Source organism: Nocardia brasiliensis, assembly GCF_011801125.1.
Taxonomy (GTDB): domain Bacteria; phylum Actinomycetota; class Actinomycetes; order Mycobacteriales; family Mycobacteriaceae; genus Nocardia; species Nocardia brasiliensis_C.
In genome coordinates, this window is sequence record NZ_CP046171.1 from 5,332,256 (window position 1) to 5,447,598 (window position 115,343).

Genomic DNA, 115,343 nt, shown 5'->3' on the forward strand with positions numbered 1-115,343 from the left:
CCACCGACACCGCGTAGCCGGGGATGCCGTAGAGAAAGTTGACGGTGCCGTCGATCGGGTCGACCACCCAGTGCACGACGTCGGCGGTGGAGTCGGCGAGACTGCCGCCGCCCTCCTCACCGAGGATCGGGTCACCGGGTCTCTGCTCGGCGAGCAGCGCGCGGATCAGTTCTTCGGTCTCGGTGTCCACGATGGTCACCGGGTCGGTCGGGTGGGCCTTGGCCTGCACCGCGCCCGCCACGGGGCCACCGGCCTGCCCGAAGACCTCGGGACGGCGGGCGCGCACGTGCGCGGCGGCGGTTTCGGCGAGGTCGACCGCGATTCTGCGCAGCTCGGCCTCGTCACCGCGGGCGACGATGATCTCGGAGGTGTAGTCGGACACAGGTGATGAGGTTTCCGGCACGCTCTCCATCGCATCACAGATCCTCGGGAACGCGCAGCCTCGATCGCGCATTACTCTTGTCGTGCACGACACAACGCCGTCGTCGGGCACCCCACCGCAATGCGTGCGCCGACGCGGTGGGAGCCTGTGCCTCGGCGTTGTGCTCCACACCCGCCAGACACAGGAACGAGGGGTTGGTCATGTCCGCTCGGGGGCACGCATTCGGCATCGATATCGGCGGCAGCGGCGTCAAGGGCGGCGCGGTGGATCTGGCCACCGGTGAGCTGGTCCACGAACGGATCAAGATCGCGACGCCGCGGCCGTCCACTCCGCAGGCCGTCGCCGACGCGGTGGCGAAGCTGGTCGCGCAGGCCGATTGGGACGGCCCGGTGGGCATCACCCTGCCCTCGGTCGTGCTCGACGGCGTCGCCCGCACCGCCGCCAACATCGACAAGGCGTGGGTGGGCACCGACGCGCGCGCCCTGTTCTCCGACGCGCTCGACGGGCGACCGGTCACCGTGCTCAACGACGCCGACGCGGCCGGGCTGGCCGAGGACCGCTACGGCGCGGCAAAGGATTTCGACGGGCTCGTGCTGCTGCTGACCTTCGGCACCGGCATCGGCTCTGCCCTGCTGTACCAGGGCACGCTGGTGGCCAACAGCGAACTCGGGCACCTCGAGATCGGCGGGATGGAGACCGAGCACCGGGCCGCCGCGTCGATCAAGGATCGCGACGGATTGAGCTACGAACAGTGGGCCGCCGCGGTCAGCACCGTGCTGATCGGCCTGGAAAATCTCTTCTGGCCGAAAGTATTCGTCGCGGGAGGCGGTATCAGCCGCGATGCCGACCTGTGGATTCCCTTGCTCACCAATCGAACTCAGGTCATCCCCGCGCACCTGAAGAACACCGCCGGCATCGTCGGCGCGGCGATGGCCATCGATGCCGGTATCGCGCCATAACATGGGCGCGTCATGCGAGAATCCGTAAACGCTCCCGCACCGTAGGCGACATCGCGGGCGAAGGTACCCTGGTTAGATCGTTACAATGGAACGTGCCCGGCCTGTTCACGACCGCAAGCGAGTGAATCACAGGCACAGCGCCCTCGGCCCGCGACGTAGTCGTGGGCCGGTGCAACCCGACCGGCCCTCCGCCGGTGAAACCCGACAGACCGCTCCGCCGGAAGACCACTCTGGCGTGACGCCGCACGAGACCGTCACGAAAGGGCGTACGTGGTAGCCACGAATACCCGTCAGACCGCCGATTCGGCCGAGGCCGATTCCGCAGATGTAACCGAAGCACGGCCGGTCCGTAAGGCGGCTGCCGCGAAGAAGGCCCCCGCGAAGAAGGCCGCGGCCAAGAAGGCGCCGGCGAAGAAGGCCGCCGCCAAGGGGGCCAAGGCACCGGCCAAGAAGGCTGCCACCAAGAAGGTGGGCGGCGACGGCGAGCCCGGTGCCGACGAGGTCGGCGACGACGAGTCGCTCGACATCGAGGACCTCGGCGATCTCGAGGTCTCCGAGGACGACCTCACCGAAGAAGCCGAAGACCTCGTCGTCGAGGAGGTGGCCGAGGCCGCCGAGGAAGAGTCCGAGCCCTCCGCCGCCGACAAGGCCTCCGGCGATTTCGTCTGGGACGAAGAGGAATCCGAGGCCCTGCGGCAGGCCCGCAAGGACGCCGAGCTCACCGCGTCCGCCGACTCGGTGCGCGCCTACCTCAAGCAGATCGGCAAGGTCGCGCTGCTCAACGCCGAGGAGGAGGTCGAACTCGCCAAGCGGATCGAGGCGGGCCTCTACGCGGCGGAGAAGGTGCGCGAGTTCACCGAGCAGGGCGAGAAGCTGCCGGTCGCGATGCGCCGCGACTACAACTGGATCGTCCGCGACGGCAACCGGGCCAAGAACCATCTGCTCGAGGCCAACCTGCGCCTGGTCGTCTCGCTGGCCAAGCGCTACACCGGCCGCGGCATGGCGTTCCTCGACCTGATCCAGGAGGGCAACCTGGGTCTGATCCGCGCGGTCGAGAAGTTCGACTACACCAAGGGCTACAAGTTCTCCACGTACGCCACCTGGTGGATCCGGCAGGCCATCACCCGCGCCATGGCCGACCAGGCCCGCACCATCCGCATCCCGGTGCACATGGTCGAGGTCATCAACAAGCTCGGCCGCATCCAGCGCGAGCTGCTCCAGGACCTGGGCCGTGAGCCCACCCCGGAGGAGCTGGCCAAGGAAATGGACATCACGCCCGAGAAGGTGCTGGAGATCCAGCAGTACGCGCGTGAGCCCATCTCGCTGGACCAGACCATCGGCGACGAGGGCGACAGCCAGCTCGGTGACTTCATCGAGGACTCCGAGGCCGTGGTCGCCGTCGACGCGGTGAGCTTCACGCTGCTGCAGGATCAGCTGCAGTCGGTGCTGGAGACGCTGTCCGAGCGCGAGGCGGGCGTGGTCCGGCTGCGCTTCGGCCTCACCGACGGCCAGCCGCGCACCCTCGACGAGATCGGCCAGGTCTACGGGGTCACCCGCGAGCGCATCCGCCAGATCGAGTCCAAGACGATGAGCAAGCTGCGCCACCCCAGCCGGTCTCAGGTCCTGCGCGACTACCTGGACTAGCAGCTCCCCCGACGCCCGCATTTGTTGTGCCGCCTGGATTTTCGGCGGTCGGCAGATGCGGGCGTTTGGTTTTTTCCGACCCCCGGGAGTCACCAGTTCTGGACCAATTTCCCGGAACCTATTGCTCCAAAAATCCTGGACTGACAGGATCGATCCGACGCGGCAGCACCTGGCCGCCAAGACATTCCGGTCGTGCTCGACCACAATTCCAGGAAGTCCCCGTGATCGCTTCGCATCAGCCGCCGCCGTCCGGCTCGTCGATCCGCCTCCGACTATCGAGCGCTCGCTGACGATCGCCGCTCTTGTCGAGAGGTAGGGACGACGGCACCGGATTCGGCTGACGCCGCTTTCCGCACCGCATCGGTTGCGCCGCACCTCCTTTCGGTTCTCTCCCGTCGAAAGACATACCGATACCAGGTGGTTCGTGACCGCGTCCGACCTTTTCACCAGTACCCGGCTGCCCATCCTCGGCCGTGCCGCCACGCAACAGGTGGTACGGGAACTGACCGCACCGGCTGCCGACCCGCGCACCGGATCCCTGCGGGTGACCGGCGACCCCGGCGGCACCTTCGAGGTGATCCGCGGCCGGGTCGCCGATGTGCGATCGCCCGGCGCTCCAGGGGTGCCGGAACTACTGACCCGCCCGGGACGCCGCGACATCGGTGACGCCGAATTGCGTGCCGTCACCATGCTCGCCGCCGTCGACGGCGCCTTCGCGATCGCCGCCGGGTGGATCGAACGCTGCAGCTGGGACCGCGGTGACGACGACATGCCCGGCGACGGCGCCCATCTGGAACCCGACTGGCTGCTCACCGAGACCGAACGGCGACTGTGCGCGCTGAGCCATGGCCGGGTCTCGCCGCATCGAAACCGATTGCTGCCCACCGCGCTCGGCACGAGCCTGCGCGCCGAGGGCGCGAGCGGACTGCGCCAGGAGATCCTGCGGCAGGTCAACGGTGAGCGCAGCTGCCGCGACATCGCGTTCCTGTTGTGCCGCAGCCTGTATGCCGTCAGCGTCGAGGTCTCCCGCATGCTGGCCGAGGACCTCCTGGTGGTGCCGCCACCGCGGCACGACGCGAGCGGGCCGAACCCGGCACCGCGCAGCGGCATGAAGGCACTACCGCGACGGCGCCGCGGCGCCAGCGGGATCAACGACATGTTGCCGCCCCGCGCACCGCAGGCCGTGCACCCTGCCACGCCCCGGCGCGGCACCGCTACCTCAGACGTGACCGTCCACAAGCCGCCGAAAGCGGAATCAGAAGGGAAACAATGAATATCACCGGTGGGGTAAACCCGGCTAGCATGACCGATCGGGTCGCGGCGCTGGTCAAGACACTCCGCGACGAAGTGCCGGAATGCCTGGCTTCCGGCGCCATCGACATGTCCACCGGCATGCTCCTGGCGGTGCAGACGATCGACACGCACCCGGCGGAGGTACTCGACCTACTCGCGGCGGCGACCCTGGAGCTGTTCCAGGGCCGCAATGTCGTGATGATCGAGAACATCTGGAAGGAACGCCGCGGTGTCCGCACCGAACGGCACTACTTCCAGGAGATCCTGGTGAACAGCGACAATCTGACCCACCTGTTCGTCCGCACCGAGAGCCGCGAAGACGTCGTCATCGTCGTCGTCTGCCGCAAGAGCGTCAACGTCGGCATGCTGTTCGCGCAGACCCGGCGGGTGCTGAAAGACGCGGGCCCGCTCTGACGGTCGCAGCGCGGGTGCGGACCGTCCGCACCCGCGCTGCCCACGACCACCGTCCGGCACACACCGGCTCCGGTCGCGGTCGTGCGCGATTCACTTCATACAGGTCTTCTGGTTGTAGTCGACGATGCGCTGGGCGACCGAACCGATATCGGCCTGCAGGGGTGCGGGGTCGGGGGCGGTGGATTTCATGAGCCTTTCTTGCGAGTCCGCGAGTTCGTGCCAATCGCTTTCGATATCCGGCGGTGCCAGCTCGGCGATCTTGCGCATCTTGGGCACGGTCTCCGAATTCGCGGTGTTGGGCACATAGCTACCGCTGCCGAGATCTTTCAGGGCGTCGCAATAGGCCTGATCGGACCTCTCGTCGCCACAGCCCGCGAGAATTCCTGCGCCCAAAGCGAATACCATCGTGAAAGCTTTCATTCGGGTCATTTTCAGTTCTCCAACTCATGCTTGATACGCCGCATCTGCGCGGTGGCGACGCCGAGGGCTTCTTGTTCGGTGGTCGGCACGGCAGCGGCTCACTCGCCGAGGCCTGAATCGGTGCCGTCCGAGGTGATCGTCGAGGATCTTTTCGGGAAGCGCGGCCGCCAACCCGCCCACGCAGGCGATCATCCCGACCCGAGCGCCCGCGCCGAACGCCCCGCATAACCATCCGATGTCCCTCGCAATCGATGAAGCACCAAGAGGCGCAACCGAACTGCGCAGACTAGCACGGCAATCGACCGCCCCGTCCGTTGTCCGAGCCGGAGACTACGCACAGCGACAATCGTGCGACACAGCGTGTTTCGCCCTCGAGAAGGTGCGAAGACCTCGCACGCGCCGGAGATGTGAACTCGCGAACCTATGTTCGGAGGTCCCGCACCGGGCGCCTGATTCGTGGGGCGTGGCGGGCCGAGAGATCTCGACGCTGCCCACTCCCCTCATCTGATGAGCGGGCAGCGTCGGGATCAGTCGAGGGCGATGACCTCGGTGACCGGGAGGGCGTCCGCGCGGGAGGTGTCCTTCAGGTCCACGCCGGAGCGGCCGAGGCGGTGGGCGCCGGAGACCAAGCCGGCCACCACTTTCGCGGCGTGGGTGTAGCTGAGGCCTTCCGGGGGATGGATGTTGGAGACACAGTTGCGGTCGGCGTCGGTGCGGCCGGGGTGCGGAAGGTGAGTGAGGTAGATGCCGAGGCTGTCGGCCACCGAGAGCCCGGGACGTTCACCGATCAGCACGATCACGGTGCGGACACCCAGTGCCGCGGCGATGTGGTCGCCCAGGGCGACCCGAGCCTGCGTCGCGATCACCGGCGGCGCGAGCGAATAGTGCGGCGCCAGTTCGGCTTCGAGCGCGGCCAAGGTGGGGACACCGTGGTCGGCGAGCGCCCGCGGAGACAGCCCGTCCGCGAGCACGAACCCGATATCCGCCCCACAGCGCGGGACAGCAGCCGGGGGCAAAGCCGCACTCGTCGCCGCGCCGCGCCGCTCAGCGACGGACGAGCGGACCGGCTGTGCATCGCCTTCGGCGGGTACTCGGCCGAGGTCCGGTCGGCGCAGGTATTCCGCGCGATCCCGGGCCGAACTGCGGACGTGCACGGGCTCACCAAGGCCCAGCGCGGCGACACGTTCGCTCAGGTCCGCGACGTCCAACGGCATGTGCACGGCGTCGCGCGCGGCCGCATGCGCCGCACGGAATTCGAGCACCCGTGCGGTGGGCAACGCGTCACCGGCGCGCCCGAGCCCGATCCTGGACTGCGTGCTGCGCCGCAACTCCTGCCAGAACTGTTGCTCCGAGGCGATTTCCAGGTGTCGGCGCGCCATCACGCACCCGCCAGCGCGCGCAACGGCGAGGTGAGGGGCGCGACCGGCAAGACCCGGCCCGCCTGGTCGATCATGCCGAGCCCGGCCAGCCAGGATTCGAATTCGGGTGCGGGGCGCAGGTTCAGGACGCGGCGGGCGTAGAGGGCGTCGTGGAAGCTGAGGCTCTGGTAGCCGAGCATGACATCGTCTGCGCCGGGTACCGCGATGACGAACGCGCACCCGGCGGCGCCGAGCAGGGTGAGCAAGGTGTCCATGTCGTCCTGGTCGGCTTCGGCGTGGTTGGTGTAGCAGACGTCCACACCCATCGGGAGGCCGAGCAGCTTGCCGCAGAAGTGGTCCTCGAGCCCGGCGCGGATGATCTGTTTTCCGTCGTAGAGGTATTCGGGGCCGATGAAGCCGACGACGGTGTTGACCAGCAACGGCTCCAGGTCGCGGGCGACGGCGTAGGCGCGGGCCTCGAGCGTCTGCTGATCGACCGGTTTGCCGCCGGTGCCCAGATGCGCGCCCGCCGAAAGTGCCGATCCCTGACCGGTTTCCAGGTACATGACGTTGTCACCGACCGTGCCGCGGCGCAGCGAACGGCCCGCCTCGTTGCCCTCGCGCAGCAGCGACAGCGTCACACCGAAGCCCGCGTTGGCGCCCTCGGTGCCCGCGATCGACTGGAATACCAGGTCGACCGGCGCGCCCGCCTCGATCAACCCGATCGTCGTCGTCACGTGCGAGAGCACACAGGACTGGGTCGGGATGGCGAAGCGGGTGCGCACCTCGTCCAGCAGGCTGAGCAGGTCCGCGGTCGCCCGCGGCGAATCGGTGGCCGGATTGACGCCGATCACCGCGTCACCGCAGCCGAGCAGCAGACCGTCGAGGGTGGCGGCGGCGATGCCGCGCGGATCGTCGGTGGGATGGTTCGGCTGCAACCGGGTGGCCAGCGTGCCGGGCAATCCGACGGTGGTGCGAAAGCCCGCGGTCACCTCGCAGGCCCGCGCCACCGCGATGAGGTCCTGATTGCGCATGATCTTGCTGACCGCAGCCACCATCTCCGGCGTCAGCCCCGGCGCGAGCGCCCGCAGGACGGCGGCCGCGCCGGGCTCCGCCGCGACGGCGAGCAGCCAGTCCCGCAGGCCGCCGACGGTCAGTGCCGAAACCGCTTGGAAGGCAACACGATCGTGACCGTCGATGATCAGCCGGGTGACCTCGTCGGTCTCGTAGGGCACAACGAGCTCGTCGAGAAACCGGGTCAGCGGCACGTCCGCGAGCGCCCACTGGGCCGCGGCCCGCTCCGCGTCCGAGCTCGCCGCGCAGCCGGCCAGTTCGTCTCCGCTGCGTTGCGGCGTTGCCTTGGCGAGCAATTCGACCAAGCCGTCGAAGCTGTAGCTGGTGCCGCCGAGGTGCTGGGTGTAGCGGGTCATGCGCGATCCGCCTCGGCGAGCACCGCGAACTCCTCGTCCGGCGAACCGGCGACCAGCCGGTGCCTGCTGTACAAGCCGAAGTACGCCATGCAGGCGCAGAACGCGGCGAGGGTCCACGCCGCCGCGACCGGATCGACCAGGAACGTGGCGAGCACCGCGGCACAGGCGATCACGAGCGCGAACGCGGTGGTGTACACGCCGCCGGGAGTGCGGTAGTGGCGCGGCATCTGCGGCTCTCGCACGCGTAACACGATGTGGCTGACCATCATCAGCACGTAGCTGAGCGCCGCGCCGAACACGGCCATGTTCAGCAGCATCGCCCCTTTACCGGTCAGCGACAGCGCGAAGCCGAGCACGCCGGGCACGATCAACGCCAGCACCGGCGCCTTGCGCGCGTTGGTCACCGAGAGCCGAGTCGGCAGGTAACCCGCCCGCGACAGCGCGAAGGTCTGCCGCGAGTACGCGTAGACGATCGAGAAGAAGCTGGCCACCAGCCCCGCCAGGCCGATGTAGTTCACCACCTTGGCCGCGCCGCTGTCGCCCAGCGCCTCGACCAGCGGATTGCCCGACACCGAAATGGCTTGCGCGCCAATCGCTCCAGTGGCCAGGAACAGCACGACCGCGGCGGTGACGAGCAGCACGACCATCGCGCTGATGATGCCGCGCGGCACGGTGCGCTCCGGTTCCCGCGCCTCCTCGGCAGCCAGCGGAACCCCTTCCACGGCAAGGAAGAACCAGATCGCGAACGGCACCGCGGCCCAGATCCCGAACACGCCGAACGACAGGAACTCCGAGCTGCCCAGCGCGTCGGGGTCGGCCGGGATATCGGTCAGATTGCCCACCTCGAACCGCCCCCACGCCGAGACCGCGAACACCGCCAGCCCGGCCAGCGCGATCCCGGTGATCACGAACATCGCCTTGAGCGCCTCCCCCGCTCCGGTCAGATGCACCCCGATGAACAGCGCGTACACCGCGAGATAGACCCACCAGCCGTCGGTGAGACCGAACAGGTGCAGCGACTCGACGTAGCCGCCGATGAAGGTGGCGATGGCGGCGGGCGCGATCGCGTACTCCAGCAGAATCGCTGTGCCGGTGGCGAATCCGCCCCACGGACCGAGCGCGCGCCGGGCGAAGGTGTAGCCGCCGCCCGCCGCGGGCAACGCCGAGGACAGCTCGGCCATGCCGAGCACCATGGCCAGATACATACCGGCGATCAGCACGGTCGCGATGAGCAACCCACCGAAACCGCCTTCGGCGAGGCCGTTGTTCCAGCCCGCGTAATCACCGGAGATCACATAGCTGACACCGAGCCCGGCGAGCAGCACCCAGCCCGCCGAGCCCGAGCGCAGTGTGCGCTTGGCCAGATAGTCCGAGCTCGGGGTGACCTTCGTGTCCTCGATCGTCATAGACGCAGCGCACTCCTCATCCACATACCGTTGGTCGGTGGACCAATTCTTCGGAGCGAATGTTGCCCGGGTGTGAAACGAGGTTACGGACGCCGCCTCGCCGCGGGTGACTCAGCGCACACGCCGGGCGGGTCGCGTGCCTGCGCCATCGCGACACGGCACACTTGGCTCGTGGTTGCCTCCCCGGTCCAGTTCCGGTCACCCTGGACTCAGACCATCGACCTCGGGACCGAGCTGCGCACCGCATGGCAGTGGCTGCGCGCACCGGCCCTGGCGCGCCGTGCGCTGCCCGCGATCCGGACCCATCTCGGCGCGGCCCCGGCCAGCACCGCCTACGCCTTCACGCTGTTCGTCACCTGGTGGACGTTGCGCGGGGTGGGCGACTCGGTGGAGCGCAGGCTGATCTTCTCGGCCTCGACCAATCTCTACAACATGCGCCACAACCCGGTGCAGGTGCTGGTCGCCTCGGCGTTCTGGACCGAGGGCGGGTTTCCCTGGACCACCATCGTCAGCTTCCTGGTGGTGATGGCCTACGCCGAACGCTGGCTCGGCACCGGCCGCTGGATCGTGCTGTTCGCCACCGGGCACATCGGCGCGACGCTGCTCACCGTCACCGGCATCTCGCTCGCCATCGACCACGACATCATCCCGTTGAAGGTGGCGGTCGCCGCGGATGTCGGTACCAGCTACGGCTTTTCGGCAGTGCTGGCGGCGATGGCCTACCGGTTCCGCGGGCCGGTCCGGCTGCTGTGGGCGGGCACGCTCACCGTCGTGCTGGTGGCGGCGCTGTGGATCGGGCCGACCTTCACCGACTACGGCCACCTGTGCGGCGCGGTGATCGGCTTCGTCGTGGGCGGCCTCGCGACGGCGCTCGCCCGCTGGCTGCGACGCCGCTCGGCGGCACGGCAGGAAGTCGGTGCCGGTCGGTGACCGAGCGGCCGCCGGTGCCGCTCAGCGACTGAGCGCGGGCCGCCGGGACCGCCGCAGCGCCCAGCCGAGCACCGGTTCGACCACCCGCGCCGCGATCGGCCCGAGAATCGCCATCAGCAACACGTAGGTCGAGGCGAGCGCGGCGAGCTGACCGTCGATGCCGCCGACGGTCACCGCCAGACCGGCGATGACGATGGAGAACTCCCCGCGCGCGACCAGCGCCGCGCCGGTCCGCGCGCGACCCATCCGCCCGATGCCCTGCCTGCTCGCCGCCCACCAGCCGGTACCGATCTTGGTCAGCATGGTGACCAGGGCCAGGCCGATCGCCCAGCCGAGCACCGGCGGGATCTGCGTCGGATCGGTGGTGAGCCCGAACGCCACGAAGAAAATCGCCGCGAACAGATCACGCAGCGGCTCCAGCAGTTTCGCGGCCTCGTGCGCGGTCGAACCGGAGATGGCGATGCCGAGCAGGAACGCCCCCACCGCTGCGGACACGTTCAGCGCGGAGGCGACACCGGCCACCAGCAGCGCCGCGCCGAGCAGCTTGAGCAGGAACACCTCGCGGTCGTTGCTGTCCACGATGGCCGAGACATACCGGCCGTAGCGCAGCGCCACCACGAGCACCACCGTGATCGCGGTCAGCGCGATGGCCAGCGAGGTCAGTCCGCCGACGAAGCTCAGCCCGGCCAGGATGGTGGTGAGAATCGGCAGATACACCGCCATCGCCAGATCCTCGAACACCAGGATCGACAGGATCACCGGCGTCTCCCGGTTACCGAGCCGCCCGAGATCGTCGAGCACCTTCGCCACGATGCCCGACGACGAGATGTAGGTGACCCCGCCCATGGTGACGGCGCCGATCGGTCCCCAGCCCAGGATCAACGCCACCAGCACGCCCGGTGTCGCGTTCGCGACGATGTCGAGCAGACCGGCCGCCCACGAACGGCGCAGGCCGGTCATCAATTCCGGTGCGGTGTATTCCAGACCGAGCAGCAGCAACAGCAGCACGACGCCGATTTCGCCTGCCACATGGCCGAATTCGTTGGCGGCGTCGAGTTCGATCAAACCGCCCTGACCGAACGCGAGACCGCCGAGCAGATACAGCGGGATCGGCGACATCCCGAAGCGACCCGCCAGCCGCCCGGCAACGCCGAGGGCGAACAGGATCGCTCCGAGCTCGATCAAGGCGAGCGCGGACTCGGTCACGGGCTCAGCCGTGGGTCAAGATCTTCGCGGCCGCGTCGAGGCCTTCCGGGGTGCCGACCACCACGAGCAGATCGCCCGCGGTGAAGGTGAAATCCGGTCCGGGCGAAGGGTGCAACTGCCCGGCGCGCATCACCGCGACGATCGACACCTTCGTGCGGGTGCGCATCGACGTCTCGCCGAGGGTGCGTCCCGCGTAGGGGGACCCGTCCGCGATCGCCAGCTGTCTGGTGGTGATGCCCGGCAGATCGCTGTGTTCCTCGTTCAACTCGGCCACGAGCTGCGGCGCACCGAGCAGATTGGCCAGTACCGCGGCCTCGTCGGTGTTCAGCGGAATCTGCGCCGCACAGGCGTCGGGGTCGTCGAGTTTCGAGACGATCAGATCGATGTCGCCGTCTCGATGTGCGACCACGCCGATCCGGCGGCCCGACCGCACCTCGAAGTCTTTTCGGACTCCGATTCCGGGGAGCGCAGTGACGTCGACATTCACACACTCCAGGGTAGACCGATGTCGTGTCGAGCCGACTAGCCGGTCATCACTTCGGTGGATGGCGCCTGGTCAGAGCTGTGCTGAGATGGGAGCGTGCGGCAATGGTCGGAGATTCCGGGGATGGCGCGCGACGCACTGGGCGCGCTGCTGGTGTTCGCCGCGTGCACGGCGCTGTACGCCTCGGGTCTGTATTCCTTGATCGATCTGGGGCGCGGAGTCTCTGTACCGGTCCGGCTCGCGGTCCTGGCTCCGCTGTGCCTGCTGACGACGGCGCGGCGCCGAATGCCGGTGCCCGCCATGATCGTCGGGCTGATCCCGCTGGGGATCGATCTCTGGTTCGGCGCCTCGGTGCCGGTGTGGCTGATCTACGGCGACCTGATGTACGCGGCGGTGCTCTACGCCACCAAGCGCACCTCGCGCTGGGTGATCATCGGCTGGGCGACGTTCTCCCTCGTGCTGGTGCTGACCACGGCCGTCGTCGCGCACGATCTGCGTGATGTCTCGCTGGCCGTGCTCGTGGTGGCCGCCTTTATCGCCACGCCGCTGTGGTGGGCCAATTCCGTACGCACGCACAAGGATGTCGCCGCGGCCGAACGGGCCCGCGCGCAGGCGCTGACCCTGGTGGCCGAGTTGGACCGCCGCGCGGCGATCGCCGACGAACGCACCACCATGGCCCGCGACCTGCACGACGTGATCGCCGGGCACCTCTCGGCCATCGCGATCCAGTCCGAGGCGGCGCTCGGCGTGCTGGCCCGCAAGCAGGCCGACCCCGCCGTCAGCGGGATCATGCAGTCCATCCGCACCAACAGCGTCAGCGCCCTGCAGGAGATGCGCACCATGATCGGGCTGCTGCGCAGCGACGGCGAGGGCCACGACGAGGTGGCGGCGCCGCGCCGGCTCGCGCAGCTGCCGATCCTGGTCGACGCCGCCCGCGCGGCCGGGGTCGCGGTCCGGGTGCGCGAACGCCTCGACGACACGCAACTGCCGAGCGCGGTCGACCAGGCCGCGTACCGGATCATCCAGGAGGCTTTGACCAACGCCATGAAACACGCACCGGGACAAGGGGTCGACATCGAGGTGAGTGCACACGAGGAACAGCTGCGGGTGCGGGTGCGCAACCCGATTCCGGCGGTCACGGTGCGCCCCACCGACCACGGCGAGCCGCACCGCGGCCTGATCAACATGCGCGAGCGCGCCGCCGCGCTGGGCGGCAGCTTCACCGCCGCGACGAACGCGGGCACCTGGGAAGTACTGGCGAGCCTGCCGATTTCGACCGCGAGCAGCTCATGACGATCCGGGTGCTGATCGCCGACGACCACGCCGCCATCCGCGCGGGACTGCGGATGATCCTGGACGCCGAGGACGATATCGAGGTGGTCGGCGAGGCGGCCGACGGCGATGTCGCGGTGTCGCAGGCCAAGGCCCTGCGCCCGCACGTGGTGCTGATGGACGTGCGCATGCCGGGGGTGGACGGCATCACCGCGACCGAGCGGGTCACCGCCGACGGACTGGCCAAGGTGCTGATCCTGACCACGTTCGACCTGGACGAGTACGTTTTCCGGACGCTGCGTGCGGGCGCGTCGGGGTTCGTGCTCAAGTCGTCGTCGGGGCAGGCGCTCATCGACGCCGTTCGCACGGTGGCCGCGGGCGACGGCGTGCTCGCCCCCGAGGTGACCAGGGCGGTGATCTCGGCGTTCGCCGCGACGAACACCGATGCCGCCCAACCGGAACCGGCCGGGCTCGCCGAACTCACCGAGCGCGAGCGCGAGGTGCTCGACTGTCTCGGCGACGGGCTGTCCAACGCACAGATCGCGGGCAAGCTGTTCATCGGCGAGACCACGGTGAAGACGCACGTGTCCCGGGTGCTGACGAAACTCGGTGTGCGGTCGCGGGTTCAGGCCGCCATCGTGGCGCGCGAGGCCCGCGAGCGCTAGCTCACTTGGCCAGCGGCTCGAACACGCCGTCGGGACCGGGCCGGAACTCCTCGACCGCGACGACCGCGCCGGTCGGCAGCGGACCGTAGAGGTGCGGGAAGAGCATCGAGGCCGGATCGGTCGGCACGCCGGGCTCCCACTTCACCGGCGCACCGAGACGGGCCGGATCGAGCCGGAGCAGCACCAGGTCGCGCCGCCCGGCGAAGAGCCGGTTGGCGGGCAGATGCGCCTGCTCGGGCGCGGACAGATGGATGAACCCCACCTCATCGAGCGACGGCGCCCGGTATTCACCGGTTTGCCGGGCCGAAAGCCACTCCGCCAAAGTGCATATGTGAACAAGCGTGTGAGTGTCATGGGTCACGGGTAATCTCCCGGTAGACAACTGGATCGGCCTGTTCGAGGTGGTGACCACACTGAGTTCGAAGCGTGACCTGGAATGTTCGCCCGTAGCGAAATCCCTGGTCGTGTTATCGAAAACACACCGAATCACTCACGGGAACAAAGCCCCCGTCCCGAACGTCTGACAGAGTAGTCATACCACTGCTGGGAAGTAGCGGTAGCGAGCCCGCGGAGTGACCACGGGCCCCACACCAGGCAAACGGTCTGTGAACCGGGAGCCAGGACGGAGGAGTCATGCCAGGAACCCTGACTAGCACCCCACTGACCGCGGTCGATCGTTGCGACCGCTGCGGGGCGGCAGCTCGAGTGCGCGCCGTTCTGCCCGCAGGTGGCGAGTTGCTCTTCTGCCAGCACCACGCGAACGAACACATGGATCGACTGCGTGAGTTGGAAGCCGTGATCGACACGGAGTCCGCTCCCGCGCTCTGATCAACTCCTCGCGTCCTGAGATAACAACATCCGACAACAGAACACCGTTCGGCCCGAGCGGGCGATCCACGGATCGCCCGCTCTCGGTCTGTTCAGGGGGTGGTCGCGGCGGGCAGTATCCCGTCCAGCAGACGATCGAGGCCGTACTCGAACGCGCCGTCCGGGTCGCCGGGCGCCTCGTACAGCTCGCCGACCACCGAGCCCACCCGCGACGCCAACGGAAACGCCGCGGGCGACATCGCACCCGAGAGCAGCGGGCCGTGCACCTCCCACCACTGCGCGTCGGTCATCACCCGGCTCTCCCGCCGCGCGGCGACCGCCATCCTGGCGTTGCCCGTCGCGAACTCGGTCAGCACCGCGATCACCCGATCCAGTTCCACCTCGGACAGGCCGAGGCCATCGATCGCGGCCAGCTGCCGCTCGAAACGACGCATTCGTCCCGGACCGAGCACCAGCCGCCACGGCGGCACCTCCAGCAGCCAGGGATGCGCGAGCAGCTCCGCGCGCACCTGGCGGGCGATCGTAGCCATCCGCGCACGCGGCGTCAGCGTGGCGGGGATCGGCGCGTCCTCGTCGGCGACCGCGTCCGCCATCAGCACCGCGAGCGCGTCCTTGCTCGGCACGTAGGTGTAGAGACTCATCGGCCGCAGGCCCAGTTCCGCGGCGACCGCCCGAATGGACACCTTGGCGTACCCGTCGCGGTCGGCCAGCGCGATCGCGGCCCGGACCACGGCGTCGACACTGACCGTCTGCTTCGGCCCGCGGCCGCCGGGGCGCGGCGGGACCTCGTGCCGCCACAGCAGCGCGATCAGCTGTTTCGCCTGCTCGACGGTGGTTTCGTCGGCCACAGAACTCCTCGGAACAAACTCGGCACCCGGTACGTTGTTCAGATACTTCGTACACCATACGTCGAATAAGGGGTTCGTTCTGCGCAGCACACAGGCCACCTATCTACCCGACCGGCACATGTTCGCCCTGTGGACATGGACCGGTCAGCACACCGGCCCCGCACCCGAGATCGGCGACCGCGAATCGGTCCCGCTCGCGGTACCGGTCGGCCCGGACGGGGCGATCGAGATCATCGAGGTCGATTGCGCACTGCGCGACCCGCGATCCTTCGCCGGGGCGGACATCGAGGACCCGGGGGAATCGGTACGTGCCTGGCAGGCGGTATTGCTTGCCGAGAGCACGGACGACGCTGCGATACGCGATGTTTCGGCGCGGACGGCAGGTCAGGGCGGTGACATGCGCGATGCCCGGGTCGCCGCGGACTCCGGCGCGGTCGATGTCGCGGGATCGCGCGACAAGGCGACTGCCTCAGCACAGGCTCCGCTAGCTCTGCCGAATCCTGATCCGGCGGACGGGGAGTCGCTGCTCGACAGCGCGGAACTGATTCGATTGCGGGCGGGCACGTTGCCCGTCGCGGCGCACGCGGTGCCGGACGCGGTGGGCACGTCGGTGGTCACCGCTGCGCGGTCGATGCGGATTCTGTATGAAACGCGGGCGGCGGCAGCGGAATTGGCGGTGGCGCTGAAGGCCGAGCTGCGGCCGTATCAGGTGCGCGGGGTCAGTTGGTTGCGGGAGACCGTCGCGGCGCACGGCGGGGCGGTGCTCGCCGACGAGATGGGACTCGGCAAGACCCTGCAGACCATCGGCTTCCTGCACGGACGCGCTGACACGGGGCCACAGCTGGTGGTCTGCCCTACCTCCCTGGTGGGCAACTGGGCGCACGAGATCGACCGGTTCGCACCGGGATTGCGCGCCACGGTGTGGCGCGGCGGCGAGCTCACGGCCGAGGCGGGCACGGTGGTGGTCGCCGGGTACCCCACCCTGCGACTACACGAACATCTGCTGAGCGAGCAGCGCTGGGCGACAACGGTTTTCGACGAGGCGCAGGCGCTCAAGAACCCGCGCACCCAACTCGCCAAGGCGGCGCGGACGCTCGACGCCGAGGTCCGCGTCGCGCTGACCGGCACGCCGGTGGAAAACCATCTCGAAGAGCTCTGGGCATTACTGAACCTGGTGGCGCCCAGACTGTTCGGGCACCGCACCCAGTTCCGGCGCCGGTTCGTCCGGCCGATCCAGGAGGGCTCCGCCGACGTCGCGGCCCGGCTGCGCGACGCCATCGAACCCGTCGTGCTCGCACGGAAGAAGGCCCAGGTCGCCGCCTCGTTGCCGGCCAAGATCCACACTGATCTGCTCTGCGACCTCACCACCGAGCAGGAGAGCCTCTACGACCGGCTGCTGAATCGCGCCATCGACGACGGTTTCGGCTCCGGTGCCCAGCGGCAGAGCCGGGTGCTCGCGGCATTGACCGCGCTCAAACAGGTCTGCAACCATCCCGGCCTGGTCAACGGCGAGCTCACCGAGCTGGCGGGCCGCTCCGGCAAGCTCGACCTGTGCGCCGACATCGTCGCCAACAACCTCGAACTCGGCGCTCCCACCTTGATTTTCACCCAGTATCGGCAGACCGGCGAGCTGCTCGTGCGCCACCTCGCCGAACAGTTCGCGATCACCACGCCCTTCTTCCACGGCGGATTGAACCAGGCCGAGCGGGCCGCGATCGTCGACGGCTTCCAGGCCGCGGACGGACCACCGGTGCTCGTGCTCAGCTTGCGCGCCGCGGGCACCGGGCTCACCCTGACCCGCGCCGCCGACGTCATCCACTTCGACCGCTGGTGGAACCCGGCCGTCGAGGCCCAGGCCTCGGACCGGGCCCATCGCATCGGCCAGACCCGCACGGTCACCGTCACCACGCTGACCTCGACCACCACCGTCGAAGAGCACATCGCCAAGATGCACGACCGCAAGTCCGCGCTCTCCGATCTCGGCGACTCCGCAGGCATCGCCGCGCTGGCGCGCCTCGACGACGACCAGCTGATCGAAATCCTGCGCCGGAAGCGAGGAAACTGATGCCGGACAACGACTTCGGCTACACCCTGTGGGGCAGGGACTGGGTGCGCCTCGCCGAACCGCTGCGCCAGACCCGACCCGACCCGCTGCTCCCCCGCGCCCGTAGCATCGCCCGCCACCAGAGCATCCAGACCACCATCGAGGGCCGCGTCGTGCGCGCCACCCTGCACCGCGGCAGCGAGGCCTCGGCGCTGCACCTGGAGGTGGTGCCGCTGCCGCGCGCCGCGGTGACCGCCATCAACGCGGTCATCCCGGACACCACCGTGCTCACCGACGACATGCACCGCGCCGCGACGGCCGCGGGTCTCACCGTCGCGCCGGTCCTCGCGGGCACGGACTGCTCGTGCAAGGCCCGCTCCGCCCGCTGCCTGCACATCCTCGTCCTCTACTACGACATAGCGCGCCGAGTCGACGAAAACCCACGCCTCGCACTGGAACTCCAGGGCTACTTCCAAGCCACCCCGGAGCAGAACACACCCGACCCCGTGGAAGCCCCCCGCTGGACACCGATCAACACCCTCGACCCAACGACCTACTTCACCACCCCCGCAGTGCGTTGAGCGAGGACTTCGCCCGAGTCGGGCTTCCGATGCACTGGCCCCTGCTCGCAGCAGCCGAGCAGATTCCTACACGGGATCCACTCGTGCGTTCAGGCGGGCGCTCTGCGTAAAGATCCGCCATGCTCGCTCGGGCGGGCCTCCTGCGCAACGGTTCTGCACAACGCCGATCGGGCAACGTCCGCGCGAGGCCCCAACCGATGCGATCAGGCGGGCGCTCTGCACGCGGGCGCTCTGCACGCGGGCGCTCTGCACGCGGACGCTCTGCACGCGGACGCTCTGCACGCGGACGCTCTGCACAAGGAATTCCACGAGCACTCGAGCGGGACTCCTGTGCAAGGTTCAGCACAACGCGATCAGGCAACGCCCGCACGGAACTCAACCGGTGCGACCAGACGGGCGCCTTGCCCGGGGCCTTGGATCGGCGCGGTCAGACGGACGCCCGCGCAGGGATCCGCGAGGTCGATCGAGCGGGCTTCACGCGCAAGGCACTGTTTCGTGCGATCATGCAGCTGCCCGGGGCCGGGCTCGATCGGCGAACGATCCGCGTCGGGCTTGCCTGATCCACCGCGCGGAGCCGACCGGTCGCGCCCTTCGCGTGTGGGTTCGGCAGGCCCGATGTGGTCCCGGGGCGCGGACAGCGGAGTGGCGGCGAAGCGTAGGTGACCGAGGTGCGCACGCCGGCACCCCTCGGTTCGCGGCGTGCGCACCTCTCCTGAGTGCCCGATCTCACTGCCCGCGTGGCGGATCGGCTCGGATCGGGTCCGCCGACGGGCGTCCGAACAGTGTCGGGGCACTCAGGCGGGGCGGCGGGCACGGAAGCGGAAGCTGCCCTGCCCGATCTCGATCGCTACATCGGTGAAGCCGAGGCGGGTCAGCCGCTCTTCGGCGTGTTCGGGTGGCACCGGCACGCAGGTGTCGCCCAGGTGGACGAGCCGGAACAGCCAACCGTCCAGGCCGTCGCTGCCCGCGAACACCCCGCCGGGGCGCAACACCCGCAGTGCGTCGGCGAATACCTGGTCCTGCCGCACCGCGGTCGGCACGTGATGCAGCATGGTGAAGCAGACGACGGAGTCGAATTGCTCCGCGGCGAAAGGCATTTCGGCGCCGTCACCCTGCACCACGGTCATCGCTGAACCGTGCCGGGTGCGCAACCGCGCGGCCAGGGCCGGGTCGATCTCCACCCCGGTGAGCGCGCTCGTACGGGCGCGCAACGCGGTCACGTTCGCGCCGTAGCCCGGCCCGATCTCGAGCGCGTTCTCGCCGAGGTCGAGGCCCTGCAGTGCCCACGGCACGATCTTCGTCGCACTGGTTCGTTCCCATCGCGCCGAACTGCACAGCGCCCGATGGAGCAGGTTCATCGCCATGCTCACGAGGCTAGAAGCGGACAGCGCCGACCACTACAGGCTACGGTGACAAATTGTGTCGCAGAACGGACATCCTCGCTTTCACCCGGTACCACCGGGCCCGACGGCGATGGTGTTCGGCGCCGGGGTGCTGCCCGCCGGGTTCTGGTTCGAGACACACGAGCATCCGCAGCACCAGATCGCCTGGGCCGCACGCGGCGTCATCGCCGTCGAGGTGGGCCAGGCCCGATGGGTGTTGCCGGCGACCAGGGCGCTGTGGATCCCCGGCGGCACCAGGCACCGCACCGGCACCGCGGACGGCGCCGAGATGCGCGGCATCTACCTCGAGCCCGCCCGCTGCCCGGTCACCTTCGCCGCGCCGACCATGCTCCGCGTCACCCGGCTGCTGCACGAGCTGTTCGACCACCTCACCGCGCCGGACACCGCCGCCGCACAGCGCGAGCGGGCCGAGGCGGTGATCTTCGACCTACTGCGCCCCGTCGACGTGATCCCGGTCGGCGCCCAGCCACCGACCGACCCGCGCGCCGCGCAGGTGGCCGCCGCATTGACCCGCGACCCCGCCGACGATCGGACCCTCGAAGCATTCGCCGCCGAGGTCGCCACCAGCCCGCGCACCCTGGCCCGCCTGTTCGTGTCCGAAACCGGAATCACCTTCGGCCACTGGCGCACCCAGGTCCGCCTCGCCGCCTCCCTCCCCCTACTGGCGGCGGGTCTGCCGATCACGCGCATCGCCAGCCGCGTCGGCTACGCCACCCCCAGCGCCTACGTAGCCGCCTTCCGCCGCGCCGTCGGCGTCTCCCCCGGCCGCTACTTCAGCGGCTGAGCACGACCCGCCCCCGAATCCGCATCTCCGCCCACGGTTACGCACACTGGTCCGCCGCCGACGGACCAGCCTGCCCCGCAACACACTTCGCGCGTGGATGCGCCGCCGACGGCCGAGTGCCGGTATGCGATGCGCACGTTGGTCTCACCGTCGACGGGTTCGCAACGCCCCCAGGGGGCTTCGCACGCTGTTGCCACCGTCGACGGTTCCGAGCGCGCCGGTACGCCGATCACGCGTTGGTGCCGCCGTCGACGGTGAAGATCGCGCCGGTGACGCTGCGTCCGCTGTCACCGGCGAGGAACGCGACCATCGCCGCCATGTCCGCGGGATCGGCGAAACGCCCCAGCGCGGACAGCTGGACCTGCTGGTCGTAGTGCCCGCCGTCGACCGGATTCATATCTGTCACAGTCGATCCCGGCTGGAGCAGGTTGACCGTGATGCCGCGCGGGCCGAGCTCACGCGCGAGCGCCTTGGTGAATCCGTTCAGCGCCGACTTGCTCAGGTTGTACAGCGAGAGACCACCGAACGGCGCGTGCTCGGACAGGTTGGTGCCGACGCTGATGATCCGCCCGCCGTCGCTCATGTGCGCCACCGCGGCCTGCGCGCCGACGAACGCGGCGCGCGCGTGGATGTGCAGCGCGCGATCGACTTCCTCGATGGTGAACTCCTCGAACGGTTTCGCGGGGAAGATGCCCGCGTTGTTCACCAGGATGTCCAGCCGGCCGAGGTCGCTCGCGGCCTGATGCACCACGCGCACCACCGCCTCGGCGTCGGCACTGTCCGCGCGGAACGCGACCGCCCGGCCGCCGACCGATTCAATCTCCGCGACAACGGCTTTCGCCTCCACGTCGCGGTTCTGGTAGGTGATGGCCACAGCCGCCCCGTCGGCAGCCAGCTTGCGCGCGATCGCCGCCCCGATACCGCGGCTGCCGCCCGTCACCAGTGCCGCCTTGCCCGTGAGACCCGACATCGGCCTTCCTCCAATTTATGTGTCGATCAGTACATAAATAGCTAAGCGCATGGGCCGCTTCCGCGTCAAGGGGTATATTTAGTGATCAATACAGAAAGGAGCCGAGATGGCCGAACGGGGACGACCGCGCGCCTTCGACCGCACGGACGCGCTGCGCCGCGCCATGGAGGTGTTCTGGGAGCACGGCTACGAGGGCTCGTCGATGAGCGATCTCACCACCGCGATGGGCATCAACTCACCGAGCCTGTACGCGGCCTTCGGCGGCAAGGAGTCGCTGTTCCGGCAGGCCGTCGGCCTCTACGGACAGACCCACGGCGGGTACACCGAACGGGCCCTGCGCGAGGAACCTACCGCGCGTGCCGCCATCGAGGCGATGTTGCGCGACAACGCGGCCGCCTACACCGTCGAGGACAAACCGCACGGCTGCATGGTGGTGCTCGCGGGCTCGACGTACACCACCCGCAGCACGACCGTCCGCGACTTCCTCGTCGAAAAGCGCAGGGAGACAACCGAAGATATCCGCGCGCGACTGGATCGCGGTGTGGCCGAAGGCGATCTGCCCGCCGAGACGGACACCGAGGAGCTCGCGAACTTCTACACCACGGTGCTGTACGGCCTTTCGGTCCAGGCCCGCGACGGAGTACCGCTGAAAAGCCTTACCCTGTCCATCGATCGCGCGATGGCGGCGTGGCCACAGGCGCCCGCCGGTATCGCGAGCGAGCCGTAGCGACACCCGTCATCGCACCGCGCGCACCCCATCGCACCGCGCGCACATCCGACCGCGCTAGATCCAACGCAGCGAGGCCGTGCGTCACGTCCGACCGCATGCCACATCCGGCGTGCGCCACATCCGGCGTGCGCCACATCCGGCCGCGCGCCACATCCGACCGCGCGCCACATCCGACCGCGCGCCACATCCGACGCAGCGCGGCCGCACCACCTCCGACCGTGCGTTACATCCGGCGCAGCGCGGCGATGCGTTCTTCCAGCTGGTCGGCGGAGGCCAAAGCCGTTGGCGGCCCGCCGCATTCGCGGCGCAGCTCGCCGTGGATCACGCCGTGCGGCTTGTTCGTGCGGTGGTGGTGCATCGCGACCAGGCTGTTGAGTTCGCGCCGCAACTCACCCAGTCGATCCGCGGTGGCGACCCGTTCGGACGCGCTCGCGACCTGTGGGCCGGGCGCGGGGGTGAAGGCGGGCTCGGCACGGTCGGCGATCTGCTTGGACTGGCGCTCACGCAGCAGCGCGCGCATCTGATCGGCGTCGAGCAGACCGGGGATGCCGAGGTAATCGGCTTCCTCGTCGCTACCCGCGAAAGTCGCTGTGCCGAAAGAGGATCCGTCGTAGATCACCTGATCGAGCTCGGCGTCGGCCGCCAGCGCGACGAAGGACTTCTCCTCCTCGCCCGGCTCGTCCTGCTGCTTGTTCGCCTCGATCAGCAGCTCGTCTTCCAGGCCGTCCTTCTCCCGGTGCGGCTTGCCGATGACGTGGTCGCGCTGCAATTCCAGCTGCGCGGCCAGGTCGAGCAGCACCGGCACCGACGGCAGGAACACGCTCGCGGTCTCACCGGGCCGTCGGGCACGCACGAACCGGCCGATCGCCTGCGCGAAATACAGCGGGGTGGAGGCGCTGGTCGCGTACACCCCGACGGCCAAGCGCGGCACGTCGACGCCCTCGGACACCATGCGCACCGCGACCATCCACGGATCCTGGCTGGCCGCGAACTCACCGATGCGATCCGAGGAGGACGGATCGTCGGAGAGCACCAGCGCCGGCTTGCTGCCCGAAATGTGTTCGAGCAGTTCGGCGTAGTCGCGGGCGCGCTCCTGGTCGGTGGCGATCACCAGGCCACCCGCGTCTGGCATACCGGTGTTGCGCAGTTGCCGCAGGCGCATGTCGGCGGCGCGCAGCACGGCGGAGATCCAGTCGCCCGCCGGATCCAGCGCGGTACGCCAGGCCCGCGCGGTCTGCTCGGCGTTCAGCGGCTCCCCGAGGCGGGCGGTGTGCTCCTCGCCCGCGCTGTCGCGCCAGTGCGCGTCGCCCGAGTAGGCGAGGAACACCACGGGCCGCACGACGCCGTCGGCCAGCGCCTCGGAGTAGCCGTAGGCGTGGTCGGCGCGCGAGCGCGGGAAGCCGGCCTCGTCGGGTTCGTAGGTGATGAACGGGATCTGGCTGTCGTCGCTGCGGAACGGGGTTCCGGTGAGCGCGAGCCTGCGGGTGGCGTCGCCGAACGCCTCCGCGGTCGCCTCGCCCCAGCTCTTCGCGTCGCCCGCGTGGTGGATCTCGTCGAGAATCACCAGTGTCCTGCGGTTTTCGGTGCGCACCCGGTGCCGCGACGGATGCGAGGCGACCTGCGCGTAGGTGACGACCACACCGTGATAGTCGCCGGAGGTGCCGCCCGCGGCATTGGAGAATCGCGAGTCCAGCGCGATGCCTGCGCGGGCCGCGGACTGGGCCCACTGGTGTTTGAGGTGCTCGGTGGGCGCGACCACGGTGATCTGATCGACGGTGCGGTCGGCCAGCAATTCGGCCGCGACCCGCAGCGCGAAGGTGGTCTTACCCGCGCCCGGCGTCGCCACCGCGAGGAAGTCGCGCGGCTTGGACGCCAGATACTTCGTCAATGCCCGCCGCTGCCACGCGCGCAGCGACCCGCCACTCGATGTACCGGAGCTGTTCGGTCTGCCCGAGGCCTCGGGTGATCCCGAATCGCCCGGTGTCTCCGCTTGTCCCGCCACAGCGGCGCCACCCGACCCAGTCACGCACTCGACCCTACTGGCCCGGCACGGCGTGTTGCCAAACCGACGCGGCCTGCGCGATAGGCGTCACATGTTCACCAGCGGACACGCCCGAAATACATGTTTCCCACGACACCGCGCCCCGGAAACGCGGTAGGGATTCGCCACCGCGTGCCGGTGCCGACGTGCCTTTGCGGAACTTCCCCGCACCCATCCCAGCGGCGCCCACGCGTCCAACGCGGGAACGCATGCCACCGGCCCGAGTGGTGCACGGCCTGTGCACGAGCGATCCAGTGCCCGCTCAGGCAGACCATCCACGCGCCTTCGCGGTAACTCGACCACGACATCAGGGGCGCATCGCGAGGCGCGCGGGTCGGAGTGGGGCGCGGCGGAGTGGGAGCATGCGCGATGCTGTAGTCACAATGTCCGAGAACAACGCCTTGCCGAGCGAACCGCCGCGCTCCGGCTCACCGTCGCTCAGCGCGGGGTTCGCCGCGCGCGAGCTGACCTCGACGCAGCGTGCGATCGTGGGCGCCAGGCGTGCGCGCAGGCAGGTCACCCGGCTCGTCGTGCGGGTCGCGGTGAAGGCGTGGGACGACTCGATCTTCGCCAAGTCGGCGGCCGCGGCGTTCTGGCAGACCCTGTCGCTGGCGCCGCTGCTGCTCGGCGTGCTCGGCAGCCTCGGCTACGTCGGCGGGTGGTTCGGGCCCGACACGGTGCAGATCGTCGAGTCCAAGATCATCTCGTTCAGCCGGGACCTGTTCAGCTCCACCGTGGTCTCGGATCTCATCGAGCCGACCGTGCAGGACGTGCTCGGGCGCGGGCGCGGCGCGGTGGTGTCGGTCGGTTTCGTGCTGTCGCTGTGGGCCGGGTCGTCGGCGATGGCCACCTTCGTCGACGCGATCGTGGAGGCGCACGACCAGCAGGACGCGCGGCACCCGGTGTGGCAGCGCATCTTCGCGCTGCTGCTGTACGTGTTGTTCCTGGTGGCGTCGGTGTTCATCCTGCCGCTGGTCGCGCTGGGGCCGACGCTGATCGGGCGGGTGCTGCCCGCGGCGTGGCGGGCGACCGGCCTGCGCCTGCTGGACTTCTTCTACTACCCCGGCGTCGGGCTGCTGCTGATCGTCGGCCTGACCACCCTGTACAAGCTGGCCCTGCACACCTCGCTGCCGTGGCATCGACTGTTCAACGGCGCCTTGGTCGCCGGCGTGTTCTTCATGACCGCGAGCGAGGGACTGCGGCGGTACCTGTCGTGGGTCACCGAAACCGGCGTCACCTACGGCGCGCTCGCCACCCCGATCGCCTTCCTGCTGTTCACCTATTTCCTCGGTTTCGCGGTGATCCTCGGCGCCGAATTCAACGCCGCCGTCCAAGAATTCTGGCCCGCCCGCGCCACCCGCATGGAGCAGGTCAAGGAATGGATCGCCAACCAGTGGAACAGCGACGCCGAACCCGACGACCCAAAACCCACCACCGAACCGAATCCGCATACCGCGGAACCGAACCCGCACACCGCAGAACCGAACCCGCACACCGCCGAGAAGCCTGACCCCGTCGAAAGGGAAACGAAGACCGCCTAGCGCCGGCGCACATCATTGGCCGACCTCTCGGGATCGGCCAGGCCGACGACTAACCCCCAGCACCCGGGTTGCGACGTGTCGACTACCAGCCTCGCAACATCGACAGCTCGGATTCGACCGTGCCGACGACAGCTCGTGATTCGGCAAGGCCGACAGTCAGCCCGCGACATCGTCATCCCCGGTTCGGCCGGATCGACAACCAGCACCACAACCCGACAGCTCGAGATTCGACGATGCGCCCACAGCATCAACATCTCGGATTCAGCCGCGTCGAGAACCTGCCCGCAGCAGCGCGGAATTCGCGGCCGGATCGACCTCGATGCTGACCCGCCAGGGTGTCGACGCCCACCTGCGGGTTCTCCCCGCCCCGCGGTTAAGGCGATCGCGTCCACGCCACCCAGATCGACCAGGTAGGCGCCGAGATGGACGACGTCTCGGGTTCGGCCAGATCGACGACCAGCGCACGCTACCTACAACGGGACCGCACTTCGATACCGGCCGGGTGACATCTCCATCAGCACCCGCGCGCAGAATCGGTGCGCTGGGTCCTCAGGCCCCCGCTGTGAGCACGCACGGGACCTGGACAGGCGATCACCAGGTAATGGTGGCGGTGGGCTCTCGGGCGATGCCGCCACCATTACCTGGTGATCAATTGACCAGGGCGACATGACCGGGTGCGACGGCCGACGCGAGCGCGTCAGCCGAGGCGGGGGAACGGCTGGGGTCAGTCGCCCTTCTTCAGCCCGTCGTAGACCTTCTTGCAGTCGGGGCAGACCGGGGAACCGGGCTTGGGCGAGCGCGTCACCGGGAAGACCTCACCGCACAGCGCGACGACATGGGTGCCCATGACGGCGCTCTCGGCGATCTTGTCCTTCTTCACGTAGTGGAAGAACTTCGGGGTGTCGTCGCTCGTCGACTCGTCGGTGGTCGTATCCGGGCGAACCATCGTGTCACTACTCACGCACTCCATGATGCCGCATGACGAGTTCGGCACCCAAGAGGACATCGGCGGCGGCGACACGCGGCCGATCCCGCGGCGTGCCCGCTTCGAGCGGTATTCGTCCGGCTGACCACTGTGTGTGCGGTCGAGCCCGGACAGTGGAAGACTCGACGGTATGCAGCAGCACGGCGACTCCTCCGACGCCGACGACATCGGTCCCGATGTCACGATGCCCTCGGGCACCCCGCGCAAGGCCGGGTACTTCCCCGGCAGCGACGCCAAACACCCGGTGCTGATCACCGAGGCGCAGCCGTCGCTGGAGGACCAGCACCGCGCCAGGGTTCGCCGCTACACGATCATCATGGCGTTCCGCATCCCGTGTCTGGTGATCGCCGCGATCGTCTACAGCTCGTTCCACAGCGCGCTGCTCGCGATCCTGGTCATCGCGGTGTCCATCCCACTGCCCTGGATCGCCGTCCTCATCGCCAACGATCGCCCCCCGCGCCGCAAAGACGAGCCCAGCCGCTGGGACCGCCCCCGCACCGCCATCGAGTCCCGCCCGCACAACGCCATCGACAGCTGACCGGACACACCGCCCCTCTGACCGAAGAGGTAGCGATCACGCTGCGGCGGTGGGTGGTTCGACCTGACGGCTCACGACGGCGGACATGAGCGCGGCTACGGCGCAGAGCGCACCGGCCAGATACCAGGCCAGGTCGTAGTCGCCGTGCAGGTCGCGCAGCACGCCCGCACCGGTCGCGGCGACGGCCGATCCGATCTGGTGCGCGGCGAAGACCCAGCCGAAAGCGACGGGACCGTCGGCGCCGAACAGTTCCCGGCAGAGCAGCACCGTCGGCGGCACGGTGGCGACCCAGTCCAATCCGTAGAAGATGATGAACACCCACAGGCTCGGCTGGGTGTGCGCGCCCAGCAGCGAGGGCAGGATCAGCAGCGACGCGCCGCGCAGCACGTAGTAGCCGACCAGCAGGTAGCGCGGGTCGATCCGATCGGTCAGCCAGCCGGAGAAGATCGTGCCCGCCACATCGAAGACGCCGACGACCGCCAGCAGGCTCGCCGCGGCCGTCGGCGGCATCCCGTGATCGTGGGCCGCGCTGACGAAGTGGGTGCCGACGAGCCCGTTGGTCGACGCGCCACACACCGCGAATCCGCCTGCCAGCAACCAGAATCCGGGCCGGCGCGCGATGGCGCGCAGCACGTCGAGCGCCCGCGACGCGCCCGCACCGGTCGGCGTGCGCACGCCGACGTCGCTGCCTTCTTCGGCCCCGTAGGCGGTGACGCCGAGATCGCTCGGGAAGTCCCGGATGAACAGCAGCACCAGCGGCACCACGGCCAGCGCCGTACCGGCCACCAGCAGCGAGGGCACCCGCCAGCCGTGCGCGTGCGCCAGCATCGACACCAGCGGGAGAAAGACCAGCTGACCGGTCGCGCCCGCCGCCGTGAGCACCCCGGTGACCAGGCCGCGCTGTCGCACGAACCAGCGCCCCGTGATGGTCGCGACGAACGGCATCGACATCGAGCCCACCCCGATACCGACCAGCAGACCCCAGGTGAGCACCAGCTGCCACGCCTCGGTCATGAATACGGTGAGCCCACTGCCCGCCGCGACCAGCACCAGCGCGCACGCGACCACCCACGCCGGATGCCACCGCCTGCGCTGGATCGAGGCGGTCGGTAGGGTCTGGAGCTCGGTCATCCGCTGAGCGTGCCGCAATTCCACGCACGCAACGAGTGGCAGGAAAGCCACAAAACACCGATATCGTGCCACTGCCGACGACACGCCAATGTCCTCGACACCAGGTGTCGCTTTCCCTAAGGTGTCCCGGGGAACAAGACAGGAGAGAACATGATTCGGTGGGTCTGGGCCTTCCTCGACCGCCCCGCACAACGTTTCGACGACTGCGCCAAGTTCTGGTCCACGATCACCGGCACCGAACTCTCCGCCCGCCGCGGCGAGCACGACGAATTCCTCACGCTGCTACCCGATCCCGCGCTCTTCGCCGCCGCTGGCGTGAAGATGCAAGCCGTCACCGGTCTCGGTGGCGTGCATCTCGACTTCGATGTCGACGACATCCCCACCGCGGTGCGCACCGCACTCGACCTCGGTGCCGAGCTGGTCGCGAACCACCCCGACTACGCGGTGCTGCGCTCCCCCGGCGGCCAGGCCTTCTGCCTGACCCCGAGCGGTCGCGCCACCAGCACCCCGGCCCCGCCCGTGACCGCCCCCGACGGCACCCTCAGCCGCCTCGACCAGGTGTGCCTCGACATCGGCCCCGCCGCGCACGCGGTCGAGACCGAGTTCTGGAAGTCGTTGACCGGCTGGACCTTTCAGCAAGGCAGGTTGCCGGAATTCGCTCGGCTTCGCCCCGAACAACAGCTGCCCGTCCAGCTGCTGCTGCAACGCCTCGGCGAAGACCGCGCCACCAGCGCGCACATCGACCTGTCCTCCAACGACATCGAGGCCACCGCCGCCTGGCACGAAACCCTAGGCGCCACGGTCGTGCACCGCTTCGACCACTGGATCGTGCTGACCGACCCCGCCGACGCCACCTACTGCGTCACCGCCCGCAACCCGAGCACCGGCCTCCTCTGAACCACAACCCATTTCGCCGCCCCACTCCATAGGTCCGGCCCGGCCGACGTCCCGCAGCCGGTCCGAGTACGCACCGGACGGTCGCGCGAGCCGAGCAAGCGCGGTCGTCCTTCGCACGCCCCGAAGCCGCGCAGTCCGAACCCGCACGATCCGGAAACGCACTGTCCAACCCGCGCAGTTCGAATCATGGTCCGAATTCGCACTGTCCGAACACACAACCCGCGTATGCGTAGTGCAAGTGCGCACGATCCGAACACACCCGCCTCGCGTTCGCGCGGTCCGAACACACAGGATCAGGGTCCGCAGGGCCGAGCACACGTGGCCCGCGAGTACACATGGCCGGTGCTCACGGGCCGAACACGCAGGCCAGGCACTCCCAGGCCAAGCACACAGAACGGATGCTCGCGAACCCAACACACAGGCCGGACTGAAATCCCGACACTCGCAGGGAGCCTGGCGGCCTGTGGATAAAGCGGGGCCCCGGTTCCCGACCGGCCGGGCATAACGGAGCGCTTGCGGCGAAGCGACATGGTGACCACCTTGTGGGTCCGAAGCGGCGGCGGTGGCAGAGTACCGAGGTGCCCACGAACCGATCGACCACCACCGGATCCCTGCTCACCGCGCTGTGCCCGGATCTGCGGACGGCGCTGACCCGCGTGCGTTATGACGCCGACACCTTGCTCGAGGTACTGGGCGAGGACGCCCACGCGGCGCTGGGCCGCTCCGAGCCGGTACCGGTGCGCCGCGCGGCCGGGGACGCGGGCGAGCTCGGCACGTTGATCCGGCTGCTGTTGCTCGGCGATCCGATGCCGGAGCGCGACGTTGCCGCGGCGCTCGCGCCCGTAGACATAGATCGCGCGATCGCGGCGGGTCTGCTGCGCCGGGCCGGGGACACGGTGCTGGCCGTGCTGGATCTGCGTCCGCTCGACGCGGGCGCGGGCACCCGGTGGATCCTGTCCGATCTCGACGACTCGATGCGCAGGCGCACGCTCAGCGAGGACCACGTGCTCGGCGTCGGCCACGCCTCCCTGTCACTGCTGCGCGCCACCCCGACCCGACGGGTCGGTTCCGTACTCGACCTCGGCACCGGCTGCGGGGTGCAGGCCGTACACGCGGCGTCCTACGCCGACCGGGTGACCGCGACGGATGTGAACCCGCGCGCACTGTGGCTCGCCGAGGCCACCGCCGCGCTCAACGGCCTCGATCTGGAACTCCTCGAAGGCTCCTGGTTCGAGCCGGTCGCGGGACGGCGCTTCGATCAGGTGGTGGCGAATCCGCCGTTCGTCGTCGGCCCGGCCAGGATCGAGCACACCTACCGGGATTCCGGGCTCGCGCTCGACGGCGCGAGCGAACTGGTCATCGGCCAGGCCGCGGACCTGCTGAACCCGGGCGGCACGGCGGCGATGCTCGCGGCCTGGGTGCACGTCGAGGGCGAGGACTGGCGGCATCGGGTGTCGTCCTGGCTGCCCGCGCACGGTGTAGACGCCTGGGTCGTGCAGCGCGACGTCGCCGACCCCGCCCTCTATGTCGGCACCTGGTTGCGCGACGCGGGGCTGGACCCGCGCGATCCCGCCGCCCAGGCGCGCGCCGATCAGTGGCTCGACGCGTTCAACGCGGCCGAGGTGGAGGGCGTCGGGTTCGGCTTCGTCTATCTGCGCGCCATCGATGGCCCGACCGAACTGCTCGCCGAAGACCTCACCCACGGATTCGAGGATCCGCTCGGCGACGAGGCGACGCGGTACTTCGAGCGCTCGGCCTGGCTGCGCGCCGTCGCGGGTGATGAAAACCTGGCGTGGACTTCACGATTCGTGGTGGACCCGGCGACCGCGCTGGAGCGCGTCGCGCTGCCCGGCCCCGACGGGTGGACACCGCGGGTGGCGCGGGTGCATCGCGGCGACGGTCCGCGCTGGCAGCACGAAGTTGATGAGACAACCATCTCCCTGCTGGCGGGAATGCGCGCCGACGGCCTGCCGTTGTACGAGCTGATCGAACTGCTGGCGGTTGCCCACGGAGCCGACGATGTGACCTCGGAGTTCGCGGCCGAGGCGCTGTCCGTGGTGGCCGGGCTGGTTCGCCACGGACTGGTACGGCCGGTGTAAACACAGCAATCGCGGGTAGGTCGGTGCAGGCATCGGACAGCGACAGTTCCACAACGGCGTGCTTCTCAGGAACTTCTCAGACGAGAGTGATGAAAACCGCACGTCAGAGCGGTTTATCTGAGCCGAGACGGGGAACTTTCTCCCTGTCGGGTCCGTTGTTCGGAGTGAGACACCACCGACAGGAGGCAAGTCATGACAAGCCCCGCCACCACTCGTGTGCGCACCAGCGATCAGGACCTCGACGCCCAGAGCCCCGCAGCCGATTTGGTACGCGTGTACCTGAACGGGATCGGCCGCACCGCGCTGCTCACGGCCGCCGACGAGGTCGAGCTGGCCAAGCGTATCGAGGCGGGCCTCTACGCCCAGCACCTGCTGGAGACCGGCAAACGACTGTCGGCCACCCGCAAGCGTGACCTGGCCGTCATCGTGCGCGAAGGCCAGGCGGCCCGCTCGCACCTGCTGGAAGCCAACCTCCGCCTCGTGGTCTCGCTCGCCAAGCGCTACACCGGCCGCGGCATGCCGCTGCTCGACCTGATCCAGGAAGGCAACCTGGGCCTGATTCGCGCCATGGAGAAGTTCGACTACGCCAAGGGCTTCAAGTTCTCCACCTACGCGACCTGGTGGATTCGCCAGGCCATCACGCGCGGCATGGCCGATCAGAGCCGCACCATCCGGCTGCCCGTCCACCTGGTCGAACAGGTGAACAAGCTGGCCAGGATCAAGCGCGAACTGCACCAGCAGCTCGGCCGCGAGGCCACCGACGCGGAGCTGGCCAACGAGTCCGGCATCCCGGTCGACAAGATCTCCGATCTGCTCGACCACAGCCGCGACCCGGTAAGCCTGGACATGCCGGTCGGCAATGACGAAGAGGCGCCGCTCGGCGACTTCATCGAGGACTCCGAGGCCACCTCGGCCGAGTCCGCGGTGATCGCGGGCCTGCTGCATCACGACGTGCGCAGTGTCCTTGCCACCCTCGACGAGCGGGAACAGCAGGTCATCCGGTTGCGCTTCGGCCTCGACGACGGCCAGCCGCGCACCCTGGACCAGATCGGCAAGCTGTTCGGCCTGTCCCGTGAGCGGGTCCGCCAGATCGAGCGCGAGGTCATGTCCAAGCTGCGCAAGGGCGAACGCGCCGACCGCCTGCGCGCCTACGCCAGCTGAACCGAAATGACTGGTGCCGAACAGGTTTCGGCACCAGACGACGGACCCGTCCGTTACTCGACCAGGTGACCTTCGGGGTCACCTTCCCGCGCCGGCCGGTGCCGCGCATCCCCGCCCCCTCCGGGAGTCGCGCGAGCCGGTCGGCGTGAATTCGCCCCGCACCAGCGGCCCTCTGCGCGAACTCCGGCCTGCCGTCGTGCCATGGGAGTGCTGCCGCAGTTGCCCCGTCGCCTGATGCAGGTGCCCGATCGTCCGGTGCAGGTGCCCGTCGTCCGATGCAGATGCCCGATCGTCCGGGGGCTCACCGCCGCACTCTGGGCGCACAGTTCTCGCCCGGCGCGATCGCCCAGGGCGCAGCGGGGTCCGAGGCCCTGTGTCCGCGTGTCGCGACGGCCGCAACCGTGTTGCTGCGCAACGAATTAACCATCCGCGTCGCACCCACCGTTCGCCACGACCTCGTCATCGTCACCGTCGACGAGGTGTTCCTGCCCTCATCCGGCACCGTGGTCCCCCGAGGAGCTGACCCACCAGCGAGCGCACCTCTCGGCCTGCCGCGGAGATCTGCGCGACAACACCGGCCCCAACGTCTCCTCGACGGGACCCCCGGTCTCCTCGACGTCTGGGCCGGTGTGTCAGCCCCAGGCGGCGGGGGTGTGTCAGCCCAGGCGGCGGGGGCCGGTGTCGAAACGGCTGGGTTCGGGGCCGATGCGGCCGCGGGCGTAGAGGATCTCGGCGGAGTTGGTGGAGGCCAGGACCGGGTCGAAAGCCAGTTCGCGCATCTCCGGGAGGTCGTCGAACAGGGCCGAGATGCGTTGGGCCAGTTCGGCTAGAGCGGCCTTGTCGACGCGCGGGCTGGCCGGGGTACCGGAGAGCAGAGGCGCCGCGCGCGGGGCGTCGATGAGGGCGGTGGCCTCGTCGGCGGTGAGCGGCAGCGCGCGGTAGGCCCGGTCACCGAGCAGCTCGATGATCAACCCGGACAGGCCGAATTCGATGACCGAGCCGAACGACGGGTCGTCCTGCACCCGCAGCACACAGCCGACGCCCTTGGTGGCCATCTTCTGGATGTGCTGCACCGGATCTCCGCACAGTTCGGCGAGATCGGCATATCCCTGCCGGACCGCCTCCGGCGTCCACAGATCCAGCCGCACGCCGGTGAGGTCCGGACGGCGCCGCCACATTTCCCCGGTCGCCTTGGCCGCCACCGGATAGCCGAGTTCCTCGGCGGCCGCGACGGCCTCCTCGGCGCTGCGCACCTCACGGAACGCCACGACGGAAATGCCGTAGCAGTCGAGCAGTTCGACGGTTTCCAGGTCGGTGAGCCTGCGCCCGCCCGATTCCGCCATCCACCGCGCCACCAACCCGCGGGCCCGCTCGGTGTCGATCCGGCCCGGACGCTGCACCGGCGATACCGGCCGGTCGCGCCACTGCGCGTAGCGCCGCACCCGGGCCAAGGCCCGCGCGGCCCGTTCCGGGTCCGGGTAGCTCGGGATCGAGCCACGCACCGCCGTCGCGCCCTGCCCGCGCACCGCGAGCAGGTTCGGAATGCCTTGCTCGGCAATGAAGGTCGTCAGGATCGGCTTGCCCGCGGCGGGCACGGCGGCGGCCGCGGTCCGGATCGCATCGGCGAATCCGGCCATCGGCACCGGCACCGGCGGCGCGAAAACCACCAGCACGGAATCGATCTCGTCGGAGCGCAAGGCCGCGACGGTGGCATCGAGGTAGGCGCCGGGGGTCGCCTGCGGGCCGAGGTTCACCGGATCACCGACGGCGAGGCCTTCGGACTGCGCGGCGTCGACGGCCAGCCAGTTCAGCGCCGCGCTGTTGCCGACCACCGCCAGTCGGGAACCGCCCGGCAACGGCTGATAGCCCAGCAGCGCGGCACAGTCGAACAGCTCCGAGATGGAATCGACCTGCACGATGCCCGCCTGCGCGAACAGGTCGCGCACGATCGAGCGGTCCATGTCGCCCGCGGGCTGGGTGGCGTGCCTGCCGCTGCTCACCGCCACGATCGGCTTGGTCCTGGCCACCCGGCGCGCGATCCGGGAGAACTTGCGCGGATTACCGAACGACTCCAGGTAGAGCAGGACCACGTCGGTGTCCGGATCGGTGTCCCAGTACTGCAGCAGGTCGTTGCCGGAGACGTCGGCACGGTCACCGGCCGACACGAATGTCGACAGGCCCAGGTTCCTTGCGGCGGCCTCGCCGAGAATCGCCGCGCCCAGCGGACCGGACTGGCAGAAGAAGCCGATCCGGCCACGGCCGGGCAGCACGGGCGCCAAGGTCGCGTTCAACGCCACCGCGGCGTCGGTGTTGGCGATGCCGAGCGCGCTCGGTCCGACCACCCGCATGCCGTGCCCCCGTGCCGCGGCGACCAATTCGCGTTCGGCCGTCCCACCGCCGACACCGGTCTCGTCGAAACCCGCGGTGAGCACGACAAGTCCCTTGACGCCCTTGGCCATACAGTCGTCGAGCACCGAGCCGATCTCGCCGGGCGGCACCGCGACGACCGCGAGATCCACCTCGTCCGGGATCTCGCGCACCGTCGCGTAGGCGCGCACGCCGCGCACCGAACGACGATTCGGATTCACCGGGAACACCGGACCTTGGAACACCCCGGACAGCAGGTTGTGCAGGACCGCACCGCCGACCCGGCCCGCGCTCGGTGTCGCGCCGATCACCGCGACCGAACGCGGTGCGAGCAGGTTGCCGACGCTGCGCGCCTCGGAGGCGCGCTCGCGCGAATCCCGTACGGACAGTAGGGCTTCGGTGGGGTCGATGGCGAATTCCAGGTGCAGCACCGAGCCGTCCCTGCTGCGCTCGACCTGGTAGCCGGCGTCCCGGAACACCGTCACCATGGTGGTGTTCTCGGCGAGCACCTCGGCGACGAAGGTCTCGATCTTGTTCTCGGCGGCGGCTCCGGCCAAGTGCTCCAGCAGGATCGAGCCGAGCCCGCGCCCCTGGTGCTCGTCGGCCACCACGAACGCGACCTCGGCCGCGCGCCGCCCCGCCCGGTCGAGCAGTTCGTAGCGACCGACCGCGACGATCGCGGTGCCGAGCACCAGCACCAGCCCCACCCGGTCGTGATAGTCGACGTGGGTGGTCCGGTAGAGGTCCTTCGGCGAAATCCGCGGGTACGGGCCGAAATAGCGCAGATACCGGGTGCGGTCGGAGAGCGCGCCGTGGAAATCCTGCAGCCGCTGCGCGTCGTCGGGCGTGATCGGTCGCAGCCGCACCACCCCGCCGTCGGAGGCCAGGACGTCGGCGAACCAGTGCTGCGGCGGCGGAGGCGGCACCGCCGGGGTGTCCGGTGTGTCGGCGGGTTCAGTCACGAGGGTCCTCCGGATCCAGGCCGAGCAATCCGAAACTCGCTCGGCGGGTGGCAAGCACGGCCGTGTCGACGGCACGTTGCGCGCGATCCAGGCGCGCGTCCCCAGTCTCCCCCGTGCCGCCCGGGCCATCCCACGGGCGGTAGTCGATGTCACCGCCGTCACCCATGGTGCGCGGCGGATCGACCCGGGGTGCCGCGGCACCGACCAGATCGACCCAGTCCTGCGGAATCGCGGTGTCCGGCGCGACGGTCCGGTCCAGTGCGGTGGCCAGCAGGTGCGTCCACGCCCGCGGCACCACCCGGACCAGTCCGTAGCCGCCGCCCCCTACCGCGAGCCATCGGCCTTCGGCGTAGCGGTCGGCCAGGTCACGCATCGCGCGGAAGGCCGCGCGCTGCCCGTCCACCGTGAGCTCGAGATCGGCGAGCGGGTCCTCGCGATGGGTGTCCACGCCGCATTGACTCACCACGATCTGCGGACCGAATGCCGCGACCGCTCCTGGCACCACGGCGTGGAAACCGCGCAGCCACTGGGCATCTCGGGTGCCGGGCAGCAGCGGCAGGTTGATCGAGGTGCCCTCGGCCGCTCCGGTGCCGGTCTCCTCTGGCCACCCGGTGTTCGGCCACAGCGTGGCCGGGTGCTGGTGCAGCGAGATGGTCAGCACCCGGGGATCGCCGTAGAACGCGCACTGCACGCCGTCGCCGTGGTGCACGTCCACGTCCAGGTAGGCGATGCGGTCGAAACCGTGGTCGAGCAGCCAGGAGATGGCCACGGCCGCATCGTTGTAGACACAGAACCCGGCGGCCGAGTCGGCCATCGCGTGATGCATGCCACCGCCGATGCTCACCGCCCGCTTGCTCCGTCCTTCGGCGATGGCTCGCGCGGCGGCCAGGGTGCCGCCGACGATCACCGACGCCGCCTGGTGCATGCGGGGGAACACGGGGTTGTCCGGTGACCCCAACCCGAACGGCGGCGCGAGCGGGGCGCCCTCCGGCGCCACGGCGTGCTCGACCGCGTCGAGATAGGCGGGGGTATGGATGCGCAGCAGGTCGGCGCGCTCGGCCGCGGCGGGCGCCAATAGTTCGACACCGTCGAGTAATCCGAGACTTTCGGCGAGCGCCATGGTGAACTTCAGACGCGCCGGTTTCATCGGATGCTCCGGCGTCCAGGTGTAGTCGAGGAACCGGTCGGTCCAGACGACGGTCGCGGTGCCGGGCTGTACGCCCGGTGGCGCCGGGTGTTCGCTGCGCGGTGCAGTGGCCATGGTCGCCACGCTACGCGGGAAGGTACCGACCCCGTTGAACGTTGCTATGCAGTAGAAATACAAGCAAGTGCGATAACGGCGGCTCGCCGTGCGCCGACCGGGAATCCGCAATGCCGCGTCCGCTGCGGCGCGACGCCATCCGGCGCACGGTCGTGTCGCCGTGCGTAGGTAGAATTCGTGCCGACGAAGGGGTAACAGGTGAAGGATCTGGTCGACACCACGGAGATGTATCTCCGTACCATCTACGACCTCGAGGAGGAGGGCGTGGTGCCCCTGCGCGCCCGAATCGCCGAGCGTCTCGAGCAGAGCGGGCCGACGGTGAGCCAGACCGTCGCGCGGATGGAGCGCGACGGTTTGCTGCTTGTCGCCGGAGACCGGCACCTCGAGCTCACCGAGAAGGGCCGCAGCATGGCGATCGCCGTGATGCGCAAGCACCGGCTCGCCGAGCGCCTTCTCGTCGACATCATCGGCCTGGACTGGCAGAACGTGCACGCGGAGGCCTGCCGCTGGGAGCACGTGATGAGCGAGGACGTCGAGCGCCGCCTGGTCGAGGTGCTCAACCATCCGACCACCTCCCCCTACGGCAACCCGATCCCCGGTCTGGACGAACTCGGCATCGTCCCGGCGACCTCGGCCGAAGAGACGCTGGTCCGGCTGACCGACCTGCCGCACGGCCAGGTGCACGCCGTCGTGGTGCGCAGACTCGCCGAGCACATCCAGACCGACCCCGAGGTGATCGGCCAGCTGCGCGAGGCGGGCGTGGTGCCCGATGCCCGCGTGACGGTCGAGAACAAGCCGGGCACCGTCGTCATCACGGTGCCGGGGCACGCGGGGTTCGAACTGTCCGACGAGATGGCGCACGCCGTCCAGGTGAAGCTGGTCTGATCCGTGAAACTTCTGGTCACCGGTGGTGCCGGGTATGTCGGCGGCGTCTGCGCGCAGGTCCTGCACGAGGCTGGTCACGAGGTCGTCGTCGTCGATGACCTGTCCACCGGCAACGCCGACGGCGTCCCCACCGCGGCACGCTTCGTCGAGGGTGACGTTGCCGAGGTCGCACCGGCGCTGCTCGCCGCCGAAACCTTCGACGGTGTGCTGCATTTCGCGGCGCAGTCGCTGGTCGGCGAGTCGGTGCAGCAGCCGGAGAAGTACTGGCACGGCAATGTGGTGAAGACCCTCGAGTTGCTCGAGGCGATGCGCCGCACGGACACACCACGATTGGTGTTCTCCTCCACCGCCGCGGTGTACGGCGAACCGGAGCAGGTGCCGATCACCGAGGACGCGCCGACCCGGCCGACCAACCCCTACGGTGCGTCGAAACTCGCGATAGATCACGCCATCACCTCCTATGCGATCGCGCACGGGCTGGCGGCGACCAGCCTGCGCTATTTCAATGTCGCAGGCGCCTATGGCGGCCTCGGCGAAAACCGGGTGGTGGAAACCCATCTCATTCCGCTGGTGCTGCAGGTCGCGCTCGGGCACCGCAAGGCGATCTCGGTGTTCGGCACCGACTGGCCCACGCCCGACGGCACCGCGGTGCGCGACTACATCCACATCCGTGACCTCGCCCAGGCCCACCTGCTGGCACTGACCAGCTCCGAGGCGGGCACCCACCGCGTATACAACCTCGGCAGCGGCACCGGTTTCTCGGTCCGCGAGGTGATCTCGGCGTGCGAGCGGGTCACCGGGCTGCCCATCGCGGCCCAGGATGCCCCGCGCCGCCCCGGTGACCCGGCGACCCTCATCGCCTCCAGCGCCCGCGCCATCGCCGAACTCGGCTGGCGCCCGGAGCACAACGATCTCGACGAAATCGTCTCCGACGCTTGGACTTTCCTCCAGTCCCTCGGCACCCGGGCGCACTCCGCCAAGTAGCCCGGCCACCCGAGCCGAGCGCGGCGCCGGGAAACGATCGCCCCACGCGCCGTGCTGCCCACCGTGGCAGCGCGGCGCACTCCCCGACCACCCGGCGCCGGACCCACCGGCGACCCGTTGCTACGCCCTGGACCGCGAATCACGCACGGCCGCAGTGCTTCACATCGCGGGTTCGCCGAGGTCTATGCCGAGGTCGGCGGCCGCGTGGTAGCCGCTGCGCGCCAGCCTGCGCATCTGCTCCGGTCGCATGCCGAGCGAGAGCGACGTCTCCAGCAGCAACGCCATGGGATGGTCGGGATCGGCCGCCAAGGCCGCCTCGAGCGCGATCCCGGCCAGCGCCCCGTCGCCGCGGGCGTAGGCGCTGTAACCGAGCAGGGCGGCGGCCTCGGCCCGGTCGCGTCCCCGCAGCGCGCGGGCCAGGATCGCCCACAGTGCTTCCGCGGCGACGGCATGGTCACCGACCGCGAGGGCGAACATGGCGTCCCTGACCGCCCGATCACGCAGTGCGGCAGCGAGTTCGGCCAGTTCCCGCGCCATCGGCTCGTTGTCGGACTCGATGTTGGCGACCTGCCACAGAACGTATTCCAGCGCCTGCCTGCTGTAAGCGTTCGGGTCGCCACGGCGCACGGCCCTGGCGTACCGGTCATGGGCGACGGCGAGCGCGGTCTCCAGCAGCGCGGCGACCTCGTCTTGCAACGCGCTGTCCTCGGCCACCATCGCGGTCAGCTCCGTCCGCGAGGCGAGCACGGGCCGCCCATCGAGCACCTGCGCCAGCGCCACCGCGGAGGTCGCCGGATCCGACAGCAGCCCACTGCGTTCCATGCCGAACAGGCTCCACCAGCACTGCCCCGGCCGGATCGCGCGGACCGCCCAGGCGCCGGCGAGCGCGATGTCCTGCGCCGCGAGCCGCCGGGCGAGGGCGGCGATCAGCATGTCGAATCGTCCTATGCCGCAACGCTCGACGATGTCGGAGCCGCACAGGTCCGGCTCGACGGACCGGTCGTCCACCACCACCGCGAGCACCTCGGCCACATCGTCGTGCGCGGAAACCTGGGCGACGCACCGCGCCACCTGCTCTGCGCGCAACCGCCCGCGACCGCCCTCCTGATCCAGGTCGAACCGCATCACCGCGTCGATGATCGCGCCGTCCGCGCGGTCCGGCACCGCCCGCAACACCAGCACGACGAGCGAACGCTCCGGCGCGAACCCGATCATGGCGGGCACCCCCGCGATCAGTTCCCCCGGCTCGTCCACGCGCACAACACAATCCGGGGTCTCGACCCCGAACGGCGGCGCAGGCTCCGCACAGACGAGCCCCTGCTCGGCATCGACCTCCACAGCCCACTCCGCCCCTCCACCACCGTCCCCACCCGCCCCGTCCATACTTACCGAGACCATGCGCGTGGCGTCGACTCCGGCGACAGCGGCCGCTACCTCGGTAGCGGTGTCCCCGACGGCAGGAGGCACGAGCTCGACACCAACCGGCTCCGCCCCGTCGACCGCCTCCACTCTGACGTCAGCAGGCTCCCCTCCGGCGGCGGGCCCGAGCTCTGGACGGGCGGGCTCCATCTCTACGGCATCAGCAGACTCGAGATCCTCGGCCTCCTTAGCGTCGACGTCCTGTGGCCGCGTGGCACTTTCAGCGACCGGTGTCGGACAGGCGTTCGGGCGTACGCAGGTTCCGGCGCGTGCGCAGCCGTCCGGCTGGGCGCACTCGGCCGCCCCCTGGGTGGTTTCCCGCGTCGGCCGTCGTTGCAGGAAGCTGCACGTGCGCAGTGCGACCGCGAGGCTGACCGGCGCGCGGGACGTGCTGTTACGCAACGAGGGGCGGGCGCAGGGGCCACCGGGGGCGGCGGCGCCTGGCGCCGAGTCGACCGCCAGGGTGGTGAGGTACGGGTTCACGGGAGTGGTCATGGCAGCGAGCCTGCCCGCGGGCCCCGCCGAACGGCCCACCCCGAACAGGCGATTTACCGAACCTGTGGATTTCGCCGCGATGTGGACAACCGGCGCACCATCGCCGCGCGAGCGTCCCGCTTGTCACGGGCCACGCCGGTGCCTCGTCCAGAGGGCTCTTCGATGAGCCAGAGCCCAACCCCGTTGACGCGGTCCTAGGCTCCCTTGTCGACCCGCCGCACCGCCGTCGCGAACAGCTCGTTCACGGCCGACATATCCGCCTCGGACCCCGAAAAGGACATATACGTCACGGTGATTCGCACGTCACCGACCTGCCCGGTCACCGCGCGCATCGACTGCGTCAGCCCGGCGCCCGCGACGTCGGGCAGCACGGTCCGCCGCAGCCCCAGCGCGTCCTCGGCGTCGGTTTCCGGCGCCGCGAGCAGCTCGGTGGTCACCGTGGTCCCCGCCCCGCTCTGCTGCACCCGCATCGACCGGCACTGGATCAGCTGGCTGCGCAGGGCCGCCAGCGGCTGCCTGGTACGGGCCAGCTCGACCGTCACGGTGGCTCTGGCGGCGTCGTCGGTGCCGACCGCGACCGCGCGCTGATCGGCGCCGAATTTCGGTTCCGGCGGCGCGCAGTGCGCCGGTTGCACCTGAGCGCCGCGCCCGGCCCCGGTGAGGTCGCCCGCGGCCTGCGCGGCCGCCTCCGGTGGCAACACCACGGCCGGATAGCGCCGGGGAAACTGCGCCGGTTCCGGCAGCAGTGTGGCCAGCGCGGCGCCGATGTGGCGGGTCACCGAGGTCTGCTCGGCCGAGACCGGGTGACCGGTCACGGTGGACCCGCACCCGGCGAGTATCACCGCACACGCCGCGGGCATGGCGAAGCGCGCCCGCTTGCGCGCCGAATCCGCCACAGTCACCCGACCCACTGTGCCAAACTCCCGGTGCCCGCCCGCGGAGCCACGCCGCGCGCCGGGAATGCGCGGCGCACCTGAGCTGTTGGCTCGTCGTATGGGTCGGTGTCCGACCGTGCACGGTGGCGGTCACCGGCATGGGGGACAATGGACATGGTCCCGTCCCGGCTGACCGCGCTCGAACGACTCAGCTGTGAGCGCCGAGCGTCACCGGTGCCGGAACCGCGCAGGAAGGAGTACGCGATGGAGCACGAGTCGCGAATGTACGAGCTGGAGTTCCCCGCTCCCCAGCTGTCGTCCGAGGACGGCGCCGGTCCCGTACTGGTGCACGGCCTGGAAGGCTTCACCGATGCCGGGCACGCGGTGCGGCTGGCTACCACGCACCTGCGCGAAAGTCTCGAAAGCGAACTGGTCGCCTCGTTCGATGTCGACGAGTTGCTGGACTATCGCTCCCGCCGTCCGCTGATGACGTTCAAGACCGACCATTTCTCCGAATACGCCGAGCCCGAACTCAATCTCTGGGCCCTGCGCGATACCGCGGGCACCCCATTCCTGCTGCTCGCCGGCATCGAACCGGACCTGCGCTGGGAGAAGTTCACCACCGCGGTGCGCCTGCTCGCCGAACAGCTCGGCGTGCGCCGCAGCATCGGACTCAGCGCCATCCCGATGGCGATTCCGCACACCCGCCCGCTCGGGGTGACCGCGCACTCCTCCGATCGCGACCTGATCCCCGAACACCAGCGCTGGCCCGGCGAATTACAGGTGCCCGGCAGCGCGTCCTCGCTGCTGGAGTACCGGATGGCCCAGCACGGTCACGAGTCGGTGGGCTTCTCGGTGCACGTGCCGCACTACCTGGCCCAGACCGCGTACCCGGAGGCCGCGCAGACGTTGCTGGAGAACGTCGCCGACAACGCGGGCCTCGACATCCCGCTCGCCGCGCTCGGCGAGGCCGCGGCGCGCGTGCGCGAACAGGTCAACGAGCACATCGCGGGCAACTCCGAGGTGGAGACCGTGGTGCACGCGCTGGAACGCCAGTACGACAGCTTCGTCAGCGCGCAGGAGCGGCAGTCGAGTCTGCTCGTCGGCGACGGCGAACTGCCGAGCGGTGACGAATTGGGCGCCGAGTTCGAGCGTTTCCTCGCCGAACAGGGTGGCTACGACGGCGGCGGTGACCCAGACGAACAGCGGTAACAACCCGCCGCACACCGGCACGTAGGGTGTGCGGAGTGGATTTGACCGAGCTGCTGGAGATACCGGGAACCGACGCCGACGCGCTGTACGAGTCCTTCGGGACGTGGGCCGCTGAGCAGGGCACCCCGTTGTATCCGGCGCAGGACGAGGCGCTGCTCGAGTTGGCCTCCGGCTCCCACGTCATCCTCGCGACGCCGACCGGTTCCGGAAAGTCGCTGGTCGCGGTCGGCGCCCACCTGTTCGCACTCACCCAGGGCAAACGCACGTACTACACCGCGCCGATCAAGGCGCTGGTCAGCGAGAAGTTCTTCGCGCTCTGCGAGATCTTCGGGGCCGAGCGGGTCGGCATGGTGACCGGTGACGCCGCGGTCAACGCCGACGCGCCGATCATCTGCGCCACCGCCGAAATCCTGGCGAACCTCGCGTTGCGCGAGGGTGCCGACGCCGATATCGGCCAGGTCGTGATGGACGAGTTCCACTTCTACGCCGACCCGGACCGCGGCTGGGCCTGGCAGGTCCCGCTGATCGAACTGCCCCGCGTGCAGTTCCTGCTGATGTCGGCCACGCTCGGCGAGGTCGACTTCTTCGCCGAGGATCTGCGCCGCCGCACCGGCCGCTCGACGGCGGTGGTCGCGGGCACCGAACGTCCGGTGCCGCTGACCTTCTCGTACGCGCGCACGCCCATCACCGAGACCCTGGAAGAGCTCGTCACCACCCACCAGGCTCCGGTGTACGTGGTGCACTTCACCCAGGCCGCCGCACTCGAGCGCGCGCAGGCGCTGACGAGTGTGAACTTCGCCACCCGGGCCGAAAAGGACGCCATCGCTACGGCATTGGGCGAGTTCCGGTTCGCGTCCGGTTTCGGCAAGACGCTCTCGCGGCTGATCCGGCACGGCATCGGCGTGCACCACGCAGGCATGCTGCCGAAGTACCGCAGGCTGGTCGAACGCCTGGCGCAGGAGGGACTGCTGAAGGTCGTCTGCGGCACCGACACCCTGGGCGTCGGCATCAACGTGCCGATCCGCACGGTGCTGCTGACCGGCCTCACCAAATACGACGGCGTGCGCACCCGCAGGCTGAAAGCCCGTGAGTTCCACCAGATCGCGGGCCGCGCCGGGCGCGCGGGCTACGACACGATGGGCACCGTCGTGGTCCAGGCGCCCGAGCACGAGGTGGAGAACACCCGGCTGCTCGCCAAGGCGGGCGACGACCCGAAGAAGCAGCGAAAAGTGGTGCGCCGCAAGCCACCCGAGGGCTTCGTCTCCTGGAGCGAAGAGACCTTCGACCGGCTGATCGCGGCCCAGCCGGAGCCGATGGTCTCCCGCTTCGCCGTGACGAACTCGTTGCTGCTCAACGTGATAGCGCGCCCCGGCAACTGCTTCGACGCCATGCGGCACCTGCTCGAGGACAACCACGAGCCCCGTCCGGCACAGCGCAAACACATCCTGCGCGCCATCCGGCTCTATCGCGCGCTGCGCGACGCCGGGGTGGTGCAGCAGCTCGACGAGCCCGACGCCAAGGGCCGCCGGGCCCGGCTCACCGTGGACCTGCAGCGTGATTTCGCGCTGGACCAGCCACTGTCGCCGTTCGCGCTGGCCGCCTTCGACCTGCTGGACAAAGACGCGCCCGGCTATACCCTCGATGTGGTGTCCCTCATCGAATCGACGCTAGAGGATCCGCGCCAGCTGCTGATGGCTCAGCAGCACAAGGCGCGCGGTGTGGCGATCAACGAGATGAAGGCCGAGGGCATCGACTACGACGAGCGGATGGAACTGCTCGAGGAGGTCACCTGGCCCAAGCCGCTGGCCGAGCTGATCGAGCCCGCGTTCGAGACCTACCGCGCGGGCCATCCCTGGGTCTCGGAGTTCGCGCCCTCCCCCAAATCGGTGGTGCGCGACATGATCGAACGGTCGATGACCTTCGCCGAGCTGATCTCGTTCTATGAGCTGGCGCGGTCTGAGGGCGTGGTGCTGCGCTATCTCGCCGACGCCTATCGCGCGCTGCGCCGCACGGTGCCCGACTCGGCACGGACCGAGGAGCTCGAGGACATCACCGAGTGGCTGGGCGAGCTCGTCCGGCAGGTCGATTCGAGTCTGCTCGACGAGTGGGAGCAGCTCACCAACCCTGGCGCCGAGACCGACGCCGAGCAGCTCGCCTTCGGCGCGGAGACGGTCCGGCCGATCTCGGCGAACGAGCGTGCCTTCCGCGTGATGGTGCGCAACGCCATGTTCCGCCGGGTCGAGCTGGCCGCGCTGCGCCGCTGGGATCTGCTGGACGAGCTGGGCACCGGTCCCGACTGGGCCGCCGAATTGGCACCGTACTTCGCCGAATACGAATGCATCGGCACCGGGCCGGACGCCCGCGGACCGCAACTGTTCCAGATCGAACGAAGACCCGGTTTCTGGCAGGTGCGCCAGGTGCTCGACGACCCGGCGGGCGACCACGGCTGGTCGATCGTCGCGCTCGTGGACCTGGCCGAGTCCGATGCCGCCGGTGAGATCGTCTTCGACGAACTCACGGTGTCCGCGGGCTGATCCGCCCTGCCGCACAGCAGCGATCTCTACAGAATCCATACAGGTCATCGGCCACTTCCTGCCGCCTGTCGGGGGCAGCGTCGCTATGTCACCGACCTGAGGTTTGGTGGATTCGTTTCTGGGTAGGGGCCGCTGCTACTCTTCCCGCTGCCGCCGAAGCGAAAGATCAACTATGCTGACCCACCCCGTCGGCTCCACCCCCTGCTATTCCCCGGAGCCCACATCACCGTTTCTTGTCATCTACCCCGAGCGGGTGCGTGAGAACTACCGCGCACTCCATGCCGCCATGCCCGCGGCGCGGATTCGCTTCGCGGTCAAGGCAAGCCCGGTGCCCGAGCTCATCCAGGTGCTCGACGAGGAGGGCGCCGAGTTCGATGTCGCCAGCATCGGCGAGATCGAGCTGTGCCTCGAGCTGGGTGTCGAACCCGCGACACTGTGCTACGGCAACCCGATCAAGAAGGCCGCCGACATCGCCCGCGCCTACGCGCTCGGCGTGCGCCGCTACGCCTTCGACACCGAGGACGACCTGCTGCGCATCACCGAGCACGCACCGGGCTCGCAGGTCGAATGCCGGTTCCTCGCTTCGGCTCCCGAGTCGCGCACCCCGTTCGGCACCAAGTTCGGCTGCGCGCCCGCTGAGGCGTTGCGGCTGCTGGTGCGGGCGCGCGACCTCGGGCTGGTCGTGGCGGGGCCATACTTCCACGTCGGCTCCCAGCAGCTCGATCCGAACGCGTGGCGGATCGGCATCGAGCAGGCGGGCCGGATCGTGGAAGCCTTGGCCGACAAGGATATTCACGTCACTTCGGTGAACATCGGCGGCGGCCTGCCGATCGCGTACGCCGATCCCGCGCCCGCGCTCGACGAGATCGCCACGGTGGTCGGCACCGCCGCGGCCGAATACCTGCCCGCCACCGCCGCTTTGGTGGTCGAGCCCGGCCGCGCGCTGGTCGGGTCGGCGGGTGTCATCCACGCCGAGGTCGTCGGCGTGCGCATCGCGCCGGACGGCCGGCGCTGGGTGTATCTCGACATCGGCCGCTACAACGGCATGGCCGAGACCGAGAACGAGTACATCGCTTATCGATTCGTCACCGATCGGGACGGCGACCCTGTCGACGAGGCAGTGGTGGCCGGTCCGACCTGCGACGGCGACGATGTACTGTATCAACGCACGCGGGTCCTTCTCCCGACCACGTTGCAAGCCGGTGATCGCGTCACGATCCTCGACACCGGCGCCTATACCGCGAGCTATTCGTCGGTGTCCTTCAACGGTTTTCCGCCCCTGACCGTTCATGTCTCGGGCGCTGAACCTACCCGCCCCGCCGGCTGACGCCGGCTGCCAACCCCTAGGCGAGAGTGAGTATGCCCATGACGGCGGATTTCACCGGCTGGCACGTGCTGGCCGAGTTCGGTGGTGTCGACGCGGCCCTCTGCGACGACCTCGAACAACTCGAATCGGCGTTGCGTGAGTCTTTGATCGCCGCGGGCGTCACCATCTGCGATGTCGTACACAAGAAGTTCGAACCGCAGGGGGTGACCGTCCTCGCGCTGCTGTCGGAGTCCCACGCCTCGATTCACACCTATCCCGAATCCGGCGACATCTTCGTCGACGTCTTCACCTGCGGCAGTATCGGCGCCGGCGCGTCGAAAGCCGTCGAACTACTGCGAGACAAGCTCTCTCCCAAGGACGTTCGAATGCAGGTGATCCGCCGCGGGCACGGCTCGCAGCGCATCGAGGAGCCGGTCGGCGCGGGCCTGACCCGGATCTGGGACCTGCACGAGGTGATCGTCGACACCCGTACTCCGTTCCAGCACATGGTGATCGCGCGCACCGAGCAGGGCATCAGCCTGTTCTCCGACGACGACCGCCAGTCCACCGAGTTCTCCCAGCTGACCTACCACGAGGCCATGATGGTGCCCGCCTTCGTGCTGGCCGAGAAGCTGGACCGGGTGCTGATCATCGGCTCCGGCGAGGGCGTGGCCAGCCAGATGTCGATCGCCGCGGGCGCGACGCTGGTCGATCACGTCGACATCGATCAGCTCGAGGTCGAGCTGTGTGCCGAGCATCTGCCCTACGGCTACACCAGCGACGAGCTGACCGCCGCGGTCAAGGGCGAAGGCCCGATCAAGGTGCACTACGCCGACGGCTGGGACTTCCTGGCCAACGCCGCGCAGGAGGGCACCCGCTACGACGTCATCGTGATCGACCTGCCCGACGAGCGGGTCGAGGACGCGCAGCACAACCGCCTCTACGAGTCGGAGTTCCTGTCCCGATGTCGGGCGCTGCTCGCCCCCGGTGGCGTGCTGACCGCCCAGGCGGGCTGCGCGACCATGTGGCGCAACGAGACGCTCAAGCGCTCCTGGGCCCGCTTCCACGAGCAGTTCGGCACCGTCGTCCAGTACGGCAGCGACGAACACGAGTGGACCTTCCTGTTCGGCCTGAATGAGCGCATCGATGACCCCGTCCAGGGCATGACCGATCGACTGGCCACCCTGCCCTACCGCCCCGAGACCATCGACGCCCGCGCGCTGGTCCGCGGCGCGATCGAGCCACACGCACTGCGCGTGTAGCACACCCACGAACACCCCGCCAACCATGAAACCCCTTGGCCGGCGGGGTGTTCGACTGTCCGATTCAGGATCGGCGGCGGAACTCCTCGACGTCGACGCCACCCACACCCCAGTTCGTGAGCGCGACCTCGTCGATCACCACGTAGGTGGTGGCCGGGTCCTTGCCGAGTACGTCCTGCAGCAGGTCGGTGACCCCTTTGATCAACCGCGACTTTTGTTCCCGGGTGACGCCCTCGTCGGTGACCTTGATGTTGACGTAAGGCATCAGGCGGCCCGCCCCGAGATGTAGCCGCCGTCGACGGGGAAGATGTGGCCGGTGGTGAACTCGGCGTCGGCCAGATACAGCACGGCGGCGGTGGTTTCGGCGACCTCGCCGATCCGGTTCAGCAAAGCCAGTCGGGCCGAGGCGGATTCGTCGCCGTCGCCGAACAGCGGCGTGCGGATGACACCGGGCGCGACGGCGTTGACGCGAATGCGGTCGGCGGCGAGTTCGGCGGCAAGGCTGGTGGTGAGGGCGTGCACGCCGCCCTTGCTGACCAGGGCCGCCGAGGCGGGCAGCCCGGCCAGCGCGTGATCGACCAGTACCGTCCCGATGTTCACGATGCTGCCGCCCGTCCGCTGCGTGCGCAGCTGACGGACCACCGCCTGGGTGGTGAAGTAGGTGCCTTTGAGGTTGCCGTCGATATAGCTGTCGAGTTCTTCCTCGGTGACCTCGACGAACGGCGTCGAACCGAAGATGCCCGCGTTGTTCACCAGCACATCCACCGCGCCGAACCGATCGACGGCGGTGCGAACTAGCTCCGAACCCGTTGCCGGAGAACCGATGTCGCCCGCGACGGTCGCCACCTTGGCCGGGTCGCCGAGCTGCGCGGCCACCTCGGCGAGTTTGTTCGCGTCGCGACCGTTGAGTACCACGTTGTCGCCACGCGCCACGAAGGCGCGCGCGATGTCCTGTCCGATCCCGCTGGAGGATCCGGTCACGATCACTGTCTTGGTCATGTTCTCTCTTTCTCTGATACGACCGGTCGTCTTGGAATGGGCACGCCTAGACCACCGGGGACTATTCGACGTCGGTCAGGGCCGGAAGTAATCGTCCAGCAGGCGATTCAGGCATTTGCGCAGCGGCTCGAGCGTGCGGTCGATCTTCATCCGGATCACCGCACCCTCCCAGGACTCGAGCAACAGGTCGGCCAGGTCGGTGGCGTCGATATCGGCCCGGATCTGCCCCGCCGCCTGCGCCGCGCGCAGCTGCTCGGCGATCCGATCCCGCCACGCGGCCCACGCACTCGACAGCGACTCCCGCAGCAGCTCACTGCCTTCCAGCTCACCGCCGAGATTCGCGATGAGGCAGCCGCCGGTGAAATCCGCCGCGACGAAATCGTCCATGAGCCTGCCGAAAAATGTGCGCAGCCCGCTGATCGGGTCCGGCGCCGCACCGAATGCCTCGGTCAGATTGCGCTGCACACACAGCGAGTGGTGTTCGATCACCGCACGCCCGAAACTCTCCTTGCTGTCGAAGTAGTTGTAGAACGACCCCTTCGGCACCCCGACCTTGTCCAGCACCTGCTTGATCCCGGTCCCGTGATACCCACTGCTCAGGAACCCCGCCGCCCCCTCCTCCACCAGCAGCTGCCGAACATCTCCACTCCGTCGAGGTCGCGCCATGCCTCGAATATACGACCGGTCGTCTACAAATACCAAACGCCCTGGACAAACGATCAGGAGGAACTGGTGGCGGCATCGGCCGAGAGCCTGCCGCCACCAGTTCCCCCTCGACGAATCCTGTCGTCCCCCAGGGGCATAGTGCACCCCATGGGGGCACTCGATGAACCATTTCCCGGATCGTGGGCGCTGGACGCGGGGCTGGTCTCGCGGTGGGAACTCCGGCACAACTTCCGCCGGCTGTTCCCGGACGTCTACCTGCCCAGGGGATATCCGCTCGACGCGGCGGGTCGCGCCCGCGCCGCGGCACACTGGGCGAAAGGTTCCGGCACCTTGATCGGGCACTCGGCGGCCGCGCTGCACGGCACCCGCTGGCTGAATCCGGACGACCCCGCCGAGATCGCGCGGCCCACGCACTGCAAACCACCGCCGGGGATTCGCGCCGTCCGCACGGTCATCGTCCCCGCCGAATGCTGCGAGATCGACGGCTTCCGCGTCACCACACCGGCAAGAACAGCGTTCGACATCGGTCGTAGCACGCCCCGCGAACACGCGGTGCCGCTGCTCGATTCACTCAGCCGAGCGACCGGAGTGCTGCCGTCGGAGATCGAGGCCGTGATTCGCGCCCATCCCGGCGCACGCGGCATCGCACGCCTGTCGGCCGTACTGGATTCACTCGACGGCGGCGCGGAATCGCCACCGGAATCACACACCCGACTGCTGCTGCTCGAGGCGGGATTACCTCGCCCCACAACACAATTGATCGTCCGCGACCACCATGGATCGTTCGTCGCCCGGGTCGACATGGGATGGGAACGCTGGCGAGTCGTCGTGGAATACGACGGCGCCCAGCACTGGACCGACCCCACCCAGCGAACCAAGGACATCGACCGCATAGCGACGCTGGAGTCGCTGGGTTGGCGCGTCATTCGCGTCAACGCAACGCTCCTACGCCTCCGACCGCACGTCGTACTCGACCGCGTCTGCGCCGCACTGCGCGCGCACGGCTGGACAAACGATCAGGAGGAACTGGTGGCGGCATCGGCCGAGAGCCTGCCGCCACCAGTTCCTCCTGATCACTCGTTCAAGGCGGCGGTGCGCCATTCGCGGGTGTGCTCGACGAAGGAGGCGAGGTGGGTGCGGGCGAAGGTGGGTGCGTCCCAGTTGTCTTGCGCGACCGGGCCGGTCCAGAGGTAGGTCCAGGGTGCAGGGGGTGGAGCTTGCAGCGGGATGGGGCGTAGGTCGTAGTCGTCGTCCTCGAAGGCGTCGAGGATCTGCCACTCCCCCGGCGTGAGGCCGGTGATGACGACGCCGGGGGCGACGGCGCCGGGGTGCGGGACCAGCCCCGGGTAGAGCAGGCCGGGCAGCGCGGCCGCGCGCCAGCCGACCGCGGCGGCGGGCGTGAACTCGGGCACGCGGCCGAGCAGGACCTCGAGCATCTGCGGGAATTGCAGTGTCCCGTAGGCGAACAGCGCACACCCCACCCCGTTCACCGCCGCCAATCGATCGCCGCCGCTGCCCCACGCACCCATCAACAGATCGTCTCCCGTTTCCACACCCGACGCCAGTCGTCCCGCCCCCGGCGCAGAGGCCACACACCGAAGGCCTTACGCCGTCGGCGCAGGGCCGAGCCGAGCAACCGGTTGCCTCGATGACGACGCCACGGCGAGGCGGCGAGGCGGCGAACCGCGCCGCCCCCGCGACGGGTGAAGCTTCGGCCCAAATCACGGCCAGGTGCCGCAGAAGTCCGGACCGCCCACAGCCTCTGTCGCACCGGCCACTGACAAGAGGCGACCGCGCACCCGCCACCGCGCACCCGCCACCACACACCAGCCACCAGCCACCGCGCACCAGCCACCAGCCACCGCGCACCAGGCACCGCGCACCAGCCACCAGCCACCAGCCACCAGGCACCAGGCACCAGGCACCAGGCACCAGGCACCAGGCACCAGGCACCAGGCACCAGGCACCAGATTGAAGCCGAATATCTCCGGCTCAGGCAGTTCCTACAGCGACCTGGGCCGGTCAACACGGCGTACGCGATACCGGCCGAGAACACCACGGCGATCACAGGCATAGACGTTGCATCACAAAGCATCCCGCAGAATCCATCGGGGCAGATGGGGTGGTGGGTCGACCTCCGAGACCTTCGGTTGGCTGGTTAGTTGGGGCGCTGGGTGCGGATTATGGCGGCCAGGTATTCGTAGTCGTCGGCGCGTGCGGTCGAGGTGCGGTAGGCGAGGCCGATGGTGCGGCCGGGGGCGGGGGTGGCGAAGCGTGCGGTGTCCAGTGTGCCGCGGGCGGTTTCGGCGGGGACGGCCATTTCCGGGATGAGGGTGACGCCGAGTCCGCCCGCGACGCACTGCACCACCGTCGACAGCGACGCGGCGCGGGTGTCGCCGACGGCCGCGGGATGGATCTCGGCGGAACGGCACACGTCCAAGGTCTGGTCGCGCAGGCAGTGGCCCTCGTCGAGCAGCAGCAGGGGCAGCGAGTCCAGCACTGCGGGCGCGAGATCCTTGCGCCCGGCGAGTTCGTGACCGCGCGGGGTCACCAACACGAATTCCTCGGTGTAGAGGGGTATTTCGACCAGGCCGGGCAGATCGGCCGGCAGCGCGAGCAGCGCGACATCGAGCACGCCGGTGCGCAGCCCGTCGAGCAGCCGCGCGGTCTGGTCTTCTATCACCTGCGGGTGCAGCGCGGGCAACTTCTTGCGCAACTCCGGAAGAAGACCCGGTAGCACATACGGGGCAACCGTCGGAATGATGCCCATCCGCAACGAACCGCCCAGTCCGTCTCCGGTCGCCGAGGCGACGAACCGGTCCGCCGCCTCGAGTGTCGCCATCGCCTTGGGCAGCAACCGCATCCCCGCCGCGGTGACGAGCACGCGCCGCGTGCTCCGCTCGATCAACTGCAGCCCCAACCCGTGTTCAAGTGCCGCGAGCGCCTGCGATAGCGTGGGCTGGCTCACACTGAGCCGCGCTGCGGCAGTGCCGAAGTGGCGGTATTCCGCGACCGCTACGAACGCACGCAGCTGTGACAGGGTCGGCTGATAAGTCTGATCGGTCACGGCTATCAGTGTAGTGCGACTGATCACCTTTACCTTTCACTAGCCCTTCGGCAAGATCGAAAGGGAGCTTTTCTGCTTTTCTGCACAGTGCTAGCAAACCCACACAGAACTGAGGAGATTAGGCATGGCCTTGCTGACCATCGGCGACCAATTCCCGGCATACAACCTCACCGCCGTCATCGGCGGTGACCTGTCCAAGGTCGACGCTCAGCAGCCTGACGATTACTTCACCACCATCACCAGCGACGATCACGCGGGCAAGTGGCGCATCGTGTTCTTCTGGCCGAAGGACTTCACCTTCGTGTGCCCCACCGAGATCGCCGCGTTCGGCAAGCTCAACGAGGAATTCGCCGACCGCGACGCGCAGGTGCTCGGCGCCTCGGTCGACAACGAGTTCGTGCACTTCCAGTGGCGGGCCCAGCACGAGGATCTGAAGACCCTGCCGTTCCCGATCCTGTCCGACCTCAAGCGTGAATTGGCCACCGCCACCGGCGTTCTCAACGCCGACGGCGTCGCCGATCGGGCCACCTTCATCGTCGACCCGAACAACGAGGTCCAGTTCGTCTCGGTCACCGCCGGCTCGGTCGGCCGCAACGTCGACGAGGTGCTGCGGGTGCTCGACGCGCTGCAGTCCGACGAGCTGTGCGCCTGCAACTGGAAGAAGGGCGATCCGACCATCAACGCGGGCGAGCTGCTCGCCGCGAGCGTCTGACGAACCCGGCCCGAACCACGAGACCCAGTGAACCAGAGAAGGATTACGACACATGAGCATTGAGAACCTGAAGAACTCCCTCCCCGAGTACGCCAAGGACCTCAAGCTCAACCTGTCATCGCTCGCGCGCACCACCGTGCTGAACGAACAGCAGCTGTGGGGCACCCTGCTGGCGTCGGCGGCCGCGACCCGGTCGGCGACCACGCTGCGCGAGATCGCCGAGGAAGCCGCCGACGTGCTCTCCGAGCAGGCCTACAACGCCGCGCTCGGCGCCGCATCGATCATGGGCATGAACAATGTCTTCTATCGCGGCAAGGCGTTCCTCGACGGACGCTACGACGACCTGCGGGCCGGTCTGCGCATGCAGATCATCGGCACGCCCGGGGTCGACAAGGCCGATTTCGAGCTGTGGTCGTTCGCGGTCTCCTCGATCAACGGCTGCCAGCACTGCCTGGAGGCGCACGAGCACACCCTGCGCGAGGCGGGGGTGTCCCGTGAGGTGATCTTCGAGTCGCTGCGCGCGGCCGCGATCGTCGCCGGAGTCGGCCAGGCTGTGCAGTCGACCGAAGCCCTGGCCGCCGCCACGGTCTGACCCACTGGGTTCCGAAGCCGCCGTCGCGTCTCCCCGCGACGGCGGCTTCTTTCGTGCCAGGCCCGCTGACCAGCGGCGACGACGGAACGAACGCGTGGTGTGCGTCACGCGGCCCGGTCGGTGTCGCCGGTGCCGAGTAGGCTCGGCGCTCATGGCAACACAGGTAGATGTTGTGCGAGTGTTCACCGACAGCGCCGGGCGCTTCGGGAACGAACTCGGCATCGCCCGCGCCGCGGACGTGGCCGCAGCCGATCATCAGGCGCTCGCGGCCAAGGCCGGCTACAGCGAGACCGTCGTGGTCGAGAACGCGGTCGACGGTGTCGCGCGGATGCGGATCTACACGCCGACCGTCGAGTTGCCCTTCGCCGGGCACCCCAGCGTCGGCACCGCCTGGTGGCTCGCCGAACACCACACCCCGATCCACCGGCTCGAGGTCCCGGCGGGACCGGTCGCGGTGGAACTGGCCGATGGCCTCACCTGGATCACCGCCCGCGCGGAGTGGACGCCGAACTTCACCTTCCACGAGGTGCCCGACGCCGAGGAACTCGCCGCGCTGCGCCCGGACGATTTCACCGGCGGCCCGCACTACCTGTGGACCTGGACCGACAAGAACCGCGGTGTGCTGCGCTCGCGTATGTTCGCGCCCACCCTCGGGATCGCCGAGGACGAGGCCACCGGCGCGGCCGCGGTCGCCATCACCGCGCAGCTGCGCCGCAGCCTGATCATCACGCAGGGCAAGGGTTCTCAGCTGTTCACCGGCTGGGACTCCGACGGCTGGGTCCGCCTCGGCGGCCGGGTGGTCGCCGAGCAGGCCGTCGACCTCTGAGCCGTCGCGACGCTCAGAACAGCGGCACCCCCGCGATCGGGTTCGTCGGCGCCTTCGACCCACCCGGTGGTTCCACACTGATCGCGAGCTGCTCCCCCGGTGTGAACGTGGCCACGAACGGCTTTGCGACGGAAGGCATTTCGTCGAGCACCCCGGCCGAGCGCGGTGCCGCGCCCGTGGGTACCAGCCACACCTGATACACCTGCCCCACCCGCGGTCGCGCGACGCCGTCGAACACGACCCGCACCACCCGCAGGCCGGGCGAGACCTCCACGACCACCGAGCCGCCGCCGGTGACCGGCCCGGCCAGCGTGCGTGTCGCCTGGTCCGCGCTCGACACCGGCGGCAGGTCGTTCGTCCGATCCGCGACCACCACACCGCCGAGCACCAGGCACGCCGCGGCGGCCACCGTCACCGCACATCTGCGCCGCGTCCATTGCGCATCCGGTCGAGGCCGCGGCTGTGCGGGCAGCGCCGCCAGGATCCTGGCCTCGAGTTCCGGCGGCGGTTCCCGCGCGTCGAGCACCGCGACCCGCGCCATCACCTCGCGCATCCGCCACACCGTATCCAGAAAGGCTTGTCGCACAGCCGGATCCGCTGCCTCGAGCCGCTGCTCGATGCGTCTGCGTTCGATCTCGGCGACGGCGTCGAGCGCGCACGGGTAGGCGAGGTCGAGCAGTTCCGCGTCCGCGCGCGAGAGCGGCTCAGCCATCGGCGCCCACTCCGGCCGAACATTTCTCGAGTCTGTGCAGCCCGTCGCGCAGGCGGATGCGCACGACGGGCAATGATTGCCCGAGCTGACCGGCCGCTTCCCGGTAGGTGCGCCCGCGGTAGTAGGTCAGGGTGAGCGCGTCGCGTTGGGTGGGAGTGAGCGTGTCCAAGCAGTCGGCACGATCGAGCGCCGTCTGCTCCGGCACCGATGTCACGGCCACCTGGCCCCGGCCGCCGGGTGGGTAGGCCGCGTTCCACTCGCAGGCGGCCGCGTCGCGAACCCGTTGCACCGCAAGATGATGCGTGAGCGTCAGCAGCCAGCCGATGGGGCTCGACCGACGCGGGTCGTACTCCCCCGCCCGCGACCAGACCGCCAGATACACCTCCTGTGTGAGGTCCGCGGCGGCGGCTTCGCCGCGCATGATCCGCAGGGCGAGCCCATAGACCTGTGCTCCGGTACGCCGGTAGAACTCGGCGAACGCGGCACGGTCACCCGCGTCCGTCGCGGCGAGCAAACCGACGAGCTCGCGACCGAGCGCCGCGGGCCGAGCGGCGGCGCTCGGCGGCGGGCAGGAGCGCGGCGTTCTCACCGCGTCCTCGTCCGCACCTTCCGGCGCTACGGCGCCGAAGCGGTGCGCGGAAGCAGAACCGGGCTTGCCAACGGCCGAATCACCTGCCTGCATAGACAGGGGTTCGGTCCGAGACGGCGCGCGGATTGGTCTGCGACGTCGGTCAATTCGAAACCGCGGCGATCAACATGTACGCGGTGCCGAGATCCATCACCACGTGCGGCAGCGGCGCCCATCGTCGGCGCGCGCCGGTCGGCACCGCGACACACCCACCCGACCGAAGCACTACCCCCAGGTAGCCCGGCGTGTCGGCACTCGGACGGAGGATCGCGCCCGCCACCGTGACGAGCAAGGCGTCCGCCGCGAACAGACCGGCGAGCACCAGCGCGGGCACCGGCGCGGGTCCCTCGGCGTGCCCGGAGGCGACATGCCCGGACATCGCGTAGAGCATGGCCGCCGCGGCCACCGTCTGATATCCGAGCGGGATCACTCGATCGGCGGCGGGCGCTCCATCCGCGGCGCGCGATTCCAGGATGCGCGCCAGCAGCAGCCCGGCGAAAACGACCGTCAGCGCGGTGAGCACGCCGTGCACGGCGATCGGGTTCGCACCCGCAGGGAACACCAGCATCGCGAGCATGACCAGGCACATGAGCAGGTGCGCGGCGTCGGATTCAGCAAACCCGCCGCGCGGCGCGGGCACCGGATCGCCTTGCCCCCGAACGTGTTCCGGCGCCGCGGCGGCGGGCGCCAGCAGCCGCCCCAGCACGATCGCCGCCGCGACCAGAAACGCCGCGACCACCGCCCACCGCAACGCGGCGTACTGCTGCACGAATTGCGTCACACCCCACCACCTCTTCGTCGCGGCGACCGGGACCTGTCCCCACCATGCTCGCATCGAACGGAACTGGGGAACGACCGCGACAGGTCAGTGGGGCACCGAGGTGCGATACCGGTCGGCGGCGGTCCGCGCGAAGCGACCGGGCGACACACCCCGCCACTGTTTGAACGCGTTCGAAAAGCTCGGCGCGCCCGAATATCCCATCCGGTAGGCGACGTCCTCGACGGTCAGGCCGGTGGCGAGCAGTTCCTCGGCGAGGGTGCCGAAGGTCTCCGCACAAAGTCGGCGATAGGAGGTGCCCTCCTCGGCCAGTCGCCTGCGCATGGTGCGCAGGCTCATGTGCAGCCCGGCGGCGACCTCCTCCTGACTGAGTCTGCCGTTCATCCGGTGCATGAGCACCGAGCGCACCGAACCGGCCACCCCCTGCCGCAGGCCGCGACGCTGTAGCAGCTCGTCGCACTGCTCCTCGAAGAGCTGGGCGGTGAGCGGGCTCGCCTGCGGCATCGGCTCGTCGACATCGGCGGCGTCGAACACGGCCAGCTGCAATTCGGCGGACTCGGTGCTCGGGATCTCGAACTGCGCCAGGATCGGCGCCAGGCGCGGGCCGAGACCGCCGGCGATCTCGGCGCGCAACACCGGCGGCGGCACGCCGAACACCAGGAACCAATTCGTCAGCAGCGCAGAGACATCGCGCTCGGCGAGGAAGGCACGCAGGTCGGTAGGCAGGTCACGGTCGTCGCCGTAGAGCCAGATCTCCTCGCCACGGTAGACGTGCCAGGCGCGCGCGAACGAGGTCATCAGGCTGAAGTAGCGCATGGCGACGTCGATGGCCTGGCCCATGGTCGGGCTGCTGAGCACCGCGAGCGCGAACACCCCGAGGGTGGTGATGTGCGTGCGGGCGCCCGCCTCCAGGCCGAGGCCCGGCGGATCGTCCAGCCGCGTGACGAGATTGCGAACGATGCCCAGCTCCTGTGCCGCGGTGATTTCCGCACCGGGCGTCTTCAGCAGGCGAGGGTCGACTTGCGTGCCGTGCAGACACTGCGACTGGGTCAGACCGTGATCTTCTCCGAGCTCGACGAGGATCACCGCGTGTGTCACCGACCGCCGCCACTCCCATGAGGCCACGTGTCCATCGTTGCTTGCTATGGCCGATATGCGCAAGGTTTTTGGCCGGAGATCGTATGTTCCGTTGTCCCAATGCCATTGGGCGACGGCAATAAAACCGGCCGACCGGTTCTGAATACGACACCGCGCCGGTCACGACACGCAACAACATTGGCCGAAGCCGGCATGGACGCCACCGCACGACTCGCCACCGCGCGACCACTGGCCGGATCGCGCAAACTCATGACCCGATATCGCATGGAACGCCACTCAGCGACACCCTAGCGTTGACAAGAGACAAAGGTGGGCAGAACTATATGTCTCGAAAAACACTCACTGGCAAACGAATCGCGATCACCGGGGGCGCGCACGGCATCGGGCGCGAGACCGCACTGGCTTTCCTCGCCGAGGGCGCCGACATCGTCCTCGGCGACGTGGACGTCGGATCGGTGCGCGCGGTGGCCGACCAGCTGTCCAGGACGCACGGCGGTACCGTGCTCGGCCTGGCCCTCGACGTCACCGACAGTGCGCGGTTCGCGAGCTTTCTCGACTACGCCACGCGCAAACTCGGCGGGCTGGACGTGCTGGTGAACGCCGCCGACGTGATGCCGTCGGGTCCGTTCCTCGCCGAGACCGAGGCCGAGACCGACCACCAGATCGCGGTCAACCTGCGCGCGGTCATCACCGGAACCCGCTTGGCCGCAGCACGATTCGCCGGCCACGGGCACGGGCACGGGCACGGGCACGGGCACGGGCACGGGCACGGGCACGGGCACGGGCAGATCGTGAACATCGGCACCGCGGCCGGGGTGACCGGTGCGCTGGGGGTCGCGGTGTACTGCGCGACCAAGCACGGCGTGGTCGGACTCGGCGCGGCACTCGATCACGAACTCGCCGAGCGCGGCGTCACCGTCAGCACCGTGGCGGCGGGGTCGATCACCGATCCGGTGGCGGTCGCCGACGCCGTGGTCGAGGCGGTACAGCGGCCCCGCGGCGGGCTCATCAGTGTGGCCGCGCCCCGTGGGCTGCGCGGCGGGGTGCTGCGCCGCGTCTTCGCGCGCGACGGCCAGGGGCACTGAGCGCAGCGGGCACATCGCTCAACGCACGTGAACCGGTTCCGCGGCAAGACAATTGGCGCGACCCATACCTCGCGTCACAGTTCGCGCAGTACGCGTTTGAGCACCTTGCCGGTGGGATTGCGCGGGAGTTCGCCGACGAACAGCACGTCACGGGGCACCTTGAAGCGGGCCAGGTGGGCTTTGACGTGATCGCGCACATCGTCCTCGGTCAGCGCGTGTCCGTCGCGCAGCACGAGCACCGCGCGCAGCCGCTGGCCGTAGCGCTCGTCGGGCACACCGAACGCGCTCACCTCCGCGACGGCCGGGTGCGCGGCGAGCAGCTCCTCCACCTCGCCGGGGAAGACGTTCTCGCCGCCGGAGACGATCATGTCGTCGTCGCGACCGTCGATGAAAAGCCTGCCCGCGCTGTCGAAGTGGCCGACATCGCCGCTGGACATGAGCTTGCCGACGCGCGCCTTGTCGCCGCCGCCGGTGTAGCCCTCGAACTGGAAGTCGTTGCCGACGAAGATCCGCCCGGTGCGTCCCGGCGGCAGCTCGTTACCGTCGTCATCGAGGATCTTGACCGTGGCGCCGGAGACGGGACTGCCCACGCAGCCGGGCTCGACGGCCAGGTCGGCGGGCGTGGCGATGGTCGCGTAGGCCACCTCGGTGGAGCCGTACAGGTTGTAGATCACCGGGCCGAACGCCTCGGTCACCCGCACACAGAGGTCCGCGCCGAGCTGCGAGCCCGCGACGAAGATGATCCGCAACGCGGAGAAGTCGTGTCCCGCACGGGCTTGCGGACCCAGATCGACCAGGCGTCGCAACATCACCGGCACCGCGACCAGGGCGGTGGCGCGATGCCGGTGCATGCTGTCGAGCACCGCCTGCGGGTCGAAGCGACGGCGCAGCACCAGCGTGGTGCCGAAGCCGAGCGCCAGGGCCACGTGCGCGAAGCCGAGCGTATGGAACAGCGGCGCCGGGCATTCGGTGATCTCCCTGGCCCGGAACGGCACCTTGTCGAGCAGTGCGCCCAGCGGCGCGAGCGAAGTGGGCTCGCGGCGCGGCGCGCCCTTCGGTGTGCCGGTGGTACCGCTGGTCAGCAGGATCACCTTCGCGGTGGTGGTGGCGCGGCGCAGCGGGGTCCGCGGCGCGCCCGCGATCAGGTTGTCCAGCGTGCCGAGTCCCGGTTCGTCGGCCCAGGCCCGGTAGCGCCCGCGCGGCGCGGTGAGATCGCCGAGGACGCCGGTGTACTCCTCGTCGAAGACCAGCAGGTCGGCGCCCTCGCGGGCGACCACCTCCCGCAGCTGCGGGCCCGCGAAATCGGTGTTGAGCAACACGATTCGAGCACCGCACTTGGCCGCGGCGAACACCGCGTAGTGGAAGCCGCGATGGTTGCGGGCCAGGATCGCCACGGTCTCGCCGTCGCGCAGGCCGCGCACCCGCCAGGCGTTGGCCAGCGCGGTGGTGCGCTCGTCGAGCTCGCGAAAGCTCACCGTGCCCAGCTCGTCGATCAGCGCGGCACGGTCCCGATAGCGCACCGCGGCGACACCGGTGAGCCCGCCTAACAGTCCGGACCGATAGACCGACACCCCCATCCTGGCGAGCCGGTCCGGCCACTCCGGGGTCACCAACCCGGCCCGCACCGCCAAGGTGGCGTAGTAGGTTTCGTCGACGGCCCGCCGCACCACCTGCGCCGCCTGCGTCGCGACCTCGCCGAGTTTCATGATCGAACCCCCTGGCCGGACAACCACGTCCATCGGAAGAGTGCGGGCAAGCGCCTCCACAGTAAAGCGCGTCCCCGCGGCCGCGTCGAGCACTCGTTTCCGAATGCGGACGACCCGGCGGCCCGGCATGATCGAGAAATGCCCATCGAAACCGACCAGTCCGTAGCGCCGACTCGGGACGAACTCGCCTTGCGGATCGTCGTCGACGACCTGACCGGGCCGGAGATCGCCGCGCTGCTCACCGAGCACCGCGCCGACATGGCCGCACACTCGCCGGCCGACAGCATGCACGCGCTGGACCTGGACGCGTTGCGCCGCCCGGAAGTCACTTTCTGGAGCGGGTGGGACGGCGATCGCCTCGCGGGCTGCGCCGCGCTCGTAGCGCTGGACACCGCGCACGCCGAGATCAAATCCATGCGCACCGCGGCGACCCACCGGCGCCGCGGCGTCGCCTCGATCCTGCTACGGCACCTGCTGACCGAGGCCACCGCACGCGGCTATCGCCGGGTCAGTCTGGAGACCGGGACGCCGGAGTACTTCGCTCCCGCCCGGCGGCTCTATGCCGCATACGGTTTCGAGCCGTGCCCGCCGTTCGGCGACTACCGGCTCGACCCCTACAGCGCGTTCCTGACGCGCACGCTCTGAGGTCCGCGGCTCAGCCGAGGGCCGCGGCGAAGCCGGCCACCAGCTCGTCGACCTGGTCGTCGGTCATGACGAACGACGGCGAGATCTGCATGGCGCCCTGGCCCGCGGCGCGACTGGAAATGCCGTGGGCGCGCAGGGTTTTCACCATGGGAAGGCCCTCGGCGGGATCGACCAGCTGCACCGCGGCGACGGCGCCGAGCCCGCTGCGGATCTCCGCGACGCGCGGATGCTCGGCCAGCGGCGCCAGCTTCGCGTGCAGGGTCGACTCCAGGCGCGCGGCCTCGGCCAGGAGGTTCTCCCGCTCGACGATGTCGAGGTTGGCCAGCGCCGCGGCGGCCGACCCCGCGTGCCCGCCGTAGGTGTAGCCGTGCCGCCACCAGACACCGCCGCTGAAGAACGGTTCGGCCACGCGCGGGGCGATGAACACCGCGCCCATCGGCAGGTACCCGGAGGTGAGGCCCTTCGCGGTGGTCATCAGGTCGGGCTCGAGGTCGAAGCGCGACGAGGCGAACCACGAGCCGCCGATCCGGCCGAACCCGGTGACCACCTCGTCGGCGACGAAGAGGATGTCGTGGTCGCGGCAGATCCGGCGCACCTCGGCGAGGTAGCCCTGCGGCGGCAGGTAGATGCCGCCCGCGCCGATGATGGGCTCACAGAAGAACGCGGCGATCCGTTCGGCGCCGATCTCCTCGATCAGCGCGAGCAGCGCCTTGGCGTCGTCCCAGTCGACGGTGCGCGCGTCGGCCATCAGCTCGCCGTAGCCTTCGCGGTTGACCGGGATGCCTGCCAGCGCGGTGCCCGCGACATGCATGCCGTGATATGCCTTGCTGCGCCCGACCACGATCGTCTTGTCCGGCCTGCCGAGCTCGTGCCAGTACCGACGGGCCAGCTTGGCCGCGGTGTCCACCGAGTCCGAGCCGCCGGAGGTGAAGAAGATCTTGCTGCCCGGCACCGGCGCCAGCGCGGAGAGCCGCTCGGCGAGTTCCTGGGTGGCGGGCTCGGCGAAGTCGCCGAAGTTGGAGTAGTGCGCGATCTGGCGCAGCTGGGCGGCGACCGCGTCGGCGATCTCGCCGCGCCCGTGCCCGACGTTGGTGAACCACAGTCCGGCGGTGGCGTCGAGGTAGCGCTTGCCCGCGGCATCGTAGATATAGGCGCCCTCGCCCCGGGCGACGACGAACGCGCCGTCCCGCTCGACCGCACCCATATCGGCGAATCCGTGCCACAGCGAGTTCATATGTCCACCTTTACCCCAGGCAGGCCTCCCCCAGCGAATCCCGCCGCCCCGATATGGCCAGTGCCACGTTCGCCGTGCCCACTCATGACTGCGCCATGCGCGACGCACACTGTGTCATGATTCGCTCTCTTCGTTCGCTCATGACCCGCCCCGCGCGCGCATGACGCGCTCACGACCCGCCGTAACGGGCCCGGCCGCCGACCGCGGCGACGGCGACGGCGAGCAGGGCGAAGACGCCGGTCAGCACGATCAGGCCGATGGTCAGCGAGACGTAGCCCTGACCTCGGGGATCGATGAACGGATACGGGTACCAGTCCACGATCGGACCGCGGATCAGCGTGTAGACGCCATAGACCAGCGGATAGATCAACCACAGCGCCACCAGCCGCGGCGACAGCGCGACCCGCACCCGCGATGGCACCAGCACCCAGTCGGCGACCAGCACGATCGGCAGCACCCGGTGCAGGATGTCGTTGATCCAGCGATCGGTCAGCATCACGTCGATGTTCGCCAGCAGCACCGCGTAGACCACGGCGGTGATGAGCAGATACAGGGTGGCAGCGCCGCGTAGCACCTGCCAGCGGTGCCCCCGCGGATCGCGCAGGCCGCCGATCAGCAGCACGACCACCCCGATGACGTTCGACTCAATGGTGAAGAAGCTGAAGTAGTTTCCCGTGGAAAACGCCGCCTCGTGCAGGTTGCGCAACGGGATCCAGGCCAGCGCGACGATGCCGAGCACACCGAAGGCCACCCGCAGAATCCGATAGAACAAAGCCGTGCCCGTATCGGCGCTCATCGCCCGATCCTCGCATATCAGCCCCCATTTCCCCGGCAGATCAGGACGAGCCGCACAGCGGGGACAACCCGGGCGCGCCGCCTGCCGGAAATTCCGGTTGCCGTGCTTCGCTAGGCTTGACGATGCGATGACCAGGACAGCTGATACCGGACCCCGCGAGCTCCGCACCCGCCTGGCGAATCTCTCCCTCCGCGACGAATACCGGCTGCGCCGCCGGCTCGACCGGGCGCGCGGCGCCGACCTCGCCGCGGTCGAGGCGGAGATCGCCGCCGCGGAACTGCGCGTCGAGGCTCGCCGCGCGGCCGTGCCGCGGATCGGCTATCCGGAGCAGCTGCCCGTCACCCAGCGCCGCGACGACATCGCCGCCGCGATCGCCGCGCATCAGGTGGTGATCGTGGCAGGCGAGACGGGCTCGGGCAAGACCACCCAGATCCCGAAGATCTGCCTCGAACTCGGCCGCGGCATCCGCGGCACGATCGGCCACACCCAGCCGCGCAGGCTCGCCGCGCGCACCGTCGCCGAGCGCATCGCCGAAGAACTGGGCACCGAACTCGGCGACGTCGTCGGCTACACGGTCCGGTTCACCGACCACGCCTCCGACCGCACACTGATCAAGCTGATGACCGACGGCATCCTGCTCGCCGAGATCCAGCGCGACCGGCTGCTGCGCCGCTACGACACGATCATCATCGACGAGGCGCACGAACGCAGCCTCAACATCGACTTCCTGCTCGGGTATCTCAAACAGCTGCTGCCACGCAGGCCCGACCTGAAGGTGATCATCACCTCCGCGACCATCGATCCCGAGCTGTTCGCCCGGCACTTCGCCGACGAAAAGGGCACGCCCGCACCGATAGTCGAGGTCTCGGGGCGGTCCTATCCGGTCGAGCTGCGTTACCGGCCGCTCTCGCTCGAACTGCCCGGCGACGACGAGGACGACGAGGACACCACGGTGGTGGACCGCGACCCGGTCGACGCCATCGGCGACGCGGTCACCGAGCTCTTCGCCGAGGGCGACGGCGACGTGCTGGTGTTCCTCTCCGGTGAACGCGAGATCCGTGACGCCGCGGACGCTTTGCGTGATCTGAAGCTGCCGCGCACGGAGATCCTGCCGCTGTACGCCCGCCTGTCCACCGCCGAGCAGCACCGGGTGTTCGCACCGCATCCGGGACGCCGGGTGGTGCTGGCGACCAACGTCGCGGAGACCTCGCTGACGGTGCCGGGCATCCGCTACGTCATCGACCCCGGCACCGCGCGCATCTCGCGCTATTCGATGCGCACCAAGGTGCAACGTCTGCCGATCGAGAAGGTGTCGCAGGCCTCGGCGCGCCAGCGGGCCGGTCGCTGTGGCCGCGTCGCCGACGGCATCTGCATCCGGCTCTACTCCGAGGACGACTTCGAGGCCAGGCCCGCGTTCACCGAGCCGGAGATCCTGCGCACCAACCTGGCCGCCGTCATCCTGCAGATGACCGCGCTCGGGCTCGGTGACATCGAGAACTTCCCGTTCGTTGAGGCGCCGGACCGGCGGGCGATCCGCGACGGCATCGCGCTGCTAGAGGAGCTCGGCGCGCTGGGCAGGCGGTCCGACGCCAAGTCGGGAGCCGAATCACGCACCGACGACCACGGATTGACGCTCACCCCGATCGGCCGGGACATGGCGCAGTTGCCGGTCGACCCGCGCATGGCCAGGATGCTGGTCGAGGCGCACGGCACCGGTTGCCTGGCCGAGGTGCTGATCATCGTGGCGGCGCTATCGATCCAGGATGTGCGCGAACGCCCGGCCGATCATCAGCAGGCCGCCGACGCCAAGCACGCCCGATTCGTCGTCGAAGGCTCGGATTTCCTTGCCTACCTTCGGCTCTGGGACTATCTGACCGAGCAGCGCAAGTCGCTGTCGTCGAATCAGTTCCGGCGGATGTGCCGGGAGGAGTTCCTGCACTACCTGCGCATCAGGGAGTGGCAGGACCTGCACGGGCAGTTGCGCACGATCACCAAGGGCCTCGGCTGGTCTGCCGATGGCACCGAACAGGATTCGGGCCGGTCGCGGGCGGGCGAAGGCGAGGCGCGTGCGCGGCGTGCGGATCAGGGTGCGGCCGGAAACGGTGCGCGCCGTGGGCAATCCGATAGCCCGGGGCGCGGTCGCGGGCCCCGTCATGGCAGCGCTTCGGCCGCGCGGCGGGACACCGACCCGGCCCGGGGCGGGCCGAAACGGGGACGCCGGGGCAACGTGCCGCAGGCCGCGCACCGCGCGGCGCTCGAATCCGACGACATGCCTTGGGATTCCGTCGGCATCCATCAGGCCCTGCTGGCGGGTATGCTCTCGCACATCGGTGTGCGCGAGGCGGAATCACGCGAGTTCCTCGGTGCGCGCAACGCGAAGTTCATGATCTTCCCCGGTTCGTCGCTGGCGAAGAAACCACCGCGCTGGGTGATGGCGGCCGAACTGGTCGAGACCTCGCGCCTGTGGGGCCGGATGGCGGCCAAGGTGGAACCGGAGTGGGCCGAACGGCTCGCCGGCGATCTGGTGAAACGTACCTATTCCGAGCCGCATTGGTCGGCCAAGCGCGGTGCGGCCAGCGCCTACGAGCGGGTCACCCTCTACGGCATCCCGCTCGTGACCGGCAGGCAGGTCGACTACGGCCGGATCGACCAGGAGCTCTCGCGCGAGCTGTTCCTCCGGCACGCGCTGGTGCAGGGCGAGTGGCAGACCCGCCACGAGTTCTTCCATCGCAATCGCGAATTGATCGACGACGTCGCCGATCTGGAGCATCGCGCGCGCCGCCGCGACATCCTGGTCGACGACGACGTGCTGTTCGAGTTCTATGACAAGCGAGTGCCCGCCGACATCGTCTCGGTGCGGCATTTCGACAAGTGGTGGAAGGGCGCGTCCCGCAAAGACCCCGCGTTGCTCGACTTCTCCACCGCCACCGTGATCAACGAGAACGCCGCGGCACTCGACCCATCCGACTTCCCCGACGCGTGGCGTCAGGGCGAACTCAGCTTCCCGCTGACCTATCAGTTCGAGCCGGGTCAGGAGGAGGACGGCGTCACCGTGCGCATCCCGGTGGAACAGCTCGCGCACGTGCGCGCGGTCGGCTTCGACTGGCTGGTGCCGGGCATGCGCGACGAACTGGCCGCGGCGTTGATCAAGACCCTGCCGAAGGCGATGCGCCGCAGTGTCGTTCCCGCACCGGATTTCGCGGCCGCGGCACTGGCCGCACTCACCCCGCGCGCGGAGCCGCTGCGCACCGGGCTGGCGCGGGAACTCTCGCGCCTGGGCTCGATCACCATCGACCCGAGCGACCTGGACCCGAGCGCGCTACCCGATCATCTGCGGATGACGTTCGCGGCCGTCGACGCCCAGGGCCGGGTGCTGGCCAGCGGCAAGAGCCTGCAGGCGTTGAAAACCCGCTTGGCCGAACAGGTCTCCGCCTCGGTGGCGCGGGCGACCGCGGGCGCCGAACGCGCGCCCGCCGCCGTGTGGACCTCGGAGTCGCTCGGCACGATCGAGCCGACGGTGCGGCGCGAGGTCGCGGGACAGACCGTTACCGGCTATCCCGCGCTGGTGCCCGAGGGCGACGGCGTGGCCGTGCGCGTGCTCAGTTCGCCTGCCGCGCAAGCCAGTGCGATGCGGGCGGGCACCCGTGCGCTGGTGCTCAACGCCATACCGACCTCGGTGCGCACCGTCACCGCGAGCCTGCCGCCCACGGATCGGCTTGCGCTGAGCCAGAATCCGTACGGGTCGATCGAGGCGCTGGTCGAGGACTGCCGGGCGGCGGCCGCCGACGAGCTCATCGCCGCGGCGGGCGGGCCTGTGCGCAACCCCGACGATTTCACCGCGCTGGTCGCGAGGATCCGGCCGGATCTCACGTCCGCGGTCGCCCGGCTGGTACGCCTGGTCGTCCCGATTCTCGCTGAGGCACACCGGGTCTCGTCCGCGCTGGCCGACACCGCCGAGCGCGATATCGCCGACGACGTGCGCGATCAGCTCGACAATCTGGTCTTCCCCGGATTCGTCTCCGAGTGGGGCAGCACCCGATTACGCGAACTCCCGCGGTATCTACAGGGCGCGCGCGTCCGACTGGAGGCCCTGCCCGGCTCCGCGGTCCGTGACCGGCAGAGCATGGTCGAGCTCGATCGCGCCCTCGCCGCCTACGACCGCCTCGTCAACGCCCTGCCGGAGAATCGCCGAGCCACCGCGGCCGTCACCGAGATCTGGTGGATGCTGGAGGAATTCCGGGTCAGCCTCTTCGCGCAGAAGCTCGGCACCCCATACCCGGTGTCCGCCAAGCGCATCGAGCGCGCCATCGCCGCGGTCCGCCGCTAGGCCCCGTGCCATAGGTCCGGCTGGATACGCCGCGGTTCAGCTCGTCGCCCGGCAAGGCGGAGGGCCTGACCACCGCGACAGGGTCGGCGGTCGGGTTCGAGCACGCCGGGTGGGCGCGGCTTCCGGTGCGGGACAGGCGACTACTCGGCGGACACCATGGCGGCGTCGGCTCGGGCCTGGCGCATCTCTCTGATCTCGCGTTCGAAATCCTCCGCGGAGGTGAACGAGCGGTACACCGACGCGAAGCGCAAGTAGGCGACCTCGTCCAGGTCGCGCAGCGGACCGAGGATGGCCAGGCCGACCTCGTGGCTCGGCACTTCCGGAGAACCCTTGGCGCGCACGGCGTCTTCCACCTTCTGCGCGAGCAGGTTCAGTGCGTCGTCGTCGACCTCGCGGCCCTGGCAGGCGCGGCGCACACCGCGAATGACCTTCTCCCGGCTGAACGGCTCGGTGACGCCACTGCGCTTGACCACGGACAGGATCGCGGTTTCCACGGTGCTGAACCGCCGCCCACAGTGCGGGCACGCGCGGCGACGGCGGATGGCCGCGCCTTCGTCGGCCTCACGCGAGTCCACCACCCGGGAGTCTGGGTGTCGGCAGTACGGGCAATGCATCCGAGAGATCCTTCGTCGATGCGAGTGCTCGCGGCCGGCCCGGCTACCGATCGGGGTGACCGTCCCGGCGAGCACGTGTACAGGGGCCTAGACCCCGGCACCAGGTAAACCTCAGACGATACGCGGAATACCTGCATAGCACTTCGAGGATACCTGTCCGGGCCCCCGGGTCGTCGCACTCACCCCGGTAGCACCACCGTCATCGGCCCGTACGGGCGCACTCAGCCGAGCACCTGCCACTGCGAGGTCAGGTCGGCGATCAACTCGGGCAGGCGCGGAATGAGCCGCCCTCGGGCGAGTTTGTTCCAGAACGGCTCGCCGAGCACGGCGGGCCCGAGCACCGGGTTCTGTTCCAGGTCGATGTGGCGCGGCACGAGGTCACCGGTGATGTAGGTCCACCGCGTGTCGCGGTCGGCCCAGTTGAAGTCGGGCAGCGGGGTGCGCAGCGTGAGTGTGCGGCCACCGAGCTCGGCACGGACCGTCGTCGGCGCGAACACGCCGGGCGCGCGCACGCCGGGGACGGCGGGCTTGCCCGCGATCGTGCTCACGTAGGTGAGCACGCGCCCGATCGGGGCACGGCCGGCCGAGGTCTCGTCCCACTGGTCGGCGATCACCCGGTTCTGTTCGCGATCGGTCATCCGTATCAGCGCGTCGATGTAGCCGTCCTGCGTGCCGCGCGCGATCGACTGCCACGCGGTGTGGATGTCGGCGTCGAGTATGCCCGCCTCAGTCATCTCGTCGATCCCGCGCATGCCGAGCGCCACGTACGCCTCGTGCATCGGAACCAGGTCGGTGAAGATGTGCTTCTGCATGATCATCAGCCGGGTCTGGTACCAGGCGACGTCTTCGGCGCTGAGCCGGGCGCCCTCGGCGGCGAGCAGGGCGATATCGGAAGGCAACGCGCGCACCAGCTCCGGTGGCGTGTTGCGCAGCAGATCGGCGACCGCGTTGCCGAGCTGATGGATGCCGGGCACGTCGAGCACCACACCCACGTCGCTCATGTCGAAGAAGCCGGAGGCGAACGAGCCGCCCGCGATCCCGGCCAGCCCGGCCCAGTAGAACTCCGGATGCTGCGTGGTCAGCCGCAGATAGTTGACGTACACCTGGTTGAAGGTGCGTTCGTTGGCCCGCACGCCGCGCGCCGGATCCCAGCCCGCCAGGTCGATATCGGCGTTGCGCGTCGCCACCACCAGCCAGTACTGGTGCAGCAGCGTCGCGTACCGGCGCGGCGGCACCCCGTCGGCTCGCGCCTGCTCGAGGGCCGCGGACAACGTCGGTTCGTCAAGGGGCAGCGCCGGATTCAGTCCACCGCCGCCCGCGCCGTCTCCGTTGACCGCGGGCAGCTCGAGCAATGTCGTGTAGGCGGGCGTCGCGTGCGCGGCCGGCATCGCACCGATCCCGAACACGAGACACAGGGCGAGCCCGGCGATTCCGACAAGAAGCCGGACCGAGCGTCCGGTGGTGGCGATCTGCGTCATTGCTGGCTGTCCCGAGTTCGCTCGTCCGACGAAGGCCACGTCTGGCAAGGACCCCTGCCAGATCGCGTGCCAGCACACTAGCAACATGTCCCAGACAGCAATCGACAATTCCGGCCACTTTGCGGGCCGATAACCCGAATTCCTTCGTCGGTGCGACCACACCGCCGCACCACAAGCCGAAACCCATCACCTCTGTCGCGGCCCCACCACCTCCCCCTGCGAAGCGGTGCGGCCGGACGCTCAGCGCGGCGCCGGAAGTTCCTGAGGCAGAAGCGGTCCCGATTCTCCGTCGACCGAAAGGGAGTGACCGGGGGCGGGGACGGTCTCGGCACCCCAGTCGCCCGCGCGCAGGTGCGCGAGGGTGAGCAGGGTGGCGACGACCAGGGCGCTCAGCAGGGCCGCGATCGCCAGCACCGCGAAACCGACCTGCGCCTGCTCGACGAGTTCACCGGGGTGCGCGCCGCGAGCCCGGCGCACCGCGGAAGTCCTTGTGCCACGGTCGTACACGGCGACACCGCCGGGGCGCGCGCCGGGCGGGCGGCGATCGACCACGGAGCGCGTCGAGTCCAGGGTCCGGGTACGCAGGGTGCCGCGATGCACCCGGGGCACGGTCGCGAAGGCCTGATCGATCTCCTCGGCACCGACCTCGCGAGGATCGAGCGCGAGGCCGTCGCCGACACGCAACGCGACACTCTTGCGTGTCGCGTCGATCTCCGTCTTGATATCGCTGATCGCAGTGCTCATCGGACAAACCTCCGTGGTGGGTGCTCCGTCTGTGGTCGAGCTGATTCGGTTGAGCTGGGCGTTTCGGTAGGACCGGACGCTTCGGTAGCGCCGATATCCGGTGCCGCTGGTGGGTGCCATGTTCGATGCTGTTCGCTCAGGTGTTCGAAGAACTGATGTTCGATTTCTACCACGACCCACCGACAAAGTCAGTAGAAACGCCCGACACTCCTCGAACAGATGTTTGAAACATGGGCACGACCGGTCTAGATTCAGAAAGACGAAATTCTCGACAGGCCGAGCACGAGATTTGCCGGGCAATGGATCCGCCCGGACACAGCAAGGAAGGGCGGTTGCGGTGAGGCACACAGACGACACGGGCGACGAGAGCGAAGGCGGCGCCGACTCGGCGATTTCCGGGGCGGATCTCACCGTGCGTCAGCGCAAAGTGCTGGAGGTGATCCGCAGCTCGGTCAGCGAGCGCGGTTACCCGCCGAGCATCCGCGAGATCGGTGACGCGGTCGGGCTGACCTCCACCTCCTCGGTCGCGCACCAGCTACGCGCCTTGGAGCGCAAGGGATTCCTGCGGCGCGACCCGAATCGCCCACGCGCGGTGGACGTCCGCGGCCTGGACGAGGTGGGGCGCGCGGTCACCAGCCTGCACGTCGCCCCGGTCGACGACACCGACGGCGCCACCGCCGATTCCGGCAAGCCGACCCCGACGTTCGTGCCGGTGCTCGGCCGGATCGCCGCCGGTGGCCCGATCCTGGCCGAGCAGGCGGTGGAGGACGTGTTCCCGCTGCCGCGCGAATTGGTCGGCGAGGGTTCGCTGTTCCTGCTGAAGGTCGTCGGCCAGTCGATGATCGACGCCGCCATCTGCGACGGTGACTGGGTGGTGGTGCGCCAGCAGAACGTCGCCGACAACGGCGACATCGTCGCCGCGATGATCGACGGCGAGGCCACAGTGAAGACGTTCAAGCGCACCGGCAAGGACGTCTGGCTGATGCCGCACAACCCGGTGTTCGAGCCGATCCCCGGTAACGACGCACAGGTGCTCGGCAAGGTCGTCACGGTGATCCGCAAGATCTGACCGCCCCCGACACGCGAACGGCCGCACGGTGATCCGTGCGGCCGTTCGCAGCTATCGCACATGCCCGTTCACAGCACATTGCCAGGATGCGCCCAGGGGCCGCACCGCTGTACCGGTCATGCTCCTGCGGTGACCGCGATCAGCGCCGCCCACCGCGACCGACGCCACGACACCGGGCGAGTCGCCACCGGCGCACTGGCTGATCGTTGCGGCAAGCACCGAGTCAGGAGAGCTAGCCGGCCCGCGCGGACGCGCTCTCAGACGGCTGAGCACGCCTGGCTTGTCCTTCCGGCGTCAGGCCACGTCGGGAAGCTCGATAAGCGGCTCTTCGTGCGTTGTGTCGATCACCAGCGGCCTGGAGTATCCCGTCGCGGCGTCCGCCGCTGGGGCGGGGCGTTTGTGGTGATCGGTCCGGAGTTGGTGGGCTCGCTATGGGTTCGATGCGTCAGGGGCTCGCCGATGGCGCTCTGCTCACGCATCAGACAGACGAACGGTGAGGTGCCAGTCCATTTGGCCCGTGAATCCAGGGCCGCCGCGCACGATGAGCGCGTAGTCGGCGGTGGCGGACGTGCGAAGGGGTGGCCCGGATCTACTGTCCGCCCCGCTATGGTCGCGGCACCCCTGGTCTCGAGGTCGTCTAGCACGAATCGGCATCGCGACCGCTGAACCCCGCCTTCGTCGCGGCCGGTGCGCTCGCATTCGGTGTGGTGCTGCTCCTCGTTGCGTTCGCGCACCTCAACCGCATGCCGGGCTGGGCCGACAACTACGGTGCGATCCTGGTCTACATCGTGTTCTTCCTCTACATGTCCATCGCCGGCCGACTCACCTGGTGGGGCATCGACACCATCTACACTCGCCTCAAAGAGGGCCGGAGCGGGCAGTGAACGCCGTACGACCCGCGGCCGCCGCGCTGGTGGCGGGCGTTGCGGGCTTGGCCGTCGGCCTCCTCCCGCTCACCACTCCCACCGCCGCCGCAGTGCCGTGCGCTGCTGACCGGCGCGGCCGGATTCGTCGCGGGCGGAAGGTTGCGCGGTTCTCAGCAGGGCAACTCGTCGAGCAGGTTCGGTGGGTTGATCAAGCAGGTCAACAGCAAACCCGAAGCGAGCGCGGGCGGCGGCGGAACTCGCCCGGGGACCGGCCAATCATCGATGGGCACAATGGGATTGCTTACCGGTGTCGACCCGGTCCCGCAGCAACAGCCCGGCGTCGCCGCGTTGCCTGACGTCATCGACATCGTCAACCAGGGCACCCCCGCGCCCGGAACCGGCAGGGCACTGCCCAGCGGAACCGATGTCTATACCGATCCCAGAGGCTCCAGCACGCAATGGTCAACGCCTGGCGGGCAATCGTTCTCCACGGAGACAACCTCGCCGCGGACACCGCCACCGTCTTCGGCCCAGCAGCCTTCGGTGACACCACAGCAATTGACCGGTCTCGAACCGATGCCGGCACAGCAGCAAGGACCGATGGACCTGATCGACGTCCTCGCCTTGACCAAGCAAGGCCCGATCAAGCCGAACACGACAACAGAACTACCCAGCGGCTACACCATCGAGAACACAACCACGACCACTGAAAACGGAGTAACGGTCAGCACCAACACCTACCGATACCCCGGCGCTGACACAATCAGCCGAACCGAATACACCCGCACCTTCAACGAACCGTTCAACGGCGAAGGAACTTCCTACGACGCCACGGTCGATGAAAACGGCAATATCACCTCCGTCACCGTGCACGGTTCAACGACGATCAAACAGATCCTCTTCAATCCCGACCACTCCTACACCGTCACCGGCATCGACGGCACCACACAACGCTTCGACCCCACCGGCAAGCCGATCAAGACCCCCCCGGCCGAACTCGACGACCCCCGATCACAAGCCACCAAAGACTGGCTGAAAGAAGGCTGGCACACCGCCACCAGCCTCAACCGCTTCATCCAAAACCTACAAGGCACCCATGGCGTCGACGGACTCAAAGACGACGCCGAAACCGTCGGCAACGCAGCCACCGCCTATGGCCAATGGGCACTGAAAAACAAAGACAATCCCACCGCCAACGCCGAAATCCTCGCCCGATTCGGTCAGAAACTGTTCCGCTACGACGAACTCGTCGAATACGGCCCCCAATACTGGCAGCAGAAAATGGGCCTCGACATCGGCGCCGCTGTCATCGGCGGTGAATTGGGCGGCGTCGTCGGCAGGTTGTCAAGGGTGGGCGAACAGGCGGCCGACGGTATCAACGGGGGTGTCAGGGCACTCGAGTTCGGCGAAGGTAGAGGTCGGCCACCATCTTCGACCGGACCTGGAGCACAGCTGCGCGTTCCCTCGCCCCCGGCAAATCGCCCAGGGCAGCTCACGGGACCGGAGGAAGCGGCACCGAACTCCACACCAGCTGGCACGGGGCAACCCGGCCGAGCTGGTACCGGCGAAGCAATGCCCCACCGTGAAACGGAACCGGGAGCTGGCAACCTCGAAGGCCTGACCGCGACAGAACAATCAATCGCCCAAGCGGCCATCGACCTCATGAACTCACCAGACTTCGCCCGAATCACCGAAGCGGTCGCCAATGGCCAAGAGTCGACTTTGAACATCAACGGCTATCGCGTACAGTTCGAGCCGGATATTCCATCAGGTTTCGGATTCCGTGCGATGACATTCTTCGAGAAGAATGGGTGGACGTTCGCGGGAGATGCGTTCGAGTCCATGGATGAACTTGCAAAGACGGTCGCTCAAGAGATGTACCGCCTGAACACTTCAACAATTCGGGAGGGTGAGATCACTGAAGCGTTGTCCGAGCTGGCAAAGAGAGAGTCCGGCGATGCGGCAGCCTTCGCAGAAAAGGCTTATCAAGTAATCCTCGGAGGACTAAGTGGATGAAATCATGTCTGATGGATGGCTTAAGGTTATAAAAGAGATCTCGAAAGGTAGACTGAATGGAATTCGCTGCCCGGAGAACGCTGATGATTTTCTGGTGATCACCTGGATTCCCACATCATCCGACGGTAGCGGCACTTACGATATTCGGTGCCCAGGATGCGGAATCCATCGAACACTGTCGAAAGGGCCATCTCAGACGGCCGACAGTTAGCCCCGCCGCCGGTACCTTTGCTCTGATTGGGCGAGGGCGACTCGCAATGAAGAGCGGCCGTGACGACCGACGAGTGCGCCCGCATGGTGCCGGAGATCATCGAGCGCTGCGGCGAATTCTTCGATGGCCCGCTGGGGATCCCCATCCCTCACTAGGCAATATCTTGCCCGAACCTGGCGTGCTGTGATGAGTCATCACAGCGATGCCCACATGATTCCGATGGTGGACAAGGTGAGGACGCAGAGGAGCACGCACAGCCGAGCAGTAGTGCCCCAGTTGATCATCGCCTCTCGGACGGTCGCGCCGAGTTCTTTCCATCTGTTGCATCCTGCTGGTCAGTTGCTATCCATTGCACCGGCGAAATGCCAGGTCGTCACGGTCTTCGGCCGGGTTCGGACGTGCTCGGCCGGTTTCGGAGATCGCCGGTTGGTCTCGGACACTGGCGAAGTGCGAACGCACTCGCAGTACCCGACTTCGACGAGCAACTGCAGTGCGCCGTTGCCGAGCTGCCTATGTGATCCTGAGTTGCCAAGGTGACAGCGGCTCGACCTACCTCCCCGAAGCTTGGAGGCGATACGCCGAGTTCGGACAACACCCCGTGTCGCTCAACTGCGCTCGTCGGATGATCGTCACCAGAACAGTCCTACCCGCTCAGCGGGTTCTCTGGTTAGAGGACCAAGACCCAAAGGAGCCTGACCCTGCAAGCACCGATGGTGCGCGCACATCGGTGCGGGCTCAGGCGGTGCCCGTATCTCGATCGCTCAGGCCGCTTGTGGTGGTGCGGGGCGGGGCTGCTAGCGGGTGCGGTGCTCGCGGCGACTCCGGTGATGGCGTTGAGGTTCCGGTTCGACAGCCCGGACGCGGTGATGGTGCTGCTGAGGACCGCGGGGGCCTGCTGCCCGATCCGAGCGCTGTCGCCGCACACTACACGGCCGCGCGCTACGGCGACGTCGCCGTCTACGACCTCACCCACCCGAATCCATGACGGCGGGCGCGGACGGTGGGATCGTGGGGCCATGGCGACATGGCGTGCGTTCGAGGAGGAGGCCCCGGAACTGGCGGCCGAGGTCAAGCGACGGTTCCTGGCACACGAGACGCATGTGCTCGCGACGCTGCGACGGGACGGTTCGCCCCGCGTCAGCGGCTCGGAGGTGGCCTTCCACGGTCCCGATTTGACCTTCGGGTCGATGCCCGACGCGCGCAAGGCCGACGACCTGCGCCGCGACGGCCGCTGCGCGATCCACGCCCATCCGTCCGACGGTGACGCGAAGATCGCGGGCGTCGCCGAGGAACTCACCGACCCGGCCGCCCGCGCGGCCGCGGGCGCCGAACCCGAGGGCGAGGACTACGCCTTTCGCCTCGAGCTCACCGACGCCGTGCTCACCACGGTCGACCAGGAGCGGCAGCTGCTGATCGTGCGGCTGTGGCGGCCCGGCCGCGGCGTGCACGTCACCGAACGCGCCTGAATCGCACAGCGGCGCGGATGGTCAACGGCGTGAGGAGGTTTCGGCCGGGCTGACATATCGGCTCGACCGACGGCGCGGACCGGAGCCGGGTCAGGTGAGCTGATCCGTTCGGCCCGCGCGCCGATCCGCCTCGTGCGCAGTCGCTTTCGCCATAGCGCTGTGCGCACTCGGCAGGATCGGGACCGGCCCGGGCACTCGCCGAGCAGGCCCGTCATGCCTCGTTCGGGAGTCCTGCCGAAGTTCTCGGAACAGGAACTAAGTCTGGTCGTCGATACCGGCGCCCGGCGCGTTCTTCTGCACCGACTCGATGCCGTTGCGCGCCGCGGACTTGCTCTCGTAGGCCTGACTCGCGGCGATGACCTCGCCGTTCGCGGCCTTCAGCCGCCAGCGGGTCTTCGCCGCCTTATCGGTGAACAGTTCGAATTTCGCGGCCATGACTACCCCTTCCTTCCAACTGGACAACACGTGTCCTTTAGGGAGTAACCGCTCGGTATCAATTCAATCGCGAGCTCCTGACCAGGCACGACGCACTCCTGCCCGGATTCCCCAGTTGTCGCCAGTCGAGATTGCGGTGCGGGTTGTGGTTCTACTTGCAGGACACACTCGATGCTCATTCGTGCGTGAAAGGTCCACTTGATGCGCAGAATCGCACATATCGCCCTTGGTCTCTTGGTCGCCGCGGGCAGCCTGGTCGCTATGCCCGACGCGCTGGCCGACGCGGACTCCGGGCAGCTCGCGGACCTCACCGGCGTCACCGAAGACGGCCCCGTGACGACCTTGCGGTCCGGTGCCGCCGCGGTGCGGGTGAGCTTTCCGCGCACCGGGGCGGTGCGTGTGCGACTGGCGCCCGATGGGAAGTTCACCGACCCCGCGGGCGAGAAGATCGTGTTGCCGACCGATACCGCACCCACTGTCCCGAAACGTGCGGACAAGGGCGACTATTGGGCGCTGTCGGCCGGTCCGGTCACGTTGCGCGCGTACAAGCATCCGCTGCGCCTCGCGCTCTACGACGGCGCCGACAGCAAGCAGATCTGGGCCGAGAAGGCGCCGCTGTCCTGGAAGGGCGACACCACCACGCAGAGTCTGGCCCGCGGGCCGCAGGAGCAGTTCTTCGGCGGCGGTGAGCAGAATGGGCGATTCAGCCACCGGGACCAGACGATCAAGATCTTCGCCGACGACAACTGGAACGACGGCGGCGCGCCGAACTCGCAGCCGTTCTACCTGTCCAGCAACGGATACGGCGTGCTGCGCAACACCTTCACCCCGGGCAGCTACAGCTTCGGCGATACCGTGCGCACCACCCACGACGAGCGGCGCTTCGACGCGATCTACGTCGTCGGCGACGGCCCGAAAGGGGTGATCTCGGCCTACACCGGGCTGGTCGGCCGTCCCTTCCTGCCGCCGATCTACGGGCTGGAGATGGGCGATTCGGACTGTTACCTGCACAACGCGAACCGCGGCGAGCGGCACACCCTCGATGCCGTCGCGATCGCCGAGGGCTACCCGAAAAACGAGATGCCCAACGGCTGGATGCTGGTCAACGACGGCTACGGCTGCGGTTACGAGAATCTGGCGCAGGTCGGAGAAGGGTTGCGCAAGCACAACATGCAGCTCGGCCTGTGGACCGAGGACGGCCTGCCGCACCAGGCCGATGAGGTGAAAGCCGGTGTGCGGGTGCGCAAGCTGGACGTGGCCTGGGTCGGCCCCGGATACCAGTTCGCGCTCGACGGCTGCGACAAGGCGCACAAGGGCATCGAGGAGAACAGCGACGCCCGCGGCTTCGTCTGGACGCCGGTGAGCTGGGCGGGCGCGCAGCGCTGCGCGGTGCTGTGGAGCGGGGACCAGGCCGGGTCCTACGACTACATCCGCTGGCAGATACCGACTTACGCGGGCGCGACGATGTCGGGCATCGCGTACAACACCGGTGACGTCGACGGCATCTTCGGCGGCAGCCCGCAGACCTACACCCGTGATCTGCAGTGGAAAGCGTTCCTGCCCACCATCATGTCGATGGACGGATGGGCACCCAAGGACAAGCAGCCATGGCGCTACGGCGAGCCGTACACCGCGATCAACCGGAAGTACCTGCAGCTCAAGGAAAGACTGCTGCCCTACACCTACTCCTATGCGGTCGAGGCGCATCGTAGCGGCGTCGGCCAGGTCCGGCCGCTCGCGCTGGAGTACCCGAACGACCCGGCGACCTGGGGCGAGCAGGCGCGCTACGAATTCCTTTCGGGCAAGGACTTTCTCGTCGCGCCGATGTATCGCGAGGGCGAGGTGCGCGACGGGATCTATCTGCCGGAGGGCACCTGGGTCGACTACTGGACCGGGCGCACCTGGACCGGGCCGACCACGGTGAACGGCTATCGCGCGCCGCTGGACACCCTGCCGCTGTTCGTCCGGGCGGGCGCGGTGGTGCCGATGTGGGCGCAGGGCACCAAGTCCTGGCAGACCCGCGACCGCGGCGTGCTGGATCTCGACATTTACCCGAAGGGCGAGGGCGGCTTCACGCTGACCGAGGACGACGGTGTGACAAGGGATTACCGCTCCGGCGCGCAAGCCACCCAGAAGTTCACCGTGCGCGCCCCCGCTTCCGGCACCGGCACCGTCGAGGTGACGGTCGGCGCCGCTACCGGGTCATACCGGGACATGCCCGCACAGCGCCGCTACCAGCTCGCGGTGCACACCGCCGCCGCGCCGAACGCCGTGCGGGCCTCGACCGGCCCGCTGCACCGGTATAACAGCCGCGCCGAGCTCGACGCTGCCGAGAGCGGCTGGTGGTTCGACGCGAACGACCGCGGCGGGGTGGTGCGCGTCAAGACCGCGCCGATCGCCGCGCAGGACGCCAGGACAGTGACCCTGACCGGCACCCAGGTGGTGGGCGGATAGCCCGTTGCCGCACCAGAAAGGAAACCCGATGAGAAAGTTCTGCCACGGCGCCGCGGGCGTCCGCCGCTCCGGTCTCCCCGGTTGCGGCGCGCGCTCCGCGGCGCCGCAACCCGCAGACCGGCAGTGCACCACCTGCCGTGCTCCACTTCGATTGCGGTCGAGCACCTTTCACAGCTCCCCTGGCTCACTGGGGAGTTCGTGCAGAGCGCTACCGTGTGACGCCGCACCAGGATGTCCGGACGCCGACGCGAATCCGTCCGACGGTCTCTGAGATATCCACCCGCACAATTGTTCTCGGCTCCAGCTCAGCTCCGACCCGACGGGCCGCCGCGCCGCAAGTGAACGGGAATGCCGATGCCGCGCCCAGCGGCCGTATCGGCGCCAGAGCTGACACCCCACAGGATCTCTCCTGGTCGGTGCGTGTCTGTGCCTCGCGGCTCGAACGGCGCGAGGTAGCCCCATCCAGCCTCACCTCAGGGAGGAACCCCATGCGGTTGGCAAAATTCCCCTGGCTCGCGGCCTCGGTCGCGGCCATTCTGATCGGCGTCTCGACGATACTGGTGACTCTCACCAACGCGACGCCGGCGCTCACCGCCGCCACCGGACCGTCCACCGGTGGCGCCAAGATCGCCTACTTCAACCAGTGGTCGATCTACCAGAACGCCTTCTACCCCAAGCACGTCGACACCTCGGGGATGGCGGGCAAACTCGACTACATCATGTACGCGTTCGCCAACATCCACCCCACCGATCTCACCTGCTTCGAGGCCAACAAGGCCGCGGACCAGAACGAGAACAATCCGAACGCCGGTGACGGGGCGGGTGATTCGTACGCCGACTACGGCAAGACGTTCGACGCGTCGAGCAGCGTGGACGGCACCGCCGACAAGTGGGACGACCCGATCGTCGGCAACTTCAAGCAGTTGAAGCAGCTCAAGGCCAAGCACCCGAACCTGAAGGTGCTGTTGTCCATCGGCGGCTGGACCTATTCGAAGTACTTCTCCGATGTGGCCGCGACCGATGCCGCGCGCAAGAAGTTCGCCTCGTCCTGCATCGACATGTTCATCAAGGGAAACCTGCCGAAGCAGAACGGCTACGGCGGGCCCGGCACCGGTAAGGGCATCTTCGACGGCCTGGATCTGGACTGGGAGTATCCCGGCGGTGGTGGCCATCTCGGCAATCACGCATCGCCGAACGACCGCGCCAACTTCACCCTGCTCACCGAGGAGTTGCGTAAACAGCTCGACGCCCAGGGCGCGGCCGACGGCAAGCGTTACGCGCTGACCGCGGCCGTTGCGGCGGGCCAGGACAAGATCCGCCACTACGACACCGCCAACCTCGGCAAGTACCTCGATCTGGTCAACCTCATGACCTACGACATGCACGGCGCGTGGGATGCCAAGGGGCCGACCAACTTCCAGGATCCGATCTACAGCAGGCCGGACGATCCGATGAACCCGGTCCCGCCGGGCAACGGCAAGTACAACATCGATGCGGCGGTCTCCGCGTGGACCACCGGTGACAGTGCCTACGGCATCCCCGGCGGTTTTCCCGCGAACAAGCTGACCGTCGGATTCCCGTTCTACTACCGCGGTTGGACGGGCGTGCCCGCGGGCAACGAGCACGGTCTGTTCCAGCCCGCGACGGGTCCGGCGCCGGGCGCACCGATGTCGGGCAACGTGCCGGGTATCCGGATGTACAAGGAACTGAGCGGGGTCGTCGACAATCCGGCGCGCACCTTCTACGACTCCACCGCGCAGGCCGCCTACTTCTACGACGGCACGAACTGGTGGGGCGGTGACTCACCGCAGTCCATCAAGGCCAAACTGGATTACATGCACTGCAAGGGTCTCGGCGGGGCGATGATGTACTCGCTGGAGAACCTGGACCCGGCGGCGACGCTGTTCAACCATGTCATAAACGGGGTCAACAGTTCTCCCGCGAATTGCGACCCGCCGACGACCACGCCGCCCACCACCACCCCGACGACCACACCACCCACCACCACCCCGACGACCACACCACCCACCACCACCCCGACGACCACACCACCCACCACCACCCCGACGACCACACCCCCGACGACGACGCCGACCTCGACGACCACCACCCCGCCCACCACGACGCCGCCCGCGGGTAGCGGTGTGGTGAACGGGGACTTCGAGAGCGGCACGTTGTCCCCGTGGTCGTGCGCGGGCGCGCTCGGCGCGATCGTCAGCACCCCGGTGCACGGCGGCAAGAACGCGTTGGGCGGCACGCCGAGCGACAGCGACAACGCCCGCTGCGAGCAGACGATCGCGGTCGAACCGGGTCGCACGTACACGCTCTCGGCGTGGGTGAACGGCAACTACGTCTACCTCGGCGCCTCCGGCACCGGCACCAGCGACGCGTCCACCTGGACGCCGAGCACCGGCGGTAGTTACCAGCAGTTGTCGACCCAGTTCACCACCGGCGCCTCGACCAAGAGCGTCACGATCTGGCTGCACGGCTGGTACGGGCAGGGCAGGTACAGCGTGGACGACGTCACGGTGAAGTAGCAGGAACCGCGACGGAAGTGGGCCTCGCCGCGGCGAGGCCCACTTTCGCGTGTCAGGGCGCGGCCAGCGCCCGGTCGGCGAGCGCGGCGAGCACCGGCGTGAGCGCCTTCGCGTAGGTGACCGTCAGGTGGTTGTCGTCGCGATAGATCAGCGCGTTGCCGGTGATGAGCGGGCAGCGCCGCGCGGTGCAGAACAGCTCGGTGAGGTCGGCGTACTGCGCGCCGCCCGCCGTGACCGCCGTGCGCTCGGCCGCGATGCCCGCGTCGTCCACCGCGACCGGTCGCGCGGGCGCGCACGCGACGGCGTCGTCGAGGTGGGCGGACAGGCACGTCGGTGCGGTGCTGTGCGGGTCCGGAATCGGGCCGAGCACCAGAACGGTCGCGCCGGTCGCACGCAGCCGCGCGGTCAAGCGGGTCAGGCTGTCGGTCCAGGCCTGGTCGTAGGTGGTGAAGCCGAAGTCGCCGCCGTAGCGGCGCGACATGCTCACCACGATCAACCGCGGGCGCTCGGCCCGCAGCCGGTCCATGACCTCGCCGCGCCACCGCACACATTCGGTGTACTCCCGGTCCAGGTACGGACTGGTGATGGGCAGTTCGAGCAGCGGGCAGGTGACCTTGCTCATCGTCTCCAGCCGCCACTGTCGTTGCGCGGCAATCTGTTCGAAGGCCGGGCTCCACATCGCGGCGTGCGAGTCGCCGACCAGCGCCACCCTGGTCGCCGAACCGGGATCGCCCGCAACGCATTCGGGCTGGCCCACGTCGAGCCAGGAACGCACGCAACCGTTGCCGAACACCTTCGCCTTGTCGCCGGGCGCGTCGGCCAGCGATGGGTCGAGATTCGAAGGAACGGACCGCAACTCGGCCGATGCCGCGATCGCCGCCTGTACCTGTTCGGTCAGCTGTCGCACGCTCACCTCGTGCGGATCGGCCGGACCAGTCGCCGCGGCAGCGGGTGCGCTCGTCACGGTGAGCGCGTCCGCCGCCGCGCCGCGCCCCACCGGCGCGGGCACGAGCGCGAGCAACGCCACCGCCACACAGACCACCGCCGCGGTGACCACACCGCCGCAGACCAGACTGAACGCCGGCGAGCGGCGCAGCGCCACCGCGAACCGGACCGGATCCTCGACCAGCCACAGGGTCAGCATGGCCAGGCCCGCGGATACCGCGACCGCGCCGAGCACACCGATCGTGCCGAGCCCGTGCCCGAGCAGCCGGGGCGCGAGCAGCAACACCGGCCAGTGCCACAGATACCACGAATAGGACAGCCGCCCGATCGCCCGCAACGGCGCGGCGGACAGCACGCGGCCGACGCCGTGGCGCGGCGCGGCACAGCCCGCGGCGATAAGTGCCGCCGCGCCGAGAACCGGTAGCAGCGCGGCGATTCCGGGGTAGGGCGTGTGCTCGTCGAGACAAAGGTAGGCGAGGACGATCGCGCCGAGCCCGAGCCAGCCCAGGCCAGCGGCAACCAGTTCGGGCAGCCGCCGCCACACCGGGATCGAGAGGGCCACCAACCCACCGGCGGCCAATTCCCAGGCTCTGGCGGGCAGCGTGAAGAACGCCCAGGGCGGCAGCGTGCGGGTCCAGTGCAGTGCCAGCGCGAACGACACCGCCGCGATGAAAGCGAGGGCGATCGCGTACGGGACCGGTGTAGCGCCTGCCGCGCGTCGGCGCGCGAGACACCAGGCGAGGCCGACGAGCAGAGCGGGCCACAGCAGATAGAACTGTTCCTCGACGCCGAGCGACCAGTAGTGCTGAAACGGTGACGGCGGCGCATCGGCGGCAAGGTAGTCGGTGCCCTGCATGGCCAGCCGTATGTTGCCGACATACATCGCGCCGGCGATCCCATCGCCGAGCACCGTGCGGGCCTGCAACGGCGGTAACGCGGAGACGGCGGCGATCGCGGTCGCGACCAGCACGATGCCCGCGGCGGGCAGCAACCTTCGAGCACGACCGCCATAGAACCGGGCCAGGGCGATCGTGCCGGTCGCCGAGACCTCCCGCCACAGCATGCCGGTGATCAGGAACCCGGAAATCACGAAAAAGACGTCCACGCCCGCGAACCCGCCGCTGACTCCGCCAAGGCCGGTATGGAACGCGATCACCGCGAGCACCGCGACCGCCCGCAATCCCTCGACGTCGGGCCGGAATTGCGCGTGCGATATCCGCGGCACCGAATCGGCCTGCCGAATAACCCGTTCTCGCGTGGCAGTCCGTGTCATGAAATGCATTCTTACCAACGGTTGCCGCCGATGTCCCGACAACTTCCGGCAATTCAAGGCGATCTGAAATCACCTGTAAGCCGCACTTACAACACCGTCGAAACCTATTCCACCGCAGCGAATACCCCATTCGCCGACAACGGCACCGCCCGCGCTGAATCCCACTCCAGCGCGACGTCCACATCCCCACCGAAACCCATTTCGATCAGCTCTCGTCCGGACGCACTGCCGCGTACTGCGGCCTCGATATCGGCATTCGTCTCGAAAGCCAGCGCCGCCATTTCGGCCTCCGGCGAGAGCGGCACCCGCCGCCGCTGCCGCAAGGCGGAGATGACCGCGCCCGCGCCGAGCAGATCCTCCAGCGCTGGCCGCAGCGAGCCGTCCGGCCACCGCTCCCCCGCCGCGATCACCGCCACCGGCTGTTCGCTTGTGCCCCAACCTCTACCGGCCAGCCAGGTACCGACCGCCGTGGCATTGCGCAGACACCCGGCCAGCACCGGGACGGTGCCGCCGGTCGCCGCCGCGATCGCGGAGCCGTTCGGCGAGGGCAACACCAGCCGCGGGGTGAACGGCGCGGCGCGCAGCACAGCCGGCGACAGGGACCACGGTGCCGCCGCGGTCACGGCGCCGCGGCCGACCGCGAGCGCGGCCTCGTTGCGCCGGGCGAATTCCGCCGCGGCTTCGTCGCGCCAGCGGTACGGATACACCCGCGTCCCGCGCTCGACGAGCACGGAAACCGCCGTGCTGAACGACAACACATCCACCACAACGAGGCACGCGCAGCCCGCGCCGACCGCCGCCGCACCGACCGGCCCCCAATCCTGGCGCACCCCATACGAATTCTGGCTGTAGCAATCCACAATGCCCATTCAACAACAGCGCCGACGCTTGTCAGGGGTGTCCACTGAATGACCGACAGCGTGTCGTGGTTGGGGGGTGCGAGAATTGGGGTGGCAGACAGGCGGGTGAGTTCGGTGTCCACGCAGAATCCGTTCCAGCGGACCCGGCAGGGGTTCGATCGGCTGGCGACCAAGGACAAATTCGCGGTGGCGCTCTCGGTGGTGGCCATCGTGGTCAGTGTTGCGGCACTGGTGGTTTCGACCGTGCTCGCGCGCAGTTCGAACGGCACGGCGAATTCGGCCTTCCAGCTCGCCAAGACCGAGGCACGGGCGCAGTTCACCACCACGGTGTTCATCCAGCGCCCGATCGGCGACAAGCCCGGAGTGCGCACCAATCTCGAGGCATTGGACAGCACCGAGACCTACGCCTTGAGCCGGGCCGAATCCACCGTTCCCGGTACCTATCTGGGGCTCACCATCACGAATCTGGGCACCAAACCGGTCGATATCCAGGACGTCGGATTGCTGACCGATACGGGCAGGCAGCGGGGTTACTGGCGCACCGAGGCGGTGGTACCGCCGATGAAGATCTGCAACGAAACCCACAGCCAGCACATCTATTGTTTCAAATTCCCGGTCGTCGTCCCGGTCGGCGAGCAGCGCACGTTCTATATCCCGCTGTGGGAGCGGGCCGCAGATCTGTTCGCCGCCAAGGCGACCCGGCCGGTCATCCTCGCCGTCCGCAGTCTGAACGCGAGTTATCCCGGCAACACGCTGATCCGGTCCACCCGGGTCACGGTGCAGTGAGCCGGGCGCGGAAGGGTCAGGGGCGGAACGACTTCGCGAGCAGTTGCCGGGCGACGCGGGCCGCCATCAGCGTGGAGACGCCCGCTGGATCCTGCGGGTCGTAGCCGGTGAGGTCGGCGATCCGGGTCAGGCGATAGGTGACGGTGTTGCGGTGGATGTAGAGGGCCCGCGCCATCGCGTTGTGATTGAACTGGTTGGCGATGTACTCGTCGAGCGTGCGGATCAGCAGCGGGTGCTCGTCGAGCGGCGCCAGGACCGCGGCCAGATTCGGCAGGGCGGCACCGGCGGTGGAGATCGCGTACTCGAACATCATGTCCTGGCGACGGCACGCCATCTCGGGCCGGTCCAGACAGCGCGCGGTCTCCGCGACGATCCTGGCCTCGGCGTAGGCGGCCGGGATGTCGGCGTGCCTGGCAGCGGGCGCCACGCCGATCCAGAAACCCGGATGCGGCCGATCGGCGCGCAAGCCGAGCCGGGCGGTGAGCGCCGCGACCGGATCGGCGGCGTCGTCCAGCGGGATCAGCGCGGTCCAACCGCCGCTGTCGCGGTGCAGGAACGCGCCGGGCAGCTTGCCGATGCGATAGCGCAGATCGGTCAGCCGTCCCGGCGTGATCTCGCCCTGCCGGACGGCCGCGACCAGGAACGCGTCCGCGAGCGGCGTCTCGAGCTCGCGCGCCCACTCGCCGGGATCGCGCCCGGCGAGCAGTGCGGCGGCGATCTCGTTCTGCTCCAACAGATCCCATCGCGGCTGGCGCGCGTCCTCGACCAGCGCGATCGCGATGCGCGAAAGCACGAGTCCGGCGTAGGTGGTCAACCGCAGGCCCAGTTCCGGGACGAAGGGATGGTCGGCCGGCGTCAGCGCGGGCATCAGCTGCGCCCAGAAGAAGGAGACGCCGACCCGATAGTTGGTCAGTACCTCGTCCAGCGGCATCCCGTCCCGCACGAGCCGCACCGCCCGTTCGACGAGCGGGCCGGTGTCCTGCTCCGACGGCTCCACGCCGTCGGCGGCGTAGCGGAAGAACAGTTCGACGTTGAGTTCGGCGCTCGGCACGAAGTCGGCGTCGAACATCGACTGCGGCAACTGCGCGTACGGCGGATCAGCAAACCGGAACTCGCTGGCCAGCGTCGCGGCACGCGCGCGAAGCTGCGCGATCATCCGCGACCAGTGTTCACTGTCGCCGGCAACCGGGGCGACCAGGGAGAAGTGCGTCATCGAACTTCCTAGCTACTCGGCACAACTCCCTCGGACGATACGCGTTCCCGGCAGCGGGGCGGCACCGGCAGGTGTCGCTCGGCGATGTCTCAGCTACCAGGAAAGCCGGGCGGCAGCGGCTGGAAGTCCGCCTTGAACTTCGGGCCCGGCGGCAGACCGCGCAGCACCGCGCTGGTCCAGGCCACCGCGGGCGGCCAGCCGGTCACCGCGTTGGTGATGTGCTCGGGCACCGGCACGGTGTAGAAGCGCAGGTCGGCGCCGCGTTCCCAGTAGGAGTTCACCGTCGGGAGCACCACCGAGGGCGGGATCAGTTCGTCCCAGAGCCCGTGCCACCACAGCACCGGGGTGTCGGGGATGTACTTGCCCAAGCTGTTGTCCCGCAACACTTTGATGATCTCGGGCGAGGACTCGAGCGACTTGCCTGGCTGGTAGTAGGCGCTGATCGGCCGGTACACGCCCGAGAGCGCGATGGTCGCGTAGCAGCGGCTCTGGAAGTCCCGCAGCAGCTGCTGCCCTTCGGCGGTGAGCAGCTCGTCGACCTTGAACACGTCCGGGTATTCGCGCGCCAGACTTGCCAGCCCGAGCCACATCGTGAAGTTGCTGGTTCCGGTCAGGCCCGGCTGTTCGCGCGTCGCGTAGGCGGCTTCGGCGACCAGGTCACCGGGCGTTCCGCCGATGGTGGTGGCGAGGATGCGCACGTCGGGCGCGTAGGTGGCGCGCAGTTCGGCGGCGCGGATCGACCCGGATCCACCACCGGAATAGCCGTAGAGCGCGATCCCGGAATCGGTGAGCCCCAATCCGGTGTCGTTCTTCACGGCGCGCAGGCTGTCCAGCACCATCTTGCCCTCGGCGTAGGTGTTGAACGTGTTGAACTTGCCGTCGAAGTCGGGCACGTTGATCGCGAAACCCTGCAGCAACCAGTACACCGCGAGCGCGGATTCCTTCATGGTTCCGGTCTGCAGCGTGTAGGACGGATTGCAGGACGAGCTGGTGGAGTCGATCGCCTCCTGGAACGACAGCACCGGACGGGCGCTGCCCTGCCACGGGATGCCCGGCACGATGACCGTCGTCGCGGTCACGATCGGGTTGTCGTGCACGTCGTTCGAGCGGAACAGCAGCTGCTTGGTGTACACCGGGAACGGCAGTCCGAGCAGGCGGGTCTGCACCTCACGCGAGCGCACGATCTGGCCCGGCGCGTACGACTCCAGGTCGGCCGGGTCGTCGTACCAGGGGTCCTCGCTCGGCGTCGGGATCGGCAGCAGGTCGTAGAGCTGCGGTTCGCTCGGCAGCTGCGGCAACTGGTTCTGATCCGGCGGGAAGGTCGGAAACCCCGGCTCCGCCGCAGCCATACCCGCGCCGCCCATCGCCATGAACGCCGACACCGTCAGTACGACGAGCCGCCGCCACCGAGACCTGTCCACTTGTCCTCCAGCACCATTGCCTGCCTATTGCCAGCGTCACACTGATGCGCCGACACCGATCATGCTCACAGCTCAGGGCGACGATGCGCTATCGGCATAACGCCGATGCTCCAGCGCTCCCGTTGTGCACATGCACGGTTCGACCACTCGCACCGGCACGCCTCACTCGGCGCGTCGCGCCTCCAGACTGGCGGCGTAGGCGAGGAGCATGTCGTTGACGACCCTGAGGACGGCCTCGTCCAGACCCGGCGGAGCATAGACGGGGCGGATCACCGCCTGCCCCGAGAAGATGTGCAAGATCGCGAAGCACAGGGGCCCGCGCAGTTCGGCCGGGAAGCGCATCAGACCGCGGTGGACGCGATCGCCGGGATGCGCCGCGGGCACTTCGGTCACCCATCGGCGTGATCAGTTCCCGCCGTGGTGAGCTCGCACGGCGACTTCGCGGTCATGGGTGCGCCCGACGCGTTCAACTGGCTCGTCGGCCGCGCCGAAGGTCGACCGGCGCAACCCGGTTGCGATATTCGCACGCTGCCGTCGACCTTGCTCGACCCCGCCGCGATCGGCACCCTCGGCAGCAGCGTCGGCGCCGCACTGTCCGCGCTGCTCGGCCTGCCGCTCGGAGTGGGCCGCTGACCGAGGATCAGCAGCGCGCTCGTTCCCTGGCGAGGGAGCGAGCGCGCTGTTCCTCGAATCTGGGGATCTTCACCTGCTCGAGATCGTCGAGATAGGCGCCGAGACGCTCCCGGATCTGCTCGCCTCGGGCGCTGAAATCGGTGCGGCCGAAGATGTTCCACTGCCGCAGCACCGGGGTCAGCACCTCCTCGAAGTGCTGGCGCAGGTCGTAGACGCCGTGCTTGGCCATCAGCACACCATTGCGCCGGAAGTTCGGCATGCCGGCGCCTGGCATCTGGAAATTCCGCACGATGGCCTCGATCGCCGCGAGCGCCTGGTCGGGAATGAGATCGAGCGCGGTGCCGCAGATCGTCCGATAGAAGATCATGTGCAGGTTCTCGTCGGAGGCGATGCGCTGCAACATCTTGTCCGCGACCGGGTCACCGCACACCCGACTGGTGTTGCGGTGCGTCACCCGGGTGGCCAGTTCCTGGAAGCTGACGTAGGCCACCGAATGCAGAAAGCCCGCACCGCTTTCCACGTCGGCCGTGCTCGCGCCGGAGGCGAACCCGTTGGTCATGTGAATCATTCGGGCCTGTTCGAGGGCCACGGGATCGACACCGCGGGTCACCACGAGATAGTCCCGGATGACGGTGCTGTGACGCATCTCCTCGGCCGTCCAGCGGCCGACCCAGGTGCCCCACGCGCCGTCGCGGGAGAAGTTCTCGGCGATCTCGCGGTGGTAGGAGGGCAGGTTGTCCTCGGTGAGCAGATTGGTGATCATGGCGGCCTTGGCCACCTCACTGAGCTTCGATTGCTCTGCGTGCCAATCGGTTCCGCCCAGCATGGCGAAGTTGCGGCCCTCGTCCCACGGGATGTAGTCGTGCGGGTGCCAGTCCTTGGTCATCGACAGGTGCCGGTGCACACAGTCTTCGGCGATCGGTTCCAGCTCGGTCAGAATTTCGCGTTGGGTCAGCTCACGCTGCACGCTCGATGCCTACCTTTCGATGTCGGATGATGTGACCGAGGTGAGGTCGCCGTCGTAGCGGCGATAGAGCAGCCGTCCTCGGCCGCTGCACGGATCGGTGCAGAACAGGAACGGTAAGCCGTACTCGCACAACCGTTGTGCGGCTTCGCGCTCGGTGAGATGGGGCGTCGGGTCGGGACGCACGGTGAGCTCGGCGGGCACCGCTCCGGTGGGCAGCCCGAGCCGGTGCTGCCGGGCCAGTCGCACACCGCCTGGACCCGCCCGGTACACCACCGCGTCCATCCCCGTCTCGGCATCGACGAACAGGTGCGCGTCGTAGTCCATCGTGGCGAGTATCGAAACAGCTTCGGCCACGGTGACATTCGACAACGCGCAGCGTTTGCGGCGCGCCACCGGCCTGAGCTCGGAGCTACGCGCCAGCAGCGGCCGCCGGGAATCCGGCCAGCGTGGGCGCACTACCCCGGCACGCACGCCGTCGAGTATCCGGTCCAGTCGCTCGGCGGCGAACATCGCCGCGAAACCGCCGGGCCCGATCGCCTGCGCGCGCACCGGCAGCTCCCCCATCTCGAGGTTGACCTGCACCAGCACCGGACCTTCCGGCCGCACGCCGGTGCCGATCCGCACCCGCGCGAGCGCGTCGAGCCGATGCCTGCGCAGCACCCAGCCGATCGTGCGCCGCGCCTGCGCGCATTGCGCGTCGGTCACCGCACCGCAGGTGGTGACCAGCGGCGTCGTGCCAGGCCCCGGGTGACCGAGCTCGGCAACTGTCATGACATGGCCCCGCTTCCTCTAGTCCGGCACGCTCAGCCGTCCCATGCCATCACCGGGCGCGCACGAGCGGACAGAGCCGAAGGTCACGGTGCGCGGGGACCGACGACCCGAACAAGACCTCTCCGCACGTCCGCCGGATTCCCCTCGTCCCGCTACCGGCGGGCATCATCGAGGTCGAACACGAGGGCCGAAACGGGTCGCGCGAAAACGACGAGGGTGGCACCCGCCGGAGTGCCACCCTCGTGAAATGTCTTGGAGTCAGGAAAGTTTCAGCGAACGCCCGATGATCTCCTTCATGATCTCGGTGGTGCCGCCGTAGATGGTCTGGACCCGGGCGTCCATGTACGCCTTGGCGATCGGGTATTCCTTCATGTAGCCGTAGCCACCGTGCAGCTGCAGGCACCGGTCGATGAGCTCGACCTGCTCCTCGGTGCTCCACCACTTGGCCATCGCGGCGTCCTCGACCGAAAGACGTCCGGCATTGAGGTCTTCGATGAATCGATCGACCAGCACACGCACCGCCGTGGTCTTGGTGGCCAGCTCGGCGAGCACGAAGCGGGTGTTCTGCAGGGCGCCGATCGGCTTGCCGAAGGCCTTGCGATCGCGGACGTACTGACAGGTCATGTCCAGGCAGGCCTCCATCGCCGCGGCCGCCATGACGGCGATGGACAGGCGCTCCTGCGGGAGGTTCTGCATCAGGTGGATGAAGCCGCTACCCTCCTGACCGAGCAGATTGGCGTTGGGCACCCGGACGTCGGTGAAGGTGAGTTCGGCGGTGTCCTGTGCCTTGAGGCCGAGCTTGTCCAGGTTGCGGCCGCGCTCGAAGCCGGGCATGCCGCGCTCGACCACGAGCAGGCTGAAGCCCATGGCACCCTTGTCGGGGTCGGTCTGCGCGACCACGATGACGATGTCGGAGTTGATGCCGTTGGTGATGAACGTCTTGGCGCCGTTGAGCACCCAGTCGTCACCGTCGCGGACCGCGCGGGTCTTGATGCCCTGCAGATCCGAGCCGGTACCCGGCTCGGTCATCGCGATCGCGGTGATGATCTCGCCCGCACAGAAGCCGGGCAGCCAGCGCTGCTTCTGCTCCTCGTTGGCCAACTCCAGCAGATAAGGCGCGATCACATCGTTGTGCAGGGCGAAGCCCAGGCCGGAGTACTGACCGCGCACCGACTCCTCGGCGACGATGGCGTTGTAGCGAAAGTCCTTGACCCCGCCGCCACCGTACTCCTCGGGCATGGCCATGCCGAGAAAGCCCTGCTTGCCCGCCTCCAGCCATACCGAACGGTCGACGATGCCCTGTTCTTCCCACTGCGCGTGGTTCGGTGCGACGTGCTGATCGAGAAACTTGCGGAACGACTCCCGGAACAGTTCGTGCTCGGGTTCGAACAGTGTGCGCTCCACACCAACCTCCTAGTGACCACACCGGCCGGACCACACCGACCCGTCGTTGCGACCTACGGTACCCGGAACCAGAATCGCTGTTCACTTCTGGGGCGGAATTGTTGCCCGACCAGGCACGGCACGCACGCCGCCGCGATCGGGCAGAGATTCGCCGCAAACCGCGGTGGCCTGGCCCACACTATTGCGACCCGGTGTTAACCCGCAGTCCAACTTCCGGTGAACACCGGCGTGCGACCGTTGGGCAATGGCGGCGACCCTCATCGCGACGGCTCCGACCGGTTCCGTTGCGCCTTCCCCCGATCCGGCAGACCCTCCCCCGGCACGCCCGGCCGAGCGCATCGGACTGGCCGCGCTGTTGGCCGGCACCGCGATCGCCTATCTGTGGCACATCACGGTCAACGGTATGGCGAACAACTTCTACGCCGGCGCCGCCTGGGCTGGTGCGCAGAATTGGAAGGCGCTGCTGTTCGGTTCGCTGGACCCCGCCAACTTCATCACCGTCGACAAGCCGCCGGTCTCCCAATGGATCATGGGACTCTCCGGTCAGCTGTTCGGCTTCAGCAGCGCGAGCATGCTCGTGCCGCAGGCACTCATGGCGGTGGGCGCGGTCGCGCTGCTCTATGCCGCGGTCGCGCGGGCCACGGGTAGCCGCGGCGCGGGCCTGCTCGCTGGTGCCGTCCTGGCGGCGACGCCGGTGGCGGCCATGATGTTCCGCTACAACCACCCCGACGCGGTGATGGTGCTGCTGATGACCGCGGCCGCCTACTGCACGATCCGCGCCGCCGCGCACGCGCGCGGGCGCTGGCTCGTGCTGGCCGGTGTCGCGCTGGGGTTCGCCTTCCTGGCCAAGGTGCTCGAGGGGCTCATGGTGGCGCCCGCGCTCGCGCTGACCTATCTGCTCGTCGCACCGACCTCGGTGCGGAACAGGTTGTGGCACTTGGCCGGTGGCGCGGTCGCGCTGATCGTCTCGTCCGGCTGGTATGTGGCGCTGACGGCGCTGTGGCCCGCGTCGTCGCGGCCGTACCTGGCCGGCTCGACGGACAACACGTTCCTGAACACGGTGCTCGGCTACAACGGATTCGGCCGCTTCCTCGGCGACACCGCGCCGAGCGGCCGGATCGACCTCCCCGAGGGATATCAGGCGCCGCCCGGTTTGCTGCAGAGCTTCAACGACTTCGGCGGGCCAGGGGCGGGCAGGCTGTTCGCCGGCGAGAGCGGATTCGAGATCTCCTGGCTGATACCGGCGGCGTTGCTGGCGTTCGGTCTGGTCATCGCGTCCCGCCGGGGCAACCCGCGGACCGATCCGGTGCGCGGCGCGGCGTTGACGTTCGGGTTGTGGCTGGTCACGATGGGCGCCGCGTTCAGCGTGATGGGCGCGATCGAGCACTCGTACTACACCCTCGCCCTCGCACCCGCCGTCGCCGGTGTGCTCGCCATCGGCGTGCACGAACTGTGGCGTCGGCGCGAGGAGGCGTTCGGCAGGCTCGGCACCGCCGCCCTCGTCGCCGCCATGGGTGGCTGGGCTTTCGTTGTGCTGCAACGCAATTCCGAATGGCAGCCGTGGGTGCGCTGGACCATCGCCGGTGCGAGCGCGGTGGTCGTACTCGGATTGCTCGGCACCGCGCTACCGGCGACGGCCGCGGCGCGGACGGCGCGCAGGCGGGTCACGGCGATCCTGGTGGTCGTGGGAGTCATTGCCGGACTCGGTGGTTCGACCGCCTACGCGGCCGCGACGCTGCCGCAGGCACATGCGGGCCGCAGCCCCGTCGTCGGTCCGGCCAAACCCGCGGAGACCGGGATCGCGGCGCTCGTGCGGCGCCAGACCCAGAACTTCGCCGACGGCGGCGCGTTCACCGCGCCGCAGATCGTCGCGATGCTCGCGGGCTCATCGACCACCTGGTCTGCCGCGGTGGACCGCGGTTCGGTCGCCGCCGCACTCGAATTGGCCAGCCACACACCGGTGATCGCCATCGGCGGCTTCGCCGACACCGACCCGGTGCCGACCCTAGAGCAGTTCCAGGGCTTCGTCCGCGACCACGAACTCAGCTACTACCTGGTCCAGGAGATGCAACTACCCGCGACCTGGCGCACCGGCGCGCACGCTCCCAGCACGCCCACACCGCCATGGCAGGTCACCGGCAAACCCGAGATCGCGGACTGGGTCGCACACCACTACCCCGCCACCCGCATCGGCAACATCGCCGTCTACGACCTCACCGCCCACCCCAACTGAGGACCCCCAGGCCCGTAGTGGGTCAGCGGCGGAGCCAGTCGCGCAGACGACCGGTCAGGTGGCGGCCGGAGTCGCGATCGCGTTCGGCGAAAAGGAATTTCAGCTCCTCCTCTAGCGCCTTGCGCGTGACGTCGCGCAATTCCTTTGCGGCCGTAGCGCGGTCAGGGGCGTCGCGCCACGGGGCCGGATCGATGGGGGTGCCCGCGGAGAAGTAGAAGCGTTCCGGGCGGGGCAGCACGGTGGGACCGATGCCGCGCAGCAGCGGTGGGGTCAGATCGGGGTTGAGGCCGAGGGCTTGCACGGTCCAGCGCAGCGGGCGCAGCACCGGATGGTCGCCGTCGACGACGATGTCGTAGGCGTCGTCGACACCGATCATCGCGACCGGCACGATCGGCGCGCCCGCTTCGATCGCCATGCGGGCGAAGCCGCTGCGGCCCTCCCATTTGAGAACGTACTTCTCGTTCTTGCGGCGCACCGCCTCACGCCCGCCACCGGGGAACACGATGACGGCGTCCCCGCGGCGCAGCAGGGCGAGGCAGTTGCCCCGGGTGCCGCGGACCGCGCCGTAGCGGTGCAGGAAATGCCGCAGGCCGGGCACGGCGATCAGCACGTTCTCGGCGAGCCCGCGGATCAGCCTGCCGCGGCGACGCAGCACCTCCGGCAGCAGCAGCGGGGCGTCGATCCCGCCCATCAGGTTGTGGTTGCCGACCAGCAGCACGGGGCCTTCGGCCGGAATGTTGTCCAGGCCGTAGAAGCGCGGGCTGGTCCACGCGCGCAGCGGCGCGAGCAGCGTCTCGATCACCCGCACGTCGGTGTCGGTCAGCGAGACGTGCAGTGGCGCACCGTCGCTGAGCGCCGGTTGCTCGTGCTCGAGTACGTCCGACTGCCGATCTCCGATACCGGCCGACCCCGCGCGGTCGTGCGACATAGCACCCTCCTGATGTCGTTGCGACCGACGATAGCGTAACGAAAACCACTGTGTCGCATCGCATGTGAGCCCCGCCACAGCCCGACCGGTCTGCTCCGCGCAGCCAGGGACCAGCTTTCGAGCGACTCTTCACCGCGAGACCCGCGAGCGCGACGCCGTGACATCGCACGCGACGCACCCGAGTCCGTCGACCGCCCGGACGACGCCGCGAACACCGACCGACCACGATGTGAGCGACTTAACGCCGCCGATCAACGCCTCACCCATCAGCTCCGCGCTTCCACACGCCGCAGTACCGCTGGGCGCATGGTGCTCATGCGGACGCCGAGCTCCCGGCACTTCGCACGTGGTCAGCGGGTGCGGGAACGCGGACCTGGTGTGCGAAGTTCGGCCGGGACCGGGTCAGGGAGCGGGGTGGCCGTTTGTTTCGGGGCCGCCCGCGTGCGCGTACTCGGCGAGGGCGGCGGCCAGTGCGTGCGGCACGCGGGCGCGGACGCGGGTGCCGCCCTCCTCGTGGTCCGAGGTGATGATGCGGCCGTCCGCGTGGATGCGGGCGAGCAGGTCGCCGCGGGTGTACGGGAGCAGCACGCCCACCTCGACGTCGAGGCCACCGAGCACTTCGGCGAGCCGATCGCGCAGCGCCTCGATGCCGATGCCGGCGTGCACCGAGACGAACTCGGCGTCGGGGAGCTGGCCGCGCAGGCGGGTCAGCGCCAACTGGTCCAGCGCGTCGATCTTGTTGACCACCAGCAGTTCCGGCGGCGCCACCGTGCCCTGCTCCTTGATCACGTCGGTGATCACCTCGCGGACCGCCTTGATCTGTTCGGCGGGCAGCGGGTCGGAGCCGTCGACCACGTGCAGCAGCAGGTCGGCGCCGGTCACCTCTTCCAGGGTGGACCGGAACGCCTCGACCAGCTGGGTCGGCAGGTGCCGGACGAAACCGACGGTGTCGGTGAACACGACCTCGCGGCCGTCGTCCAGGTCGGCGCGGCGGGTGGTCGGATCGAGGGTGGCGAACAGCGCGTCCTGCACCAGCAGACCCGCGCCGGTGAGCGCGTTCATCAGGCTGGACTTGCCCGCGTTGGTGTAGCCGACGATCGCGACGGACGGGATCCCGCTGGAGTTGCGGCGCGCGCGCATCGTGTCGCGCGCGGTCTTCATCTCCCGGATCTCGCGGCGCAGCTTGGCCATTCGCTCGCGGATGCGGCGGCGGTCGGTTTCGATCTTCGTCTCACCGGGGCCGCGCAGACCCACACCGCCGTTGCTGCCCGCTCGGCCACCGGCCTGGCGGGACATCGACTCACCCCAGCCGCGCAGTCGCGGCAGCATGTATTCCATCTGCGCGAGCGCGACCTGCGCCTTGCCCTCGCGCGAGGTGGCGTGCTGGGCGAAGATGTCCAGGATCAACGCGGTCCGGTCGATCACCTTGACCTTGACGACCTTTTCCAGCGCGGTCAGCTGCGCCGGGGTCAGTTCACCGTCGCAGATCACCGTGTCGGCGCCGGTTTCCAGCACGACGGCACGCAGCTCCTCGGCCTTGCCGGAGCCGATGTAGGTGGCCGGGTCCGGCTTGTCGCGGCGCTGGATCAGTCCCTCCAGCACCTGCGATCCCGCGGTCTCGGCGAGCGCGGCCAGTTCGGTCATGCTCGCGTCGGCCTGGGCGGCGCTTCCCGCGGTCCACACCCCGACCAGTACGACCCGTTCCAGGCGCAGCTGCCGGTATTCGACCTCGGTGATATCGGTGAGCTCGGTGGACAGCCCGGCGACGCGACGCAGCGAGCTGCGTTCGTCGAGCTGCATTTCGCCGACCGTCGGCTCGGCCGGGGTCCATCCCCCGGAACGCTTCATCCGTGCCGCGTGCTGGGCCACGACATCACCGATATCGGCATCATCGAACTCGCCGCCGGTCATATCGTTGTCGAAATCGGAGGTACTGATGTCCTCGGCCCCCTCGGTGAAATCTTCGGCACGGGTGAATTCGTCAGTGATTTGTTTCGTCATACAACGTCCATGGTCCCACGAGATACCGACATGGCGCATTCGGATATTCGGCACCGCCGTGCCACGCGTGTCCCGATCCGAGCTCGCCTCAGAGCCCCAGCCACCAGCTTTCGGCGATCCGGCCCGAGGCGAGCAGCACCGACGGCCCGCGCAGCGTCGCGACGCCCTCGACCAGCCCGACGGTCACTTCGCCGCCCGGAACGCGCACCCGCACCTCGCCGCTGTCGGTGCCGACGCGGAAGCCATCGCGCACCAGTGCCGCGGTCGCCGCGGCAACGGTTCCGGTTCCGCAGGAACGGGTTTCGCCGACACCGCGTTCGTAGACCCGCATGTCCACGGCACGGTCGGCGTCGAGCGCGGTCAGGATCTCCACGTTGACCCCGTGCGGGAACAGGTCGGGGTCGTAGCCCGGGGGCACGCTGAGGTCGAGCTTGCCGAGGGCGTCCACGGTCAGCTCGGGGTCGACACAGGCCAGATGCGGGTTGCCGACGTCGATCCCGATGCCCTGGTAGCCCCAGCCCGCGATGGTGGCGGTGGATTCGCCGAGTTCGCGAACCCGGCCCATGTCGACGGTGACCTCGCCGTCGACCGCGGTCGCGGCGTGCACGACCACCGGGCGTCCCCCCGCGCGGCTACCCACCACGAACGTATCGCTCGATTCGAGCCCGGACGCCACCAGGTAGTGCGCGAACACGCGGGTGCCGTTGCCGCACATCTCGGCGATCGAGCCGTCGGCGTTGCGGTAGTCCATGAACCAGTCGTTCTCGCGCACGCCATCGGGCAGTTCGGTGAGCACGCCCGCGGCTCGCAACGCCGCGGCGCGCGCGACCCGCAGCACCCCGTCGGCGCCCAGGCCACGCTGGCGATCACACAGCGCGCTCACCCGCGCCGGGGTCAGCTCCAGCCGAACCTCGGGGTCGGGCAGCACCACGAAATCGTTCTGGGTGCCGTGCCCCTTGGCGAACTCGAAATCCGACACGTACGTGTTCTCCCTAATTCGTCGTCATTTGGCAAACGTCCGGCGCTGCCGGGAAATTTCATAGAGCGCCACGGCCGCCGCGGACGGCGCGCCGAGCGAACTGGCGGTGCCGCCCATCGGAATGTGCACCATGTCGTCACATGCTTGCTGCCAGGCCGCGCTCATGCCACCCGTCTCGTTCCCGACCACGAGAATCGTCGCCTCGGTGAAGTCGTGATCATAGGCCGCGCGAGGGCCGTGCTCGTCGGTGCCGACGATCCGGGTCGGAATGCCGCGCCGCACTTGCCGATCCCGGAATTCGAGCACCTGCGCGGGACCGGCAGCGCGCAGCACCGGCATCGCGAACAGCGAACCGGTCGAGGCGCGCACGGCCTGCGGGTCGTACTGGTCGGCGCCGTGCCCGGTGACCACCACCCCGCTCGCGCCGAACGCGTCCGCCGAGCGGATCAGCGTGCCGAGGTTGCCCGGCGAATTCGGCCGATCGAACACCACGACCACGGGCGCGTCCTCGCCAGGCTCCCCCGGTTCGAAAGTGGCCAGATCCTCCTGACGCGAGACCGCGACCGCCACCACTTCCGGTATGCCGCCGGTCTTTTCGCCCAGCTCGGCCATCAGCTCGGGCACCAGGCCGACCTGCGGGACGTCGCTGGTGTCGAGCAGCTGCCTGGCCCAGCTGGACAGCTCAGGCGTGCCGAGGCGGTAGAGCAGCGTCTCCAGCGGCCAGTCGTTGGCCAGCGCCTGGGTGATCGGCCGGACGCCCTGCACCAGGAAGCGTCCGTCGCGGTGGCGTTTGGTGCGGTTGTTCAGGTAGGCCTGCCACACCTGGACGGAGGCGTTTCGCGTGCTCACACGTCGGGTCACTGCGGGGTCCGTTCTTTCTCGTCGAGCAGGGCGAGCGTCCTCGCCACCAGGTCGGGTGCCGCGCCGTCCACCCAGCGCACCCGCGGGTCGCGGCGAAACCACGAGCGCTGTCGCCGAACGTAGCGCCGAGTGCCGATCAGGGTGCGTTCTCGGGCGTGTTCGAGGTCGTATTCGTTGTCGAGGTAGGCCAGGACCTGGGCGTAGCCGATGGCGCGACGGGCGGTGACGCCCTCGCGCAGGCCGTGCTCGAGCAGGGCGCGCACCTCGTCGACGAGTCCGCGCTCGAACATGAGCGCGGTGCGGCGTTCGATCCGCTCGTCCAGTTCGGCGGTGTCGCGGTCGACGCCGATGATCACGGTGTCCCAGCGCGGGGTGCCGATCTCGGGCGCGGACGCGGCGAACGGGCGCCCGGTCAGCTCGACCACCTCGAGCGCGCGCACCATGCGCCGTCCGTCGGTGGGCAGGATGGTGGCGGCCGCGGCCGGGTCGGCGGCCCGCAGCGCGGCGTGCACGGCCGCGACGCCACCCTCGGCGAGCACCGCCTCCCAGCGCGCGCGCACCGCCGGATCGGTGGCCGGGAACGACCATTCGTCCAACAGCGCTTGCACATACATCATCGAACCGCCGACGATCACCGGCACGCGACCGCGCGCCATGATCGCCGCCACGTCGGCGGCGGCCGAGCTCTGGTAGGCGGCGACGGTCGCGGTCTCGGTCACCGCGAGCACGTCGAGTTGGTGGTGCGGGATGCCGCGGCGTTCGTCGGGGGTCAGTTTGGCGGTGCCGACGTCCATGCCGCGATAGAGCTGCATCGCGTCGATGTTGACAATCTCGCCGCCGAGCCGCTCGGCGAGGGCGAGCCCGAGCTCGGACTTACCGGTGGCGGTGGGGCCGACGACCGCGACGGGGGTGATCACGCCGCCGCCGTTCCGGTGGGCCGCCACAGGCTCACGTGGTAACCGACACCGAATGGCGCGGCGCGGTAGCGCGTCTCGACCGCGGGATCGCGGTCGAACAATCCGGCGAGCACCTGATAGGCGGCCCGGCCCGACAGCACGAGCTCCGCGCACAACTCGGGGTCCAGCCCGCGCAGGGCCGTGCGGTCGCCGGTGGACAACGCGCGGTCCAGGCCGTCCTGCACCGCGGCGGCCCGCTCGTCCAGATATCCCGGCGCTTTCACCGACAACGTGGCCGCACCGTCGGCGATTACGAGCACACCGTGGCGCACCTCCGAATTGTCCAGTTCGGCGCGAAGTTTCGCGCCGAACTCGACGCAGTCGGGCACCGGGGTGTCCACGGCGACCAGACGCACCTCGGCACTCACGGCCGGCGCGACCTGCCCCCGCAACCATCCGGCGATCAGCACCGGCAGCGGAAGCTGCGGGTCGGCCTCGGGCGCGGCGGCCGCGGACAACGCGACCCGCACATCGGCCCCGAACCCGCGAAAGGTACCGACCACCTCGGGACCGAACACCTCGGTGGACGCGCCGGTACCGACCACGATCCACCGATCCGTCACGGCCGCGAGGTCGCGCGCCGCCCCCAGTACCGCCGCGCGCAGCCGTGCCCGCGGATCACCGTCGTGACCGGGGAGCGCGCCCGACTCGGCACCACAGAGCTCGGGCACCAGGATCGGTGGCGACGGGATCAGGGCGGCAATCGAGAACACGACGTAACCGTAACCGTTGCCTCGGCCGCCCTCGCGCACCGCGGGTAGCGCCCCGGTTCGAGTGTCTCTGCCGCAAAGTGCGCCGAGATTGATACTGTTCGAGAAGCTACAACCCAGGTCATCAGGGGTTGCAATCCCCGAGATTCCTCCGAGTGAAGGCGTGGGTCGATGGTCACAAGGGCTCGGACCGGGTTCAATGGGATGAGCTAGGGCGTAACCAGGCAGCCGTGACGCGCGGCAGGGACGAGGAGCAATGACCGACAGCAACGGAACCGCGAAAGCCAGCCCCGGCAAGATGCCGCGCTCTTCCGGTGCCCCGAAACCCGGCGGTTCGATCCAGCCCCCCAAACCGCACGCGACGCCGGGACCGGCCCAACAGCACCCGCACCCGGTCGTCGTGCCGACCGTCACCGACCCCAGCGCGTGGGGCCGCGTCGACGACGACGGCACCGCCTGGGTGAAGACCGCCGACGGCGAACGTCAGGTCGGCTCGTGGCAGGCCGGTGACGCGGCCGAGGGGCTCGCCCACTTCGGCCGCCGGTTCGACGACCTGGCCACCGAGGTCGCGCTGCTCGAAGCCCGCCTCGCCGCGGGCGCGGACGCGCGCAAGACCAAGGCCGCGGCGCTGGCCATCGCCGAATCGCTGCCCACCGCCGCGGTGATCGGCGACATCGACGGACTCGCGAAGCGGCTCGACGCCATCGCCGAGCACTCCGAAGAGGCCGCCGCGCACGCCAAGGAGGAGAAAGACCGCGCCAGGCACGAGCACACCGAGCGCAAGGAGGCGCTGTGCGCCGAGGCGGAGAAGATCGCCGCCGAATCCACCCAGTGGAAGGCCGCGGGCGACCGGTTACGCGAGATCCTCGACGAATGGAAGTCGATCCGCGGCGTGGACCGCAAGGTGGACGACGCGCTTTGGAAGCGGTACTCCAAGGCCCGTGAGGCGTTCAACCGCAGACGCGGCGCGCACTTCGCCGAACTCGATCGCGAACGCGCCGCGGCGAAGACGCGCAAGGAAGAGCTCTGCGTGCGCGCCGAGGAACTGTCCGGCTCCACCGACTGGGTCGGCACCGCGAGCATCTTCCGTGACCTGCTCGCCGAATGGAAGGCCGCGGGCCGTGCGCCCCGCGAGGCCGACGAGGCGCTGTGGCGGCGCTTCAAGAGCGCGCAGGACGTGTTCTTCGCCGCGCGCAACGCCGCGGTCACCGAGCGCGACGCCGAGTTCGAGCAGAACGCGGCCGCCAAGGAGGAGCTGCTCGCCGCCTACGCGCACATCGACCCGGCGAACGGGCTCGAGGCCGCCCGCGCCAGTCTGCGTGAGCTGCAGGACAAGTGGGACGCGCTCGGCAAGGTGCCGCGCGAGCGCATGCAGGAGCTGGAAGGCAAGCTGCGCGCCATCGAGAAGCGGGTCCGCGACGCCGCCGACGCGCAATGGCGCCGTACCGATCCCGAGGCGATGGCTCGTGCCGCCCAATTCCGCGAGCGCGTAGCGCAATTCGAGGAGCAGGCCGCCAAGGCCCAGGCCGCTGGCAAGGCACGGGACGCGGAGAAGGCCCTCGAACAGGCCAAGCAGTGGCGCGAGTGGGCCGAGGCCGCGGAAGGCGCCGTCACCAACCGCTGAGTGCCACCGTCGCTCAGGCGGTGCGGGTGGTCGCGGTCGACCGGGCTATTCGCCGGTGAGCCGCCTGCGGTCCTGCTCTTCCTGCGCGGCGGTGGCGTTGCGACGCTGCTCCTCGGCCGCCAGTTGCAGGGCGGTGCGGCTCCAAACGACGCGAACCCAGTGGAAGGTCAGCACGATCGCGGCGATGACGCCGAGGATCAGGCCGATGCCGGGGCCCGCGCCGTGGTAGTTGCCGATGCCGGGGGTCTGCCGGTGCCAGATGGAGAACACGCCGAACACGCCGGTGATCGCGGTGCCCGCGACGGCGATCCAGGCGAGGATCCAGCGCCGAGTCATCAGGGCGAGCATGGAGAAGCCGACCGCGAAGACGACGGCGAACCAGACGAAGATGCGCGAGGGCAGGCCGATGTGCTCGGTGCGCGCGACCTCGGTGCCGAGCAGGACGTCGAAGCCGCGCGCGCCGCCCGCGTGCGGCAGCACCAGCGAGAACAGCAGGACGAACACCGCGCCCGCGACCACCATGGCACGCACGCCCGGGTCGATCTCCCCCGCGATGCGGCGTTCCACCGCGTCCAGGTCATCGCGGAACTGCTCGAAGTTGCTGGTCTCGACCGAGTTCACGGGTCCCTCGTTTCGTTCGGCTCGTGCGTGGTCCGCCGCGGCGGATCCCACCGCCGCCCCGGATTCGTCTCTGGTCGCGCTGGATTCGGCCTTCGCCGCGGTGGTTTCGTCCACCGCTGAGCCCGGTGCTCGATCCGCGTCGCCCGCGTCCACTGTGCCATCACCGGATCGCGCACCCGCACCCGACCCACTACTGCCGGTAGTAGATTCCGGCGTTCCGGACCGCCCACCCGTGCCTGCCGCGTCGTCCCCCGCGTCCGTACCCGACTCCGTCATGCCCGAACTCCGTTCCGGTTGTGTCGATCCGCCCCGCAGGACAGCCCATGCGGCCAGCCCTGTCTAGGTCCCGCAGCCTGTGGCGCACCCGGCGGCGGCCTGCGCCACGACGACGGGCGCGCCGATCCGGGGCAGGCCGAGACCGACGCCGATGGGGGCGGTCTTGGGGGTGATGCCGCGCTCGTGGGCGTCGCCCGCGGCCGTGCGGCGGTGCGTCTTGATGGGGGCGTCGGCGATCAGGTGGTGCGGGGCCGCCTCGGTGATGTCGACGGTGATGAGATCGCCGGGCCGGATCGCCTCGGCGGTGCCACCGGGGCGGAAGTGCACGAGCCTGCCGTCGCGGGCGCGCCCGCTCATCCGCGCGGTGGCGGCGTTCTTCTTGCCCGCCCCCTCGGCGACCAGCAGCTCGACCTCGGTGCCGACGAGCGCGCGGTTCGCCTCCAGCGAGACCTGCTCCTGCAGCGCGATGAGCCGCTCATAGCGTTCCTGCACAACGGCTTTCGGCAGCTGGTCGGGCATGTCGGCGGCAGGGGTGCCCGGCCGCTTCGAGTACTGGAAGGTGAAGGCGCTGGTGAAGCGCGCCTGGCGGACCACGTCCAGGGTTTCCTGGAAGTCCTCCTCGGTCTCGCCGGGGAATCCGACGATGATGTCGGTGGTGATCGCGGCGTGCGGCATCGCGGCCCGCACCTTCTCGATGATGCCGAGGTAGCGCGCCTTGCGATAGGAGCGGCGCATCGCCTTGAGCACCTTGTCCGACCCGGACTGCAACGGCATGTGCAGCTGCGGGCAGATATTGGGGGTCTCGGCCATCGCCTCGATCACGTCGTCGGTGAACTCGGCCGGGTGCGGCGAGGTGAAGCGCACCCGCTCCAGTCCGTCGATGCCGCCGCACGCGCGCAGCAGCTTGGCGAAGGCGCCGCGATCGCGGGCTTCGTCGGGGTCGGCGAACGAGGCGCCGTAGGAGTTGACGTTCTGCCCGAGCAGCGTCACCTCGAGCACGCCCTGGTCGACCAGCGCCTGCACCTCGGCGAGCACGTCGCCGGGGCGGCGGTCGACCTCTTTGCCACGCAGCGCGGGAACGATGCAGAAGGTGCAGGTGTTGTTGCAGCCCACCGAGATCGATACCCATCCGGCGTAGGCGGACTCACGCTTGGCGGGCAGGCTCGACGGGAAGGCCTCGAGCGCCTCCAGGATCTCCACCTGCGCCTCGGCGTTGTGCCGGGCCCGCTCCAGCAGCACCGGCAGGGAGCCGATGTTGTGCGTACCGAACACCACGTCCACCCACGGCGCCTTGTTCACTACGGTGCCGCGGTCCTTCTGCGCCAGGCAGCCGCCGACCGCGATCTGCATGCCGGGTCGCTCGGCCTTGATCGAGGCCAGGTGCCCGAGGGTGCCGTAGAGCTTGTTGTCGGCGTTCTCGCGCACCGCGCAGGTGTTGAGCACGACGAGATCGGCCGCCGCGCCCGGCGCGGCCCGCACATAGCCCGCGTCCTCGAGCAACCCGGACAAGCGTTCGGAGTCGTGCACGTTCATCTGGCAGCCGAAGGTCCGGACCTCATAGCTGCGGGCGCCTTCGGCGGGCCCGGAGGCGGGCGCCGGCACTGCCTGTCCGATCGAATCCACGCGTCCAGGGTACGGGCAGGGCCAACCCCAATTTTAGGGGCATGCGGACGGCGAACGCGCCACCAAACGACGGCACGTTGACTGTCGGCCCGCTTCATCACGGCCCTCGGGTTGGGACGCAAAGTGGCCTCTGATCAGGCACGCTGTCGTTTCGGGGACGGCCGGGGTCGGCCGGAAAAGCGATCTTTGGGACGAACCAGTCGGCGAGGTTAACGTGACGTGTCATCTAGGCGCGGCGAAAAAGGGTGGCACGGAAACTCTGGCAAATCCTCATTTTGCCCTTAAGGTCTTGGACCATGACCGACGACGCCGCCGCGCCCGATACACCGGGGGACGCTTCTACAGGGGACGCCAGCGCCGCCAACCGCGCGCCGATGATCTCGATGCGCAATGTGCAGAAGCATTTCGGCGAACTGCATGTTTTGCGCGATATCAACCTCGAAGTCCCCAAGGGACAGGTCGTCATCGTTCTCGGGCCCTCGGGCTCCGGGAAGTCGACGCTCTGCCGCACCATCAACCGTCTGGAACCCATCGACTCCGGCGATATCGCCATCGACGGCGTCCCGCTGCCCGCCGAGGGCCGTGGGCTGGCCGCGCTGCGCGCCGACGTCGGCATGGTCTTCCAATCGTTCAATCTGTTCGCGCACAAGACGATCGTCGAGAACGTCATGCTCGCGCCGATCAAGGTTCGCAAGATCAAGAAAGATGACGCGCGCAAGCACGCCATGGAACTGCTCAACCGGGTCGGCATCGCGAACCAGGCCGACAAGTACCCCGCCCAGCTGTCCGGTGGGCAGCAGCAGCGGGTCGCCATCGCGCGTGCGCTGGCGATGAATCCGAAGGTGATGTTGTTCGACGAGCCCACCTCGGCCCTGGACCCGGAAATGGTCCAGGAGGTGCTCGACGTGATGGTGTCGCTCGCCAAGGAAGGGATGACCATGCTGGTCGTCACGCACGAGATGGGCTTCGCCCGGCGTGCGGGCAACCGCGTTCTGTTCATGGCCGACGGTCAGGTCGTCGAAGACGCCGAGCCCGAGGTCTTCTTCACCGCACCCAAGTCCGACCGTGCCAAGGACTTCCTCGGCAAGATCCTGAGCCACTGAGCCGCGAGGCGACGAGCTCACCACAGACCAACAACCCACCAGAGAAGTAAGGAAATTCGATGAGGTTCAACCGTGCCCTGCGACTCGGCGTCGGAGCGATCGCTCTGACGCTCACCGCCATGACCGCCACCGCGTGTGGCGGCGGCGAGAGCAAGTCGGCCCTGGACAACGCCAAGGACGGCAAGCTCACCATCGGCATCAAGTTCGACCAGCCGGGCCTGGGCCTGCGGGACAAGGACGGGTCCTACAGCGGTTTCGACGTCGAGGTCGCCAAGTACGTCGCCGAGAAGCTCGGCGTGAAGCCCGACGGCATCACCTGGAAGGAAGCCCCGTCCGGCCAGCGCGAGACGCTGATCGAGAACGGCCAGGTCGACTACATCGTCGGCACCTACTCGATCACCGACGCGCGCAAGCAGAAGATCGACTTCGCCGGTCCGTACTACGTTGCCGGACAGTCGTTCCTGGTGCGCGCCGACAACAACGACATCTCCAGCCCGGAAAGCCTCAAGGGCAAGAAGGTCTGCTCGGTGAAGGGCTCCACCCCGGCCCAGAACATCGAGAAGAACTTCAAGGACACCCAGCTGCAGACCAACGACACCTACTCGCTGTGCCTCGAGGGCCTGCGCGCCGGTTCGTGGGACGCGGTGACCACCGACGACATCATCCTGGCCGGCTACGCCGCGCAGAGCACGGGCGCGTTCAAGGTCGTCGGTAAGCCGTTCACCACCGAGAACTACGGCATCGGCCTGAAGAAGGGCGACAAGGAGTTCCGCGACAAGGTGAACGACGCGATCGAGGCGATGTTCGCCGACGGCTCCTGGAAGAAGGCCTTCGACAACACCGTCGGCAAGTCCGGCTACCAGGCGCCGGAGCCGCCGAAGGTCGACCGGTACTGAGCATTTCCTTCCGCACGGGTGGCCCGGGCCTACCGGGCCGGGCCACCCGCCGCATTTCCCTTGCACATCGAGACCCGATCGGAGGGACGCGCACGCCGTGTTCGACCTGATCTCGAGGTATGACGACCAAATCCTCGACGCCTTCTGGGTGACCATCAAACTGACCGTCGCGTCGGCGGTCGGCGCGCTGATCCTGGGCACGCTCGTCGCCGCGTTGCGTGTGTCCCCGGTGCCCATCGCTCGCGCGGTCGGCACTACCTACGTCACCATTTTCCGTAACACTCCCCTCACGCTGATCATCGTGTTCATGTCGCTCGGCCTGTACACCACGATGGGCTGGAAGCTCGCAGGCGAAGGACCGAATTCGGTCGCCGAGAACAACTTCCGGTTCGCCGTGCTCGGACTCAGCATCTACACCGGCGCTTTCGTGTGTGAATCGCTGCGCTCGGGCATCAACACCGTGGCCATGGGCCAGTCCGAGGCGGGCCGTTCGCTCGGCCTGACCTTCACGCAGAACCTGCGACTCATCGTGCTGCCCCAGGCTTTCCGGTCGGTCATCGCACCGCTGGGCAGCGTGCTGATCGCACTGACCAAGAACACCACGATCGCCTCGGCGATCGGCGTGGTCGAGGCCGCGACCCTGATGGCGAACATCAACGAGAACGAGGCCGCGGTGGTCGCCGTCGGCGCCATCTTCGCGCTCGGCTTCGTCATCCTGACCCTGCCCACCGGCCTGTTCTTCGGCTGGCTGGCCAAACGATTCGAGGTCGCCCGATGAGCGCAGCGTCCTCGGTGCTGTTCGACGCACCGGGCCCCCGCGGACGTATCCGGCACTACATCTACTCGGCCGCGGTCATCGCCGCCGTAGCGGCGTTCCTGTGGGTGCTCTACAGCGGCTTCGCCGACAAGGGACAGTTCACCGCCGAGAAGTGGAAGCCGTTCCTCGAGGCCGACGTCTGGACGACCTACCTGCTGCCCGGTCTGCAGGGCACGATCGTCGCGGCCCTGCTCTCGATCGTGTTCGCGTTGCTCATCGGCATGATCTTCGGCATCCTGCGGATGTCGGATCACCGGTGGGTGCGCTGGATCGCGGGCGCGATCGTCGAGGTCGCCCGGGCCATCCCGGTGCTGATCCTGATGATCTTCCTGTTCGCCCTGTTCTCCAAGAACAAGGTGTTCAAGGTCGACGATCTGGCACTGGCGGCCGTGGTGATCGCGCTGACCGTCTACAACGGCTCGGTCATCGCCGAGATCGTCCGTGCGGGCATCAAGTCGCTGCCGCGGGGACAGACCGAGGCCGCCGTGGCGCTCGGCATGCGCAAGAACCAGCTGATGCGACTGATCCTGCTGCCGCAGGCGATCACCGCGATGCTGCCCGCGCTGGTCTCGCAAATGGTTGTCGCGCTGAAGGACTCGGCGCTCGGCTACCAGATCACCTACACCGAGATCGTGCGCTCCGGCCAGCAGCTCGGCGCGGCCGAACAGAACACGATTCCCTCGCTGATCGTCATCGCGATCGTGATGATCATCCTGAACAGCGCGTTGACCTTCGTGGCGACGAAGCTGGAGCAGCGGTTGCGGGCTCGGAAGAAGGCGAAGAACGGCGGCGGTGTCGTCGCGGCCGATTCGATTCTCACCGATGCCGCGCCCGGCGTGGATATCACCGGTAAGAAATAGCCGAATGACCGAATGCGCCGGAACGGTAATCCGTTCCGGCGCATTCGCCGTTTCCGGGGGCGCGAGCCGGTTATCGCGCACGAAATCGCCGACGAATTCGCGCGCGGGACGCCGCGCGGCGGGTCGTCAATTCGAGTGACGCGCAGCCCTCGGCGCGGTCGATACGATCAGCCGTGTGCGTATCGGACCACGGTTATCCGGCCTGCTGGCGTTTGTCGTCCTACTCCTGATCGCCTGCGCGACCGTGTGGGAGCAACAGCCACACGGGCATCGCGACGAGTCCGCGTCCGCCGAGACCTTCAGCGCCGCACGGGCGATGCGGATCATCGAGGAGATCGCGCGGCGGCCGCACCCGGTCGGCACGCCCGAACACGACCGGGTCCGCGACCATCTGGTCGGCGAGCTGCGCGCCCTCGGGCTGGACACCGAGATCCAGGAAGGCGTCGGCCGCTACCCGTCCGGGCTCTCGCGGGATGTGCTCGGCATGGGGCACGTCGCCAACATCATCGCCCGGCTGCCCGGCACGAACTCGACGGGCACGATTTTCCTTACCGCACACTATGATTCGGTCGTCTCCGGACCGGGCGCGAACGACGACGGCTCGGGCGTCGCGGCGATCATGGAGACCGTACGCGCCCTGCGGGCCTCGGGCACCACGGTGCGCAACGACGTGGTCGTGCTGCTGACCGACGCCGAGGAGCAGGGACTGCTCGGCGCGGAGGCCTTCGTCGCCGCGGGGATGGACGGCCGCAAGACCGGCGTGGTCGTCAACAACGAGGCCCGCGGCGCGGGCGGCCCGGTGCTGCTGTGGCGGGTCACCCACCCCGACGGCGCGTTGGTGCGGGCCGTCGCCGACGCCGCACCGCACCCCAACACCGACTCGCTGACCACCGCCCTGGCCGGCACCCAGACGAGCAGCAACACCGACTTCGCCGCGTTCGAGCCGGGCGGGCTGCGGGTGCTCGACTGGGCCTATGCCGGGCGTAGTGCGTACTATCACAACCGATTCGACGATCCCGCCCATGTGGACCGGGCGACGTTGCAGCAGATGGGTGACAACAATCTGGCCCTGGTCCGGGAACTCGGCGACGACGATCTCACCGTTGCCGACGACGATGTCGATCGCGCGTACTTCCAACTACCCTTCGGCGTGCTGATCGTGCTGCCGCTCTGGGTGATGATCGCCCTCGCGGTGGCCACCGTGCTGGTGGTGGCGCTGGTGGTGCGGCGGTTCCTGCGCGCGGGCGAGACCAGCCTCGGGCGCGTGATCGTTTCCGGCGCAACGGCATTGCTCACCGCGCCGATCGCCGCCGGCGCGGTGTACGGCACCTGGGAGCTGGTGAAGTTCATCCGGCCCGAATATCGCCCGCTCTTCGTCGACCCGTACCGCCCCGAATTCTTCTACGTCGCCATGCTCACCGCATCCGCCGCGGCACTGCTCGCCTGGTTCGCGCTCGCACGGCGGCTCTTCGGCGCCGCCGCCGCGGCGGCGGGACTTCTGAGCTGCCTCACGCTGCTCGGCGTCGCGCTCACCGCGCTCGCGCCCGGCACGGGCCATCTGCTGGTGGTGCCGACCTTCGCGGCCGCCGTTGGCGTGCGGATCACCTTCCTGGTGCCCGAGCGGTGGCAGCCTGCCGTGCTCACCGTTTTCCTGATACCGGCGGCGATCTTCCTCGGCAGCGCCACCTGGCCCGCGCTGCAGACCGGCATCCCCACCGCCCCGTTCCTGGTCGCGCCCGCCGTCGCGCTCGTCGGCGGACTGCTGCTGCTCACCCTCACGAAAACCTGGCCGGCACGCCATGGCTGGACGATCCCGACCGCCGCCGTACTGCTCACCGTCGCGCTCGCCGCGACCGGCCTGGCGGTCGACCGGTTCGACGAACAACACCCGCTCACCTCGCAACTGGTCTACGCCCTCGACGCCGAGCACAATGCGGCGCGCTGGATTTCCCGCGAGGCACCCGATCGCTGGACCCGCGACCTGGTCGGCACCGCAGCCCTCGACCCTCGGTTCGCCGAGCTGTGGCCGACCACCGGCGCGAGCGGCATCGCCCCCGCCGCGCGCCTGCTCCCTCCGGTCGCCGAGATCCTCGCCGACACCACGACCGCGGAGCAACGCAGCGTCACACTGCGGTTGCGCTCCCAGCGCGACGCGACCGGCATCTCCCTGCGCTACGCGACCGCCCCGCTGTCCCTGCGCGTCGCGGGCCGCGAAGTACCCGAGCCCCCGAAGAAGGGCATCCACTTCAACGCGCCCCCGCGCGACGGAATCGAGGTCGAAATCACCGCCCCCGCAGGCCCACTCCCCCTTGACCTCATCGATTTCACCTACCTCCCCGACTCCCAACTCCCCGTACTCCCCCCGGTCCCCGACGACATCTACTTCCGCCAAGACAGCACCACCGCCGTCTTCACGTCCATCCCCGGCCTCTGAGCGGATCGGCTGCTTCCGGGATCCACCCCGGATCTCGGAAGCAACGGTGACTCTTCGGATCCGCACCCGCCCTTCGGGTCCGCACTGATTTCCTAGAGCCGCGCACGCTCTCGGGATCCATGCCAGTTCTCCGGAGCTGCAACGGTTTCGGGTCCGCACCGCCGTTGGGGCGCAAATCCCTGGAAGAGGTACGGCTCACCACGCGAGGTGGCGCGCATCGGTCAACGGGCGACCGGGGTGGCGGGATGGCTAGGGAGTGGGGAGATTTGGGAGGAGGGCTGCGAGGACGGACCTGGCTCGAGTGCAGGCGGTGGCGTGGTCGACCCCGCGCGATTGGTCTTCACCGACTTGAATCGCGACGGTCTCGTTGCGGCCGAGGTCTGCGGAGCGATGGATGTAGCGCACTTCGCATTCGAATCTGTGCGGCAACGAGGTGGACGAGGTGGGTTCGCCGATGGACTCGCCCGCACGCACCTCGTAGGCGCGGCGGGTGTCGACTTCGAACGGGATCAGGCTCGGGGCGACTATCGGAAGGTCCGGATCGAGCCCCTGCCCCAAGGTGACCTGCAGCGAGGTTTGATTGCCCGAGTGGCGGCACACGTGCACCCCGTTCTTCATCGACCGGTTGCGTTCATCACCGACCGCGCGGCGGATCACCGCTCGATCCACCAGTGTGCAGGGATCCACGTCGATCAACGACCCAGCAACGACCGACACCAGGGATGTGCTGTCGGCAAGCCGCGCCAGCACGCGCGGGACGAGCTCGGTGGCGATCTCGCAATCGCGGCCGTTGGGCAGCGTGCCCACTTCGATCTCGATCCCGTTGCCTTCGGTGGTCGCGACCTGGCGCACACAGCCACCACCCCGATCCGGCTCCAGCATGGTGAGCCCGAACGACGTTTCGCCGACGACTGTGGCGGGGGCGTCGAAGTAGGTCCAGCCCGCCCGCACCGAAACTGTCGGGGAATCGGTGTCGTACTTCGCGGTCAGCCGCTGGTGCCGCACACACTCACCCCATCGTTGCGGCTCGGGAGCAGGACCGGGACCGATCACGTCGAGGGCCCCCTGATCGAGCAGGGTGCAGGGATCGATCGAGCGCAGCGTTTCCGCATCGACCGCGAGCGTCCCCTCCGTCGACGAACCACCTTGCCGCACTACAAGAACAGCCCCCACAACAACCAGAACAACCGCCCCGAGCATCGCACCGACCACAACGGCGACCTTGCCACGCGAACGAGCTGCCCCACCCGGTACACCAGTCGACACCGTCCCCCCAGCGGCCGCACCGGAGCTCCCTCCACCGAGTCGAGAACCACCGGATTCTCGACCGCCCCGCACCGGCCCGCGCATGGCCTGCCCACCCAACCCGACCACACCGGATTCGCCCCGGCCCCGCCCGACCGCCACGCCCGAATCCTGTTCAGGCAGCGGCCCACCCGAGTGCCGCACCACATCAGCGCCGCCACTCGATGTCGACTCGAGCGACGGTGCACCCGCGCGCTCGACCACATCGGCGACACCACCGAGTGCCGACTCAGGCAACGGCCCACCTGGGCGCTGCACCACCTCGGGAACACCACCGAACGGCGACTCGGGCAGCGGCCCACTCGCGCGCTGCGGCACATCAGCGGCACCGGGGAGTGATGGTTCGGGGTGCAGGGTGGGGCCCGCGCTCGCGCATGCTCGGTGCCGGTCGGCCTGCCATCGACCGACCCTGGCGATGATGAGGCCGAGGGTGGTCGCCGCGACGGCGAACAGCAGCCAGCTGATCGCCTCGAACAGCGCGGCCGCGGCTGCGGGGCCGGGGTCAGGGGAGAGCACGGTGAGCAGTCGAATGACGATGGTTACGCCGAGCATGAGCTGACCGCCGAGCAGCGCGAGCCACCACAGCACGACCAGCGGCGTCGTGGCGTTCGCGGTCAGTCGCGCGGCACGCGGCGCGGTGCCGGGGTCGCTGGCGCGCACCACGTCGTCGACGAGCACCGGCGGGAACCACAGCGAGACGACCGGCACGAACCAGCCGCCGATCACCCATCCGCGTGCCAAACGATGTCTTGTCGCACAACCGAGTTCGGCGTTGCCGCGCGCTCGCCACAGCCACGCGATCACGGCGGACAACGTGAACACGGTGGCCAATGCGGCCACCGGTAGCGAGACCACGAACCAGGTGTCGAGCTCTTCGCTGCGACGCAGCAGCTCCGATCGGTCGACCACACCGGCGGCATACTCGTCGAGCAGCACATAGTTTCGCCAGTTCGCGACCCAGAACACCGCGCGCACAACCATATTCACGATCAGTGCGACAATCGCGACGGCACCTAGCGTGTCGAGCGACCGATAGTGCCGCATCCCCACCCCATACGCCACAGCCTCAAAATCCTCTCCGGCCTCGAGCATGCAGAACCTCGCAGGCTAGGGCCCCGCCCCCACCTGCGACAGCCCCCTATTCCTTGGGCCGGCACGCCAACGACAATCACCGCACCGCGGCAGACACGCCCGCTCAGTCACCGAAATAGAGCCGGTCCAGATCGATCAGCTGAATATCCCCGCTCGCGCTCGGCAATTCGAATCAGTTCCGAGGTGAAACTCCCTAGGTCGTCAGTCCTCGCTGAGGTCCTCGGTGTCGAAGGCGGTCTGGGCCAGTTCGGATTTGACTACGGCGAAGGCGGTGGACTGGTTGTAGCCGCGGCGGGCGAGCATGCCGACCAGGCGGCGGAGCGCCTTTTCGCGGTCAAGGGCGGCGGGGAGGGTGCGGAGTTTGCGGCGGACGAGGTCGCGGGCGCGAGACTCCTCGTCGTCGTCGGTGATGGCGTCCAGCGCGGGGGCGGCGTCGGCCGGGTCCACCCCTTTGCGCCGAAGTTCTTGGGCGAGTGCCTGTTTGCCCTTGCCGGAGAAGGTGTGCCGGGAGTGGACCCACTGCTCGGCGAAGGCCGCGTCGTCGATGAGGCCGACCTCGGTGAGGCGGTCCAGCGCGCGCTCGGTGACCTCGCCGGTGTAGCCCTTCGCCGCCAGACGCTGGGCGAGTTCGGCGCGGCTGCGGGCGCGGACGGCGAGCAGGCGAAGACACGCCTCTTTCGCCTGCTCGACCGTCCCGCCTGGCGGAGTCTGCTCCGTGGAGCGCGCACCCCGCTCGGATCCGGCCGCCACCGGATCCGCCCATCGGCTTTCGGTACGTTCGGAATCAGCCGAGTGGGAGTCTGTGAGCGAGAACGCCTTCCGGCGTCCACGACGGGACGAGCCCGCGCGGGACCCAGTCGAACGCGCCCGCTGCGGATCGGGCGCGCTCGACCGAGTTCCCATGGTGTCCTGTACGGCCGAACCACCTTCGGCCGACGGGACTCGTCCGGGTTCCTGTCCGCCGAGCCGAGATCCGACCGGATCGGTGGCGGCACCAGAGGCAGACAGGAGTTCTTGGAGCCGGCGCCGCATCTCCTGCACCGGTTCGGACCGCGACTCATCGGGCGCGGTCCGGCGCGGCTGGGGCGAGCGCCGGCTGTTCAGCGGATCAGAAATCGGCGGGCACCTCGGCGGGCGCGCTCACATCGGCGCCGATGCCGAGCTTCTCCTTGATCTTCTTCTCGATCTCATCCCGCACATCGGTGTTCTCCAGCAGGAACTTGCGGGCGTTCTCCTTGCCCTGGCCGAGCTGGTCGCCCTCGTAGGTGTACCAGGAGCCGGACTTGCGCACGAAGCCGTGCTCGACGCCCATGTCGATGAGCGAGCCCTCCTTGGAGATGCCCTGGCCGTAGAGGATGTCGAACTCGGCCTGCTTGAACGGCGGGCTGACCTTGTTCTTCACGACCTTGACCCGGGTGCGGTTGCCGACCGCGTCGGTGCCGTCCTTCAGCGTCTCGATGCGGCGCACGTCCAGGCGGACCGAGGCGTAGAACTTCAACGCCTTACCACCCGTGGTGGTCTCGGGCGAGCCGAACATCACGCCGATCTTCTCGCGCAGCTGGTTGATGAAGATCGCGGTGGTGTTGGAGTTGCTGAGCGCACCGGTCATCTTGCGCAGCGCCTGGCTCATCAGGCGGGCCTGCAGGCCGACGTGGCTGTCGCCCATCTCGCCCTCGATCTCGGCGCGCGGCACCAGCGCGGCCACCGAGTCGATGACGATGATGTCGATCGCGCCGGAGCGCACCAGCATGTCGGCGATCTCCAACGCCTGCTCACCGGTGTCCGGCTGCGAGACCAGCAACGCGTCGGTGTCGACACCCAGCTTCTTCGCGTATTCCGGGTCGAGCGCGTGCTCGGCGTCGATGAAGGCCGCGATGCCGCCCTGCGCCTGCGCGTTGGCCACCGCGTGCAGCGCCACCGTGGTCTTACCCGAGGATTCCGGACCGTAGACCTCGATGATGCGGCCGCGCGGCAAACCGCCGAT

General features: G+C 68.9%; 97 protein-coding genes and 1 pseudogene (2 of these 98 running past the window's edge). 45 read left to right on the top strand and 53 right to left on the bottom strand.

Annotated features, from left to right (window positions below):
- Positions 1–412 carry the start of an inositol monophosphatase family protein gene (locus F5X71_RS24075; protein WP_428981390.1) on the bottom strand. 512 nt of this gene lie to the left of the window's left edge, so only the first 412 of its 924 coding nucleotides appear in the window; it begins with the start codon at positions 410–412; its stop codon lies beyond the left edge, outside the window.
- Between the two features lie 170 nt (positions 413–582).
- On the opposite strand from F5X71_RS24075, the gene ppgK reads away from it, so the two are divergent.
- The 4 genes from ppgK to F5X71_RS24095 all read left to right on the top strand — a co-directional run bounded on the left by ppgK (position 583) and on the right by F5X71_RS24095 (position 4,692).
- Complete coding sequence (gene ppgK, locus F5X71_RS24080) at positions 583–1,341, top strand: polyphosphate--glucose phosphotransferase (RefSeq protein WP_167464076.1); 759 nt, start codon at positions 583–585, stop codon at positions 1,339–1,341.
- A gap of 270 nt (positions 1,342–1,611) precedes the next feature.
- Positions 1,612–2,985: an RNA polymerase sigma factor gene (locus F5X71_RS24085; RefSeq protein WP_167464077.1), complete on the top strand. Its 1,374-nt coding sequence runs from the start codon at positions 1,612–1,614 to the stop codon at positions 2,983–2,985.
- Positions 2,986–3,409: 424 nt separating this feature from the next.
- Positions 3,410–4,258: a hypothetical protein gene (locus F5X71_RS24090; RefSeq protein ID WP_167464078.1), complete on the top strand. Its 849-nt coding sequence runs from the start codon at positions 3,410–3,412 to the stop codon at positions 4,256–4,258.
- A gap of 29 nt (positions 4,259–4,287) precedes the next feature.
- The gene (locus F5X71_RS24095; RefSeq protein ID WP_238815434.1) at positions 4,288–4,692 is read left to right on the top strand and encodes a hypothetical protein; all 405 of its coding nucleotides are present in this window, start codon (positions 4,288–4,290) and stop codon (positions 4,690–4,692) included.
- Positions 4,693–4,782: 90 nt separating this feature from the next.
- On the opposite strand, the gene F5X71_RS24100 is transcribed toward F5X71_RS24095, so the two are convergent.
- From F5X71_RS24100 to eat, 4 genes are all read right to left on the bottom strand, one after another.
- Positions 4,783–5,112 (bottom strand): hypothetical protein, encoded by a 330-nt coding sequence (locus F5X71_RS24100; RefSeq protein ID WP_167464080.1) that lies wholly within the window; start codon positions 5,110–5,112, stop codon positions 4,783–4,785.
- A gap of 527 nt (positions 5,113–5,639) precedes the next feature.
- The gene (eutC, locus tag F5X71_RS24105; protein WP_167464081.1) at positions 5,640–6,491 is read right to left on the bottom strand and encodes an ethanolamine ammonia-lyase subunit EutC; all 852 of its coding nucleotides are present in this window, start codon (positions 6,489–6,491) and stop codon (positions 5,640–5,642) included.
- Entirely contained in the window at positions 6,491–7,900 is a 1,410-nt protein-coding gene (locus F5X71_RS24110) for an ethanolamine ammonia-lyase subunit EutB (protein ID WP_167464082.1), read from the bottom strand. Before F5X71_RS24110 ends, eutC begins: the two co-directional genes overlap by 1 nt.
- Entirely contained in the window at positions 7,897–9,306 is a 1,410-nt protein-coding gene (eat, locus tag F5X71_RS24115; RefSeq protein WP_167464083.1) for an ethanolamine permease, read from the bottom strand. Before eat ends, F5X71_RS24110 begins: the two co-directional genes overlap by 4 nt.
- A 171-nt stretch (positions 9,307–9,477) precedes the next feature.
- On the opposite strand from eat, the gene F5X71_RS24120 reads away from it, so the two are divergent.
- A complete protein-coding gene (locus tag F5X71_RS24120; protein WP_238815435.1) occupies positions 9,478–10,236 on the top strand; it encodes a rhomboid family intramembrane serine protease in 759 nt (252 codons plus the stop codon).
- Positions 10,237–10,257: 21 nt separating this feature from the next.
- Here F5X71_RS24120 and F5X71_RS24125 read toward each other — a convergent pair whose 3' ends face one another.
- The gene (locus F5X71_RS24125) at positions 10,258–11,442 is read right to left on the bottom strand and encodes a cation:proton antiporter (RefSeq protein ID WP_167464084.1); all 1,185 of its coding nucleotides are present in this window, start codon (positions 11,440–11,442) and stop codon (positions 10,258–10,260) included.
- 4 nt (positions 11,443–11,446) lie between these two features.
- Entirely contained in the window at positions 11,447–11,929 is a 483-nt protein-coding gene (locus F5X71_RS24130; protein ID WP_167464085.1) for a cation:proton antiporter regulatory subunit, read from the bottom strand.
- 120 nt (positions 11,930–12,049) lie between these two features.
- Here F5X71_RS24130 and F5X71_RS24135 point away from each other — a divergent pair, with 120 nt between their 5' ends.
- Both F5X71_RS24135 and F5X71_RS24140 read left to right on the top strand, forming a co-directional pair.
- The gene (locus F5X71_RS24135) at positions 12,050–13,219 is read left to right on the top strand and encodes a sensor histidine kinase (RefSeq protein WP_238815436.1); all 1,170 of its coding nucleotides are present in this window, start codon (positions 12,050–12,052) and stop codon (positions 13,217–13,219) included.
- Positions 13,216–13,863 (top strand): response regulator, encoded by a 648-nt coding sequence (locus tag F5X71_RS24140; protein ID WP_167464087.1) that lies wholly within the window; start codon positions 13,216–13,218, stop codon positions 13,861–13,863. Before F5X71_RS24135 ends, F5X71_RS24140 begins: the two co-directional genes overlap by 4 nt.
- Position 13,864: 1 nt before the next feature.
- Here the strand turns inward: F5X71_RS24140 and F5X71_RS24145 are convergent, their stop codons facing one another.
- Positions 13,865–14,224, bottom strand: a complete 360-nt coding sequence (locus F5X71_RS24145) for a DUF952 domain-containing protein (RefSeq protein ID WP_167464088.1) — start codon at positions 14,222–14,224, stop codon at positions 13,865–13,867.
- Between the two features lie 272 nt (positions 14,225–14,496).
- On the opposite strand from F5X71_RS24145, the gene F5X71_RS37145 reads away from it, so the two are divergent.
- Entirely contained in the window at positions 14,497–14,691 is a 195-nt protein-coding gene (locus tag F5X71_RS37145; RefSeq protein ID WP_029903635.1) for a DUF7455 domain-containing protein, read from the top strand.
- A gap of 92 nt (positions 14,692–14,783) precedes the next feature.
- Here the strand turns inward: F5X71_RS37145 and F5X71_RS24155 are convergent, their stop codons facing one another.
- The gene (locus F5X71_RS24155; RefSeq protein ID WP_174817127.1) at positions 14,784–15,539 is read right to left on the bottom strand and encodes a TetR/AcrR family transcriptional regulator; all 756 of its coding nucleotides are present in this window, start codon (positions 15,537–15,539) and stop codon (positions 14,784–14,786) included.
- Positions 15,540–15,657: 118 nt separating this feature from the next.
- On the opposite strand from F5X71_RS24155, the gene F5X71_RS24165 reads away from it, so the two are divergent.
- Both F5X71_RS24165 and F5X71_RS24170 read left to right on the top strand, forming a co-directional pair.
- The gene (locus F5X71_RS24165; protein ID WP_238815437.1) at positions 15,658–17,604 is read left to right on the top strand and encodes a DEAD/DEAH box helicase; all 1,947 of its coding nucleotides are present in this window, start codon (positions 15,658–15,660) and stop codon (positions 17,602–17,604) included.
- Positions 17,604–18,164: a hypothetical protein gene (locus F5X71_RS24170; RefSeq protein ID WP_167464089.1), complete on the top strand. Its 561-nt coding sequence runs from the start codon at positions 17,604–17,606 to the stop codon at positions 18,162–18,164. The genes F5X71_RS24165 and F5X71_RS24170 overlap by 1 nt, the downstream gene beginning before the upstream one ends.
- A 794-nt stretch (positions 18,165–18,958) precedes the next feature.
- Here F5X71_RS24170 and F5X71_RS24175 read toward each other — a convergent pair.
- Positions 18,959–19,528, bottom strand: coding sequence for a class I SAM-dependent methyltransferase (locus F5X71_RS24175; protein WP_167464090.1), 570 nt, complete (start codon positions 19,526–19,528; stop codon positions 18,959–18,961).
- A 55-nt stretch (positions 19,529–19,583) separates the two neighbouring features.
- Here F5X71_RS24175 and F5X71_RS24180 point away from each other — a divergent pair, with 55 nt between their 5' ends.
- Positions 19,584–20,351: an AraC family transcriptional regulator gene (locus F5X71_RS24180; RefSeq protein WP_203218206.1), complete on the top strand. Its 768-nt coding sequence runs from the start codon at positions 19,584–19,586 to the stop codon at positions 20,349–20,351.
- A 229-nt stretch (positions 20,352–20,580) separates the two neighbouring features.
- Here the strand turns inward: F5X71_RS24180 and F5X71_RS24185 are convergent, their stop codons facing one another.
- Positions 20,581–21,321 carry an SDR family NAD(P)-dependent oxidoreductase gene (locus F5X71_RS24185; protein ID WP_167464091.1) on the bottom strand — a complete coding sequence of 247 codons (741 nt, stop codon included), beginning with the start codon at positions 21,319–21,321 and terminating at the stop codon, positions 20,581–20,583.
- A 106-nt stretch (positions 21,322–21,427) separates the two neighbouring features.
- Here F5X71_RS24185 and F5X71_RS24190 point away from each other — a divergent pair, with 106 nt between their 5' ends.
- Positions 21,428–22,048 (top strand): TetR/AcrR family transcriptional regulator, encoded by a 621-nt coding sequence (locus tag F5X71_RS24190; RefSeq protein ID WP_167464092.1) that lies wholly within the window; start codon positions 21,428–21,430, stop codon positions 22,046–22,048.
- 226 nt (positions 22,049–22,274) lie between these two features.
- Here the strand turns inward: F5X71_RS24190 and F5X71_RS24195 are convergent, their stop codons facing one another.
- Positions 22,275–23,963: a DEAD/DEAH box helicase gene (locus F5X71_RS24195; protein WP_167466690.1), complete on the bottom strand. Its 1,689-nt coding sequence runs from the start codon at positions 23,961–23,963 to the stop codon at positions 22,275–22,277.
- 512 nt (positions 23,964–24,475) lie between these two features.
- Here F5X71_RS24195 and F5X71_RS24200 point away from each other — a divergent pair.
- Positions 24,476–25,633, top strand: a complete 1,158-nt coding sequence (locus tag F5X71_RS24200; protein ID WP_238815438.1) for a YihY/virulence factor BrkB family protein — start codon at positions 24,476–24,478, stop codon at positions 25,631–25,633.
- Positions 25,634–26,357: 724 nt separating this feature from the next.
- Here the strand turns inward: F5X71_RS24200 and F5X71_RS24205 are convergent.
- Entirely contained in the window at positions 26,358–26,603 is a 246-nt protein-coding gene (locus F5X71_RS24205; RefSeq protein ID WP_428981391.1) for a DUF3039 domain-containing protein, read from the bottom strand.
- 199 nt (positions 26,604–26,802) lie between these two features.
- Here F5X71_RS24205 and F5X71_RS24210 point away from each other — a divergent pair, with 199 nt between their 5' ends.
- Complete coding sequence (locus F5X71_RS24210; protein WP_167466691.1) at positions 26,803–27,156, top strand: DUF3099 domain-containing protein; 354 nt, start codon at positions 26,803–26,805, stop codon at positions 27,154–27,156.
- 36 nt (positions 27,157–27,192) lie between these two features.
- Here F5X71_RS24210 and F5X71_RS24215 read toward each other — a convergent pair whose 3' ends face one another.
- Positions 27,193–28,287, bottom strand: coding sequence for an MFS transporter (locus F5X71_RS24215; RefSeq protein WP_167464094.1), 1,095 nt, complete (start codon positions 28,285–28,287; stop codon positions 27,193–27,195).
- A gap of 150 nt (positions 28,288–28,437) precedes the next feature.
- Between F5X71_RS24215 and F5X71_RS24220 the strand changes: the two genes are divergently transcribed.
- The 3 genes from F5X71_RS24220 (at position 28,438) to F5X71_RS24230 (ending at position 32,444) form a co-directional block, all read left to right on the top strand.
- Complete coding sequence (locus tag F5X71_RS24220; RefSeq protein WP_167464095.1) at positions 28,438–29,184, top strand: VOC family protein; 747 nt, start codon at positions 28,438–28,440, stop codon at positions 29,182–29,184.
- Positions 29,185–29,762: 578 nt separating this feature from the next.
- Positions 29,763–31,283 carry a DUF7059 domain-containing protein gene (locus F5X71_RS24225; RefSeq protein ID WP_167464096.1) on the top strand — a complete coding sequence of 507 codons (1,521 nt, stop codon included), beginning with the start codon at positions 29,763–29,765 and terminating at the stop codon, positions 31,281–31,283.
- Between the two features lie 192 nt (positions 31,284–31,475).
- On the top strand, positions 31,476–32,444 hold the full coding sequence (locus F5X71_RS24230; RefSeq protein WP_167464097.1) for a sigma-70 family RNA polymerase sigma factor: 969 nt from the start codon (positions 31,476–31,478) through the stop codon (positions 32,442–32,444).
- Between the two features lie 656 nt (positions 32,445–33,100).
- Here the strand turns inward: F5X71_RS24230 and F5X71_RS24235 are convergent.
- Positions 33,101–35,773 (bottom strand): bifunctional GNAT family N-acetyltransferase/acetate--CoA ligase family protein, encoded by a 2,673-nt coding sequence (locus F5X71_RS24235; protein ID WP_167464098.1) that lies wholly within the window; start codon positions 35,771–35,773, stop codon positions 33,101–33,103.
- Complete coding sequence (locus tag F5X71_RS24240; protein WP_167464099.1) at positions 35,766–37,034, bottom strand: acetoin utilization protein AcuC; 1,269 nt, start codon at positions 37,032–37,034, stop codon at positions 35,766–35,768. The genes F5X71_RS24235 and F5X71_RS24240 overlap by 8 nt, the downstream gene beginning before the upstream one ends.
- Positions 37,035–37,232: 198 nt before the next feature.
- Here F5X71_RS24240 and F5X71_RS24245 point away from each other — a divergent pair, with 198 nt between their 5' ends.
- Both F5X71_RS24245 and galE read left to right on the top strand, forming a co-directional pair.
- Positions 37,233–37,919, top strand: a complete 687-nt coding sequence (locus tag F5X71_RS24245; RefSeq protein WP_167464100.1) for a metal-dependent transcriptional regulator — start codon at positions 37,233–37,235, stop codon at positions 37,917–37,919.
- 3 nt (positions 37,920–37,922) lie between these two features.
- Positions 37,923–38,903, top strand: a complete 981-nt coding sequence (gene galE / locus F5X71_RS24250; protein ID WP_167464101.1) for a UDP-glucose 4-epimerase GalE — start codon at positions 37,923–37,925, stop codon at positions 38,901–38,903.
- 159 nt (positions 38,904–39,062) lie between these two features.
- Here galE and F5X71_RS37150 read toward each other — a convergent pair whose 3' ends face one another.
- Both F5X71_RS37150 and F5X71_RS24260 read right to left on the bottom strand, forming a co-directional pair.
- Positions 39,063–40,817 (bottom strand): DUF4192 domain-containing protein, encoded by a 1,755-nt coding sequence (locus tag F5X71_RS37150; protein ID WP_238815439.1) that lies wholly within the window; start codon positions 40,815–40,817, stop codon positions 39,063–39,065.
- 194 nt (positions 40,818–41,011) lie between these two features.
- Positions 41,012–41,719 carry a sensor domain-containing protein gene (locus F5X71_RS24260; RefSeq protein ID WP_238815440.1) on the bottom strand — a complete coding sequence of 236 codons (708 nt, stop codon included), beginning with the start codon at positions 41,717–41,719 and terminating at the stop codon, positions 41,012–41,014.
- Between the two features lie 237 nt (positions 41,720–41,956).
- Between F5X71_RS24260 and F5X71_RS24265 the strand changes: the two genes are divergently transcribed.
- The 4 genes from F5X71_RS24265 (at position 41,957) to speD (ending at position 48,006) form a co-directional block, all read left to right on the top strand.
- The gene (locus F5X71_RS24265; RefSeq protein ID WP_167464103.1) at positions 41,957–42,904 is read left to right on the top strand and encodes a proteasome assembly chaperone family protein; all 948 of its coding nucleotides are present in this window, start codon (positions 41,957–41,959) and stop codon (positions 42,902–42,904) included.
- A gap of 35 nt (positions 42,905–42,939) precedes the next feature.
- Positions 42,940–45,438, top strand: coding sequence for a DEAD/DEAH box helicase (locus F5X71_RS24270; RefSeq protein WP_167464104.1), 2,499 nt, complete (start codon positions 42,940–42,942; stop codon positions 45,436–45,438).
- Positions 45,439–45,610: 172 nt separating this feature from the next.
- Positions 45,611–46,765 (top strand): type III PLP-dependent enzyme, encoded by a 1,155-nt coding sequence (locus F5X71_RS24275; RefSeq protein WP_167464105.1) that lies wholly within the window; start codon positions 45,611–45,613, stop codon positions 46,763–46,765.
- A gap of 38 nt (positions 46,766–46,803) precedes the next feature.
- Positions 46,804–48,006: an adenosylmethionine decarboxylase gene (speD, locus tag F5X71_RS24280; RefSeq protein WP_167464106.1), complete on the top strand. Its 1,203-nt coding sequence runs from the start codon at positions 46,804–46,806 to the stop codon at positions 48,004–48,006.
- A 64-nt stretch (positions 48,007–48,070) separates the two neighbouring features.
- Here speD and F5X71_RS24285 read toward each other — a convergent pair whose 3' ends face one another.
- The 3 genes from F5X71_RS24285 to F5X71_RS24295 all read right to left on the bottom strand — a co-directional run bounded on the left by F5X71_RS24285 (position 48,071) and on the right by F5X71_RS24295 (position 49,671).
- Positions 48,071–48,271 carry a tautomerase family protein gene (locus tag F5X71_RS24285; protein WP_167464107.1) on the bottom strand — a complete coding sequence of 67 codons (201 nt, stop codon included), beginning with the start codon at positions 48,269–48,271 and terminating at the stop codon, positions 48,071–48,073.
- The gene (locus F5X71_RS24290) at positions 48,271–49,005 is read right to left on the bottom strand and encodes an SDR family NAD(P)-dependent oxidoreductase (protein WP_167464108.1); all 735 of its coding nucleotides are present in this window, start codon (positions 49,003–49,005) and stop codon (positions 48,271–48,273) included. Before F5X71_RS24290 ends, F5X71_RS24285 begins: the two co-directional genes overlap by 1 nt.
- A gap of 75 nt (positions 49,006–49,080) precedes the next feature.
- Complete coding sequence (locus tag F5X71_RS24295; RefSeq protein ID WP_238815441.1) at positions 49,081–49,671, bottom strand: TetR/AcrR family transcriptional regulator; 591 nt, start codon at positions 49,669–49,671, stop codon at positions 49,081–49,083.
- A 147-nt stretch (positions 49,672–49,818) separates the two neighbouring features.
- Between F5X71_RS24295 and F5X71_RS24300 the strand changes: the two genes are divergently transcribed.
- Entirely contained in the window at positions 49,819–50,865 is a 1,047-nt protein-coding gene (locus F5X71_RS24300; RefSeq protein WP_167464109.1) for a DUF559 domain-containing protein, read from the top strand.
- Between the two features lie 32 nt (positions 50,866–50,897).
- Here the strand turns inward: F5X71_RS24300 and F5X71_RS37155 are convergent.
- A pseudogene (locus tag F5X71_RS37155) lies at positions 50,898–51,200 on the bottom strand (gamma-glutamylcyclotransferase family protein); the annotation flags it as partial.
- Positions 51,201–51,829: 629 nt separating this feature from the next.
- Positions 51,830–52,738, bottom strand: a complete 909-nt coding sequence (locus tag F5X71_RS24305; RefSeq protein ID WP_167464110.1) for a hydrogen peroxide-inducible genes activator — start codon at positions 52,736–52,738, stop codon at positions 51,830–51,832.
- Between the two features lie 124 nt (positions 52,739–52,862).
- Here F5X71_RS24305 and F5X71_RS24310 point away from each other — a divergent pair, with 124 nt between their 5' ends.
- The 3 genes from F5X71_RS24310 (at position 52,863) to F5X71_RS24320 (ending at position 54,868) form a co-directional block, all read left to right on the top strand.
- The gene (locus tag F5X71_RS24310) at positions 52,863–53,450 is read left to right on the top strand and encodes a peroxiredoxin (protein WP_014986752.1); all 588 of its coding nucleotides are present in this window, start codon (positions 52,863–52,865) and stop codon (positions 53,448–53,450) included.
- Between the two features lie 52 nt (positions 53,451–53,502).
- A complete protein-coding gene (locus F5X71_RS24315; protein ID WP_167464111.1) occupies positions 53,503–54,042 on the top strand; it encodes a carboxymuconolactone decarboxylase family protein in 540 nt (179 codons plus the stop codon).
- Positions 54,043–54,193: 151 nt separating this feature from the next.
- Positions 54,194–54,868, top strand: a complete 675-nt coding sequence (locus F5X71_RS24320; protein ID WP_167464112.1) for a PhzF family phenazine biosynthesis protein — start codon at positions 54,194–54,196, stop codon at positions 54,866–54,868.
- Positions 54,869–54,881: 13 nt separating this feature from the next.
- Here the strand turns inward: F5X71_RS24320 and F5X71_RS24325 are convergent, their stop codons facing one another.
- The 4 genes from F5X71_RS24325 to F5X71_RS24340 all read right to left on the bottom strand — a co-directional run bounded on the left by F5X71_RS24325 (position 54,882) and on the right by F5X71_RS24340 (position 58,111).
- Positions 54,882–55,580, bottom strand: a complete 699-nt coding sequence (locus tag F5X71_RS24325) for an anti-sigma factor (RefSeq protein WP_167464113.1) — start codon at positions 55,578–55,580, stop codon at positions 54,882–54,884.
- Entirely contained in the window at positions 55,573–56,169 is a 597-nt protein-coding gene (locus tag F5X71_RS24330; RefSeq protein ID WP_238815443.1) for a sigma-70 family RNA polymerase sigma factor, read from the bottom strand. The genes F5X71_RS24325 and F5X71_RS24330 overlap by 8 nt, the downstream gene beginning before the upstream one ends.
- 142 nt (positions 56,170–56,311) lie before the next feature.
- Positions 56,312–56,989, bottom strand: a complete 678-nt coding sequence (locus F5X71_RS24335) for a DUF5134 domain-containing protein (RefSeq protein WP_167464115.1) — start codon at positions 56,987–56,989, stop codon at positions 56,312–56,314.
- A gap of 84 nt (positions 56,990–57,073) precedes the next feature.
- Positions 57,074–58,111 carry an AraC family transcriptional regulator gene (locus F5X71_RS24340; protein ID WP_238815444.1) on the bottom strand — a complete coding sequence of 346 codons (1,038 nt, stop codon included), beginning with the start codon at positions 58,109–58,111 and terminating at the stop codon, positions 57,074–57,076.
- 296 nt (positions 58,112–58,407) lie between these two features.
- Between F5X71_RS24340 and F5X71_RS24345 the strand changes: the two genes are divergently transcribed.
- Entirely contained in the window at positions 58,408–59,169 is a 762-nt protein-coding gene (locus F5X71_RS24345) for an SDR family NAD(P)-dependent oxidoreductase (RefSeq protein ID WP_167464116.1), read from the top strand.
- A 74-nt stretch (positions 59,170–59,243) separates the two neighbouring features.
- Here the strand turns inward: F5X71_RS24345 and F5X71_RS24350 are convergent, their stop codons facing one another.
- The gene (locus tag F5X71_RS24350; protein ID WP_167464117.1) at positions 59,244–60,875 is read right to left on the bottom strand and encodes an acyl-CoA synthetase; all 1,632 of its coding nucleotides are present in this window, start codon (positions 60,873–60,875) and stop codon (positions 59,244–59,246) included.
- A gap of 138 nt (positions 60,876–61,013) precedes the next feature.
- Between F5X71_RS24350 and F5X71_RS24355 the strand changes: the two genes are divergently transcribed.
- Positions 61,014–61,520, top strand: a complete 507-nt coding sequence (locus F5X71_RS24355) for a GNAT family N-acetyltransferase (RefSeq protein ID WP_238815445.1) — start codon at positions 61,014–61,016, stop codon at positions 61,518–61,520.
- Between the two features lie 10 nt (positions 61,521–61,530).
- Here F5X71_RS24355 and F5X71_RS24360 read toward each other — a convergent pair whose 3' ends face one another.
- On the bottom strand, positions 61,531–62,754 hold the full coding sequence (locus F5X71_RS24360) for an aspartate aminotransferase family protein (protein ID WP_167464118.1): 1,224 nt from the start codon (positions 62,752–62,754) through the stop codon (positions 61,531–61,533).
- A 169-nt stretch (positions 62,755–62,923) separates the two neighbouring features.
- The gene (locus F5X71_RS24365) at positions 62,924–63,550 is read right to left on the bottom strand and encodes a Pr6Pr family membrane protein (RefSeq protein ID WP_167464119.1); all 627 of its coding nucleotides are present in this window, start codon (positions 63,548–63,550) and stop codon (positions 62,924–62,926) included.
- A 127-nt stretch (positions 63,551–63,677) separates the two neighbouring features.
- Here F5X71_RS24365 and hrpA point away from each other — a divergent pair, with 127 nt between their 5' ends.
- Complete coding sequence (gene hrpA, locus F5X71_RS24370) at positions 63,678–67,877, top strand: ATP-dependent RNA helicase HrpA (protein ID WP_167464120.1); 4,200 nt, start codon at positions 63,678–63,680, stop codon at positions 67,875–67,877.
- A 140-nt stretch (positions 67,878–68,017) separates the two neighbouring features.
- On the opposite strand, the gene nrdR is transcribed toward hrpA, so the two are convergent.
- The 3 genes from nrdR to F5X71_RS24385 all read right to left on the bottom strand — a co-directional run bounded on the left by nrdR (position 68,018) and on the right by F5X71_RS24385 (position 70,713).
- Positions 68,018–68,491, bottom strand: coding sequence for a transcriptional regulator NrdR (gene nrdR, locus F5X71_RS24375; RefSeq protein WP_167464121.1), 474 nt, complete (start codon positions 68,489–68,491; stop codon positions 68,018–68,020).
- A 221-nt stretch (positions 68,492–68,712) separates the two neighbouring features.
- A complete protein-coding gene (locus F5X71_RS24380; protein ID WP_167464122.1) occupies positions 68,713–69,969 on the bottom strand; it encodes a hypothetical protein in 1,257 nt (418 codons plus the stop codon).
- A 240-nt stretch (positions 69,970–70,209) separates the two neighbouring features.
- Positions 70,210–70,713, bottom strand: a complete 504-nt coding sequence (locus tag F5X71_RS24385; protein ID WP_167464123.1) for a hypothetical protein — start codon at positions 70,711–70,713, stop codon at positions 70,210–70,212.
- A 391-nt stretch (positions 70,714–71,104) separates the two neighbouring features.
- Here F5X71_RS24385 and lexA point away from each other — a divergent pair, with 391 nt between their 5' ends.
- The 4 genes from lexA (at position 71,105) to F5X71_RS24405 (ending at position 76,341) form a co-directional block, all read left to right on the top strand.
- Positions 71,105–71,782: a transcriptional repressor LexA gene (lexA, locus tag F5X71_RS24390; protein ID WP_167466696.1), complete on the top strand. Its 678-nt coding sequence runs from the start codon at positions 71,105–71,107 to the stop codon at positions 71,780–71,782.
- Positions 71,783–72,489: 707 nt separating this feature from the next.
- The gene (locus tag F5X71_RS24395; protein WP_167464124.1) at positions 72,490–72,666 is read left to right on the top strand and encodes a hypothetical protein; all 177 of its coding nucleotides are present in this window, start codon (positions 72,490–72,492) and stop codon (positions 72,664–72,666) included.
- Positions 72,667–72,852: 186 nt separating this feature from the next.
- Positions 72,853–74,664, top strand: coding sequence for a hypothetical protein (locus tag F5X71_RS24400; RefSeq protein ID WP_167464125.1), 1,812 nt, complete (start codon positions 72,853–72,855; stop codon positions 74,662–74,664).
- Between the two features lie 1,227 nt (positions 74,665–75,891).
- On the top strand, positions 75,892–76,341 hold the full coding sequence (locus F5X71_RS24405; RefSeq protein WP_167464126.1) for a pyridoxamine 5'-phosphate oxidase family protein: 450 nt from the start codon (positions 75,892–75,894) through the stop codon (positions 76,339–76,341).
- A 255-nt stretch (positions 76,342–76,596) separates the two neighbouring features.
- On the opposite strand, the gene F5X71_RS24410 is transcribed toward F5X71_RS24405, so the two are convergent.
- On the bottom strand, positions 76,597–76,776 hold the full coding sequence (locus tag F5X71_RS24410; RefSeq protein WP_167464127.1) for a YegP family protein: 180 nt from the start codon (positions 76,774–76,776) through the stop codon (positions 76,597–76,599).
- A 201-nt stretch (positions 76,777–76,977) separates the two neighbouring features.
- On the opposite strand from F5X71_RS24410, the gene F5X71_RS24415 reads away from it, so the two are divergent.
- Entirely contained in the window at positions 76,978–79,230 is a 2,253-nt protein-coding gene (locus F5X71_RS24415) for a TIM-barrel domain-containing protein (protein ID WP_203218207.1), read from the top strand.
- Between the two features lie 488 nt (positions 79,231–79,718).
- The gene (locus tag F5X71_RS24420; RefSeq protein WP_167464128.1) at positions 79,719–81,767 is read left to right on the top strand and encodes a glycosyl hydrolase family 18 protein; all 2,049 of its coding nucleotides are present in this window, start codon (positions 79,719–79,721) and stop codon (positions 81,765–81,767) included.
- 52 nt (positions 81,768–81,819) lie between these two features.
- On the opposite strand, the gene F5X71_RS24425 is transcribed toward F5X71_RS24420, so the two are convergent.
- Complete coding sequence (locus F5X71_RS24425; protein ID WP_167464129.1) at positions 81,820–83,985, bottom strand: acyltransferase family protein; 2,166 nt, start codon at positions 83,983–83,985, stop codon at positions 81,820–81,822.
- A gap of 104 nt (positions 83,986–84,089) precedes the next feature.
- Complete coding sequence (locus F5X71_RS24430) at positions 84,090–84,854, bottom strand: 2-phosphosulfolactate phosphatase (protein WP_167464130.1); 765 nt, start codon at positions 84,852–84,854, stop codon at positions 84,090–84,092.
- 105 nt (positions 84,855–84,959) lie between these two features.
- Between F5X71_RS24430 and F5X71_RS24435 the strand changes: the two genes are divergently transcribed.
- Positions 84,960–85,631 (top strand): hypothetical protein, encoded by a 672-nt coding sequence (locus tag F5X71_RS24435; protein WP_167464131.1) that lies wholly within the window; start codon positions 84,960–84,962, stop codon positions 85,629–85,631.
- A gap of 16 nt (positions 85,632–85,647) precedes the next feature.
- Here the strand turns inward: F5X71_RS24435 and F5X71_RS24440 are convergent, their stop codons facing one another.
- The 3 genes from F5X71_RS24440 to F5X71_RS24450 all read right to left on the bottom strand — a co-directional run bounded on the left by F5X71_RS24440 (position 85,648) and on the right by F5X71_RS24450 (position 88,658).
- The gene (locus tag F5X71_RS24440; protein WP_167464132.1) at positions 85,648–86,844 is read right to left on the bottom strand and encodes a PucR family transcriptional regulator; all 1,197 of its coding nucleotides are present in this window, start codon (positions 86,842–86,844) and stop codon (positions 85,648–85,650) included.
- An 89-nt stretch (positions 86,845–86,933) separates the two neighbouring features.
- Positions 86,934–88,214, bottom strand: coding sequence for a lipase family protein (locus F5X71_RS24445; RefSeq protein ID WP_167466698.1), 1,281 nt, complete (start codon positions 88,212–88,214; stop codon positions 86,934–86,936).
- A 213-nt stretch (positions 88,215–88,427) separates the two neighbouring features.
- A complete protein-coding gene (locus F5X71_RS24450) occupies positions 88,428–88,658 on the bottom strand; it encodes a hypothetical protein (RefSeq protein WP_174817129.1) in 231 nt (76 codons plus the stop codon).
- A gap of 24 nt (positions 88,659–88,682) precedes the next feature.
- On the opposite strand from F5X71_RS24450, the gene F5X71_RS24455 reads away from it, so the two are divergent.
- Positions 88,683–88,898 (top strand): hypothetical protein, encoded by a 216-nt coding sequence (locus F5X71_RS24455; RefSeq protein ID WP_167464133.1) that lies wholly within the window; start codon positions 88,683–88,685, stop codon positions 88,896–88,898.
- A 7-nt stretch (positions 88,899–88,905) separates the two neighbouring features.
- Here F5X71_RS24455 and F5X71_RS24460 read toward each other — a convergent pair whose 3' ends face one another.
- The 3 genes from F5X71_RS24460 to F5X71_RS24470 form a co-directional block, all read right to left on the bottom strand.
- Positions 88,906–89,865, bottom strand: a complete 960-nt coding sequence (locus F5X71_RS24460; RefSeq protein WP_167464134.1) for an acyl-ACP desaturase — start codon at positions 89,863–89,865, stop codon at positions 88,906–88,908.
- 9 nt (positions 89,866–89,874) lie between these two features.
- Positions 89,875–90,636 (bottom strand): sigma 54 modulation/S30EA ribosomal C-terminal domain-containing protein, encoded by a 762-nt coding sequence (locus F5X71_RS24465; protein WP_167464135.1) that lies wholly within the window; start codon positions 90,634–90,636, stop codon positions 89,875–89,877.
- Between the two features lie 258 nt (positions 90,637–90,894).
- Complete coding sequence (locus tag F5X71_RS24470) at positions 90,895–92,040, bottom strand: acyl-CoA dehydrogenase family protein (protein WP_167464136.1); 1,146 nt, start codon at positions 92,038–92,040, stop codon at positions 90,895–90,897.
- A 244-nt stretch (positions 92,041–92,284) separates the two neighbouring features.
- On the opposite strand from F5X71_RS24470, the gene F5X71_RS24475 reads away from it, so the two are divergent.
- A complete protein-coding gene (locus F5X71_RS24475; RefSeq protein ID WP_167464137.1) occupies positions 92,285–94,273 on the top strand; it encodes an ArnT family glycosyltransferase in 1,989 nt (662 codons plus the stop codon).
- Positions 94,274–94,295: 22 nt separating this feature from the next.
- On the opposite strand, the gene F5X71_RS24480 is transcribed toward F5X71_RS24475, so the two are convergent.
- The 6 genes from F5X71_RS24480 to F5X71_RS24505 form a co-directional block, all read right to left on the bottom strand.
- Positions 94,296–95,201 carry a lysophospholipid acyltransferase family protein gene (locus tag F5X71_RS24480; RefSeq protein ID WP_167464138.1) on the bottom strand — a complete coding sequence of 302 codons (906 nt, stop codon included), beginning with the start codon at positions 95,199–95,201 and terminating at the stop codon, positions 94,296–94,298.
- Between the two features lie 402 nt (positions 95,202–95,603).
- On the bottom strand, positions 95,604–97,049 hold the full coding sequence (gene hflX / locus F5X71_RS24485) for a GTPase HflX (RefSeq protein WP_238816031.1): 1,446 nt from the start codon (positions 97,047–97,049) through the stop codon (positions 95,604–95,606).
- Positions 97,050–97,290: 241 nt separating this feature from the next.
- On the bottom strand, positions 97,291–98,181 hold the full coding sequence (gene dapF, locus F5X71_RS24490; RefSeq protein WP_167464140.1) for a diaminopimelate epimerase: 891 nt from the start codon (positions 98,179–98,181) through the stop codon (positions 97,291–97,293).
- 24 nt (positions 98,182–98,205) lie between these two features.
- Positions 98,206–99,042 (bottom strand): TrmH family RNA methyltransferase, encoded by an 837-nt coding sequence (locus F5X71_RS24495; RefSeq protein ID WP_167464141.1) that lies wholly within the window; start codon positions 99,040–99,042, stop codon positions 98,206–98,208.
- The gene (gene miaA, locus F5X71_RS24500) at positions 99,039–99,986 is read right to left on the bottom strand and encodes a tRNA (adenosine(37)-N6)-dimethylallyltransferase MiaA (protein WP_428981392.1); all 948 of its coding nucleotides are present in this window, start codon (positions 99,984–99,986) and stop codon (positions 99,039–99,041) included. Before miaA ends, F5X71_RS24495 begins: the two co-directional genes overlap by 4 nt.
- The gene (locus tag F5X71_RS24505) at positions 99,956–100,711 is read right to left on the bottom strand and encodes a hypothetical protein (RefSeq protein ID WP_167464142.1); all 756 of its coding nucleotides are present in this window, start codon (positions 100,709–100,711) and stop codon (positions 99,956–99,958) included. The genes miaA and F5X71_RS24505 overlap by 31 nt, the downstream gene beginning before the upstream one ends.
- Positions 100,712–100,964: 253 nt before the next feature.
- Between F5X71_RS24505 and F5X71_RS24510 the strand changes: the two genes are divergently transcribed.
- Complete coding sequence (locus F5X71_RS24510) at positions 100,965–102,332, top strand: DUF349 domain-containing protein (protein WP_167464143.1); 1,368 nt, start codon at positions 100,965–100,967, stop codon at positions 102,330–102,332.
- A 45-nt stretch (positions 102,333–102,377) separates the two neighbouring features.
- On the opposite strand, the gene F5X71_RS24515 is transcribed toward F5X71_RS24510, so the two are convergent.
- The gene (locus F5X71_RS24515) at positions 102,378–102,953 is read right to left on the bottom strand and encodes an Rv2732c family membrane protein (RefSeq protein WP_167464144.1); all 576 of its coding nucleotides are present in this window, start codon (positions 102,951–102,953) and stop codon (positions 102,378–102,380) included.
- A 339-nt stretch (positions 102,954–103,292) separates the two neighbouring features.
- Positions 103,293–104,852, bottom strand: a complete 1,560-nt coding sequence (gene miaB, locus F5X71_RS24520) for a tRNA (N6-isopentenyl adenosine(37)-C2)-methylthiotransferase MiaB (RefSeq protein WP_167464145.1) — start codon at positions 104,850–104,852, stop codon at positions 103,293–103,295.
- A 374-nt stretch (positions 104,853–105,226) separates the two neighbouring features.
- On the opposite strand from miaB, the gene F5X71_RS24525 reads away from it, so the two are divergent.
- The 5 genes from F5X71_RS24525 to F5X71_RS24545 all read left to right on the top strand — a co-directional run bounded on the left by F5X71_RS24525 (position 105,227) and on the right by F5X71_RS24545 (position 110,962).
- On the top strand, positions 105,227–105,955 hold the full coding sequence (locus tag F5X71_RS24525; RefSeq protein WP_167466700.1) for an amino acid ABC transporter ATP-binding protein: 729 nt from the start codon (positions 105,227–105,229) through the stop codon (positions 105,953–105,955).
- A gap of 59 nt (positions 105,956–106,014) precedes the next feature.
- Complete coding sequence (locus F5X71_RS24530) at positions 106,015–106,851, top strand: glutamate ABC transporter substrate-binding protein (RefSeq protein ID WP_167464146.1); 837 nt, start codon at positions 106,015–106,017, stop codon at positions 106,849–106,851.
- Positions 106,852–106,948: 97 nt separating this feature from the next.
- Complete coding sequence (locus F5X71_RS24535; protein ID WP_167464147.1) at positions 106,949–107,629, top strand: amino acid ABC transporter permease; 681 nt, start codon at positions 106,949–106,951, stop codon at positions 107,627–107,629.
- Positions 107,626–108,528, top strand: coding sequence for an amino acid ABC transporter permease (locus F5X71_RS24540; protein ID WP_167464148.1), 903 nt, complete (start codon positions 107,626–107,628; stop codon positions 108,526–108,528). The genes F5X71_RS24535 and F5X71_RS24540 overlap by 4 nt, the downstream gene beginning before the upstream one ends.
- A gap of 175 nt (positions 108,529–108,703) precedes the next feature.
- The gene (locus F5X71_RS24545; protein WP_167464149.1) at positions 108,704–110,962 is read left to right on the top strand and encodes a M20/M25/M40 family metallo-hydrolase; all 2,259 of its coding nucleotides are present in this window, start codon (positions 108,704–108,706) and stop codon (positions 110,960–110,962) included.
- Between the two features lie 249 nt (positions 110,963–111,211).
- On the opposite strand, the gene F5X71_RS24550 is transcribed toward F5X71_RS24545, so the two are convergent.
- The 3 genes from F5X71_RS24550 to recA form a co-directional block, all read right to left on the bottom strand.
- The gene (locus F5X71_RS24550) at positions 111,212–113,329 is read right to left on the bottom strand and encodes a DUF4328 domain-containing protein (protein WP_167464150.1); all 2,118 of its coding nucleotides are present in this window, start codon (positions 113,327–113,329) and stop codon (positions 111,212–111,214) included.
- Positions 113,330–113,560: 231 nt separating this feature from the next.
- Positions 113,561–114,109, bottom strand: a complete 549-nt coding sequence (gene recX, locus F5X71_RS24555; protein WP_167464151.1) for a recombination regulator RecX — start codon at positions 114,107–114,109, stop codon at positions 113,561–113,563.
- A 358-nt stretch (positions 114,110–114,467) separates the two neighbouring features.
- Positions 114,468–115,343 carry the 3' portion of a recombinase RecA gene (gene recA, locus F5X71_RS24560; protein ID WP_167464152.1) on the bottom strand. It continues 162 nt past the right edge of the window, so the window shows 876 of its 1,038 coding nt (coding positions 163–1,038); its start codon lies beyond the right edge, outside the window; it ends in the stop codon at positions 114,468–114,470.

Bases quoted from the DNA above. Each gene is read 5' to 3' on its own strand.
- ppgK (WP_167464076.1), top strand. From the start codon at position 583: ATGTCCGCTCGGGGGCACGCATTCGGCATCGATATCGGCGGCAGCGGC.
- F5X71_RS24095 (WP_238815434.1), top strand. From the start codon at position 4,288: ATGACCGATCGGGTCGCGGCGCTGGTCAAGACACTCCGCGACGAAGTG.
- F5X71_RS24100 (WP_167464080.1), bottom strand. From the start codon at position 5,112: ATGAAAGCTTTCACGATGGTATTCGCTTTGGGCGCAGGAATTCTCGCG.
- eutC (WP_167464081.1), bottom strand. From the start codon at position 6,491: ATGGCGCGCCGACACCTGGAAATCGCCTCGGAGCAACAGTTCTGGCAG.
- F5X71_RS24110 (WP_167464082.1), bottom strand. From the start codon at position 7,900: ATGACCCGCTACACCCAGCACCTCGGCGGCACCAGCTACAGCTTCGAC.
- eat (WP_167464083.1), bottom strand. From the start codon at position 9,306: ATGACGATCGAGGACACGAAGGTCACCCCGAGCTCGGACTATCTGGCC.
- F5X71_RS24135 (WP_238815436.1), top strand. From the start codon at position 12,050: ATGGCGCGCGACGCACTGGGCGCGCTGCTGGTGTTCGCCGCGTGCACG.
- F5X71_RS24140 (WP_167464087.1), top strand. From the start codon at position 13,216: ATGACGATCCGGGTGCTGATCGCCGACGACCACGCCGCCATCCGCGCG.
- F5X71_RS37145 (WP_029903635.1), top strand. From the start codon at position 14,497: ATGCCAGGAACCCTGACTAGCACCCCACTGACCGCGGTCGATCGTTGC.
- F5X71_RS24165 (WP_238815437.1), top strand. From the start codon at position 15,658: ATGTTCGCCCTGTGGACATGGACCGGTCAGCACACCGGCCCCGCACCC.
- F5X71_RS24170 (WP_167464089.1), top strand. From the start codon at position 17,604: ATGCCGGACAACGACTTCGGCTACACCCTGTGGGGCAGGGACTGGGTG.
- F5X71_RS24175 (WP_167464090.1), bottom strand. From the start codon at position 19,528: ATGGCGATGAACCTGCTCCATCGGGCGCTGTGCAGTTCGGCGCGATGG.
- F5X71_RS24185 (WP_167464091.1), bottom strand. From the start codon at position 21,321: ATGTCGGGTCTCACGGGCAAGGCGGCACTGGTGACGGGCGGCAGCCGC.
- F5X71_RS24190 (WP_167464092.1), top strand. From the start codon at position 21,428: ATGGCCGAACGGGGACGACCGCGCGCCTTCGACCGCACGGACGCGCTG.
- F5X71_RS24200 (WP_238815438.1), top strand. From the start codon at position 24,476: ATGTCCGAGAACAACGCCTTGCCGAGCGAACCGCCGCGCTCCGGCTCA.
- F5X71_RS24205 (WP_428981391.1), bottom strand. From the start codon at position 26,603: ATGGAGTGCGTGAGTAGTGACACGATGGTTCGCCCGGATACGACCACC.
- F5X71_RS24210 (WP_167466691.1), top strand. From the start codon at position 26,803: ATGCCCTCGGGCACCCCGCGCAAGGCCGGGTACTTCCCCGGCAGCGAC.
- F5X71_RS24215 (WP_167464094.1), bottom strand. From the start codon at position 28,287: ATGACCGAGCTCCAGACCCTACCGACCGCCTCGATCCAGCGCAGGCGG.
- F5X71_RS24220 (WP_167464095.1), top strand. From the start codon at position 28,438: ATGATTCGGTGGGTCTGGGCCTTCCTCGACCGCCCCGCACAACGTTTC.
- F5X71_RS24230 (WP_167464097.1), top strand. From the start codon at position 31,476: ATGACAAGCCCCGCCACCACTCGTGTGCGCACCAGCGATCAGGACCTC.
- F5X71_RS24240 (WP_167464099.1), bottom strand. From the start codon at position 37,034: ATGGCCACTGCACCGCGCAGCGAACACCCGGCGCCACCGGGCGTACAG.
- F5X71_RS37150 (WP_238815439.1), bottom strand. From the start codon at position 40,817: ATGACCACTCCCGTGAACCCGTACCTCACCACCCTGGCGGTCGACTCG.
- F5X71_RS24265 (WP_167464103.1), top strand. From the start codon at position 41,957: ATGGAGCACGAGTCGCGAATGTACGAGCTGGAGTTCCCCGCTCCCCAG.
- F5X71_RS24275 (WP_167464105.1), top strand. From the start codon at position 45,611: ATGCTGACCCACCCCGTCGGCTCCACCCCCTGCTATTCCCCGGAGCCC.
- speD (WP_167464106.1), top strand. From the start codon at position 46,804: ATGACGGCGGATTTCACCGGCTGGCACGTGCTGGCCGAGTTCGGTGGT.
- F5X71_RS24285 (WP_167464107.1), bottom strand. From the start codon at position 48,271: ATGCCTTACGTCAACATCAAGGTCACCGACGAGGGCGTCACCCGGGAA.
- F5X71_RS24290 (WP_167464108.1), bottom strand. From the start codon at position 49,005: ATGACCAAGACAGTGATCGTGACCGGATCCTCCAGCGGGATCGGACAG.
- F5X71_RS24295 (WP_238815441.1), bottom strand. From the start codon at position 49,671: ATGGCGCGACCTCGACGGAGTGGAGATGTTCGGCAGCTGCTGGTGGAG.
- F5X71_RS24300 (WP_167464109.1), top strand. From the start codon at position 49,819: ATGGGGGCACTCGATGAACCATTTCCCGGATCGTGGGCGCTGGACGCG.
- F5X71_RS24310 (WP_014986752.1), top strand. From the start codon at position 52,863: ATGGCCTTGCTGACCATCGGCGACCAATTCCCGGCATACAACCTCACC.
- F5X71_RS24315 (WP_167464111.1), top strand. From the start codon at position 53,503: ATGAGCATTGAGAACCTGAAGAACTCCCTCCCCGAGTACGCCAAGGAC.
- F5X71_RS24320 (WP_167464112.1), top strand. From the start codon at position 54,194: ATGGCAACACAGGTAGATGTTGTGCGAGTGTTCACCGACAGCGCCGGG.
- F5X71_RS24325 (WP_167464113.1), bottom strand. From the start codon at position 55,580: ATGGCTGAGCCGCTCTCGCGCGCGGACGCGGAACTGCTCGACCTCGCC.
- F5X71_RS24345 (WP_167464116.1), top strand. From the start codon at position 58,408: ATGTCTCGAAAAACACTCACTGGCAAACGAATCGCGATCACCGGGGGC.
- F5X71_RS24350 (WP_167464117.1), bottom strand. From the start codon at position 60,875: ATGAAACTCGGCGAGGTCGCGACGCAGGCGGCGCAGGTGGTGCGGCGG.
- F5X71_RS24355 (WP_238815445.1), top strand. From the start codon at position 61,014: ATGCCCATCGAAACCGACCAGTCCGTAGCGCCGACTCGGGACGAACTC.
- F5X71_RS24360 (WP_167464118.1), bottom strand. From the start codon at position 62,754: ATGAACTCGCTGTGGCACGGATTCGCCGATATGGGTGCGGTCGAGCGG.
- F5X71_RS24365 (WP_167464119.1), bottom strand. From the start codon at position 63,550: ATGAGCGCCGATACGGGCACGGCTTTGTTCTATCGGATTCTGCGGGTG.
- hrpA (WP_167464120.1), top strand. From the start codon at position 63,678: ATGACCAGGACAGCTGATACCGGACCCCGCGAGCTCCGCACCCGCCTG.
- nrdR (WP_167464121.1), bottom strand. From the start codon at position 68,491: ATGCATTGCCCGTACTGCCGACACCCAGACTCCCGGGTGGTGGACTCG.
- F5X71_RS24380 (WP_167464122.1), bottom strand. From the start codon at position 69,969: ATGACGCAGATCGCCACCACCGGACGCTCGGTCCGGCTTCTTGTCGGA.
- F5X71_RS24385 (WP_167464123.1), bottom strand. From the start codon at position 70,713: ATGAGCACTGCGATCAGCGATATCAAGACGGAGATCGACGCGACACGC.
- F5X71_RS24405 (WP_167464126.1), top strand. From the start codon at position 75,892: ATGGCGACATGGCGTGCGTTCGAGGAGGAGGCCCCGGAACTGGCGGCC.
- F5X71_RS24410 (WP_167464127.1), bottom strand. From the start codon at position 76,776: ATGGCCGCGAAATTCGAACTGTTCACCGATAAGGCGGCGAAGACCCGC.
- F5X71_RS24415 (WP_203218207.1), top strand. From the start codon at position 76,978: ATGCGCAGAATCGCACATATCGCCCTTGGTCTCTTGGTCGCCGCGGGC.
- F5X71_RS24420 (WP_167464128.1), top strand. From the start codon at position 79,719: ATGCGGTTGGCAAAATTCCCCTGGCTCGCGGCCTCGGTCGCGGCCATT.
- F5X71_RS24425 (WP_167464129.1), bottom strand. From the start codon at position 83,985: ATGACACGGACTGCCACGCGAGAACGGGTTATTCGGCAGGCCGATTCG.
- F5X71_RS24430 (WP_167464130.1), bottom strand. From the start codon at position 84,854: ATGGGCATTGTGGATTGCTACAGCCAGAATTCGTATGGGGTGCGCCAG.
- F5X71_RS24440 (WP_167464132.1), bottom strand. From the start codon at position 86,844: ATGACGCACTTCTCCCTGGTCGCCCCGGTTGCCGGCGACAGTGAACAC.
- F5X71_RS24445 (WP_167466698.1), bottom strand. From the start codon at position 88,214: ATGGCGATGGGCGGCGCGGGTATGGCTGCGGCGGAGCCGGGGTTTCCG.
- F5X71_RS24465 (WP_167464135.1), bottom strand. From the start codon at position 90,636: ATGACAGTTGCCGAGCTCGGTCACCCGGGGCCTGGCACGACGCCGCTG.
- F5X71_RS24475 (WP_167464137.1), top strand. From the start codon at position 92,285: ATGGCGGCGACCCTCATCGCGACGGCTCCGACCGGTTCCGTTGCGCCT.
- F5X71_RS24480 (WP_167464138.1), bottom strand. From the start codon at position 95,201: ATGTCGCACGACCGCGCGGGGTCGGCCGGTATCGGAGATCGGCAGTCG.
- hflX (WP_238816031.1), bottom strand. From the start codon at position 97,049: ATGAAGCGTTCCGGGGGATGGACCCCGGCCGAGCCGACGGTCGGCGAA.
- F5X71_RS24510 (WP_167464143.1), top strand. From the start codon at position 100,965: ATGACCGACAGCAACGGAACCGCGAAAGCCAGCCCCGGCAAGATGCCG.
- F5X71_RS24525 (WP_167466700.1), top strand. From the start codon at position 105,227: ATGATCTCGATGCGCAATGTGCAGAAGCATTTCGGCGAACTGCATGTT.
- F5X71_RS24530 (WP_167464146.1), top strand. From the start codon at position 106,015: ATGAGGTTCAACCGTGCCCTGCGACTCGGCGTCGGAGCGATCGCTCTG.
- F5X71_RS24540 (WP_167464148.1), top strand. From the start codon at position 107,626: ATGAGCGCAGCGTCCTCGGTGCTGTTCGACGCACCGGGCCCCCGCGGA.